This window comes from Lactiplantibacillus paraplantarum (assembly GCF_003641145.1).
Taxonomy (GTDB): Bacteria; Bacillota; Bacilli; order Lactobacillales; family Lactobacillaceae; genus Lactiplantibacillus; species Lactiplantibacillus paraplantarum.
The window spans coordinates 1,440,581-1,555,923 of the sequence record NZ_CP032744.1; the positions used below are offsets into that span (position 1 = coordinate 1,440,581).

Consider the following 115,343-nt stretch of genomic DNA (forward strand, 5'->3'; position numbering starts at 1 on the left):
CCTCAGCGCAAATTAATTTGTGCTAAAGCGACTTTTTTAGTTTGTAGCACCTAGTATTGGATTGCCGTGTTAGGTTAGCCGACATGTTTGTATTAGGCAGATGAGCGCCGTGAATAGATTTTAGCTCTGAAACTTTAAGATGTTTAATTCGTATTTGGGGGTGATTGCTTTGATAGGTAACCGTTCAAAAAAACGCACTTTACTATCTGTCACGCAGTCAACTTGCTATACTGAATCAAAAATGAGGTGAGTGCAATGCGCGTCTTTACTTGGATCGTGCGAGCAATTGCAGGTACTGCCGTTTTGATGTGTGTCATTATGATTGGCTTGGCGCCCCAAACGGTCGTGACACATTTTAATCATGCGGGCTTGGCTGATTCGTTTGGTAGTGGCTGGTGGTTAGTGATGTTACCATTATTAGTTGTGGTCATGGGTGAAGTCATTATTAAACTGGCACGGCAAAAACGACGCAAATTAGGACTTTTGCAACTACCAACACTGACGGTCTTTGAAGGCCAATGTTTAGGTGTCATGGTGAGTTTTAGCGTCCTATTGTGGCTATTAATGCAGTCAGAAGTCCAAGGTCGTTTAGTTAGTGGGATGGTTGGCTGATGGTTATTAGAGTGATAAATCGTCATTACTACAGTATACGAATTCGCTTGAAGTTAATTTCAAGCGAATTCTTTTGACTGCTATTTTTTCAATACTTGCCCCGTGACGTGTTTGTAGGCTGTTGGCGGCCGGATCATTAGCTACCTGAACTGATTTTACAATTGATCGCTAGTTGTCAATCATCATAAAATATGGCACGTAATGTTATGATGATGACGTGATAAATCATTAAGCTGTTGCAACTTTCTATGTAAACTATTGGTATTGATAAAACATAGGAGGTCATTGAGATGGCAGTTATTTTAATTACGGGTGCAAGCAGCGGGATTGGGTTTCAGACGGCGAAGGACTTGGCTCAGCAAGATCATATTGTTTATGGTGCTGCACGCCGACTAGATAAACTTGAAGCGTTGGTACCATACGGCGTCAAACCATTGTCACTAGATATTACCAGTGAAGATTCAATTAGTCAGGCCGTAGCAACCTTAATTGCCAATGAAGGTCGCATTGATATTTTGATCAACAATGCGGGTTATGGTTCATACGGTGCCGTGGAGGATGTTTCAATTGATGAAGCCAAGCAACAATTTGAGGTTAATTTATTTGGGATGGCGCGGCTAACACAATTAGTTTTACCATACATGCGTGCGCAACATCATGGGCGCATTATCAATACGTCGTCGATGGGCGGTCGGCTGGTGAGTTACATGGGCGCATGGTATCATGCTACTAAGTATGCGGTCGAAGCGTTTAGTGATGCATTACGAATGGAAACGAAGGATTTTGGTATCAAGGTTGCAATCATCGAACCTGGTGGGATTAAAACCAACTGGGGATTTATTGCTGCAGACCATCTAGAAGACTCAGCACGTCATAGTGCGTATCAAACACAGGCGACAAAAGCTGCCACTGGTATGCGCCAGCAATATTCGTCGCGAATGATGTCTGATCCTAAGATTATCGCTAAAGCAATCTCTAAGGCGGTCAATCAGCGGCGACCACGGGCACGTTATCTTATCGGTTTTGGTGCAAAACCGCTAGTACTTGCCAAGCTGATTTTACCGACACGCGTTTTTGATTTTATCATGATGCATGTCAGTTAGTGGGAGTGATTAGTGTGAAAATTATGGTTTCTGAACAGTTTCAACGTTTTATGAAAAGTCTTGATGTTGATTTAAACAGCCTGCTTGAAGCTGCCGGCGTTAATAAGGTCGTTTGGCAAGAACAATTGACACTTTCTGATGTCGAGTATTGGCAATTAATGAACGAGTTTGATAATCAACTAACGGATGAAATGATTCTTGGCCTAGGCAATATTACTAATATTAATACGTTTATGCCGTCCTTTTTCGCGGCATTAGCTGCTAAGAATGGTGAACAAGCGATTGAACGCATGGCGACCTATAAATCATTGATAGGTCCGGTTCATTTGAAAATAGTCACTAAGTCAGATGTTGTTAATATCCATATTGTGGGAAATAGTCTTGGCATCGAATTGCCGCGCTTCACGGTTATGACGGAACAATTGTTGTTAATCAGTTTATTACGGGTGGGCACGGGAAAACCAATTAAACCGACTGCGATTGGTAGCAAATATCAATACGGCGCTCAGATTGATGACGTGATCGGCACTCGGTCCCAACGACTGACCGATAATTGTGTTCAGTTTCAAGTCGCGGATTTACAGCGGGCGTTTATCTCGGCTAATAATTCAATGTGGACATTTTTACAACCGGGACTAGATCAACAGAAGCTGGTCATTGAACGCGACCAATCATTGCTTGGAACTGTCCAAGCGCTACTGTTGAAGAAAATCCCTAGTGGCTCCTTTTCAATTGATGAGGTGGCAGCAAGTTTGAATCTCAGTAAACGAACGCTACAACGAAATCTTGGGGCTTTAGGAACAACCTTTAATGACGAGGTCCAAATTGCTCGCCAGACTTTGGTGGTGCCATTGATGAAAGATCAAGCGCTTAGTCTGATTGAAATCAGTTATTTATTAGGGTATGCAGATCCAGAATCATTCTCACGGGCTTTCAAAAAATGGTTCCAGCAAAGTCCATCTATTTATCGGCAACAATTGTCGGGAAGGCTCAAAAACTAACTGGTGGTGCCACCTAGATTGAAAATTAACGGGGATTAAAGCAGATGTACGCGATGAACTTAGGCTGAGAAGCGATTTGAAAATCAATCGGTAAAAAACAATTGTGTTTAAGAATGCATGTTCTTAGGCACAATTGTTTTTTTGCATACTTCAAGTTTGTGCCAAGCGGGAATTAATGTATTTATCATTGCCAACTGAAATCAGAAATAGGAAAAAACTTGATTATAAACTTTATAGTCAAATCGCTAACCTGCGCGGGTTCGTCAGCGGATTACGGCTCCCAAAAATGACCAACAAGAAATTATTCGCAAAAAAATAAAGGTGGGATAAGGCTTATTTTATCGGGATTTAAGAGGTTGAAAAAGTGACATACTATGAATTAATCTACTGAAATCAATTGACAAGGATTGGCCAGACGATTAACTTAATGCCATTCCCAAACGCCGTGAAAGGAGCGACTAATTATGAGCGTGTTAGAAGCAAGTGAAATTATGCAATTAATTCCCAACCGGTACCCAATCTTATTCATGGACCGGGTGGACGAACTAAATCCGGGTGAGTCAATCGTGGTGACGAAAAATGTCACCATCAACGAGTCATTTTTCCAAGGACACTTTCCCGGTAACCCGGTTATGCCGGGCGTATTGATTATTGAAGCTTTGGCGCAGGCCGCGTCGATTCTGATTTTGAAATCTGAAAAGTTTGCTGGTAAGACGGCTTATCTTGGTGCTATCAAAGATGCTAAGTTCCGTAAGATTGTCCGTCCCGGAGATGTCTTAAAGTTGCATGTCCAGATGGTCAAGCAACGGTCGAATATGGGAACGGTCAGTTGTCAAGCAATGGTCAATGACAAGGCCGCCTGCACAACTGATTTAACTTTTATCGTTGGTGCAACGGATTCAAAATAGAAAGGTGGTAATGGCAATTCGGCAATTGTCGTTTGGGAAGATTTTTTAAATATTGCCGATTGTAACTAACCATGACAACTAATTTTTCGATTTTAGCGAGTGCCAAAGCACTTCCTACCACTCAAGTCATGAATCAAGAACTCACGCAATTGATGCCGACTTCTGACAATTGGATCAAACAGCGGACGGGCATCCGTTCTCGCCACATCGCGACTACTGAAACCACTACTAGTTTGGCCGTTTCAGTGGCTCAACAGCTGTTACACCAAAGTCAGTTGGCGGCCACGGCGATTGACTTGATTATCGTAGCGACCATGTCACCGGATTATTTGACGCCGGCGACGGCTCCCCAAGTGCAAGCAGCGATTGGGGCTGAACAAGCGATTGCTTTTGATATCAATGTCGCCTGCGCGGGCTTTGTATATGGGATGCAGTTGGTTCACCAATACTTACAACCAGGCCAGACTGCTCTGTTAATCGGTAGTGAAACGTTAAGTCGGTTGGTGGATTGGCATGACCGCAGTACTGCTGTTCTATTTGGGGATGGCGCGGGTGGCATGTTGATCAGCGCTAACCCATCCCTGATGACTGGGCGCTGGCTTGGGAGTCATTATGCGACGTTTGGTACGGATGGACACTACTTGACAGCGGGACAGCAACCCCGGGTAAATCCATGGTCAGTAGCTACTGATGAGGCGGATGACAACCGTTGGGCCTTTCAAATGAACGGTCGGCGGGTTTACGATTTTGCCACCAAGCAAGTCCCACGTTCGATTGAGCAGGCGTTAATGCAAGCGGATCTCAAATCGAGTGATATTAAGGCATTTGTGCTTCATCAGGCCAATGCGCGGATTGTTGCTAGCGTCGGTCAAAAATTAAATTTGACCTCAGCACAATTGCCCCTGAACATTGCCCAATACGGTAATACCGCAGCGGCCAGTGAACCGATTCTGTTTGCTGAGATGGTTGCCCAACAGCAAGTTCAGCGTGGCGACAAACTTGTCTTTACCGGTTTTGGCGGCGGATTATCCGTCGGTAGTGCTGTAATTGAGTATTAATTGATAACTGAAATTAAGCATTTAAGATTAATCTAAAAATTCTGGAGGAATGAACAATGACTAAAACTGAAATTTTTGACCAAATTAAAAAAATGATCGTGGAACAACTAGATGTGGATGCTGACAAGATTACGATGACGACGAACTTTACCGAGGATCTTGCGCTTGATAGTCTGGATGTTTTTGAAGTGATCGATAAGATCGAAGACGAGTATGATATCGAAATCGAAACGGATGACGCCTTAGCCACGGTTGGTGATTTAGTTAATTATGTGGCGGCTCATCAAGAAGCTAGCGAGGATTAAGTCATGAAAACGGCAATCTTATTCAGTGGTCAAGGACAACAGTTTGCCGATATGGGGACCGATCTTTATCAAACGTTACCAGCGTATCAAGCGACGATCGACGAAGCTAATCAAATATTGGACTGGGATCTGCGGGTAACGGCCGATTGGCTTGATGATGCTGAACGAATGCCAGTTGCCATTACAGCGATGAATATGGGACTGTATCGTGCATTAACAGCACTAACTGATAATTGTCCGACTGTTTTAGCCGGTTTAAGTCTTGGGGAGTATGCGGCGTTAATGGCGGCTGGCGTTCTACCATTCACGGATGGCTTGAAGCTAGTGGCTGATCGGGCGCGGTATATGCAACGAGCAGGACTACAGCATCCCGGAAAGATGGTGGCGGCGCTCAAAGTGACGCCGGCACTGGTTGCAGCTGCTTGTCAAAGTGCGCAAGCAGTGGGGATGGCGTATCCAGCTAATTACAATTTGGCTGATCAGATTGTTATTGGTGGCGATGCAGCTGGTATTCAAGCAGTGACGGCCTATTTAAAAGCGCAGGGCGTTAAACGCGTCGTGCCGTTAGACGTGGCGGTGGCATCACACACACCATTGATGGCGGCAGCCAGCGAAGCGCTAGCTCAGCGTTTACGCTTTATCAACGTCGCAGCCCCTCAGATTCCGGTCATCAGTAATACAACCGTCGCGCCTTTTAGTCGGGCAACCGTCAAGGAGACGTTAGTAAAACAGTTAGTATCGCCGACGCACTTTGCGGCTTGCTTACAACGAATTGCGACGTATGAAGTCGATGAGATTATTCAAGTTGGCCCGGGACATAATTTGGCGACCTTTGCCAAACAAACCTTGCCTGGGGTGCGGGTTTGGTCCATTGAAGACGTGACGGATTGGCAGACCTATTGTCAGGATACGAAGGAGGTACGTGAACGTGGATGAAGTGATTTTAGTTACCGGAGCTGCCAAAGGTATCGGTTTAGCAACGGTTAAACGGCTATCCAGTCAAGGTGCCCGTGTTATTTTAAATGTTCATCATGAAATTGAAGCAACGGATTGGCAAGCATTGACAGCTGAATATCCACGGTTGACGCAATTAGTTGGTGATGTCAGTGATGATCAATCAGCGGCCAATTTAATTGATACCGTAATGACAAATTTTGGCCGTTTAGATGGGCTCGTGAATAATGCTGGTGTGACCCATGATCAGTTGTTAACGCGATTACACGCGGAAGATTTCATGAGTGTGATTCAAACAAATCTATTAGGCACATTCAATATGACCAAATACGCCTTAAAGGTCATGCAGCGACAACGGCAAGGCGCTATCGTTAACGTTGCGAGTGTGGTTGGGCTACATGGCAATGTTGGCCAGGCGAACTATGCGGCTAGTAAGGCTGGTATTATCGGATTAACCAAAACGACGGCAAAGGAAGCGGCTCGGCGGCAAGTGCGCTGTAATGCAGTGGCTCCAGGAATGATTACGACGGCAATGACCGCCCAATTGAATGACCGTGTCACGGCGGCCGCTTTAAGTGATATTCCACTCAAACGCTTTGGGACGCCCGACGAAATTGCTCAAGCAATTGATTTCTTGTTGCACCAGCCGTACTTAACGGGACAAGTACTAACAGTCGATGGTGGTATGACGATATAGATATGGGAGGTTATCCAATGACAGAACGAGTAGTTGTGACTGGAATGGGCGCGGTAACGCCCCTCGGTAATAGTGTTGATGAATTTTTAACCGGGTTATTCGCGGGGCAAGTTGGGATTAAACCCATTACGAAGTTTGACGCGACGCCCACGGGGATTACAGTTGCCGGTGAGGTTAAGGACTTTCGGCCAGAAGAACGAATTGAAAAGAAATTAGCGAAACGTTTAGATTTATTTTCTGTTTACGGCCTATACAGTGCGAGTGAAGCCATGGCGCAAGCCGGACTGAATGAAGCCAATGTTGACCCCGAACGGCTAGGCGTTATTTATGGCTCGGGTATCGGCGGGTTAACAACAATTGAAGCCCAAGTGATCAAGATGCACGACAAGAGCCCCAAACGGGTTTCACCGTTGTTCGTGCCCAATTCAATTATTAATATGGTCGTTGGCAATATTGCGATGCAGTTTAACGCGCAAAATACCAGCCAAGCGATTGTGACTGCGTGTGCGTCAGCAACGAATGCCATCGGTGATGCGTTCGAATATTTGCGTCAGGGGAAAGCAGATGTCGTGATTACGGGTGGCTCGGAAGCTTCGGTCAACGAAATTGGTATTGCAGGGTTTGCATCCCTGACGGCGTTGTCCAAAGCAACCGATCCAGCGTTGGCATCGTTACCTTTCGATCGCCAGCGCAATGGGTTTGTGATGGGTGAAGGGGGTGCGACGTTAGTCTTAGAAACGTTGGCCCATGCCCAAGCTCGGGGTGCTAAGATCCTTGGTGAAGTTGTCGGTTACGGGACAACTAGTGATGCTTATCATATGACAGCCCCCCGACCAGATGGTGCTGGTGCCAAACGTGCCATGAAACAAGCAGTCGCGGAAGCGGGTATCCAACCAGGAGATGTCGATTACATCAATGCTCACGGAACGGCTACCCATGCGAATGATAGTGCTGAAGCCCAAGCGATTGAAGCGTTATTTGGTCAAAATGTCGCGGTCAGCAGTACTAAGGGCATGACAGGTCACTTATTAGGCGCTGCGGGTGCGATTGAAGCCGTTGCAACAATCGGTGCGCTGCAGACGGGCCAGTTACCTGCCAATATTGGTTGTACGGATCAAGATCCGGAGTGCCCAGTCAATTTAGTAACACCTGCGACGCAACACCAAGCCCCAACTTATGCACTGAGCAATTCGTTTGGTTTTGGGGGCCATAATGCGGTGGTCGCTTTTAAGAAGTGGGTGAACGCATGAGTATGACGGATACAGAAGCGATGACTACCCTAATCAAGCAGTTTAATCAATCCAGTGCCCAAGTGATGGACATCAAGACGACCACGTTTGAGTTGCATTTGAATAAACAAGCTGAAACGGTCCAAACGACGTCAACGCAACCACACCAAACAGTGGTCAATACCCCAGTGTCAGCGCCCACACCAACGAGTGAAACGGCGGCCCAAGCGGGAGGGACAACGGTTACAGCACCCTTAGTTGGGGTCGCCTACTTAGCGGCTGATCCGCAACAAGCACCGTTTGTTCAAGTCGGTGATCACGTTAAAGCTGGGGAGACTTTGTGCGTGATTGAAGCGATGAAAATGATTAACGAGGTTCCCAGTCCTGTTAGTGGGACGGTCAAGGAAGTACTAATTAAGAATGCAACTATGGTTGAATTTGATGAACCATTGTTTGCCATTGAGGAGACGACCGCTTAATGGAAGTAATGGATTTAATTCCCCAACGTTTTCCGTTGCAATTATTAGACCGTATCATGACGGTTCAACCAGGTGTTAGTGCGACAGCAGAAAAATTGGTAACCATTAATGAATGGTTTTTTCAGAGCCCAACACTGACCGGCCGGACTATGATCCGACCAGCATTATTAGAAATTTTGGCACAAACGGGAGTCGTGGCTCTATTATCGATGCCAGAACATCACGGTAATAACGTCTTTTTTGGTGGGATTCGACAAGCTGATTTTAAGGCGGATGTTCGGCCCGGCGACCGGCTAGAAGCAATGGTGACGTTAACTAAGTTGCGCCGGCAAATTGGAACGGGTCATGGGGTGATTACCTGTGCCGGTCACGAGGTCGTTAGTGCTGATTTAACTTTTGTAATCCAAGCCTAAAGGAGGTATGGCGATTGTTTAAAAAAGTCTTAGTGGCGAACCGTGGTGAAATTGCGGTCCAAATTATTCGTGCCCTGCATGAGATGGGTATTAAAGCGGTCGCTGTTTATTCGGTGGCTGATCAAGAGAGTTTATTTGTCCATTTGGCTGATGAAGCAGTTTGTATTGGGGCGGGTCCCGTCAACCAGTCATATTTGAATATGCAAGCAATTATTAGTGCTGCTAATTTGACCGGCTGCCAAGCGATTCATCCAGGCTACGGCTTTTTATCTGAAAATGCTGAATTCGCCCAAATGTGTGCGGATTGCCAGTTAACGTTTATTGGCCCACACCCTGAGGTGATTGATCAAATGGGTGATAAGGAAAATGCTCGCCAGACCATGCAACAATTAGGGGTACCAGTGATTCCTGGGAGTCCATCGGTGCTTAAGGATGTTGATGCGGCCCTGCAAGCTGCTCATGATTTGGGTTACCCGGTCATGATTAAAGCCGCTGCTGGCGGTGGTGGCAAGGGAATTCGCGCGGTTAACAATGATCAAGATTTAGCTAAGGCGTTCCGGACAGCTCAGCAGGAAGCACAAGCTTCATACGATGATCACCGATTGTACTTAGAAAAAATCATTGCCCCGGCGAAACACATTGAAGTACAGGTCTTAGCCGATCAACAAGGGCACGTGATTTATTTGCCAGAACGTGATTGTTCGTTACAACGGAATCACCAAAAAGTATTAGAGGAAAGTCCGTGCGCGGCCATTACAACCACTGAGCGGACCAAGTTGGGACGATTAGTGGCTAATGCAACCAAAAAGTTGGGCTATACAAATACGGGGACTTATGAGTTTTTAATGGATCAAGAGCATCAATTTTATTTTCTAGAAATGAATACACGGTTACAAGTTGAGCATACGGTTACTGAAATGGTAACGGGAATTGAATTGATCAAAGCACAAGTAAGGATTGCGGCCGGAATGCCATTAACCATCACCCAGGCAGACGTGCACATTCATGGTGTTGCGATGGAGTGTCGCCTGAATGCGGAGGATCCCTACCACGAGTTTCGACCCCAGCCGGGTAAAATTACCCAGTTGATTTATCCAATGGGGACGCTCGGTGTTCGAATTGATGCTGGAGTAGTCACTGGTAGTGTGATTGCGCCGTTCTACGACTCGATGATTGCTAAGATGATTGTTCATGGCACCGACCGGGAGACGGTGATTCGCAAGATGCACCGTTGTCTACTGGAACTGACGATTGAGGGGGTTCAAACAAATCAAACCTTCTTAGCAGGATTAGTAGCAGATACAACTGTTCGTCGGGGCACGTATACCACGGCCTATATCGAACAAGACTTTTTGAAAGGGTGGTTAAGTGATGCCCAAGCGCAAGTTTCAAGCGCCCACTGAACGGCAGTTAGCTGTTCGCCGGGACTACATTCCGGACGCGCTATTGACGCGATGTCCAGTTTGCCATGAAGATTGTTATACCCAAGATCTTGGTGAGTTCAAGGTATGTCCCCATTGTGATTATGGCTTTCGGTTACCTGCCTGGCAACGAGTTCAACAATTGACGTCACACTTTGAAGAGCGGGATGCTGATCTGAGTGCGCCCATCAGCTTTGATGACCCGGCATACTTGGAAAAGTTGCAACGTGCCAAGTCGGCCACCCACCTGAACGAAAGTGTCCTAACTGGAATTGGAAGATTAGGCGTGCATCGGTTTGGTTTAGGTGTGATGGATACAAACTTTATGATGGGGAGCCTAGGTTCGGCGACGGGGGAAAAAATCACCCGGTTATTTGATGATTGTACGGCCCAACAATTACCAGTCATTATGGTTACAGCCTCGGGTGGTGCGCGGATGCAAGAAGGATCATTAGCATTGATGCAGATGGCTAAAGTGTCAACGGCAGTTGCTAATCATCGTGAAGCTGGATTATTGTATGTTACAATATTAACTGATCCAACGACGGGTGGGGTCACCGCTAGTTTTGCCATGCAAGGTGACATTATGCTAAGTGAACCGCGTGCTTTAATTGGGTTTGCGGGTCGGCGAGTGATCGAACAAACCATTCAGCAGACACCACCAGCCGATTTTCAACGCGCGGAGAGGTTGTTAGCCAATGGTTGGTTGGATCAAATCGTGCCTCGACCGGCTTTACGAAAAACAATACAACGATTATTAACAATCACCCAGGGAGGTCATCAGAATGTCTAAAACAACGGCCTATGAACAAGTTCAGGCGGCGCGTGCCGCTAATAAGATTAGCATTCAAATGCTGATTGATGGCTTGACGGAAGACTTCTTTGACTGCCACGGTGACCGTCAACGGGCTGATGATCCAGCTGTGATCGCAGGTTTAGCAACGATTGCCGACCGACCCGTAACCATTATTGGCATTCAGAAGGGGCAAACTTTAGCTGAAAATCAAGCCCGGCACTTTGGCTGTGCGACGCCTAGCGGTTATCGGAAGGCGCTACGATTGATGCAGCAAGCAGAACAATTACGGCAGCCCGTTGTGACCTTAATTAACACTCCGGGTGCTTATCCGGGGGTTGATGCGGAATATCAAGGGCAAGGTCGAGCGATTGCTGACTGCTTATTAGCGGGATTGCAGTTAAAAGTACCATTTTTGAGTTTGATTGTTGGCGAAGGTGGTAGTGGTGGTGCGCTGGCCCTAGCGTGTGGCGATCAGGTTTGGATGCTAGCAAATAGCACTTATTCAGTGCTGTCGCCCGAAGGCTATGCCACAATTTTATGGAAGCAATCCCAACGTGCGGCTGAGGCTGCGGAAAAAATGCGCTTAACGCCCACAGAACTATTGGCGGACGGCGTTATTGATCGGATTATTCCAGAAGTGGCAACTGCAGCTGATTGTCAGCCACTCAAAGCAGCCATTGACGAAGCTTTAACGGCTTTAACAGCCAAGCCGGTGACGGAACTAGTGGCGCAACGCCAAGCCCGTTATCGACAATTTTAAACAAGTGAGGAATGATAAGTATGGACGGAATTTTAGCGGGTAAGACCATTGTTGTTATGGGAGTTGCCAATCAACGGAGTATTGCGTGGGGGTGTACCGAGGCACTAATGGCACAAGGGGCCCAAGTCATCTTGACTTACCAAAATGACCGTTTGAAACAAAGTTTGCAACGATTTGTGGCGCCGACTGTACCGTTGATTGCCTGTGATGTTGCCGATGATGACAACGTTGACCGGGCGTTTGCAAGTATCAAGCAGCAGTATGGTGCTATCGATGGCATTATTCATGCGATCGCCTATGCGGACAAAGCAACGTTAGAAGGCGAATTTGTGAATACAACGAAGGCCGGGTATGATCTGGCGCAAAATATTAGCGCGTATTCATTGATTGCGGTTGCTCGAGCAGCTCGACCAATGCTCAAATCCGGAGCGAGTCTAGTGACGTTAACGTATTTTGGGTCAGAACGCGCCGTGCCAAATTATAATATGATGGGTGTTGCTAAGGCAGCCCTAGAGGCGAATGTTCGTTACTTGGCCCGTGACCTTGGTCCACAACAAGTTCGAGTAAATGCGATTTCAGCCGGAGCGGTTAAAACGTTGGCAGTTACGGGAATTCATGAGCATCAGCAATTATTAAAACTATCTCGTAGTATGACTGTCGATGGTGAACCGGTAAAAACGCGTGAAATTGGCAACGTGGCCGCCTTTTTATTAAGTGATTTGTCGACTGGGATGACTGGTGATGTGGTATACGTGGATAAAGGGGTTCACTTAAGTTAATGTCAATTAGGCAAGTTACTTTCAATTGGCAGTGGTTAGAATTACCGACCGATGTTACCAGAACAGCGCGTCGGGAAGCGCAGCGCACTGTGAGCCGACAATTGATTCAACAATTATTACCGGTGCCATTGGCTTATCACCGACTGGGACAGCCGTATTTTCCGAGTCAGCCCCAATTAGGCGTCAGTGTTAGTCATACGTACCAGTTAGTGATGGTAGCATTGGGCCCAGGACCACTGGGAATTGATGTTGAACAGGTGCGCCCACATGATTTAGATGCCATTCGACGGGCCTTTACGCCCGCAGAATGGCATCTTTTACAAACCTTATCGGCGCAAGAACGACAGCGGCTGGGGTGGCAACTTTGGACGGCTAAAGAAGCTGTGTTAAAGCTAGTGGGCTGTGGTTTGACCCATGCACCACGTCAAGTTGAAGTACTCGATTTAAAGCATGGACGCGTGCGCTATCAATCTCAGTCATATCAGTTGACGCCCTTGGCATTGCCTGCGACATACGTGGGCTTTTTGGCACAACATGTTTAAATAGGCCTAGTCAAGGATAGCAAGTATCGATATCCTTGACTAGGCCTATTATTGTGATGTTTGGTTAATCTTGGTAATATATTATTGAAATAATGTTGCATGATAGTCAAATATAATCGGTGAAGCAATTACATTTTGACTATCATGAAATTTACTTGATTGAAGGTAGCTTAACATGCAAATTCGCCGTTATCAGGCACATGATTTAAACGAGGTTCTTGCCTTGTTTCAACAAACTGTTAGACAGGTAAATATCCGAGACTATTCGACGGCGCAGATTAAGGCTTGGCTGGGCACTGATTCCGTTACTATTCATCAGCATTGGCAACAACGATTATTGACAACAACGACGATGGTTATATTGGATGGACAGAAGTTAATTGCTTTTGGTAATATCCTAGCTACGGGATACTTAGATTGTCTTTATGTCCATACGGAATATCAGCGTCAAGGTCTGGCTAAGTGGTTGGTGACGACATTAGAAGCATCAGTATCAGTTACCCAATATACGGTTGCGGCTTCAATTACGGCCGTACCATTTTTTGTTGCTCAAGGGTATCATATCATTCGTCGTCAAGAAGTTGTTCGTGCCGACCAAGTATTAACGAACTTTTTCATGATCAAAACTAGTTGTGAGTAGCCAACAAGAAGTTGTAACCAAGCTGTAGACATTATTAGCTGATCTGTGTCAGTCAAATCAGATCTGCTAATAATGTCGGAACGTGACTGCACAGGTTTGAGCCGGCACCCATATCTCGAATGCTGGCCTTCCAGTCGGATAGTCTTCGTATGGCAGACATGGATGTACGCAACTATTAGTGGACTAGGTACCGTTTCTCATGAACAGCAGTTTTTTAAATTAACTGTCAGACTGATTATAATTGCGATAACTCAGCTAGTTTTGGGAATCGAACTAAGTGTACAATATTGCCGACGAACAGGATTCATCTAATTAGTGCGTTTTAATCAAATTCATGTCAATAAATATATGCATAATACAAAACCAGTCTAAAAATAATAAGGATGATGAGGTGTACCCATGGAACCCATTCAAATTTCACAGACTTTATCAATTAGCAATCACCGTGTGTTTTCCGCGGATCTGAATGAGCATGATACAGTTTTCGGCGGCAAAATCCTGGCGACCATTGATGATAATTCATCAATTGCGGCATCGCGAGTAGCGCGGATTGAGACGGTGACCGTATCAATTGATCAAGTCAATTTTTTGTTGCCATTCCGGTTACAGGACTCAATGTGCGCGGAATCTTACGTTTCGGGCGTCGGTCATCGGTCAATCGAGGTGTTTACTAAAATTATTGGCGAACATTTGAAGACGGGGGAACGTTTTTTGGGCTTAACTTGTTTTTCAACGTTCGTGGTAACGGATCGCAATATTGAATTACCAGCGCTAGTGGCCGATAAGCCAGAATATGCATTTGTTGCACATGGTTATCAGGAACGCCAGGTGACTCGGCTGACTAAGCTAAAACGCCAACAAGATTTCAATGCGCACATTAGCGTTGATTTGCCTTGGTGAATGGATTTTGGTTGACAATGTTGGTAAGCCTTGTTAAATTATAACTATCAAATATAGGAGGGGTGTTTTATGTCGGTCATTCGTTAGGGCGTTGTTGAACGAAAAAAGTGGGTCAGACCCGCTTGGTTTCGTGTACCCTAATGTGACGAATGACCACGGCATGTGAACACGCCGCACGGTTTTTGCGCACAGTGGGATAAACTGGGCGCATTTTTTATTCGCAGAGCATCAGGGTGAGTCACTTTGCGAAAGGATTATAAAATTGACAATTAATTTAACTAAATATGGATTGACGACCGCAGTTGAAACAACCAGTCTTAAAGAAGACGGACAAATGCTCGGTCGCGTTATTAGCCAACACCGTGATTTATACCAAGTCATCACGGCCACTGGCGAACGGCAAGCTCGGGTTACCGGAAAACTAGCCCATGCCGCAACAAGTCCAACGGCGTTTCCGGCTGTTGGTGATTGGGTTCAGGTGTGTCCAACTGCTGATGATCAGGCTCAGATTGAAGCTATCCGACCACGTCAAAGTGTCTTGGCACGGGGAGCAGTGAATCAGCATGATGGTCAAATCATTGCGACTAATATCAACACGATTTTTATTTGTATGTCACTGAATGCGGACTTTAATGTGCGACGCGTAGAGCGTTATCTGACGATTGCGTGGGATAGCGGTGCGTTACCGGTGATCATCTTAACAAAGGCAGATGTCTGTACGGATTTAGCGGCTAAGTTACGGGCCGTGGCGGACGTGAGTGTTGGCGTGTCAACGATAACGTGTTCAGCCGAGACGGGCCAAGGATTGGATGACTTGCAACCATACCTAACGACTGGTCAAACGGTGGCCTTTGTAGGCTCTTCGGGGGTTGGTAAGTCGACTTTAATTAACCGGTTACTCGGACAAGATGTCTTGACGACGAAAACGATTCGTGAAGATGATGATAAAGGACGGCACACAACGACGAGTCGGCAATTGATACCTCTACCTACAGGCGCCTGTGTGATTGATACGCCGGGAATGCGTGAACTGCAAATCTTTGTGGGCGATTTAGATCAAACTTTTGCGGAAATTGCAACGTTATCAGCGCAGTGTAAGTTTAATGATTGTACCCATACCAGTGAACCTGGGTGTGCCGTACGAGCAGCCGTTGAAGCTGGCACGGTGACGGTAGAACGGTTACAGAGTTATCAAAAATTACAACGCGAGATGAGTTATCAGGGGCTTAATTCACGCCAGTTAGAACAGGCAAAAATTCAGCGGATGTTTGGCGGCAAACAGGCAATGAAACGTGTCAAGCAGCGCTATCATCGCGACTAACCTGACTAGTAGAAATATAAAATAGTGTGAATTGAATGATAGGAGCGTGCGCCAAAAGGTGGTCTGTAGTAAGCCACCTTTTGGCGCACGCTTCGACAATATTGGCAGAAAAATTGTGTTCGGTTTCTTGAGAAGAAGTCTTTTCTTAAGCGACTGAACACTTTTATTTTTGTCCCCAATCTCTATTCAGGTTGTACTTTCATTGTGGCGTAATGTGAACTTGGTGACCTGTTGAGCGAGATAAGCGGGCGTTTCGACCATGCCATTTTGCTGCCAATGGACGAGTATGTTGACGACGGCGCCCGAAAAATAGGCAGTGTAGTACGGTTGGCGGAGCGCGGCATTGCTCGAACCGATAATGCGATCCTGCTTGATGAGCAACGCGAAGACGGCTTCAAAGCTTTGAATGAAAATCTGGCTTTTTCCGTTTTTGATCAATAATTGATTAGTCGCTGCCATTTGCTGCATGAGGGTGAAATATTGAGTCATCAATACCTGCAGTTTAACCTTCGATTGTCGTGGTAATTGGCGCAAATATTGGAGGATGGCTTGCTTTTGGTACGCTAAAATAATTTGATCAAAGCTCGTAAAATTGCGATAAAAATAAGTACGAGAAACTTGCGCATGCTGACAGAGTTCCGTAATTGAAATGCGACTTAGCGGTTTTTGTAACATGAGCTGTAGTAAGGCTTCATAGACTGCAGCTAAGTTCTGGCGTTTTCGTATTTGTGGGTTCATCGGTAACAACATCTCCATTTTTGTAACGTAAGTATTTATTAATTTCCATTTTACCAGATATACTGCCATTAACTTAACGGGAGGCGGTTATTTTGAAAAAATCGATGAAAGTAATTGCGATGATGATGATTGGGATTTTTCTGTGTATGCTTGATACGACGGTCATGAATATTGCATTGCCAGCAATTCAAACGGGGTTGAACACTGATTTGGCGCACCTGTCGTGGGCATTAAATATTTATACTGTTCTGTTTGCTAGTTTGGCGATTCCACTAGGTCGTTTGGCAGATGTCTGGGGCCGTGGGCGAATGTACTTAATTGGATTAGGGTTATTCGGTATTGGCTCACTAACCTCTGGATTGAGTCTCAGTGTGGGGTTACTGATTATTGGACGGGCCATTCAAAGTATTGGTGCAGCCATCGTTTTTCCGGCTAGTATGACGATTGGCATTCAGAGTGTCACACTTAACAAGCGGACTAGTGTGATTGCAGGGCTGGGCGTGATGCAGGGATTAGCGGCAGCGTTAGGACCAACCATTGGTGGTGCAGTCACTCAGTTTTGGGGGTGGCGGGGCATTTTTCTGATCAACGTGCCATTAGTTGTGATTGCGTTTAGTGGCTGCTTGGTATGGTTATCGTGGCGTCATCCCAGTCATGGCCAAGCGAAACTAGATCTTGGTGGGAGTGCCTTAATCATGACGACCTTATTAGCATTGACCTTGGTACTAGTTAAGGGAAATGATTGGGGATGGACGAGTCGACTGATTATTGGCCTGGGTGTCATTAGTGTGCTGGCACTGTTTGCTTTTATCTGGACGGAAGCCCACGTGGCAGCACCCATGGTTCCATTAGCGCTATTTAAAGACCGGCAGTTTAACGGTGCAGCGTTAGCGACCGTGTTATCAGGGGTCTTTATGGTGGCATTGTTAGTCTTAATGCCGAGCTTCTTCACGAAAGTTCAAGGTAAGCCGGAACTGCTGGCTGCGATTATGATTACGCCAGCATCAATGATGATTTTTATCTTTTCACCAATCAGTGGGTTTTTATTAGCGAAACTTGGTGCGCGGCGCGTAATTTTCAGTGGTAGTCTGGCAATGGTTGCGGGCTATGGTGTGCTTAGTATGATGAATACAAGTCAGTACTGGCAATTTGCATTGGCGGCGTTGTTAATTGGCGCAGGCTACGGCACGATTATCGGACCAATTACGGTGTTAGCGGCTGGTGATTTTACCGGTGAGCTATTGACAGCGTCGCAAAGCGTGATTGGTGTTTTCCGCCAAATTGGGACATCGTTAGCCGTTGCCATCTTCGTGTCAGCTTTGGCGGTGAATTTGACAACTGCTAAGTCACGAGTCAAGTCGTATGCGGCGGTGTCTGTTGCTCAGTTATCGATTTCTAACCAGGCCAAACGCGATACACTGCAAGTAGTTGATCACCAATTGGCGGCCGAGCAAACGGCCCAAGTGGTACATGATCCAATCACAGCGACAAAGACCCGCCGATTGGTTGCAGATCAATATGTTCAGGTGTTAAAAGCACGGTCACTGCAAGCTGCCCCAGTTCGTGTTAAGGCTCAAGTTCATCAGCAGGTAGCGCGGCAAGTTCGAAGTCAGGTCAGGGTAACTAACCAGCGAATTAGAACTGCTGCGACGGCCATCAAGGCTAAAACCAAGATTGAGCTAACAGCCGCTTTTATGCGGCCATATCAAGTCGCCTGGCCATTTACGCTATTGCTGGTAATGACGACTTGGTGCTTTGCCGGTCGTACGCGAAAAAGTGAAAAAGTTTAAGTCACAGTTAGTTAGCTGAGGTGCCATCATAAGATAGCTTGTTGGCTAGATAAGAATAACGGAAGTGATTGTTAATTGTCTATCAGGAGGATGGTTGCTGAAGGACTAGTTTTAATAGCGTGTTCGGCGCTTATGCTATAATTAGGTCCAAAAGGGGGTAGTCATGATGAAAGAAAAACAAGTGTTTCATATTAATGGCTATATTGGGCTAGTGCTCGCGATTGTGTTCGTATTGGTCGGTGGCTGGTTAGTTTGGGTCGGTGCGACGGGCGACCACTTTGCTAGTATTTTTTTAGGGGCGTTACTAATTATTATTGCGGCGTTTGGCGCTAGTTCTTTAACAATCGTTGGACCTAATGAAGCCCGGGTGCTGACATTTTTTGGTAAGTATATCGGGACAATTCGGGATTCGGGGCTGTTTATGACCGTTCCGTTGACCAGTAAGTTTTCAATTTCGTTGCGGGTTCGCAACTTTAACAGTGCCATCTTAAAAGTTAATGACCTCCGAGGAAATCCAGTGGAAATTGCGGCCGTTATCGTGTTCAAAGTTGTTGATACTAGTATGGCGCTCTTTGCGGTAGATGATTATGAACAATTTGTTGAAATTCAAAGTGAATCGGCAGTACGGCATGTCGCATCAGAGTATCCCTATGACACGTTTGATGACGATAAAAAGATTACGCTACGGAGCAATCCAACCGAAGTTTCTGACCGATTAATGGAGGAACTTCAGGAACGGCTGAATGTCGCGGGAGTTGAAATCGTGGAAACACGCTTAACGCACCTTGCTTACGCGACTGAAATTGCCAGCGCCATGTTGCAACGACAACAATCTTCAGCAATTTTGTCCGCCCGCAAAGTCATCGTGGAAGGTGCCGTTTCAATTACAGAAGATACGATTGCCCGTTTGGAAAAAGATACAGGGATGCAATTGTCGGATGATAAGAAGCTGCAATTGATCAATAATATGATGGTTACCATTATTTCGGAGCGGGGTACGCAGCCCATTGTGAATACTTCGGAAGTTAAGTAGGAATATTGTTATAACACTATCTATAGGATGATAAAAGGCTCTCAAGAATGAGAGCCTTTTATTGTGCTGTGAAGCGCGAACAATCGATAGTTCTAATTGATATCCTAGCTACCGAAAATCTTAAAGAGGGCGGAACAGGCAACGTTTCGACAATATTGACATAAAAATTGTGCTCAGTTTTGCCCAGACTTTTTATGCTCTTTCAATAGTCAACTAGTTGATTAGCACAAGTCTAGTTGCTAATGTCACTCATGTAGATTAAGCCATACCAACATCGTGTAAGCATGAAGGCTGTTAATTTTGAAATCACTTTGTTTTGTTCAACAGAAAAATGGTATCAAAAGACATTATATTGCCTTAAAAATGATATTCGCAGGCAGTCTTTAGTGATGTAATTTTTTATATAATAGATAAGAAATGATGATGGCAATAATAACCACAGCAACTATGTCAACAGTCCAATCAACTGCAGATAGGCTTTGAAAGTAGTCGAACAAATTTTTATTAAACATGATTTTTTCCTTAATATGTTAGCGAGAAGTCGATATAACCTTTCCAACTGTAATTTTAGATTATTGTATAATAAATCACATTGTTTCTTAATGGCCGATTTAATCTTGAAATTAATTTAGTTGCCCGTTTAGATATGCTTTGCTAATGACAATGATTAATCCGATTATGATTAATAATAAACTAACATAATTGAGCGGACGACTTCTACTTTGATAATGGGTAAACCAGCCATATTTGACACGTGTATTAGCAACATTGATGATGATACCGATACCAGCGATAATACTGCCAATTACTATAATAAGATCCATCTGTGTTACCTCCGTTTAATTAAGTCGGTTAGCTCAAAGCTGTTAAGGTAAATGGCCTGGGGTGATTGAGCTAGGATGGGTTCATTAGAATATACTCGGAAGTTGTCATTTAAAGAAAAATGAATAGCATATTCTAAATTTATACAATATATTAAGATGGCAAATGTTGTCAATATAGATGCAATCCACATTTTATGATGTAAACATGAATTGTGATACATGATAATTATAAGTGATGAGAAATAAACACACTTGCTGATACGACTACTAAAACAACTTATTAAATGAACCATCAATCAGGAATTCACTGGAGGGCATTAGCAGGAATGTCTGAAGCTATTGGTAAAGATACAAAGAGTCTTTGATGACGAGTAGTGAAATAATTTATTGATGGGAAAATGACTTAAGCGTTATTCAATGCTAAGCCGTGATTGGCATACTTGAATTGAACTGATCTCTGTGCATCTTTGTGGCAAGTATTTTGGAGTGGCGTTATAGTGAAAATTGGGGAGGGGATCTTATGTTAAGCACCAAAAAAAATCGTATCTTACGGTACTTATTCGTTATAGTTGGTATGATGATTGCATTTTTAGGTTGTAGTGTGGTTCAAGCTTCAGCCCATGGATTTGTGACTAACCCAGGTGGACGAGCTTATCTGGGGAGTACTTGGTATCCGGGTGGACCGTTGAATACCAATATTGGATCGGTTATGTATGAACCCCAAAGTATTGAGGCACCTAAAAATACATTCATTGATGGTAAAATTGCCAGTGCCGGTATTGCTAATTTCGCTCAATTGGATGAGCAAAATGCAAATCGCTGGTATAAAACACCAGTAAGGGCAGGTAAGCTTAGTGTGACTTGGCAATTGACAGCTCGCCATAAAACCAGCACGTGGGATTACTATCTGACAAAGCCTGGCTGGAATCCGAACGCACCGCTCAAGTTTAGCGATTTCAAGAAGATTGCTAGCTATAATGATAATGGCGCTATGCCTAATGAATTTGTGACTCATCAGGTGAATATCCCAGCAGATGAAAAGGGTTACCAAATACTATTAAGTGTTTGGAACATAGCGGATACTGGTAATGCCTTTTATCAAGTTTCAGATCTTAATGTCCAATAATAGTCAGTGCGGGTTTAATTTATCTTTAATATAATATGCGTTTGACCAATAAAAATTATGAAACAGTCTTGCTGGTTGTAGTTGGCCAGTAAGACTGTTTCGTCAGTTTAGGTTGAAGATGCATACATAAGTCAGCCGCTTTGACAATCAATGGACGCGACAGCTACGTTAACATCGTTGAGTAGATTGGATTGTTAATGAAGTTATAATCTCTCTAGAATACAGGTCGATAGAATGATGTTGACAATTGACTGATTATTATCATGATTTCAGTTAATAACTAAGCGAGTGACGGGAATCGAACTCGCGACTACAGCTTGGAAGGCTGTTGTTTTACCACTAAACTACACTCGCATGAATTGAGCTCTCGGCTTGTGCGGGTTGCATCTTTGAACTGATATGACAGCAGTAACGGCGCACGTTACTAAGAGTAATGTTTTGCTATAAAAGAACTATATTCTTAATTATATCGCAAGTAGTTGATAACCGTAAAATAAAAAGCAGTATGCATTATTCAACAGTTTTCAATTAATTATTCACTGTCCAATAGCTAATCTATGCTAGTTAGTTAGAAGAATAATTATCGACATATTGGTATCGTGAGTAGTTGTGATGACCATTAAATAAAATTAATTGTCACCATTAATATGTATATTTATGGATTTGTCATTCAAGACGCGGTATATTAACCATGTTAATTACTAATTCTTGGGGGTGGACAATAATGAGTAAGGTTTATACGGATGTATTCAACATCAAGCATACGGATTGTACCGTGGTGGATACGATCAATGATTTTAGTCGAGTCTTTATTATTCAAGATAAATATGGGTCGCGGTTTACTTGTCTCAAAGATGATGCCCGCCCGGCTAAAAAGGGTAGTGGTCACTGGACGAGTGCCAGCCCGGAAGATGCACCGCAGGATTACGCTGTGCCTTATCGGTCAAGAAAACGGCAACGTAGAACATTATAGACTTTGTTGGGTCACCATGTTTTAAGCATCGTCGTTGTAATGCAAGTGTTATCCTGTAAAAGATACGGTCAAACCGTGTTAAGCTTTCAATAACATCAAATAACAGCCCCCGCAGTTATGATTTAACTGCGGGGGCTGTTATTTGACTAGTTCTAGTTCAATAGTGCGACGCCTAATGTCAAGTAAGTTGCAAAGCAAATCCAGACCATGTAAGGAACCATCAAAATTGCAGCTAGTCGGCTGCTACGATAGAACTGTAAAATACAAAGTAGGACAACTAAATCCAGAATAAGGATAATGACTAGCCCCCACCAATATGCGGATTGACTGAAGAAGATGATACTCCAGATAAAGTTTAACAACAATTGAATCCCAAACAACGCGGTATTCATAATACGGTCACGTCGGTTGATTGTCTGTTGGTAAACTAAGTAGCCGGCAATTGCGATGAGAGCATATAAGATGGGCCAAACGATGCCAAATAGGCCGTCTGGTGGCGAAAGCACTGGTAGGCTAAGCCCATTATAAATTGCCTTAATATCACCGGCTAACCAGGCTGATAAACTGCCGATGGCTTCAACCACGACAATAAAAATGAGCAGATGAAGCCAGTTGAATTTAGGACGTTCTTTGATCATCTGTTTCCCTCCAGTCTAATGATTCGCTAATCAGTATCGTCTGGTGTATTAATTACCGCCACGTTGACTTCTGCTTTTTGCACCACGTACGCAGTGGTTGAGCCAAGCAAAATTCGAGAAACCGCATTAGTACCAGATTTACCCATGACAATTAAATCAATAGCATATTTTTTGGGGAGATCTGTGGCAATACTTGCTTTGGGCGAGCTATTAACTTGGATCGGGAGAGCTTCTACTTGCGCATCGGTGGCTAGTTGTTGACCACGATCTAAAATATCCTGACTATTATCTTTCGCGACCTTTAATAGATTGGTATATAATGTGCCCCCATAAGCTGCTGGACTATACGCATTTAATCGTGTGATGTCAATGACATTAACCAGAAATAATTTTGATTTGAACGTCTGCGCCAGTTTGACTGCGTGCTTTAGGGCCATATAGGAATTATCAGAACCGTCAAGTGGAACTAAAATATTTTGATACATCATCAGGACCTCCTAGTTGAAATTATTTATTATGATAATGATAACATTTGATTAATTTTAACGTCTATTAATATGATTAAGGATTCAGTTATAAAAGACGCAACATTCATTGACCGCGGTAGTCAACAAATGTTGCGTCTAATTAAATTACTGCCAACGATTTGGTCGTGATGGTAATACCATCAAAATAAAGAACCAGATCGTCCCAATGAGTGGGACTAAGTCAATCAGAATCCACCATGCAGTGTGATCACTGTCATGTAATCGGCGGAATTTCAGTGAGAGTGTTCCTAACCAAACAATTAACGCAATCAGTTTACTCATTGTGTTAACACTTAGATCACTCCAATTATAGATATCTTCAATGGGATGTCCCATAATCATCTGAATAATTGCAATGAGCAACCCACCAAGGATATAGTTGATGATAACGGGCCACCAGTACTCGGAGCGTGTTGCCGTGCCAGAAAAGTTTAAAAGATTGTCCCAAAATTTGCGATAAGCGTTTGCCATCGTAATCCCCCCAATGAAGTGTGATATGTGAGTTACTATTAACTATGAGCTAATGGTGTTAATAAATAACTACATCTAACTATAACTATAAAATTAATTTTGTGCAATTAAATTACTGATTGTTTGTGCTAGAAATGACTAATGATTACGATGCCGCTGGTACAATCAATTCAAAACGATCGGCTAGATAGCTTAGTTCAATTGGGAGTTTGACCGCTGGATCGCCATCAATCCGAGTTGTGACGGCCTGACTGGTTGCGCTAGTAATGCGGGCACTGGTTGCCGTTAGTTGCGTAATCGCTTTGGAATGCTGCAAGTTACCCGTTAGTGCGAACCAAATATATGGAATGATTTGTCGCCACCCAATGTTATTAAGTAGACTGATGTGCATTTTACCAGGAGCGGATGCGCTATAGACGTGCCCGCCGACTGACTTGGTTGTAGTAATTAAGCAGAACCATGTTTTTAGCGTGTGGCTTGGTTCATGTTTGAATTGATAGCGAATCGGAAGTGACTTATTGTGACCGATATGGCGAATAGCTCGGTAAACGTAGCTTAGCTTTCCAAATCGTTGCTTCTCTGATTGGCGAACTTCATTAGAAATATCAGCCAAATTACCGAATGTCAGTGAACTGACGACTGCCCGCCGTTGATTACAAACGAGCATTCCAACCGACTGAGTTGCAGGCTGGGTACAAATTAGCTCAATTGCTGCTTCTGGGTCAGTTGGTAACTGGTAACGGGTGGCAAAATTATTCACTGTTCCCATAGGAATAATCCCGATGCGAATGTGTGCCTCGGCCTGGATCAAGGCAGTCATGGCAACATTTAATGTACCATCCCCGCCAATAATAATTAGTGCCGCTAGTTGAGGCAGGGTTTGTTTAATTAAGGCAATTGCGCGCGGAATCCCTGGTGTGGTAAGTAATTGCGTTTGAATGCCATGTTTCAATAACGCTTGTGCGGTTTGATGAGCGACGGTCGCTGCTTGGCCACTACCAGCTTGACCATTATAAAAAATACCGTAAGTTGTTGTCATGACGAACACCTCTGAAAGATATAGTTAAGTTTATTTATGATCTGACGATTAAGTCTTTAATGGTTCAAGTATAGCGTGAACGCTGGGTTACCCGGAAACGATATGCATACTTCAGCGTGCTGTCAGGTGGAATGAGCGTTTTGATTGCCCATCATAAAAATTATAGTTATGATAATTTTAATTACAATAATGCTGGCAATCGGGAGTGGTCACAATGGGATGGATCGGCGCTACTATACTTGGATTAACCGTGGGGATTGCTGCAAATGCAGTGGGATCACATGGCCAACGGCAAACAATAATTAATTTAATCATAGGCCCATTGGGTGCGCTTGGTGGTCAGCTGGGATTTGGTTTTGCTGGACCAGCGATTGCTGGGATGACGCTATTGCCTGTAGTTAGTGGGGCGATTATTCTGATTGTGATTGGTACGCTTGTCTTTCAGACACTTCAACCACAGTAATTGTGATTGTTTATGAAAATAGGGAGGTGCCCAAAATGGCTAAAATTAAACGACAGACCCCTGGTTTTTGGGGTAAATTATCATTATTGATTGCGATTGGACAATTAGGCTTGACTATTTATCGTGAAGTTCGCCAGTTCAAAGAACGCCGTTAGGATAAAGGGGATGATGACATGCATTGGTTATGGGTAATAATTGTAGGCTCCGCAGTTGGCGCGTTTGCGGGGGCGATTATGAGCCCTGGTCAATCACGTGGATGGCTTGGGCATATTATTGCCGGGGTGATTGGGGCTCTGCTTGGCGAAGTGCTGATTGGACCAATTGGCCCCGAATTAGCAGGGATGACCGTAATGCCAGCCGCAATTGGGGCCATTGCTGTCACCTTAATCATGATGCTGTTGATCCAGTGGTCACGGGTCAGATAACCACTACCCTACAAATGCCTAGAGAATCATTAGTATCCATAGACGGCTTCGAGATGTGAGTAATATCGGAGCCGTCTTTTAGTTAGCAACCACGATTAGTCCATTCATCGTACACAAAATGGGTGGTAGTTTTGAACTACCACCCGTTTTCGCCGTGCCCACGACAAGTTTTAATCGTCTGATTGCTTCTTCAATTTATCCTTAGCTTCATCAACGACGCCCTTAACGGTTTCTTCAGCGTCAGCTAATTTGTCCTTAGCTTTACCCATTAAGGATTGGGTCTTGCCTTCTGCTTCACGTGCACGATCCCCGGTTACTTTGCCTTCAACTTCTTTGGCCTTACCGCTCAATTGATCTTTTTTGCTATCGAATTTCTTGTTAACATCACTCATAAAAAGCGCCTCCTAATATAAGAATTACCCTTAGTTTGCTATAAGTGATGTTAAAACGCAATCAATATGCATGAGCCTCACAGCCATTCCGTCAAAAACGCAATCAGAAGGGCTGCAAAGTTAAGTAACCAGACTTGTTGGCGTTGTGACAGGTTGATCTCGGGGTGATGAGTTAAAGTAATTGCGTTAATGAGTACTAGCAGAATAATCAATGAACTGAGTATATAATTTGTATTGATCAGCATATAGCTGTTAATAATACCAGCCCAATGAGTTAAGGCTAGAATTAAATTAAAGAAGCAACCAATTAAGATACTATTGCGTAAGCTTTTTAGTGCGAACATCGTGGCGAGTCTCCTTACTAACAATGGTAATCATTGTTAGTAAGAAAAATACAGCAGTGGATAGTAAAAAACGTAGCGCAAGTTTTATTCGGACAGTGACAAAACTAATGTCCGTAATTATTGTTGTCGGTAGTGCGGTAAAAAAGCCCACCAACGTCGACGCTAAATCGAAGTTGGTGGGCTTTAAAAGTCAGACATTAATGTTAACAGCAGCTTAACTGTCTTGAGCAAGTTAGTCAAAGATTCAGCAAATTAGTCGCTGGTTTAAAAATTAAAGATTCAAATCAGTATCATAGTTTAAAGGTGACATATCGGTACTTTTAGTAATCAGATCGGCTGCCAAGGCTTGCATCGCGGCTAACGCTCGTTCTGCAGCTTCCTGATTAGCGGTCGTTAAGGCTGTCGCTAATTCGTCGCCATGCAATTGGCTAACTTGCCGGTCAGTAGTTATGATATGGTGGCCAAGTTGAATCGCCAGTTCCTTTTGTACGGTTTGCAGGTCACCATGTAATTCGTGATAGTGGGCATCTACCAAGATACCAACGTGTTTGAAAATCCAGTATGCCGAGGTGGCATCATACTTTTCAGTTGCCACCTGATACGCTGCGGGCGTGGTCGTCGCACCTGCATAGAACGGGACGTAAACACTTTCAGCGGTGACCCCCATCGCCAACCAGTGAATACCGCTCAGGGTGACTGGTACTTCAGGTCGTAATTGTAAGACGTGTGATTCTTGTGTCTTAGCAAGACTAATCGGGCGGTACTGGTGTTTTTCAGCCACGGATCCTTGACCTACGGGGTCGAACGGGGTCCCCTGATAATGAGAAGCCAAATAACCTTGAATTTGATCAATATGGATCAGTCCATCGGCGCGTTGAATGAACGGTAAATTAAACGACTCAGGCGTTTGTGGCACGCTCGGTGTGAAGCATTTTTGACCATACCAGACACGCGGTGTGTTGTAATAACGATCGGCAAGGTCGGCCGTGCCAAACACTTCACGGAAATTTAACCCGTTATCCATGGAGGCGAGCTGATTGTCTAAAACAAAGTTACGAATATTTTGTGCGTAGAGATAATTATCGTGATCGCTAAAATCAATTTCTTGAATGGCAAGTTGATTGGCAACGACCGCATAAGCGTCATCTGGAATTCGTTGTGCGACCCAATAGTGACCAGCACCCGTCTCCATGTACCAGACTTCGTTAACGTCGCTAAAGAGAATGCCGTTCGTTTCATACGTGCCGTGTTCTTCAATAATATGTCCGAGGCGTTCAACACCTTCACGGGCGGACTGAATATATGGTAAGGTGACCGTCACCATGGCCTCTTCACCAATCCCGGTGCTGACATAGGGGTCGGCGGCCAATACTCGTGTGTTGCAATAAGCACTTTCAGTTGCACTCATAGCAACGCCGTATTCGTTGATCCCGTCCTCCTCAAATAGGCCGTATTGATCTGTCCATTCAGGGGTGGCCGTGTATTTCGCTCGGATTTTCGGTAACGTCATCGTAAAAGGATGGTCTTGATCTTGAGATTTGAATACCTGTGGTTCCTCAAATTCATGATGCGCGTGGATGACCATTTTTTTCGCCCAAGCGGCGCGTGAATCCTCATTACGGCCAATCATGGTCGAACCATCCGCACTAGCATTTTTACCCACTAAGATACTGGTACAAGCGGAATAAGGGTTAAATTGATGGGACAACATATGGAACCTTCTTTCTCCACTTCACTGGAAATTAATCGCAACAAAGTAGCATAAGCATTTTTATTAAATTAATTTTAGCATGTTTATTGATAAATGGGGCTTTTAAGTTCTTTGGGTCGGATTGGCTTTAATGCAAGTGTTTAAGTCATGCATCGCTGTTTGCAATCGTTATCGAGGATTAATTTGGCGACATCCCGGCTTGCAAAACGCGAAAGATTAAAGTAAGATTAAAACATTCGAAAATAGAGTCTCAAGATAGGAGCGTGGCCCCATGCCAATCGTACACATTGATCTAATTGCTGGTCGTTCACAAGAACAACTTAAAAATTTAGTTAAGGACGTGACCGCTGCAGTTAGCAAGAATACCGGTGCACCAGCAGAACACATTCATGTGATTTTAAGTGAGATGCAAAAAAATCGCTACAGTGTTGGTGGTGTTTTAAAGAGCGACGAGGAAGCAGAATAGGTTTTTCATTGCCGGACCGGTCAAATGACGTGGCCGGCTTTTTTTAAAGTCTGGTAGAAGGTAGGTTAAATTGTGAACGAACAAATTAAGACGGATGCTTTAAATGCAGCGCACCATTTAATGGTGGGTGGCGTTGATACATTAGCACTTGCAGAGGCTTATCAGACGCCGTTATATGTTTATGATACTGGCGCGATTCGTGCTGAAATTGCGGCGTTCAAGCAAGTGTTTGAAACGAACCACGTGGACTACCAAATTAGCTATGCTAGCAAGGCGTTTGCAACCGTAGCTATGTATCAGTTGATTGCCCAAGAGCATATTCATTGTGATGTGGTTTCCGGTGGTGAATTATATACGGCCCAACAGGCAGATTTTCCGATGGCTAACGTTTCGTTCCATGGTAATAATAAGTCATTGGCAGAATTAACAATGGCATTAGATGCCGGTGTTGGCAACATGGTTGTTGATAATTTCGATGAGTTGCAACAATTGATTGCGCTAACTAATCAGCGTCAGCAACTAACGACCATCATGTTGCGGATTGCACCGGGCATTTCAGCACACACACACGACTACATCTCAACGGGTCAAGAAGATTCCAAGTTTGGCTTTGATTTGAATAGTGGTCAGGCAGATACGGCCGTTAAACAAGCGCAAGCCGCGCCGTTTTTGAACTTAGTTGGGATCCATTGTCATATCGGGTCACAAATTTTTGAATTGAACGGCTTTGAGATGATTGTCGATAAACTCGTCGGGGTGTTTGCACGTTGGCAACGAGAACTTGATTTTTATCCGCAAATCATGAACGTTGGTGGTGGGTTTGGGGTGAAGTATACGGCAGAAGATCATCCGTTGCAGCCAACGGATTTTGTGGATGCCATTGTCAAGGAGACGATTGCTCAGACCAAGGCGCATCACGTGCCAATGCTAGAAATTTGGATTGAACCGGGGCGGTCATTGGTTGCCGCGGCTGGGCTGACACTATACACGATTGGTGACGCTAAGGAAATTCCTGGTATTCGGAAGTACTTAGCAGTTGATGGTGGTATGGGTGATAATATCCGACCAGCATTATATCAGGCCAAGTATGAAGCAGTCCTAGCTAAAGATCCAACATTACCAGCTGAACAGGTGGCATCAATTGCTGGTAAGTACTGTGAATCTGGTGATATGTTGATTTGGAATCAACAGTTGCCGGCAACAAAATCTGGTGATGTGTTGGCCGTTCTTGATACTGGCGCGTATGGCTACGCGATGGCTAGTAATTATAATCGTAATCCCAGACCGGCCGTCGTCTTTTGCGAACAAGGGCACAGTCAGCTGGTTGTCCAACGCGAAAGCTACGCTGATTTAACGCGACTAGATTTACCATTATCAGTGCCAGAAGAAACCAAATAAAATTGTGATGATGAGGTGGCATTTCAAGATTGATAGTCTTGAAATGCCATTTTGCGTCTCTGTAAAATAAAAGCCTCTTTTTATACGTTGCAAACTATTCGGCATGCGAGGTAACTGTGGGCAAGGTTACATGTTAAAATGGGTCATGCTAGGTGATGAGCCGGGAAATATTGTTAGCAACGGGGCTTACTTAATCTTCGTCACCCGCTTGCGACAGTGTATGTCACATGGTTAGTAATATTTAATTGGGCTTACGGCACGTTTAACAATGATGGTAGGTAATGTCGAACTTATTGTCAGCATAAATGGTAGATGTTCCAATCGGGCCTAATTTTTAGTTAAATCTGGCTGCTTTACTTGCGTTAACCGTGAAGTTTGTTAAAATTTGATAGTTAAAGTGTTCGACGGTGACGATGGTCAAAAAGATTTCAGTAGCAAGTTAATACTTTAAATAACCGGTGGGGGAGTTGTTAAAATGTTCAAAAAATGGCTAACTTGGCCAGTGTTTTATGAACTGACAGAAATTTATACGGCGCCACTCAACATTATGTGGTTTGTTCTAGGAAGTGCGATTGCGCAGTATCACTTAGGTACGGTGAACTGGCTCAATGTCGCGCTTTGTTTAGTCAGTGTGTTTATTTTTGACTTGGCCGTAAACGTTTCCGATAATTATTATGATTATCGGCATGCGCGTGATCGTGAAGGTTATGCGCAAAAGACTAATCCAATCGGACGATTAAAGCTGCCCGTTGCGGGTGTCGGGCGGTTAGCGTTAAGTTTATACTTAATTTCATTGATTCCTGGTATTTGGTTGGTTTTGCGAACTGGATGGTTAGTGTTGGTGTTAGGACTGGTTGGCTATACGATCGGTATTTTTTATACCGCGGGGCCTCACCCAATCAACGCGACACCACTATGTGAGACGGTCGTGGCGCTAGCCATTGCTTTTCTAATTGAATTAACTTGTGTGGTTGTATCAACGTATGGTCAACAGCCGTTGACTTGGTCGATAGTCGGGACAACGTTCTTGCTGTGCCTACCGTTGACGCTGATCTTTTTTTGCTTGCAGTTGGCTAATAATACGGCTGACCGTGATGAGGATATTTTAAACCATCGTTACACCTTAGCTTATTATCTTGGTAAACGTGGTTCGGTGCGCCTGATTCAAGCTTTTTTGGTTATTGGTGGCGTTTGGCCATTAGTGAACGTCTTGCTTGGATTAGCACCAGTAGTGACGATTTGGGTCGTCTTGTTGCTCCCAATTATGTGGCAAGGTATGCGACCATTTTTTGCCGTTCAAGATAAGCAAAAGACGTTTATTACGACGGTTAAGAGTGCTTCGCTATTCTTCATTTTATATCCAGTTCTATTCGTTTTGGGAACGTGGTTGTAACGAATTGGTAAAGCTGACTAAATTTTTGACGCTTATCATGGTTATTTTTATGAAAGTGGATTATATTATTACCAGTTTATAAAATAGGGGTAAGCAGGATGGAAGCAGAACAGCGACAGCAGCGGCGTATCGCATTTTATCACTTGATTATCACGTTATTGACGCTCTGGTCGGCAGTCAATGTGGTCTTATTATCATTTCATATTGGCGATTGGCACGTTGAGACGCGTATCAGTAACGGTTTATTAGTTGTATTTGCCGTTGACTATTTTGTACGATTAGGTCGTTCACGTGATCGCAAGACTTTTTTAATTCATTCAGCATTTGACTTAATGGGTATTATTCCCATGCACCCAGTATTTGCGTTGTTCCGACTAGGACGGTTAGCGCGAATGGTGCAGTACCATCATTTGTTTTGGAAATTGGGGTTAGATGGTAAGTGGTCCCATGATTTTCACCGCTTTATTTACAGTACGGGCTTTATTTACCTATTTTCAATCAGTATTGCGATTATTGTTTTAAGTGCCTTACTCTTTTCTGTTTTCGAGCATCAGAGTTTATCAGATTCCTTATGGTGGGCCATTACAACGGCGACGACCGTCGGATATGGCGATGATACTCCGCATACGGCGGTTGGAAAGGTGATTGCCGTTGGGCTGATGTTCGGTGGAATCGGCTTTATTGGTTTATTAACAAGTACGATCACTGACTTCTTCACTAATCAGGCTAGTCCCAACATGCCAGCTGAAGCGTCCCATGACGAAGACGAGTTACGACAATTGTTAGTCAAAATTGACACTTTGACGACCAAGGTCGACCATTTACAAAATCAGGTTAAACGGTTAGAAAAATCAGGTTATCGAAAAAAACATTGAAGATTTGGGTCGTTGTGTTGCCATTTATGGTGCCGCAACGGCCCGTTTTGCTGTGCTATAATAACGTTAATAAATTCGAAACGGCGGTGGTTGAGATGGGACAAGCAGTAACCTGGTGGGTGTGGTTACCGGCACCGGTTGTGACTCGTCAATCAACATTCAAAATTCATGCCGGCGATTTGCAACTTCATCCTGTACCGTTGCAAGCAGCTCAGTGGTATCGATTTGATCGGTCGCGACCAGGACGTGTGTGCGCCATGCCGATACCATCAGACCAGCATGCGGCTTTTATTTACTTAGCAGCCCAAGCAATTGGTAATGGACAAGTTGGCGTATTACCAGCACCCGAACGGCCAATAATGACGCGGGCAACGATGATTTCTTTTACCCGGTAAAGGAATTTTGTGAATGAACCCTTAAGCTTGGTCCGGTGAGGTAAACTCACTATATTAAAGTTATCAGATCGTTGTGGTCAAATTAATGGGGTGGGAGGTGACGTCGTGATGAAAACACGGTACCAGTTATTATTCAGTGGTTATGGTGGATTTGGAAAGGCAAGGTGGTATCTGTTGATGATGGTCATCACTAGTTTGAGCGGATGGTTGGCTGGCCAGCAGCTAGCACTTGACTACGATATCCGGCCACCATGGTTGGTCAGAACGTGAACTCAACCAAGCAAGTGCCCAGTTGTTGTTGGCGACGACCATTGTTGGCATAATTTGTTGGGGACTAGCGCGGTATTTGAAGTCACGGGCCTAAAGTGGATTAAAGCGTAACGATTGTCACCTGATTCCTGAATTGGAATGAGGACAGTCGTTTTTTGTGTGTCCTGATTGTCAGTCAATAAGTGCGGCGTTAATTAATCTTTCTCTTATTAATTAAAAATATAATTGGCTTAAAAAGTGCAGATTAGCGGGATAAAGTGGGTATTGTTAACTTTTTAATCTGAAAAATAGGCTTGCATATAAATTAAAATATGATTAAAATTAATTTTATTAAATTAATGGAGGCCTGTGAATGATTAGTCATAACCATCGTTTAGATCAACAACTCATTGAACGTGAAGATCATTATTTAGCGACTGCTGCACGAATTAATTACTATGATTTAGTTATCGACCACGCCCACGGGGCACTGCTCACCGATGTCGATGGTAACCAGTATATTGATTTGTTGGCTAGTGCTTCAGCCATTAACGTGGGGCATACCCATCCGCGGGTTGTTCATGCGATTCAGGATCAGGCTACCAAATTGATCCATTATACGCCGGCTTACTTCCATCACCAGCCAGAGCAACAATTGGCCGAACGATTGGCAAAGTCAGCGCCCGGCACAGACAACGAAGTAATTTTTGGCAATTCTGGTTCGGATGCCAATGACGCGATTATCAAATTTGCGCGAGCCTATACTAATCGCCAATACATAGTGGCTTATACGGATGCTTATCACGGCTCAACGTATGGTTCAATGTCGTTATCAGGTGTGAGCTTAAACATGGTACGCAAGATGGGACCGTTGCTACCTGGCGTGGTACACGTGCCATATCCGGATTGTTACCGGACGTTACCTCATGAGACGGAACATCAATTAGCACAACGCTATTTTGAAGCGTTCAAGGCACCATTTGAATCCTACTTGCCGGCTGAAGAAACAGCATGTGTCATTATTGAACCGATTCAAGGTGATGGTGGAATTCGTAAGGCCCCGGCTGAATATGTCCAACTAGTCTACGATTTTTGTCAACAACATGGTATTTTATTCGCGGTCGATGAAGTCAATCAAGGCATGGGCCGGACCGGTAAATTGTGGAGTATTCAAAATTTTCCGGGTATTCGACCAGACTTGATGTCAGTCGGCAAGTCGCTTGCTTCCGGACTGCCACTTAGTGCGGTGATTGGCCGCCGTGACGTGATGGAAAGTTTAGGGGCCCCGGCGCATGTCTTCACTACGGCCGCCAATCCGATCTGCTGTGCGGCAGCCTTAGCGACGCTAGACGGTCTTAGCCGATGAGCAGTTAGTCACACGTTCGGCCAATTATGGGCGCTATGCGCAAGAGCAGTTTTTACAGCTTCAGCACCGCCATCCTAAAATTGGCCAGGTGCGGATGTACGGACTAAACGGCGGGATCGAATTAGTGACGGATCCGCAGACCAAACAACCAGATCCTGAGTTTGCAAGTGATGTCATCTACGCAGCTTTTGAACGCGGTGTCGTGATGATAACGCTTAAAGGAAATATTTTACGGTTTCAACCACCACTAGTGATTACGAAAACGCAGTTAGACACCGCGTTAACGGTGTTAGATGAGGCACTGACTGCCGCAGAACAGGGGCTAGTTAAACGGCCGCAAGGTAAGATCGGCTGGTAAAACGAGGAGGATTTTGATGCAACGGTTATTAAAACGATTAACTTTAAAAGAAGATCCGAGTATTTATGAAGACAAGGATTCACACTTAGCCCGGGTATTAACGGTCAAGGACTTTTTAGCCTTAGGTGTGGGGACGATTGTTTCAACGTCAATTTTTACATTGCCGGGAGTGGTAGCGGCGAACCATGCTGGCCCTGCGGTGGTCTTTTCGTTCATCGTGGCGGCGATCGTTGCCGGGTTAGTTGCGTTTGCGTACGCTGAAATGGCGGCCGCAATGCCGTTTGCTGGTTCGGCTTATTCGTGGATCAACGTCATGTTCGGTGAGTTTTTTGGTTGGATTGCCGGGTGGGCACTACTTGCAGAGTATTTCATTGCGCTAGCGTTCGTTGGCTCCGGATTATCTGCTAATTTACGTGGACTGCTATCACCATTGGGACTGACGCTTCCTAAGGCTTTATCAAATACGTTTGGGACCAACGGTGGTGTGGTCGACTTGATTGCCGTACTCGTAATTGCCCTAGTTTCGTTGCTGCTTTCACGAGGAATCAGTAAGGCTTCGCGGGTCGAAAACATTTTGGTTGTACTTAAAGTGTTAGCGGTACTGACATTTATCGTGGTTGGCGCAACGGCGATTCACTTACAAAATTACGTGCCATTTATTCCGAAGTACCATCTGAATGCGGATGGGAGTGCTTTTGGGGGCTGGCAAGGAATTTATGCCGGGGTGTCAATGATTTTCTTAGCCTATATTGGCTTTGATTCGATTGCGGCGAACTCCGCAGAAGCTAAGAATCCTGGTAAAACGATGCCACGAGGAATTTTGGGCTCATTAGTGATTGCGGTGATCCTCTTTGTGGCTGTCGCCCTTGTCTTAGTTGGGATGTTTAAATATTCAGCATATGCGAATAACGCCGAACCAGTCGGCTGGGCCTTGCGACAAGCTGGACATCCGATTGTTGCCAGTGTTATTCAAGCGATTGCCGTACTGGGGATGTTCACTGCCCTGATTGGTATGACGTTAGCGGGTTCACGGTTAATTTACTCCTTTGGGCGTGATGGCATGCTGCCGAAGTGGCTTGGTAAGTTGCATCATAATCAGCCGAATAATGCCTTACTCGTATTGACGATCGTCGCGATTATCATTGGTGCTTTCTGTCCGTTTGCCTTCCTAGCACAACTGATCTCAGCCGGAACGTTGATTGCTTTCATGTTTGTCTCGTTGGGCATTTACGCTTTGCGGCGTCGAGAAGGTGTGGACATCGCAGTACCAGCTTTTAAAATGCCATTTTATCCAGTTTTGCCAGCTATCGCTTTTCTCGGTGCTTTGTTCGTTTTCATGGGGTTGGATATTCAAGCTAAATTATATGCAGGAGTGTGGTTCCTGGTTGGTTTAGTCATCTACTTTAGTTATGGCATGCGCCATTCGTATTTAGCTGAAAAACGACAATCAGATACGGCCACTAACTTACAATCACCGTCTAAGACGGTTAATTCGGCCACTGAAGAACGTGACTGATTACAAGGATACAATCATCAAAATAAAGTAATCAGCTTAACACAATATTGCTAAGTCTAAATAAATCGGCACTTCCAGATGTAAGCTTGTTCTGGAGGTGCCGATTTTTATTGTTAATCAATATGATTAGCCACTAATTAAAAATGCGGGGTTAACTACGTATTATAGAGTAGTCGATAGCAGTACTTGCGGTCTGATGAATTAATGGCCCAACTAAAGGCCCAACTGACGTGTCTCAAATGATTGCTGGCGATAATGTTCTTTATTCCGCAATGTTAAAATAATCGTTCAGGTATCGGGCCACCCCATTTTGATCGTTATCATAAGCAGTTATATCATCGGCCGTGGCTTTGATTTTATCAGTACCATTAGTCATCGCTACGCCCAACCCCGCGTATGCCAACATTTCGAGGTCGTTATGTTCGTCACCAAAGGCAATCACATTACGGCGCGGAATTTGAAAATGATGTGCTAAGTAGGCGACGCCCTTAGCTTTGTGGACCCCTTTGGAGGTGATTTCTAAAATCGCGTTCGGGCCGCCCCAAACACCAACGTCGACTTGGTCACCAAAGCGTTCAGTGATCCAGTCAATGATGGCTGCCCGTCGATCGAGTTGCACTAACAAGACTAAGGAATTCGGGTTACGGGTCAACGTGTTCGGCGTCAAGCGGGGACTATCAGCAATTTCTGGGAAAAACTTACCCGCAATCAAGTCTTGACCGGCCGTCATCGTGCTTGTTTTATTTTCGGCAATGATCTCGTTGATGCCCAACTGTTCACGATATTTAACGAGTGCTAAGACGATGGCCTTGTTAATGGTGAATTGGTATTCGGAGGACCACGTTTGGTGTGGCAGGTGTCCTAATGAGCCATTAAAGTTGATCATCGGGCTCTTAAGATGCAGCTGATCGTAAATCGCCTGTGAACCCTGATATGAGCGTCCGGTAATAATACTGACAATGTGACCCGCTGCTTGTAATCGTTGCATCGTTTGGATCGTCGCTGAATTGAGTTGGGATTCAGCATTCAAAGTGGTTCCATCTAAGTCTAACGCAATTAGTTTTCTTTCCATATTCAACAAACATCTCCCATATTTCTGGCAGTTAATCAGTTAAATTTAGCATAAATCCTGCCTAATTGCGAATCTTTGCTACCTTACAGTCGGGCCGAAATGTGGTAATCTAATTGAGGATGCTTTTTAATTGAGGAGGAAATTTGGGTGCAATTACCAGCAGAATTTATTCAAAAATATCAACGACTACTAGGCGATCAAGCGCCCGCTTTTTTAGCAGCGTTCGATGGGCCAGTTGAAAAGGGCTTTCGGGTTAATCCGAACAAGACTGTGACGGCCACGATGCGCGCCAAGATGGCAGCACCCGTTCCGTATAGTCCGATTGGCTATTATGGCAAGGTGAACGGCAATGCGCTTGAGCACTTAGCTGGTGCCGTCTACAGTCAAGAACCAAGTGCCATGACCGTTGGCGAGTTTGCAAAACCAGAACCTGGTGAACGGGTATTAGACCTATGTGCGGCACCGGGTGGTAAAACGACACATCTGTTAAGCTATCTGCATCAGACCGGTCTACTCGTGACTAATGAGATCAATCGGCAACGAGTGACGGCCCTTGGTGATAATGTGGAACGCTATGGCGCCCGCAATACCGTTATTACCAACGAAACGCCCGCGGCACTGGCTAAAGAATTACCCGGATTTTTTGACCGGATTTTAGTCGATGCGCCGTGTTCGGGTGAAGGTATGTTTCGCAAGGATCATGACGCAGTTCAGTATTGGACGCCCGACTACCCAGCGGCGTGTGCTGAACGCCAACGGCAGATTTTGACGGAAGCGGTCAAGATGTTGCGTCCGGGCGGGCATCTGATCTATTCGACCTGTACTTTTGCGCCGGAAGAAGACGAACAAATGATGGCGTGGTTACTAACAACCTATCCCGAGTTTGAGTTGGAACCACTGGCAAAGACGGCTGGAATGGTTGACGCGAAGCCGGAGTGGGCAGATGGCAATCTTGAGTTGGCTAAGGCAGCCCGGTTATTTCCACACTTGATGCGTGGTGAGGGCCATTTTATTGCCAAATTGGTCTATCATGGTACAACGGAAGTTAAGGATAAAAAGATGGTCCGAGAAGAGTTAAGCGCCACGCAACGGCAATTATGGACGGACTTTTTACAAAAACAAGCAACGACTAGTTTGCCAGCGCTCGTATTGCAGGCGCATGGTGATCAGTTATATGGGGTACCAGCCATGATGCCGGTGACACGGAAGCTTAAGATTTTCCGTCCGGGCATTTTATTAGGAACTTTTAAAAAGAAACGGTTTGAACCGAGCTATGCGTTAGCCTTAGCGAGTGATGATTTGCTGTTACCTAAAGTTGAAATAACGCGTGAACAGTGGGCGTTATATGTTCATGGTGAGACGTTTGAGCTGGCAAGTGCGCCTGTAGCTGGCTTTCACGTTTTAACTTGTGAGGGACTACCAGTTGGTTTTGGAAAGGTTGTCGCTAAGACGGTCAAAAATTTCTTTCCTAAGGGATTGCGATTCTTGGCAACTCCAGAAAATACGATGCTATAAATACGACGTTGTATCAGGTAATGACTAAATGGCTAACAAGCGGGCGGTTGCGCCAAATCTAATCAGTTGAAGAGCAACAGTCGTCGTAACAAGATCGATCCATGATAAAATAGTGGCACGATGAGTCCCTGATGGTAACGAATTGACTCAATCAATTGTGATATTGGAGGAAGATTATGTATTGCCCAAATTGTGGGAAGAAGAATGATATCGACGCGTTATTTTGTGAAAACTGTGGGGCCCGGTTAATCATACCAACGAGTTCAGCGCAACCAGCATCGGCATCAGCCGTAAGTACGGCTGCGCGTTCGACGTCGTCTGCGGCCGATTTCCAAGCACCAGCTGCGAGTGAAGCGACTGCGGCTGAACCCACCACGCGCTCAGCACAACACGCCCGTCAAAATGACCAACCAAGCTCACAATCAAAGACGCCTTGGCTGATTTTGATTGTGATATTGGTCGTGATACTCGGCGGGGGCTACTATTGGTTAGGGCACCAACGTCAAAGTAATTCGATAACGACGACGGCCGAGTCCTCGTCTAGTGCTGCCGTTTCGACAAAAACCGAATCGTCATCATCGTCCAAAGCGTCTGCAAGCACAACCACTCAGCCGGCACTGTGGTCGGCAACCAAGTCGAGTGAGTTAGCCTCATTTATGTCGTCATGGCAGGATACGATGAATCAATCTTACGAGGGCACTTATGATGGTCAGTCGGTAACCGTGGGTACGTTGAGTTTGCCTGCGGACATTAAGCACAACCAGTATCAAGATAAAATCACGGTTAATGGTGATAAGGTCAAACTCAAGTGGACGGCGTCTGCCGATACGGCTGCGAAGTATCAAGTTGTGGCTGCTGCGACTGATCTCAATGCGTCCAGTGGTGTGATTACGTACTTGTACGTTTTCCATAATGGTTCACCAGACGTTCTTGTTTCGCAAGACGGTGCGGATACGACTACGTTTAACTTTACTAGTTCACAAAATACAGATCTGCAAGATGGATTCGCAAAGATTGCAAATGCGGATTAATAAATAATTTAAGCGTTTAAATCGCGTGTTTTTGCCATGTTGGCACGAACAGGCGATTTTTTTGTCGGCCAGGTCAATGCTCATCATGAGGCAAGCTAGGGTTTTTAGCAATCTGATGGCATGAATAATTGCTATTAACCGATGTAAATTGATAATCTCACTGGTGATTTTATTGAAAACACAGCCATTATTTTCAAAAATGAGTTGTTATTTGGAATTATGGCTACTGTGCAACACATTGCAATATAATGATTTTTTTGTGAATTATTTGTGAACTTTTAACGATTTGGTGTATGGTGCTAAACGACTTCATGCCTTTATATCAGTGGATTTTAAACAATGGGTACCTCTGATAAATGATTAAAACGCTATCATGCAACTTTACGCAACCGCTTGCATTATTTTGGAAGCGGTTTTACAATTTAACTTGTACTTAAGCAATCGACATTATTTTTGGGAGGCTTTATTGTGAAAGAAACATCTAAAACAACGGCCGGGTTACCGAAACTGTCATCCAATAAGATTTGGATGATGAGTCTAGGCTTCCTTGGTGTTCAAATGGCATTTACACTTCAGAGCTCACAGATGAGCCGGATCTTTCAAACCTTAGGCGCGGATCCGAATAACCTCGGCTGGTTCTTCATCTTGCCACCACTCGCGGGATTGATCGTGCAACCAATCATTGGGAGTTTATCCGACCGTACGTGGGCCCCACGCTTAGGTGGGCGGCGGTTACCTTACCTAATCTTGGGGACCGTGGTTGCAGCGATTGTCATGTTGTTGTTACCCAACTCTGGTTCGCTCGGATTTGGTTACGCTTCCATGGCGGCCTTGGTTTTTGGTGCGATTACGGTGGCATTTCTCGATTTGTCATCCAACGTCGCAATGCAACCATTTAAGATGATGGTCGGGGATATGGTCAACGATGACCAAAAGAGTTATGCCTATGGGATTCAAAGCTTCTTGTTGAATACCGGTGCCGTCATTGCAGCGATTTTCCCATTCCTGTTGACCTTGTTCGGAGTCGCCAATACGGCTAGTAAAGGGGTTATTCCCAATTCAGTGATTTGGTCATTTTATATTGGAGCAGCAATCTTAGTCGTTTCAACAATTATCACGATTGCCCGGGTGCGGGAATATGATCCGGTCACTTACGCGCAGTATCACGGTATTGATGAAAGCGCTAATAAATCTGGTGGTAACTGGTTGGCACTCTTGAAGAAAGCCCCAAAAGTCTTCTGGTTAGTAGCCTTAGTTCAATTCTTCTGCTGGATGGCGTTCCAATACTTATGGACATATTCAACCGGTGCGATGGCCGCCAACGTTTGGCACACCACTAATGCCAGTTCTGCTGGCTACCAAGCCGCTGGTAACTGGTACGGGATCTTATCTGCTGTTCAGTCCGTTGCCGCGGTTGTTTGGTCATATGTTTTAGCCAAGGTTCCGAATAATCGGCATAAACTTGGTTATGCTTTGAGTTTATTACTTGGTGCAATTGGCTTCTTCTCAATTTTCTTCATTCACAGTCAATCGGCATTGGTCGTCTCATTCATTCTGGTTGGGATGGCCTGGGCCGCAATGAATACGTATCCATTGACGATGGTAACCAACGCCTTATCTGGCGAACACATGGGGACTTACTTGGGTCTCTTTAACGGCTCGATCTGCTTACCACAAATTGTTGCGTCCTTATTGAGCTTTGCATTATACCCACTATTTGGCAACTCACAAGCTAACATGTTCATCTTTGCCGGAATCGTTCTTGCAATTGGTGCGGGTGCAGTTAGTTTAATCAAAGAAACATACAAAAACTAGGAGGAATTAACTTATGAAACGAATTTTTGATGTTAATCCATGGCATGTTGTGACCACAGATTTCAAACCAGAAAACAAACGGCTGCAAGAATCAATGACGAGTCTAGGAAATGGTTACATGGGCATGCGCGGCTTTTTTGAAGAAGATTATACTGGCGATACGCTTCCCGGTATTTATCTTGGCGGGGTCTGGTATCCAGACAAGACCCGGGTCGGTTGGTGGAAGAATGGCTATCCAGAATACTTTGGTAAGGTCATCAATGCTGTCAACTTCATCAAGATCAATTTCAAACTCAATGGCACTAAGATTGACTTGGCGACTGCTGACTTCAGCGATTTTAAACTTGATTTGGATATGCAACACGGGACTTTGACGCGTTCATTTGTTGTTGATCAAGATGGTCAACGTGTTCGAGTGACCTTTGAGCGTTTCTTGAGTGTCGCGCAAAAGGAACTTTCAGTTCAGAAGGTGACGTTTGAAAACTTAAGTGACCAAGCAGTTGAATTAAAAGTTGCCTCCGCACTGGATGCTGACGTTAAGAACGAAGATGCGAACTACGATGAACATTTCTGGAACGTTCACGAAGTCACCGATGATCGGTTAATTGCTCAGACGGTACCAAATGATTTTGGAACCCCACAGTTTACCTCTGGGATGCAAGTGAGTTATGTGACGAATTTAACCCATAAAGCGGCCGAAGTGACTGATACAGCCACGGTTGATCGCTACTTCGGTACGTTAGAAGCTGGGGCCAGCGTTAGTTTTGAAAAGCGGGTCGTCGTGGTTACGTCGCGGGATTATCCGACTGATGATGCTATCATGACTGCGCTCCAACGCTTGACAGATACGGTCAGTGCCCAATCCTTCGATGATTTATTGTCAGCCCATGAAGCCGGCTGGGCCGATCGGTGGCAACAATCAGATATTCAAATTGAAGGCGATACCGAGGCCCAACAAGGCATGCGTTTCAATTTATTTGAACTCTTTAGCACTTACTACGGCGATGATCCGCGGTTGAATATTGGGCCAAAGGGCTTTACTGGTGAAAAGTATGGTGGTGCGACTTATTGGGATACGGAAGCATTTGCCGTTCCAGTTTACCTGGGGATTACCAAACCAGAAGTTACTCGTAACTTATTGATGTATCGTTACAAACAGTTGGATGGTGCCTATCATAACGCTCGTCAACAGGGGCTTGATGGGGCATTGTTCCCAATGGTGACTTTTAACGGGATTGAATGCCACAATGAATGGGAAATCACCTTTGAGGAAATTCATCGTAACGGTGACATTGCTTTCGCTATTTATAACTACACGCGTTATACCGGTGATACATCATACGTTTTACATGAAGGCAGTAAAGTGTTGACGGAGATTGCTCGTTTCTGGGCAGACCGGGTGCACTTCAGCAAACGCAATCAGCAGTATATGATTCATGGGGTCACTGGTCCAGATGAATATGAAAACAACGTTGATAATAACTTTAATACCAATTATTTGGCGCAATGGACGTTGAAGTACACGCTTGAAATTTTAGATCAGGTCAGTGCTGACCAAGCAGCGGCCTTAAACGTGACTGCTGAAGAACGTGGCCACTGGCAAGATATCGTTGATCGGATGTATTTACCATATGACAAGGATCTGGATATCTTTGTTCAACATGATGGTTATCTGGATAAGGACTTAGCGCCCGTTTCCGCAATTCCAGCTGACCAATTACCAATCAATCAGCATTGGTCATGGGATCACATCTTACGGTCACCTTACATTAAGCAGGGTGATGTGTTACAAGTGATGTATGACTTTATTGATGATTTTTCTAAGGATCAGTTAAAACATAACTTTGATTTTTACGAACCAATGACGGTTCATGAATCTAGCTTGTCACCAGCCATTCATGCGGTGCTAGCGGCTGATTTACATTATGAAGACAAGGCCGTGGCTTTCTATAACCGGACGGCTCGGTTGGATCTTGACAATTACAACAATGATACGGTTGATGGGTTGCATATTACATCAATGACCGGTGGTTGGATCGCGATGGTTCAAGGCTTTGCCGGTATGCGGGTTCATGATGGACAACTGAGTTACCGGCCGTTCTTACCAAAACAATGGACGAAGTACTCATTCCGACAAGTCTTCCGCGATCGGATTATTGAAGTGACGGTGGATCATAACGGGACGACTTTGAAACTGATTGCTGGAAATCCGATTGATGTTCAAGTGGACGGTACCACACAAACATTAACAAAAGACTAAACTAGTTTGTACCGGTTGAAGGGAATGAGGCGTACGATTTCTGCAGTACCATTTGGAGTGTACCAAGACGAACCAGTCTTGTTATACACGATTGAAAATAGTCATCATAGTAAATTGAAAGTATTGAGTTATGCGGCAACTTGGTATGACTTTGAAGTTCAAGTCAATCAGCGTCCCCAGTCGTTAGTGTATCATTTTGACAACTTAGCAGCTTATATCAATACACCTTATCAAGTCGGTAAAACGGTGGGGCGAGTTGCTGGACGCATTGGTGGAGCGACGTTTACTTTAAACGGACAAGCTTATCATTTAAAAGCAAATAACGGGCATCAACTGCTACATGGTGGTGATCATGGCTTACAAACGCATAATTTCAAGGGTTGTTTTGATCCCCATGGTGACACCGTCACGTTGACGACAACACTATTAAGCGCTGACGATGGATTTCCGGGCGACTTGACGGTAACTGTAAGCTATACGTTAACAGCCGACGATGAGGTTCAAATCAGCTATCACGGGGTGACCACTGTTGATACGTTATTCAATTCGACCTGTCACGTTTACTTTAATCTTGATGGTCAGGCCGCACTGATCAACCCACAGCAATTACGCATCAACTCGACCAAGCTGGTTCATACGGACCACGAGAAGGTCCCCACGGGCGTCTTCTACGTCCCGACACCAGCTTATGATTTTCGCAATCAGCCAGTGCTTCAAACGCAGCTCGACCGGTTGCTTCAAGCGACAGGCAAGACTGAATACGATGATTGTTATGTGCTTGACCACCAGGACGAACCAGCCGGTGTGTTGGCCACGGACCACGGCCAGTTACTCATTAATACGGATCGTAATGGCTTGGTTGTCTTTACGGCTAATCCTGACCGGACACAGTCGGATCACTTAGGTGACTATCACGCACTTGCCGTGGAATTGCAAACGTTGCCGGATGCGATTAATCATCACGGTTTTGGGGATACTATTCTGCACGCTGGTAGACCGCAGACGTATGTGAATCGTTATCGGTACGTGGCGAAGTAATGATTGATAGAAAATTGTGCTCAGACGTTTGACTGTTTGGTGGTATATTTGTTTTGACAACCATCATAACATCTGTCAAGCAGTACCAGATTTCGTGAGACAACCAACTTTTTATTGATCTAGTAAGTTAACAATTGATAATTGTCTATAACAAAAACACGGTATCACAGTCACGGAATTCAATTCCATGACTTGTGATACCGTGTTTAATATTAATCTCTAATGGACTGTTTGTAATTAACAAGTTCTGGTGATAACAAGATTTTTTCTTGAATACGCTGATCCTTAAACTGGTCCATACTCGTTACCCCGATTAAGGCGAATAAACGTTTCAATTGTGATTGCCAAGCAGTTAGCATCGCGATCACTTCGTCGTCCGTATGATGAAGCAGGGCGTGAAGCACAGTGCCGGCCATGCCGACCGCGTCAGCACCGAGCATTAAAGCTTTTAAGACATCTAGAGGCTGCCGCACACCACCGGCAGCTAAAATCGTAAGATCATCTGGATGGTGTTGGACACTCAACAAGGATTCAACGGTCGTGAGACCAAAATCATGTAGGTAGGCCATGTCACGATCAGCCCGCCGGCGGTTCTCAATATCAACAAAGTTAGTGCCACCATGGCCACCTAAATCTAGATAACGCACACCTGCCTGATAGAGTTGGTGCATAGTTGGACGCGAGATACCAAAACCAACTTCCTTAACAATCACTGGTACCGATAAACTTTGAATTAATTGATGAATATTAGCCAACCAATGGAAGTCACGGTCACCTTCAGGCATGACGATTTCTTGAACGACATTAAGATGCACTTCTATCGCATCGGCTTTGAGCATTGTAATCGCCGTTTGAGCGGCGGTTAGTGGGTGACCAGCTCCGAGGTTGCCAAAGATCAGGCCACTTGGATTGTTGGCACGCATTGTCGCAAAGCTCGGTGCGACTTGTGGGTCTTTTATCGCGACGCTCTGAGACCCAGTCGCAATCGGTAAGCCACAGGCGGCGGCAATTCGGCCTAAGCGGGCATTCAATTCGCCTGTGCGCCTTGAACCCCCAGTCATCGCTTCGATGTAGAGGGGACTGTTCCAGTGCCACTGACCGACTGTGGTGGCTAAATTAACATCCGCAACGGCCGTTTCTGGCAATGCGTCGTGACGAATCCGGACTTGATCAAAAGCATTAGCTTGTTCACCATGAAAATATTTTTCCGCTAACGAAACATGTTCATCTTTACGATGGGATTGTTGACTTTGTGGCACGGTGCCACCTCCAATTAATTTAGAATCTGAAAACGAGTCCGGCAGGGGTGCCAGGCTCGTTAATAACTAGCTTAAGAATTTGGTGAAAGGCTGTCCTGAACCGTATGAACATTTAAGTTAAGTTGTTCGATACCATCGTGAGCCCACGCAGCTAATAGTGGCTGCGGGTCGATTGCTTGATTAATTAAGACGATACCACAATCACCACCGCCAGCACCAGAAGTTTTTGCCGCTGCACCAGCAGTTTCAGCGAGTTGAATCATTTTCTGTAGTAAGGGGGTTTCAATCGTAACGTGACTAAAGCGACCTAAATTTTGCAGCAGCTGGCGGTTAGTTCGCAACTCAGTTTGAATGGCGCTTAGGTCACCGCGATGGAAACCAGTAATCATACGCTTGAGACAAGCCTTACTAGCCTGTAGAAAGGTCTGATATTCACCCCGTTGCTTGGCCTTAACCAAGGCGACTTTATCGACCAAGTGCGACGTGGAGGCTGGCGATCCAGTCCAACCAATCATTAATCGTAGTGCAGTGGGTGGGGTCAATAACTCAATTTTTAAATCTGGCCAAGTCATCGTCAATAATTCAGTCAGAGTCGATTGGGCCTGCTGCTGATGAAGCCACTGACGGTCGAATGAATGATAAGCGATCCAACCACCATACACGCTAGCTGCGATGTCTCCGAGCGACCCATTACCTTGAACGGATAGGTGCGCGATAGCTGCTAACTTGAAGAGTTTACTCTTGTCCATGGGTAAGTGATAAAACTGACATAATGCTTTAACGGTCGCTACGGTCACAGCTGCTGAGGAGCCCAGACCATATTTTTTACCATCTGCACTATCGAGTTCACTATTGATACCTAGATGATACACACCCAGTTCACGACCTAACTCGTGCGCATAGCTTTCCGTGAGGCTAATGGCCGCTAAAATATAATGGAAAGGGTTATCACGATTATCGAAGACCATTGTGTCCCCTTGACGCCGCCAGACGATTGAGTTTTCTTGATATTGCTCAGAAACGATACTCCCAATCGTTTCGCTAGGTGAAATCGTTGCCGTCACAAATTGATCGAGTGCAACGATAATTGCTGGATAACCACTTTCCACTACGGCATATTCACCGGCAATGTAGAGTTTTCCAGGGGCTTTCACCGTTATCATGCCATCATGTCCTTTCATGACCATTACTGATCATTATAAATTAAACTGAACTATTTTTCCGTAATCGTGATGCCTGGCCCAGGTTTAGCAACAATTAATTGATCAGCGTCAAAATGCTGTTGTAACCTGGTCATAATCACGTTAGTATCCTGACCCGCACAAATGATTTTAACGTTCGGGCCAGCGTCCAAAGTATAATAACAGTTTATCCCGTGTGAACGCAAGTCGCTAACTGCCTGAATGGCCGTCAACGTATCCGCGGTGAAGTAATTAAAGGCGGGGTCAGCGCTTAAATTAAGCGCGTGCATCCGCATGGCATTTGTTTCGGCAATCTGGCCAACGGCGGTGAGGTCGCGGGCAATAATCGCCTGGCGCATCCGTTTTAAGTCGGTCTCAGCAGTTGTGACCCAGGCTGGGTAGTAAGGCGACGTGGCAACGACTCTGGCCATTCCATCAGTTGAGCTGATTGGTTTTTGTGTGGCTTTTAAGACTACCGCAATCATTTGAATGTCCCAATTTACGGGATCCTGTAAGACTTCGGCGTACGAACTCTGGTCATCGTGACCAGCATGCCATTCAACAAAGCCACCGAAAATTGAGCGGGTTGCTGAACCGGACCCCCGGCGTGCTAAACGTGACAAACCAGCTGCATCTAGGCGTAAGCCAGCAGCGCGGCTAGCAGCTCCCGCTAAGGCAGCAAATCCGGAGGCCGAAGATGCCAAACCGGCCGAAGTGGGGACATGATTTTCAGTTTGAACCGTCGCAAAGGTAGCTTGGCCGCTGCGGTGACGGACAAGGTCAAGAAATCGGCTAATACGTGCTGCTTTGGCTGCTGGTAATAATTGATGATTAAAGTAAACTTGATCAGCACTGAGATGGGCATCAAAGGTCACACTAGTTTGAGTGTAAAAGTGATCAAGTGTTAGTGAGATACTGCCGTTTTGCGGTATCATCAGAGCCGCATCCTTTTTACCCCAGTATTTAACTAGTGCGATGTTAGTGTGCGCCTTTGCCGTAACGGTTTTCGCCATGTTTTTTCCTCCAAAGTTAAAATTAGTCATCATTTAATAGTGGTTCGACCCAAGTTGCAGTTGCACCAGCCGCGGCTAACTTTTGTGATAATTGGTTAGCGATACTGGCTTCTGGGGCAAGTGCAATTAGACAGCCACCTTGACCACTGCCGGTTAATTTGGCTGCGAGGGCACCGTTTTGGCGCGCTACTGCTAGTAATTGCTCAAGGGCCGGGTGACTGACCCCCATGGACCGCAGATCATCTTGGGCACCATTCAGAGCTGTTGCTAAGGTCCCCATATCACCATCTTCAAGGGCCGTGCGCGTCTGACGGGTCAAGCGGCCCAAGTCATCGATCCGAGCTTGAATCGTAGCCCCTTCAACCATCAGCAAGTTGCGAACGGTGGCGACTGCAATTTTAGTTTGGCTTTTAATACCGGTATCCGCAATCACCAAATAACCAGCTAGTTTGACGGGAATTGGAAAGTTTTCGCGTCCCTTAACAAACCAAACCGGGCTTTTGGCACTAGCGGTGGCGACATCTAAGCCACTGGGCTGGCCATGGGTGTAGCTTTCAGCGACATTAGCCGTGGCTAATAATTCCTGATGTGAGAGTGGTCGCTCAAAGAAATCATAAAAAGCGCGAGTCACGGCGACGGCTGCTGCCGCTGAAGAGCCCATTCCCCGTTCGGAAGGGATGTCGCTTGTGATATGAATATCGAATCCTTGTTCTGGCGCATCAAAGCGGGCTAAAAGTGTTTTGATGAGGGTTTGGATGCCCCCTAAGTTAGCAGACATCATTTTAAAATCACCATTGAAGTAACGACTCTTAACAGTTTGGGTCTCATCACGGCGGTGAATGATGGCTTGCATCTGAATGGTCGAAATTGGCAGTGCAATGGCAGGTTGTCCATAGACGACACCATGCTCGCCAATTAAAATAATTTTGGCATGACTAGTACCGGTAGCTAGATCTTTCAATCGTGTCGCTGCCTTTCTGTAAGTAGATTAATAATAGCTTCATAATACCTTATTAGCGTTTTTTTTGCTACGTCAACCCCGCTAAAGCATGCGAATTTAGCAGAAACATAAGTTAAACTGGTTTGGAAAGTAACAATTTAATTAGATTGAGCTGATTGGCGTGAAGGTGGTGCTGATATACTGGTAATAAGTAGGTGGTGTCTTAAATTCAATGTGATAAAATTAGGAAATGATTAGAAGTAGGGCGGTCAGTAATGAAAAAAGAAGAAATTGACATAATTATGACCGGTTACGTGATACCACAGGCAGTTATTAACGAAGGTTAGTGTTGTTGTCGTTTATGCCAGTACTGATGATTCATGACCATGCAAAGTTAACCGTGTTACGTCAAGTCTCTCCCCTGAAAATTTTCATGAACTTTATCGGTGCCCGTCAGATACTGATTTTGACCAACTTGAGCATGACTCGTCGATCGACATCAGCTTGACAGATTTAGCCTGAGAGTTGGTCAAGCTGAGTTCGATTGGCTGAATATGCTATAATTTATAATGATCAATGTGACGTGCAAGTTACAATTAGCGCGAAGGATAGTTGAACGGGGCTAAGTCGTTAAACGTGACGGTCAAAAGTGATTTACAGATGGTGACGTCAATGCGAGTTGAACCAATTAACGGTCGGATAGTTTATGATCGTTAAGAACTTGCAAACTGGCCATTTTAGCCCGGCTAGTTCAACAATAATTTAGCACCACTTAGCGATGCACATCACGTCGTATGCCATAAAGATTGGTTGGTTGAGCTGGCTACATGCATAATGGCGTTACTAATTAGCCAGCTTAATGAACATCTTTACAATCCATAATTTTGGGGAAATGACCATGAAACCAAACACAACCTACGCGGTAGTTGATATTGAAACGACCGGAACTAGTGTGAAAGACGGCGACCGGATTATTCAAATCGGTTGTGCGTTTGTTAAGAATAATAAAATCATTAATACTTTTGCGACGGACGTTAATCCGTTAACGACGGTGCCAGCTGTTATTGAGAATTTAACGGGTATCAGTAACGCCCGGGTACGCAAAGCACCACCGTTCGATGATTTAGCGGGAACGGTCTACAGTTTGCTACAAGGAACGGTATTTGTGGCGCACAATGTGAATTTTGATTTACCATTCATCAATTCAGAATTGCAACGGGTCGGCTATCCAGAATTGCCGATTCAAGCCGTTGATACGGTGTCACTAAGCCAGATCCTATTACCGACGGCGCCAAGTTTTCGCTTACGTGACTTGAGCCAATTGCTCGCAATCGATCATCATCATCCGCACTCGGCTGATAGTGATGCAATTGCGACGGCCCATCTATTTATCACGTTACAACAACGCCTCGCGCACTTGCCGTTAATTACGTTGCAGCAAATGGTGCAGTTAGCACCAGAGTTACCCCGTGAAACGGCGGAGCTTTTTGCATACGCTTTTCAGCAGGGCAAGCAGCATCCGCAACAGTTGCCAGCTGACTTAGTAATCAAAAATGGGCTCGCTTTACGCAAGCAGCGGTTGCCACAACAAGCTGCAGGTCGTAAAGCCGCGCGCTACCCGCTGACGAAAGCTCAAAAGCAGCATGTCTTTGGTGACCGCTTGACTTATCGACCACAGCAGGCGCGGATGATGAATCAGATTTATCGGCACTACTCGAAGCAGTCTGCAGAGCAAGCGCCGTTGTTGATCGAAGCGCCAACTGGAACGGGCAAAACACTTGGGTATTTGCTGCCGCTTGCTTACTTGGCACAGGAAGATGGTCAGCAGGTAGTCGTTAGCACGGCGACGACGGTCTTACAAACGCAATTACGTCATCAGGGCGTTGCGTTACTGAATCAGTTGTTGCCTAATCCAGTCACGGCAGTGGTTATTAAGGGTAATCAGCATTACGTTGATTTAAACCGGTTTGCCCGTGGCTTGGCATTGCATGAACATTCCAAGCAGACGCAATTATTAAAGCTGCGGGTGTTGGTCTGGCTGACAATGACGACGACCGGTGATTTGGATGAATTGCACTTGAGTACTTATCAAGCACCGTACTTTAGCGAAATCGCGCATCACGGGGTAGCCTCGCTGAAGGCTGATGATCCCTTCTTTAAGGAAGATTTTTTACGCTTTCGAGATCAGCTGACGGCCCAAGCAACGTTTATTATTACGAATCATGCCTATTTAATGCGCCATGTTGCCCAACTGGGGAGCCGCCAAGAGCGGCCGTTGTTGGTGCTTGATGAGGCCCAACACTTAGCAGATGGCGTCGTTCGTGATTCACGGCAGATATTCGACTTTAACGGGTACATGGCGACCTGTCATAGCTTAATTAGTCGAATTGACACCGCCCATAGTTTGAATTTACGGGCGTTATTTGCGGAACAACCGCAGGCCGATTATCGGCTAAAATTACTAGATAATTCACTTAATGATACTGATCTACATCTGCAACAATTGCAGGCAGCATTAGCACGGACATTTGTCCCAGCACAAAAGGGCGCTAATCAGCCTGCTGAACTGGGAATCACAACCGATCAGCTCACGGACTTCTTTGCGGCCCATAATCCGTTGATCAAGCAATTACAAACGGCGATTGAGAACTGTTTCTTACAATTTCAACAGTTGAATGAACAATATCAGCACGATCAATCGCAAGTCTTGCCAAGTGAGCAGCATGTTTTAGATGATTTTGATAATCGTCTTCAGCATTTACGTCAAGGGTATGAGTTGTTGCAGACATGGTTAGTACCGGCCTCACGGGAACAACGAGTTTTTTGGGTTAGTCTTAATCAGTGGCACGATCGCGGTAGCCTGACGTTAGCTGGTAGTTTGATCGACACGCAGGGCTACTTCAAGACGCAACTATATCCTTACTTTACTGCACCGTTATTAACTGGAGCCACGTTGTTCGCTACCGGTAAATCACAATACGTTTATTCTCAGCTGGATATTGATCAGGAAACGGCCAAGCATCATCGATTATCAACGCCGTTTGATTTAGAACATCAGGCACGACTATTTATCGCAACGGATGCTACTGCTACGGAACAGCCCAGTGGTAAACAACGCGTCGCTTATTTGACGCGGGCCATTCACGATGTTGTGATGGCGGCCCCCAAGCAGACGTTGGTGCTGTTTAATTCGCTGAACATGATTGAGGCGGTTTTTTACAGTTTGCATCAAACGAATCTGCCCAGTGACCGTGAAATCCTGGCCCAAGGGGTTAATGGTAGTCGTGAAAAGCTATTACGACGGTTCATGCAAGGTGACAATGCAATCTTGCTAGGAGCTGGTAGTTTCTGGGAAGGTATTGACTTGCCACAAGAACAATTGGAATTGTTAATTGTCACGCAACTACCGTTTGAATCACCTGATCAAACGACAACCAAGGCACGTTATCAGCAATTACGGCAAGCACAATTAAATCCGTTTTACAATGAAGCGTTGCCCAAAGCGGCATTGAAGTTACGCCAAGGAATCGGTCGTTTGATTCGAACTGATGAAGACCGGGGGGCAGCAGTAATCCTTGATGATCGCTTGATCACGAAACGATATGGACAAACGATTATGAAGGCATTACCGAAAACTTTGCCACCCACGACGGGATCATTAGCGATGATTACGCAAGAACTTCAAAGTTTTTTCAAAACTAAGTAAGAAACCATTCCGCAATCAGTTAAATTTGCTATAATTAATTTATCTGTTTTTGAAAGGAAGAGCATATGCGAGTTCAACGTAGAAGACGCCCTGAGCGACTCATTATGATTGTTCTAATTGTCATCTTAGCAATTATTGTGGCTGTTTATGGCACGTTATGGGCCGCACAACGGCCAATGCACCAAGCCCAGAAAACGGCGTATAGTCTAGCGGTCAGTAAGGGTAAGCTAAAGACCACGACGGCATTTTCACAGTATAATGGTACTAGTAGTTATTACGTTGTCACGGGAACGTCGAGTAAGAGCGTTCCGGTATACGCGTTAATTAACACAAACAAGCATCATAAAACGACCATCGTCAAGCAGTCGGCTGGAATTTCACGTACGAAGGCTTTGAAGAAGGTCTGGTCCAAACGTAATCCTAGCAAGGTCATCAAGGCAACCCTTGGTGAGTATGATGGCACGGTGGTTTGGGAAATTACGTACTTAAATCAGAAAAAGAATTTATGTTATGAAATTTTGCAGTATTCTAATGGGAATCAGTTGAAATCAATTATTAACATTTAATGGTTAAAGGAGTGCGGATGTACATGGAATTATCGCGTAAAGTAATGCAGATTCAACCATCAGCGACACTGAAAATCAGTGCAACGGCCAAGCAGATGATGGCTGATGGAATTGACGTTATCAATCTCGGAATTGGTGAACCAGACTACCAGACACCGGATAATATAAAGCAGGCGGCGATTGAAAGTATTCAAAATGGTCAAGCGAGCTTTTATACGCCGGCAACCGGATTGCCAGCTTTGAAGCAGGCCATTAGTCAACGCATTGAAGCTGATCATCACTATCATTTTGATCCTAATCAAATTGTGGTAACGGATGGCGCTAAAATGGCGTTATTTACATTATTCCAAGTTGTTCTAAATCCGGAAGATGAAGTGTTATTGCCAGTTCCATACTGGGTCAGCTATTCGGAGCAAGTTAAATTAGCTGGTGGTACGCCAGTTGAAGTGGGCACTGACGAACAGTTGCGGTTCACTACTGCTGATTTGGAAGCTAGTCGGACGCCTAAGACTAAGGCCTTAGTCTTAAACTCACCACAAAATCCCTCCGGCCTTGTGTTCAGTCGGGCTGAGTTAACAGCGATTGTTAACTGGGCCGTTGAACACGATATTTTAGTGGTTGCGGATGAGATTTATGAAAAATTATTATATAACGGCAATCAATTTACATCCGTGTTAGAATTAGATGATGCTAATATGGATCACGTTGTTTTGATCAACGGGGTCTCCAAAGCGTACTCAATGACTGGTTGGCGGATTGGTTATGCCGCCGGGCCACAAGCGATTATGGCTAAGATGGGGGTCGTGTTAGGTCATGCTGCAAGTAATCCAGCCGCGGTATCACAGTACGCAGCAATCGAAGCCTTTAGTGGCGACCAATCATCGGTAGAAAAGATGCGCCAGGGTTTTGAAGCGCGGTTAAATGAACTGTATCCATTAATTGAACGTTTGCCTGGTTTTAAGATGCCGGCTGGCAAACCCGCGGGGGCTTTTTACCTGTTCCCAGATATTACGGAAGCACTGCGATTAACGGGATATGCTGATGCGCCGGCCTTTGTGACGGCGGTGTTATTAGAAGCACACGTTGGCTTAGTGCCTGGTGAAGCATTTGGTTTGCCAGGGTGCGTACGGTTAAGCTACGCCACTGATATCGATTCCTTGCGTGAGGCGCATCGACGGTTACAAAAATTTATGACAGAAAAAATTGCTGAACAAGCAAAGTAATTGGAGGATGTAAGTAAATGGTGCAACAGATCAACATTATCGATGCTAAGGACCATGTCGACGAAAAAGTTAAGATTGGGGTTTGGCTCACTAATAAACGCTCAAGTGGTAAGATTGCCTTCCTACAATTACGTGATGGTTCTGCCTTTTTCCAAGGGGTGGTCGTTAAGAGCCAAGTTAGCGAAGCGGTTTTTGAACTCGCTAAGGAAGTTAAGCAAGAAGCCAGCATGTGGATTACGGGTGTGATTCACGAAGACAGTCGCTCAAAGTTCGGTTATGAGATCGAAGTTGAGGACATCGCGGTTGTTGGTGAAAGTGAAGAATATCCAATCACGCCTAAAGAACACGGGGTGGACTTCTTACTAGATCACCGTCATCTATGGTTACGTTCTAAGCGGCCATGGGCAATTATGAATATTCGTAACGAAGTCATTCGCGCGACGTATGAATTTTTCAACCAAGAAGGGTTTATTAAGATGGACTCACCAATTTTGACTGGGAGTGCACCTGAAGGGACAACTGAATTGTTCCATACTGAATATTTTGATCGGGATGCCTACTTATCACAGAGTGGTCAGTTATACGCCGAAGCCGGAGCTTTGGCCTACGGAAAGGTCTTTACTTTTGGCCCAACGTTCCGGGCTGAAAAGTCCAAGACTCGGCGGCATTTAATTGAATTCTGGATGATTGAACCAGAAATGGCCTTCATGCATCAAGAACAAAGTTTGGAAGTTCAAGAACGTTATATTGCCTTTCTTGTTCAAGGTGTGATTGATCATTGTCAATACGCACTCGACATTTTAGGTCGTGATGTTGAAACGTTGAAGAAGTACACCAAGTTACCTTACCCCCGGATCAGTTACGATGAAGCCATTGAATTGTTGAAAGAAAATGACTTTGACGTGGATTGGGGTGTTGATTTTGGGTCACCCGAAGAAACTTTCTTGGCTGATCACTTCGATCAACCCGTCTTCGTTTTGAACTACCCGAAAGCCATCAAACCATTTTATATGAAGCCGCATCCAACCCGTGATGACGTGGTGATTTGTGCGGACTTATTAGCCCCAGAAGGCTATGGTGAGATTATTGGTGGGTCAGAACGGGCCACTGATTACAATTACTTGCTTGATCAGATCAAGCAGGCTGGTTTAAATCCGGACGACTATGCCTGGTACTTAGACTTACGTAAGTATGGTAGTGTTCCCCATGCTGGTTTTGGTCTGGGACTCGAACGCTTCTTGACTTGGATTACGGCCGAAGATCATGTGCGGGAGACGATTCCGTTCCCACGGTTATTGAACCGGATTTACCCGTAAACTTTAATCGAATGTTAGTTTTATTAAGAGCGTGGGACCTAGTCTCACGCTCTTAATAGTGAAAGGATGATAACGAGATGGAGTCCTTAGCTGCCGCGTTAGTGAATGATGGTCAAACGACCATTGCGAACGCATTATTGACCCACTATCGCGAAATTGGGGTCACGAACGATGAGTTATTAGTTTATTTGCAGTTTAAACGGTTAATTGATCAAGGCAACCAGTTTCCAGATGCCGCGGTAATTGCCAAGAGTTTAGGTGAATCGACGAACACGGTTTTTCAGCGCTTGCATGAAATGTTGGCCAAAAAATTGTTGACGATTGAATCGATTACGGCCGATGACCAAAAGATTCATGACCGTTATAATTTTGACGGCCTGTATGATAAGTTAGCAGTTGCGCTCAAAAAGCAGCCGGCTACTGATCAAGCAGCCTCACAAGCGACAACTGAAAATAGTCGGCAAAAAGTTTTTCGAGCGATTCAAACAGAATTTGGCCGCGATTTGTCACCGATTGAGATGGAAAGTATTAGCAAGTGGTTCGACGAAGACCATTATGAACCGGAAGTTATCGAATTGGCATTGCGGGAAGCAGTATTGCGACAAGTCTATAACTTGACGTATATGGACCGAATTCTGTTGAATTGGCAGAAACGTAACTTAAAAACGGCCGCCCAAGTAGAAGCAGAGCGCCAACGTAGCATCGAGCAACGTTTAAATTCGGCACCCCAACCACAACGCCAGACGGGTGAAAATGCCGGTCCGAAGATTCCGTTATTCAAATTAGGTGAAGACCAGTCTTAAACATTGTGCTGAAAAGCTTGTCGGGGGAAAATGATCTTAAATAAAGTGGTGGCGATTGCCTATGTGAGGCGTGGTTACCACTTTTTTGTGGGATGGGTTAGTCGTTGTTTCATATCAATGGTGTTTGTTCACGTCATCGGCACAGCACGTTGAGGTTGACAGGACCAACAAAATTTGCATGTTCTGGTAAACTGGTAGGGCACATCATCAGACCGAAATCAGTGGACATCGCTTTAAATTAGAGAATGGTTATAATTAAATGTTGACTTCTCATTAAAACAGCGTAATACTGTAAACAGCCAAGTAAATATATTAATAAATACGTCTAAGATGAGTAGCCGTTGTTGGAATGCCACAGAGAACTGCCGGTTGGTGCGAGGTAGCCATTGCGCAACGTTGAAGATGGTCTTATAATGCAAGTTTCAACACTGAGCTGATGGGGTTAAGTGTTGACGGTTACGCCCGTTATGCGGTTAGAGTCTCGCCAAGAAATTCAAGGCGGTACTTGAAGTGCGGTGGCCTGTGAAGGTCATTCGAAGTAAGGTGGTAACACGGAAAACGTCCATTCGTCCTTAATCTGATAATCAGATTAGAGACGGTGGGCGTTTTTTAATGGGAGGAAGCAGACTATGACAGAGGCAGTCATTGATTTAAAAGACATTGCGGTGACGTTTGACGACGGGCACCAAGTCGTTCACGCGGTTCAAGATGTCAATTTACAGATCGAGACGGGTGATATTTATGGCATTATTGGTTATTCTGGTGCCGGTAAGAGTACTTTGGTGCGGGTGATCAATTTATTGCAGCCACCGACGACAGGCCAGGTAGTCGTCAACAATCAAGCTTTACAAACGCTATCGCCAGCTGCATTACGTCAAGCCCGGAAACACGTTGGGATGATTTTTCAACACTTCAATTTGATGCAATCACGGACAGTGCTGGGCAACGTTATTTACCCATTACTGGGTCAAAAAATTAGTAAACAGGACCGACGCGCCAAAGCATTGCGGCTACTGAAGCTAGTTGGGTTAACGGACTATGCGCAGACCTACCCAGATAAATTATCTGGTGGGCAGAAACAACGGGTGGCAATCGCACGGGCACTGGTCACCGACCCGCAAATCTTGATTTCTGATGAAGCAACTAGTGCCCTTGATCCAAAGACTACGGCGGCAATTCTTGAGTTGTTACAACGAGTTAATCGCGAGCTGGGGATTACCATTGTCCTCATTACGCATGAAATGCAGGTTATCAAGAGTATTTGCCACCATGTCGCTGTTATGGCCGATGGGCGGATTATTGAGCGGGGCCCCGTTGCAGCCGTCTTTACGGCCCCAAAAGCACCTCTGACCGTTGATTTTGTGGAAACGTCTACCAATGTTCGGGCCGCCATTCAGCGAATCACTAAAACGATTAAATTGAATGAATTGGCAGCGGACCAAGAACTGATTGCGTTCAAGTTCGTTGGTCAATCGACGAAGCAGGGAATTGTCTCACAGTTATCGCAGACGCTGGGGGTCGATGTTAACATTTTGTTTGCCAATATCGACCAGATCGATGGTCAAAACGTTGGTGACATGATCGCGGTTATTACGGGCGATTTGACGGCCTTCAATGCGGCGGTCACTAACATGTCCGCTCAAGGGGTACACACGCGCATTATCAATGAAGAAGTTGTGAAGGGAATGGTGGACTAATGACAACATTAATTCCGAATGTCTTGCAAATGAAAGCGGAATTTATTCAAGCGACATTGGAGACGCTCTATATGACCGCAGTCTCCGCACTGGTCGCAGGCATATTAGGATTAGGCCTAGGAGTGTTATTAGTCGTGACGCAACCCCACGGTATTTTAGCCGATGGTCCCTCATATCAAGTGTTAGATAAGTTAACGAATTTACTCCGATCGGTGCCATTTATTATTCTGTTGGCCGTAATTTCGCCGTTGACCAGCTATTTAGTCGGAACAACGGTGGGAACTACGGCATCGTTAGTACCACTAGTTTTTGGTATTTTCCCTTTTTATGCCCGGCAAGTTCAAAATGCGTTACTCGATGTTGACCAAGGAATTGTCGAAGCCGCGCAGTCGATGGGATCTAGTCCCGTTGCGATTATCTTTCGCGTTTATTTGAAAGAAGGTTTGCCTGATTTGATACGGGTTTCGATCGTGACAGTTATTAGCCTAATTGGATTGACGACGATGGCCGGGGCGATTGGTGCGGGCGGCCTAGGCGATATTGCAATTAGTATTGGTTATGCCCGGTTTGAAAATGACGTAACGTTCGTTGCTATGATCATTATTTTAGTCTTGGTATTCGCTGTTCAGCTATTTGGTGACTGGCTCGTCAAGCGTGTCTCGCACCATTAAAAAAGGGAGGAATAAGCCGATGAAACGATTAGCATGGTGGTTGATTGGTATTGCTGCAATTGTTGGTATTTGTGTGGGACTGCATGAAATAACGAGCTATTCGGCCCATGCACAACAGAGTGCCACGATTACGGTCGGATCAATGGGGTCGGACTATGAAGTCTGGCAGCACATTGCTAAAAGCCAAGATGCCAAAAAGATGGGCTTAACGATTAAGGTTAAACAAATCACGGATGGTGTTCAGCTGAACAAGGCCACGGCGGACGGTAACGTTGATGTGAATGCCTTTCAGTCCTGGTCATATTACCAAACGTATAATCAGCAGAATCCCAAAGCCAAGTTGGCGGCGTTAGGAACGACTTATTTGGAACCAATGGGAATCTACTCCAAAAAGTATCAAAGCATTGATGAAATTCCCGACGGTGCTACGATTGCAATTGCTGACAATCCCTCCCAAGCTTCGCGAGGCTTGTTACTGCTTCAAAAAGCGGGCTTAATCAAACTGGCGGCTAATTTTGGTGTCTTAGGTTCAGTGAAGGATATTACAAGCAATCCCCGTCATCTGAAATTCAAACAGATCGATGATACTACTGGTCCCCGGATCATTAAAAGTGTCGATGCGGTTTTGATCTCGAATACGGTTGCTTTGGAAGGACATTTACACGTTTTACGGGATTCAATTTTTCACGAGCGTCTGAATAAGAGTACCAAGGATAATGTCAATATCTTAGCGACGGCTGCTAAGAACGAGCATCGTGCTAGCTATCTTAAATTAGTTAAACTTTACCATCGGGCTGATATTCAAAAGTATATCAAGCAAAAATACTACGGTACTAAGATTAACGTTAATAAACCGCTATCTTATTTTGACAATTAATAAGCATATTGGGTGCTGAATGATTATAGATAAGTTATGATTATGATAATAAATATTGTAACTCATTAAACTTATCAGGAGGTCTCAACCATGTATAAACGAATCCTAGTCCCATTAGATGGTTCCGATAATGCTTATTATGCACTTGAACACGCGATTGCCTTAGCTAAGGTTTTTGACTCCCAGTTATTTTTATTGAATGTCATCGATGTTAATCGATTTGGCGTCTACAGTCCGGATGTTTTTACGAGTGCGGCGCCAGATATGATGAGTTTTGATCAAGCCCAGAGTAAGAAATTACTGGAGCGGGCCCAGGATCAAGTTGCGGCCCACCAGTTGCACGCCGAAACGATTCGGCAAACTGGGGTGCCCAAAGTGACAATTGCGGTCGATGTTCCTAAGGCTCAAAATATTGATTTGATCGTGATTGGTCGCTCAGGGACTAATGCGATTTCTCGCTTATTCTTAGGTTCAACGACTGCGTATGTCGTTCGTAATACGGAGGCGAATGTCACCGTGGTTAATATGCCAAATGACGAAGCTGAAGAGGTTGAACAAACCGGTGATGTTTCGGCCGATGATTCTAAATAACTTGTAAGTGATGATTAAAGCTGGTCACACGACGTCAACATTGACGCTCGTGCGACCAGCTTTTTTAGTAGGGGCCAGGCGATGACGAAAAAAATCGTCTTGCGGTACTCACAGTTACCGGTTTAAGTGCCAACTGATGCCGTTTGGGCGCTAGTTTGGCTGGTGTACTGGCTTGGCAGCTGATTGCAGGTGATTAACGCCAATCAGCCCGATGAAAGTAAATGCTACCGTCACTACTGCTAGGGCCATACCGGCAGCCGCTTCTCCCTGTTCGAACGATTGATAGATAAATGTTGAGACAGTCGTCATACCGGCAGGCAGTAACAATAGCGCAGCGACTAGTTCGCGACTTGCCGCAATGAAAGCCATCACAAAACTGTTGAGTAGTGCGGGCCATAGAATCGGAAGTGCAATTTTTAGGATGATGCGGCCGAAACTAGGTTCGAAGATCCGCGCGCTGGCCAGCAATTTCGAATCAAAGGCCTTGAGAGCGGTCGTCAAGTATTGCACCGTTGTTGGTAGAAATAAGGTGACATCCGCGATCAGGAGGATGGCTAGGGTGCCGTATAATTTAGTGAACGCCAGCACCTGTGAAAAGAGCATCATTAAGCTCAATGCTAAGACGACGTTTGGAATTGCGAGTGGCAATGCGCCTAAGGTATGACACAACTGTCGCAGCCACTTGGGAAAACGCTTTGTTAAACTCCCAACACTTAAGAATAAGCCGACGATCACATTGAGACTGCTAATCAGTAATGCCAATCCCACGGTCGTAACAATGGCCTGCCAGGCAGGACTATCAAAGCGTAAGAGGTCTATATAGTGTGCAAGTGTCAAATTGGACGGGCTCCAACCAAGACTGCGCTGTTTGAGCAGTGACTGCAAGACAATTGCACTGTATGGTAGCACAATGGCAATACTGATGATGATTGTAACGAAAGTGCCTGCTAATGTCGTTACGCCAAGCTGCCGATATTGCAATGCTGATCGTTGTCCGGGGAACTTAACAGCCGGCCGGCGTAGCAACCATTGCTGGGTACCCCAGGCCATCAGGGCAATTGTCAGCAGCAGGGTGCCGGTGAGCACGCCATTTTGGAAATCTAAGGGCCACTGGCTGAGGTCCTTTTGAATCGTAGTCGTCAGAACTTCGAAGTGAATGCTCCGACCAAAGGTGGCTGGTGTTCCAAATTCAGCCAAGGTTTTGGTAAAGACTAAAATCCATACAGCTAAGTATGGGACTAACATGATTGGTAATGTGATTCGCACTAGTCGTTGCCAAGTGTTGACCCCGTGAACTTCGGCCGCTTGAAGCCAGCGCTGGTTGAACTGCATGAGGGCTGCGCGTAAGCCTAAGTATGCCACGGGATACAAGTGCAGACTCATGATAACGACCATCCCAAATGGCGAAAATAACCACTGAAATTGGTGGTGCCAACTCGGATTGAGCTGGGCCAGTAATCCGTGCGGTTGGAAAAAATATAACCAGCCCATCGCGTTAATATATGGTGGTGTCATGAATGGCACTAACAAGAGCCAATGCAGCCAGGAGAGCTTTGTTAAACGGGTGTGCGTCATGATCCATGCCAAAGGGGTGGCCAGCAGGGTCGTCCCGACGACCGTGCCCCCACTGAGGAACAGACTGTGTTGAATGCTCACACGGTTGGTTGGCTGCGTCAGTTGTGCCCATAGCTGGCTTGGTGATTGACCGACTAGGGTTTGACCAATCAGGGCGACTAAGGGGCCGATAATCAGAGTTGCCAACAAGCAACTGATGATGATTGATAAGGACAAGCGGACTTGACGATTACTCATCGGCTAAAAACCTGATTGAATGCGACAACGTTTTTGGTCAGGGCAGCGTTGGCTTTATCCCAATTGACGGTGTAGGCTTTGATGGCTTTGCCATTGCGTGGATCGGTCAAGTTGACAGTGGTACCTGGAATTAAGTTACCTTTTTGAATTTGTCTTTGAACTTTAGCTGATAGGAGGTAGTCCACAAATTGTTTGGCAGCGGCTTGGTGGCGACTAGTTTTTAAAATCATTGCTGGTCGTGGGTTGACTAAAGTCCCGCTCTTGGGATAGACGAAACCGATCTTTTCGCCTTTCTTAATCGCTGTTAGACTCATGTAATCAACCCCACCAAAGACGGCAACTTTTTGGCCAGTGATGACGGCATCGAGAGCTTCTTTATTAGCACCCCCGATATCGGCGCCGTTTTCTTGAAGGGCTTTGAGTAGCTTAGTTCCAGACTTCATTTGATAGGCATTGATGAAGTCCAGACTAGAACCAGATGTTTGGGGGTCTGGAATAGTCACTTGATTGTGATAGGGGTTCGTCGTCAAGTCAGGCCAATCTGTCGGGGCGGTCTTGATCTGTTGGGTGTTGTACGTAATCCCGACTGCAGAAGCACTATAATTGAATAGTTGGTGGTTATTATCTTTGAATTTGGAGTTCAACCGCTTGGCATGGCTGGCTTGATAAGTTAGTAGCTGACCTTTTTTTTGCAAATCAGCACCGGCGGCCATCGAGGCTAAAATCAGCACGTCAGCTTGTGGATTTGCCTGTTCAGCTTTGACTTTACTCAAAATTTTGCCGGTGGTACCGTCAAAACTTTTAACTTTGATTCCGGTTTGGGTTTCAAACCCTTTGATGATTTGGTCAGACAGTGGTTTGGGGCCAGCTGCATAAACGGTCAAAACTTGTTGGTTAGTTTTTTGAGCGTTCGCTGTCAAAGCTTTTTCTTTGGATGCATTTGCATAAAGTGTGGTACCGAGTGCCAGTATTCCTAGGGTAGATAACGTGATAATAGCCATTTTAGACATTTAGATCGACTCCTAATAGGTTAAAATTTGGTGGGGATTAATTGATAGTGTTATCGGTGCGGGCGAATAAGGTAGCTCAGTTTTAACATGCCAGTCGTAATTGTTGACTTGAACGCAAGTATCAAAGTGATCACCCATAAAAGTTGAGCTACGGACGATACCTTGGTAAGTCGGTCGTGTGATATTAGGCCGACTCACCACAACATGTTCTGGTCGAATGGCCTGGTGCGCGTCAATCTGGTTGAGGGTACCCATAAAGCTGGCCGCGAATTGGGACTGAGGCTGCTGATAAAGCTGTGCTGCTGTTCCAGCTTGCACCAATTGGCCTGCTCGGAGTAATACAATATGGTCGGCCATACGCAGAGCTTCTTGTCGATCATGAGTGACGAAAATTGCGGTTAGCTGGTGGTCGTGAATCAACGTTCGGATTTCCAATTGAAGTCGGGTACGTAATTCGGGGTCCAGGGCACTCAAGGCTTCGTCAAATAAGACTAAATCCGGTTGGGTTGCAATGGCCCGTGCAAGGGCGACGCGTTGCTGCTGTCCACCCGAAAGCTCATGCGGATAGCGTTGACGGTAATCGATTAGGCTTACTTGTTCAAGCGCCCAGTTGACTTGTGCGACCAATTCGGGTTTGGTCAGGTGTTTTTCTAAAGCAAAAGCGATGTTTTCTTGAGCTGTCATGTGAGGCCATAGGGCAAAATCTTGAAAAACCATGGCCAGATGGCGCTGAGCTGGTGGTTGGTTGAAATGGGTAGCGGCGTCAAAAATCGGCTGATCATCAAATGAGATTTGACCACTGTCAGGTGTCGTTAGACCAGCAATCATGTTTAGCAGTGTTGATTTGCCGGAGCCAGACGGACCAATCAAAGCCGTGATTTGCTGGTCAGGAATTGTTAGATTGAGTTGATTGATCACCGGATGTTGATAACTTTTAGATAATTCATGTAACTTAATGGCAACCACAATAAGCAGCTCCTTTGTCTTCATTAATTAGTTCAGTTTATTAAGTTACTTTGTATTGTAGTGGTAAATCAGCTTGGTAACGTTGATTTTGAGTTTAGTTTATGTAAATTTTGCGTGTTAATTTAGTAAAGCGGTACACAAAAAAGAGATCACTGAAAGTTATCCAGTGATCTCTTTAATATTCAATATTCAATTATTGTTCTTCAGTGTTATTATTCGTATCAGCGGTCGGTGTTTCCGATGAAGCGGCCTCGGAACTTGCCTCAGAACTCGAACTAACTTCGGAGCTACTACTACTTTCGGCACTAGACTCAGAAGATGAGCTTTCTTCGCTACTTGAGGAGGAAGCGGCTTCCGAACTACTACTGCTACTTTCAGAACTGCTACTACTTGCTTCGGCACTAGTGCTAGAACTACGAGTGGTAGTTGAACTTGAACTAGCTGAGCTCGATGTTCCTGATGAGGCCTCACTACTGGAGAAGAGGTGACCGACAACGTAAAGCTCTTCGATACCATTCTTTTTCGTTGTACCGACGGAACTTGGTTTGGTCCAATCGGAATTTGGTGAGTACTGTTGCAGGTAATTCATCATTGCTCGGTAAATTTGTTGTGAAATTTTCTCGTTGGAGGTATCTAGGTAACCACCAGCTTCGGTGGACTTATCATAACCAGTCCAAACGGCGACCGAATAGTTCTTCGTGTAACCGGCCATCCATGAATCAACGACGGCATCGGATGGTACTTTGTTTTTATACTGAGAAGCATAGTTGTCAGTACCAGTCTTACCAGCTTGATAAACACCACTGATTTTAGCAGTTGTTGCCGTCCCAGTAGCGCTGTTGATAACACCTTTGAGCATATCAGTAATCATGTACGCCGTCGATTTCTTCATAGCCCGCTTACCGGTACTGGTATATGAAGTTGTAACACCTTCCGCAGTAGTAACTTTGCGGATATAGTACGGTTTGTGATAAACACCACCGTCGGCAAAGGCTGCATAGGCGCCGGCTACTTGTAAGGTAGAAACACCAGCACCGATCCCGTTAGCATAGTTCACGGTTTTGAGGTTCATTCCCAGGCCATTGGCAAAGGTTTTGGCACGGCTTTTACCAACAGTTTGTAAGGCGCGAATTGCAGGAATATTTCTGGATTGAACCAGTGCTTCACGCATGGTCATATTGCCCAAGTAGTTATTGTCAAAGTCATGTACGGAAATATTAGTCCCGGGATACTTGTACTTCGTATCGGACAATGATTTGTAAGTTGGCCAATTTAAATATTCAATGGCCGGCCCATAATCGAGAATCGGTTTCATCGTTGATGCGTTTGAACGTGATGTCCAGACAGCTCGGTTGGTCCCGTACGTGACATTACCGATCTTACGACCACCAATCATGGCTGAAACCTTGCCAGTGTAAGAATCAACCACCGACACCCCTAATTGGAAAGTCTGTTTCCCATTATTAGGATAGTTGACATATTGAGATGTGTTGGCAATGTCATAAAGCCGTTTCTGAGCGTCCATGTCAATGTTCGTATAAACTTTCTCGCCATCGGTTAATTTATAACCCTTTTTGAGAAGGTCTTGACGGACTTCGTTCAGGTAAGCATCCAAGATTTTATTCGTCTTTTCATGCTTCGTCAGACTTGCGCGTCCCGAACTAGTTAAGCCCGTCTTGACACTGACTTTTTCAGCGGCAGTTTCTTGACTCTTGGTGATGACTTTGTTATCGTACATCGCTTCCAGGACAAGATTACGGCGGCTAGTTGCGTATGATGGGTAAGTCGTTGGGTCGTAATAGGTTGGTGATTGCGGCATTCCTGCGAGCAATGCGAGTTGACTAAGACTGAGATCTTTTAACGACTTACCGTAGTAGTACTTAGCGGCAGTCCCCATACCATAAATCCCGTTACCCATATAGACCTTATTAATGTAAAATTCCAGAATTTGGGATTTGCTGTAGTGCTTTTCAAGATTAAGCGCTAGCCAGGCTTCCTGTGCTTTAACTTTTAAGTTTCGATCCGAAGTGCTTGTGGAGAAGACAGCGAGTTTAACAAGTTGCATTGTCAAGGTACTCCCACCTTGCATTCCGAGTGAACTACCTTTTAAGTTACCAACAGCAGCCCCTAGAATCCGGTAATAATCGACCCCCTTATGTTTGTAGAAGCGGCGGTCTTCGATTGAGACGACCGCATTTTTTAAAGCGGTCGGGATATTGTTAGACTTAACATACTCCCGATTGTTAGACCCTAAAGTGGTCAAGTAATCGTCATTCTTGTCGTAAATCTTAACGGCGCTAGTATCAACAAGATTACTCTGTTTAATCGTCGGTGCCGTCTGGGCATAGTAGAAGAAAAGTCCTAAGCCGGCTAGTACCCCGATGACAAACAGCGCAGCTAAAGATAAAATAATCCGCCGGAACCAGTGTTTCTTCGGTGGTTTAGGCTGACTTTTTTTACGAGCAACCCGTGAATTCTGTTCATTGTTACCTGCCATGATGTTCTCCTTTAATGAATTGATGAGATCTCATCAATAATATGATCAATTGCATCCAAGTAGGGAATGCGTGGATTGATTTGATAATGTAGCTCCACAGCTAAGTGTTCAATATCCGTCAGTGGAATTGATTTGCGGCCACCATCTCCTTGGTGGTCCCAATAAGTAAATAAGTCGCTAGCTGTCAACATAAATAGGCGCCCCAGAGTCGCAAACCGAATAATGACAAAACAAATTCCACTTTGAGCTAAGCATTGGCGCATATGCTTGATTTGGTGCTCATGAAAGTTCTTAAGTGGAAAGGCCGTTTTGTTCTTGGTCTCCTTGGCCTCAAAATCCAAATACTTGCCGCGATAAACACCGTTATAATCAGTAGTAGAAGCTTGTTTGAAATAAGCTTCACGAATTACAGCGGCGCTTCGTTTGGGATAATCGACCTTAACGATCTGAATGGGCGTTGGCTTTTTATGAATAACTGCGATATCATTTTCAAGATAATAGGCGTTACTATCATTGATTTCTTGTTCCAAGCTCATCCCACGATCGCCAAAATTGACATTGGCAAATTTGGAAGCTTTCGATTTAGTTGGGCCGGGTTGGCGATAAACTTGACCGTTTGGATAGCGAATCGTCACATTAATCAACCTCCTAATAATGTTACATTTTACCATTAACTAATGGGGAATGTGAAATATCTGTGAGTTTTTAACTGTTTTAGACCGATTTAGTGATAGAAAGGAGACTTTTTTATGAGTCGGTTGTGGCTTAGTGGCTACCGGAGTTATGAGTTGAACGTCTTTGGTGATCAAGATGATAAACTAAAAGTTATTAAATTTGCGTTAACTAATTACTTGACGACCCAGATTGAAGATGGCATGGACTGGCTAATCACGGGTGGTCAGCTAGGAATCGAACAATGGGCCGCTGAAGTGGGGTTGGTCCTTAAAAAAACGTATCCTGAATTGAAGGTGGCAATTATGCTACCATACGGTGAATTTGGTGGGCGTTGGAACGAAAATAATCAAGCTAAGTTGCAGACTCTATTAGCCCAGGTCGACTTTCACGCCCCCGTTAGTAAGCAGCCGTATGAAAATCCGCAACAATTAAAAAATTATCAAGAATTCATGGTAACGCATACGGATGCGGCGACCTTAGTGTATGATCCAGATAACCCTGGAAAACCAACATATGACTACGATTTGATTAAGAATTTTAGTGACACTCATCCGTACCCGTTAACCTTGATCGACTTCGATTGGTTACAGGAAAGTGCTAATGAATATGCAGAAAAACAGAATAATGGTTTTAATTTTGAATAAAGTCTGCTACAATGTTTTAAGTAATGCGGATGCCGAATGGGTATCGCGCGAATAACAATGAGGTGTTTTTAAATATGGCTAAACGTAATTTTACTCCCAAAGACATCCTTCAAAAAGAGTTTAAGCCAAAGATGCGGGGTTATGATCCTGCCGACGTGGATGGCTTTTTAGATAATGTCATTAAGGACTATGAGTCATTTACTAAAGATAACCAACAACTTTCAGATGAAAACGAACGGTTGCGGGCCAAGGTTGACGAGCTTACTAAGCAAGTTGCTGTCGGCGCCACCAGTCCATCTTCACAACCGACTAGTACGGTGACGAATATGGATATTCTGAAACGTTTGTCTAACTTGGAACGCCATGTTTTTGGTGCCCAATTAGATAATAATCAAAATGAATCACACCGTCTATAATTGTGATTCGATGTAAATTCTGGGTAATCGCGGTCGGCTGATGTCGGCTGAGGAAGGTCCATGCTCGCACAAGCTGCGATGCTTGTAGTGTTCGTGCTCGGTGAAAAAATAAGCCGGGGTACCGATTTATCGGTAACGGCGGGAAAAACGGCTAAGGTTTCGGCTATGCCCGAGTATCCCTGAAAAGTGCCACAGTGACGATACTCAACTGGAAACGGTTGAGTTGGAACGCGGTAAACCCCACGAGCGGGCAACCCAAACTACGGTAGGGGCGCTTCACATAAGGAATTGAACTAAATGTGGGGGGAGATTAGTAATCTCGAGATAGATGATTACCGCCTAGTTAACAGACCCTGTACTTTGACTAGGTACAAAACATGGCCTACAGGAATTTACATTTAGACAGGAGACTGGGACAAAAGTTCGCTTTTGTTCCAGTTTTTTTATTCGATCAGTTAGCAAACTAGCAACTTATGCTAAACTAGGTGAGGAAGCCAGTTTAGTGGGAAATAACTTAATCAACAAGAGATGTCTGAATAACAGACATCGCAGGAGGAAACTATGCAAGAATTTAGACTAATTGCCACCGCCGCTAGTGGGATTGAAGCGTTAGTGGGCCGCGAGTTACGAGATTTGGGTTACCAAGTCCAAACCGAAAATGGCCGAGTACGCTTTAACGGAACGATCAAAGACATTTTGCGGACCAACTTATGGTTACGGACAGCTGACCGTATCAAGATCATTGTCGGTGAATTTAACGCTTATACGTTCGATGAACTGTTTGAAAAGACTTTGGCTTTACCATGGGACCAGTTATTGCCGATGGATGCCGAATTTCCAGTGGAAGGTAAGTCACGCAATTCTAAGCTCCACAGTGTCCCAGACGTTCAATCAATCGTAAAAAAGGCGATTGTGAACCAGTTAGCAGACACGTACCATCGTAACGGGCATTTGCCAGAAACGGGTGCGCTATTCCCGTTAGAAGTGGCAATCAACAAGGATCACGTCTTGTTAACGTTAGACACGACTGGCTCAAGCTTGTTCAAGCGAGGTTATCGGGTCGAAAAAGGAGGCGCACCGTTAAAAGAGAATATGGCCGCAGCCTTAGTCATGCTAGCTAAGTGGTATCCAGATAACCCATTTGTTGATCCCGTGTGTGGTTCAGGGACCATTCCAATCGAAGCGGCATTATTGGCACGTAACATTGCGCCCGGTTTCAACCGCGCGTTTGCGTGTGAAAAATGGGACTGGGTGCCCGCTGGACTTAGCCAGCAGCTTCGGGACGAAGCGGATAGTTTAGCCGATTACGATACTGAACTAGATATTAGCGGGTATGATATTGACGGCAAGATGATCGATATTGCTAAGTTGAATGCACGTGAGGCGGGGCTGCTTCACGATATCAACTTTAAGCAATTGGCCGTTAAGGACTTTACAACTGATAAGATCAACGGGGTCCTAGTCGCTAACCCGCCATATGGGGAACGGTTAAGCGACCGGGATAGTGTTCGGATTCTCTACCGGCAGATGGGCCAGGTCTATAGTAAGTTGCCGAGTTGGAGTAAGTATATCCTAACGAGCGATTTAGAGTTTGAAGACTTTTACGGGCAAAAAGCCACGAAACGGCGTAAACTCTATAACGGCGCCTTACGGACGGACTATTTCCAATACTGGGGTAAGCGAATTCGGCCAGCCCGGACGGAATAAATAAGTCACGCTCGTTGTCATAATTCATTTTGAACATAATGATAGCTAAATCTGATTAGAACGGTATATCATACTCATTCAGCTAGTGTGGGTCTGAATAAATGATTATGGAGTGGAAAAATAAAAGATTAGCAACTACTGGCGGGGTGGTTATTAGCATTCACTTCATTAGGATTTTTTATGACAATGATGGATTCAATGATTGTGACAACGGCATCAACAGCCATCAAAGCTAGTGACCATCCAGCGTGTATTTGATGATAGTTGATACTCAATATGGGACACTTAAAAGTGGGTATTTAATCGGATTTGTCGATTAAATACCCATTTTTAAGCTGATAACGATGACAAGTTAGGCAGTTGATTGTGATTATCAGATTAAACGACTAATTTAGATAATAATCAAAAAAATTAGCAATTTTATTCATCAATGGCACCTTAACTAAGTGTGTGGCCCGATAACCTGTGATAAAGGCCACTTGTTCAGCGTAAGATGCCGTATGAACACGATCAAAGAAATCACGCGCTTGTGTGTAGGGAATCCGTTCGTCCTCAGTGCCGTGCCAAAATAAGATGGGACGATGGTCGATTGTTTCTGGTTGCATATTGAGATCATAGTGGTCCAGCCAACTGGTCAGTAGAGCTAAGTCATCTGGAATGTACAGATGGTGAGCAGTCGCATGCTGGCGAACTAACTGGGCATATGCGTTAAGATTAGGTGTTCCCATGATAATCGTGGCGGCTTTGATTTCGGGATGGTGCGTCAATAAAGCACTCGTTGTCATACCGCCCATCGAGTAGCCACCAACACCAATCTGCTGATTTAAGATTAGCCCTTTTTGTTGATAGTGGTCGATAATTGCATCGAATTCCGCCAGGTTTCCTTGGATACTATTCCAAAAAGTAAAGGAGGGAATCTGACTGACGGTCTGATGACGTTCTCCATGATTAATAGCATCGGGAAGTGCGACGCGCAAATTTTTGCGGGCCAGTTTGCGAGCTTGGGTCAAGACGAGTTCTTTGTTGGATTGCCAACCGTGATAAAAGACAACTAGCGGCAAGGGTTGACTTGAATGCTTAGCAGCTGTAACTTCCAATATAGGGATATCTTGGAGATATTGTTTAGTAACATTGATCATGATTTTAGACTCACTTTATTAATATTTTCATCAAATTAACTGTGACAGAAGTCGTTGCTGAATACAACTAATAGATCTGGAAACTTAATTTTAAACTATGATTAAGATGATAATATCGCAAAGTGAGGGCGATGCTAGACGACTTCTGAATGCTATCTGGTCCATGCTAATAATAATTAGTATAGTATGAAAATAGTGTCAATAACTGGGAAGGCGAACAAATGACGGAAATTAATCTGGAATTAACACAGGCGCGGCAATTAAAAATTCAGCAATATTTTAAGATGTGGGTGACGCGCAACTTTGAAGCACTACCGATGATTTTTGCGGTCGATTGTTATTACCAAGAATGCTATGGACCAGCATATTTGTCATTAGCAGAAATTCAGGCTTGGATCGAACACCAATTAACTATTCAGCGGGTCACAACGTGGTCGATTCAGCGGTTGTGGTCAGCGACTGATAAGATGATTTTTGTTCAGTGGACTTTTACGGCAGTTACGGAGCAAGTAACCCAATTTGATGGTCTGTCGGCAGTTCATTTCAACTCTGCAGGATATATTGATGATTTACGGGAGTATCAAACGACAACCAAGCATCATTATCCCTACCATGAACTTAATGATTAAAATGCGGTCTGAACGGTGGCCAACAATACTTGGCGAATTGAAATTGAAGTGTGGCGGCAATAAAGTTAATGGGCTACTTAATCGGGTTAAAAACGATCAAGTGGCTTTTTTTAGTAGTGGCTAATTATCTGAATTAAGCGAAAAATTGATGGTGAGTATTCAAAAAGTTAAAGATTGATGATAAAATTAATTTCAAATAAAAATTGGAGATGGTCAAATGTTAAAACCGGCTCCATTGCATCAAGGAGATCATGTCGCCGTGGTCAGTCTTTCAAGTGGCACTCTCGGCGAAGCTGCGCGGCGACATCAGTTGAACCAAGGTTTAAAGCGGCTGCAACAACTGGGACTTGTCCCAGTAATGATGCCCAATACGTTAAAAGGCCGGGCTGTCTTAAAACAACACCCAGAACTGCGAGCTGCTGATTTAAAGCAGGCTTTTTTAGACCCTAACATTCGTGGGATCATTGCAGCAATCGGTGGAGATGATACTTACCGGACGTTACCATTTTTGATGAGCGATCTCGAATTTAAGACGGCCGTTCGTCAATCGCCGAAGCTTTTTACGGGTTTTTCGGACACGACAGTTAACCATTTGATGTTTTATCAGCTTGGCTTACAAACTTTTTATGGTCCCAATTTTTTAAGTGATCTAGCTGAACTGGGACCGACGATGTTGCCGTATACTGCTGATACTTGGCAACGCTACTTTGAAGTTTCCCAACAGATGGTTATCAATAGTAGTCCTGTGTGGTATGACGAACGCACAGATTTCAGTGAGGCAGCCTTAGAGACCTCACGGGTGCGTCACGTTGAAGCCTACCATTACGAAGTGCTACGTGGTCACGGTGTGGTACAAGGACAGTTGCTAGGCGGTTGTTTGGATAGTTTCTATGATCTGTTGACTACGACTCGTTATCCCGATGAACAACAAGTTGCCGCGCAGTTTAATTTGATACCACGAGCAACTGCTTGGCGGGGGAAAATCTTGTTCATTGAAACTAGCGATGAACAACCTCGGCCTGATTTATTTAGGCGCATGCTCCAGCGAATCCGTCAAGCCAAGATCTTGACTAACGTTGTCGCTGTCATTGTTGGCAAGCCACAGAATGAACATTATTATCAGGAGTATCGAAACATCCTGATTGATGAGACAACCGACTTGAATTTACCAATTCTCTACAATGTTAATTTTGGTCACGCTTTTCCTCGAACAGCACTACCATATGGCGCCCAAGCGGCTGTTGATTTTGATCAGGCGACTTTGAAGGTTTTAGAACCGTGGTTTAATACCCATTGATCAGCCATCGACCATTGGGCACGTTCTTTGAAAGGAGTGGTAATATGAAATTGCAAATTAGACGCTTTCAAGTGACAGATGCACCGGCCGCTGCTGCCATGATTGCTCACACTTTATTGACCAGTAATCGAGCAGACTATTCTGAAGAATACTTGTATCAGTTAATAAATCAGTTGACACCGACTTGGTTATGCCAAAAAGCGGCAATGACGCATTTTTATGTCGGCTATTGTCAACATCAGTTAGTCGCAACGGGGGCGATTGGTTCATATTGGGGACGCCCCGGTGAATACAGTCTATTCACGATTTTTGTTGATCCGGGAATTCAGGGAATGGGTGGCGGTCGGCAGATCATCCAGACGCTTGAACAGGACCCCTATTTCGGGCGAGCACACCGTGTTGAAATTCCAGCGTCCGTGACTGCCCGTAAATTTTACCAGCATTTCGGGTATCAGCTTAAGCCTGGAGAAACGTATCCGGATGATGAAGGACTTTATCGTTTAGAAAAGTTTCCGCATGAATCGTTAGGTTAGTAAATCGCACTTTCCAGTGTTAGTTTATAATGTAAACAAATCGTAAAACGACTGCAATCAGTTTGAAAACTTATCTGCACATTTTATCGGTAGGATAAGATGTGCAGTAAACGTACATATCAAACTAATGATGGGAAGGCGAATGATTTGGTCATACGAGCAAAGTGGCGACTAATGTTGTTACTATTAGGTTGTTTTTTAGGTGGTGTCGGGGTCGTTCAGGCGCACGCGGCGGTGCCGGATATCTCAGAGTGGCAGGGTCAGTTAACGAGTACTGAGGTTCAAAGTCTGAAGAGCCAAGCGGATTTTGTGATTAACCGGGTGCAGTATGGGAGTAGTTATGAGGATTTGTATCACACCTCTAATGAGAGTCTCTATGTGAAATATGGTGTGCCGTTCGGGTCCTACGACTATGCGACCTTTACGAGTACCGCGACTGCCAAAGCCGAGGCAGATAAGTTCTATCAACGTGCAAATAAGAATACTAAATTCTACGTTCTAGATTTTGAAACGACTTCCATGGGGAGTACGGCAGCTAACGCGGCGGTCAAGGCTTGGTATACCGAAATGCGGTCGTTAACGAGCAAGAAGTTGATCTTTTATTCGTACCAGTCATTTGCAACCACATACGCCAACACGGCGCGGCAAAGTTTTGATGCCCAGTGGATCGCAAACTATTCTTCTAAACCAACGGTATCATTTTCACTGTGGCAATATTCGAGCAGCTATTATTTATCGTCACTAGGTCAATATGTTGATAACAGTTTGTATGATAGTGCTTCCGTGACGACATACCACCCGTTAAGCTGGTGGACTTCCGGGACTTCGGCATCATCGGCCACTAGTTCCACTAGTACGACGTATGCTTACAGTAGTTATACGAAGGGACAACATGTGTACCTCAATAATGGGGCGTCGAGCTATTATGACGGCACGAAAGTTCCCAGTAGCGCTAAGAAAAAATACTACAAGGTTACAGCGACCAAGTCAGTCACTAAGAGTCGTTCCAAACAGCTGGTTTACTTAAGTGGTCTAAATAAATGGGTCTTATCACAGGACGTCACCGGCTATTGGGTCGGCCAACATGGATTATATCAACTTCGTGAAAAGAGCACTTTATTCAAAGATGTTAATTTGACAACCTCAACGGGTAAAACCTTGAAAAAGGGTGGCATCTACAGCGGTAAATTGGTTAAAAGTGGGAATTTCTATCGAATTAAGGTGAGTGGTGGTTATATCACGGCGAAGGTCTCCAAATCTGATCATTGGTACTATGAATCCGTACCTGCCAGTGGCTGGATCAAGACGAAGGTTGGACTCTATACGTACAAATCTTCTAATTTTGTGAAGTCTAATCGACATGCGTACCACGCTGCCGGCAATCGTATTAAAGTAACGAAGGTTTACTCCCGGTCAGGTGGTTCACGTTATTATTTGACGAATAAAGGAAATTACGTTTCAGCCAACCGCTCAAACGTTGTTACCCAATAACGCAACTGGGGTGTTCAAAACTGAATTGAGTGACCGTTAGATCCTAAAACGACTTTCAGCAGGCTATTAGCTGAAAGTCGTTTTTTAGATTAAATGTTAATTAAGATTAAAAAGTGCTACACTAATTCTAATCTTAATTTAATGAGGCGAAAGTAATGAAAATTGGTTATTTTTCAGCATCAACGCCAATTACAGCGTTGTCACCAAAACGTTATGCCCGGGCACGCCAGTTTTTGGCGACTCAAGGCGTCGTGCTAGTTGCTGGTAACTTGACTGGTCAGCGGGATAGTTACCGCGCTGGTTCTATCAAAAAACGAGCGGCTGAAATTAACGCGTTAATTCATGATGATTCACTGGATGTCTTGATGGCAACGATTGGTGGTACAAATGCGAACTCGGTATTAACGTTGTTAGATTACGACTATCTCAATCAGCATCCCAAAACGATCGTCGGCTATTCGGATGCCACGGCCGTTTTATTGGCGGTCCAGACGCACGCGCCTAATTGTCGTTTGATCTACGGACCAGCGCTGGTCGCCTCATTAGGTGCGTTTGAGCAAGACATTGTTATGGCTACCTGGCAAAACTTTCTTGCAGTCTATCAGGCAGCGCCCGGGCAGACTGTGACGGAACAGGCACCGGCGCAGTGGACAGATGAAGCGGTCAATTGGGAAACGTTTGATCATCCGAAGCGAATGTATACGAATGCCTGGCATTACACGGCGGCACCTGTTCTGACTGGCCGTCTAATTGGCGGTAACTTAAATACGATGTACGGTTTTTTTAATTCCACCTATTTCCCAGTATTAACTGGTAACGAGCTCTTGTTTATTGAAGATGCGGAGAAAAACGCAGCAACGTTGGAAAAGAATTTTGCGATGTTGGCATTAGCTGGTGTTTTTGATCAGGTCAGTGGCATTATCTTGGGCAAGCACGCCCTGTACGATGATAAAGGTAGTGGGCGTTTACCGATCGATATCTTACAAGAGGTACTGGGTGAACGCCAAGTGCTGCCGATTATTTACGACTACGATAGTTGCCATACCGTCCCGATGATCAGTACGCCGTTGGGGGCGGATGTCCGGATTGATGCGCAGGCTCAAACGGTGACGTTTAGTCATTTTTAAACTAATAATTGTTATAAATTAGTCCAACAACTGCGAACCACAACAGGTAGTCAGCGGGGTTGTAGTTGATGTTGTCAGGCTATTGGTGAGCATCAAAACATAATGAGTTGGGAGTAAGTTTATTCAGTCGGTGATTGGTCAAACTCGAGGTCCAAGAAAAAACGTTTTTGAAGCTTAGTCGCGGTGTAACCAATTTGCTGATAAAATTGGTGGGCGCCTTGACGTTCGATACCAGAATTTAATCGAATACCAGCGACGTGATAAAGCCGTGCTTGTTGTGCCAATGCGGTCATCAAGGCTCGACCAACGCCTCGATGTTGTACAGTAGTGCTAACGGCGAGTGCCAGTATATTGAATAGCGCTGGACCATAGGTTTCTAAATAAACTTCAGCGTGGACATAGCCGAGAACTTGTCGATCATCGGTGCTGGTCGCTGCCAGCAAGATATGCCGCTCTGGTTGTGCCAGCAAGCGAGCTAAGTTTTGAGTCGTACTTATTAAGGGATAGTCATAGTTTAGTTGGTCAGCGTTTAATTTCTGAATCGTAGGGGCATCAGTAATTTGAACCGCTCGAATCATAAATGAAACCTTCTTTCGTGAAAATCCTTCTCATTGTAAACTTATTTTATTTAGAATGATAGTATCGAATCGCTTAGCAAAACTGCCATACTAACAGTAGCAGCAAAAGAATATTTGCTTTTTGTATAATGATAAATATATAATAAAATGATTAGATTATCAAAAGGAGTGTGACGATGATGCATAAATATGGGGTCCAAGTGGGAATCTACACGCAGTATTTTTTTAAAGTGATTCGCGATACTCCGGGGGTGTTAATTTACACGATCTGCTTACCACTCGTGTTTTTAGTGCTGAATGTCAGCAGTGCTCTTTTTAGACCTTTATCACTGACAGTCTATGTTAATCAAGTTATGCCTTATATTGGTTGGATGATTTTCTCCAATTGTCTGATGACTGCCGGTACTGTGGCGACTCTTCGTGAACAAGGGTACCTTAAACAATATCGAACCTTGGTCGTGAGCCCTGCAGTCTTTATTGTTAGCCAAGCTTTGGTTAACTTGGGCATAATCATAATGACTTTGCTCTTAGTGGCAGTGCTGAGCAGTGTAACTTTCAAGTTAGCGTTTTTCCCCTTGCTTGGTCGCTTGTGGTTAACTTTATTGCTCGTGTATCTGCCGGTCACTTGTTATAGTTTACCCTTAATTGCCTTAGCACTCCGACGCAAGACAGTCGATACAGTCATGAACGCGTTGTCACTGATCGTGATTCTGGGAACTTTCATGGTGAGCAATCTGCTGGCAGTGCCTGCCAGCAACCTATTGCTTAACCTGATTAGCCCGATTTATCTAGTCAACAACGTTTTTGCGATGATCAGTGTTGCTCCCGTTAGCCACTTTATCATGACTTATCTATTAAGTCTGGTCGTGCTAGTGGCCATTGGATTATTCAGCTATCGCCATTTAAAGATTTTACCAACGGAGGGGTTATAATGATGCGTGTGGCGCACTTAACATACCAATTTTCAAAAACAGGTAGCCCATTCTTCAAGGATGTGAGCTTTCAATTGAAAAGTCCGGGAGTCAACTTTTTAATCGGTCAAAATGGCGCTGGTAAAACGACCTTAGCTGATATTATCACTGGGCTACGGCCTGCGAAAGGTGTGTTAGATCTTCCTAAAGCGGCTATCTATTTGAATCAACAATTACCACTATTGTCGTCAATTCGTGTGCGGGACGTTGCCCAACTGGTTTTGGGCATCGAGCACGGACGACTACGATTGACAACTGAACAGCTCCAACAACTTATTGATACCCAAGCTTATCAATTCTTGGCGCCACTGTGGGATCAACATTATGGTCAGCTTTCTGGCGGTCAACGTAAATTAGTCCAGTTATTACTGTTCTTACAAGTTGAGCGCGAATTGATTGTTTTGGATGAACCAACAGCAGCGGTTGATCGGGAAAACGTGCAATTGTTGTTTCAGGTCATGCAGGCCCATCCTGAGCGGACCTACTTGCTGATTACCCATGATGTTCGCGACCTGCATGCTTTTACAGATTACCAAGTGTTGTGGCTCAATAATCGGCAGGTGACGACACTGTCCAAGCAAGCGTTTGAAACGGCTGGGGAGCAAGCTGAATTTGTTGCGCTTTTTAAAACGCAATGAGGTTGAAGTATAATTATTGTTATAGCCTGATGGGCGCTGCGTACGTCGCAGCTGATTACGCTTAGCAGTGACGTACGCAAATCATTCGTAAAATTGTGATTAAAAATGGCACTCAGATTTAATTCTGAGTGCCATTTTACGCGTTATAATCGTGTACTAGCCGAAGTAATAAATATAACCAATAATCAATGCCCAGATAACGATCCATAAAATACTAAATGATAACTTGAAGTAATACAAATGGAAACGGAATCGACGAAAACGGTCACTCCCGGCCAGCTTGAAGGTTACGGTTTTGCTATCCAATAATTGCAAATAATCGTAGAATCGGGGGAGCCAAACGCCGCCAGCCGTCAAAACAATCAGCAGCCCAATGATGGCGAACGCCGCAGCCGGATAAACGATACTAGTATCGACTGTAAAGGCGGGCGCAATAATATTGGCATATAACAACCATAAGGCATATAACCCAAGGGCGTAACCAATAACGCGAACAACGTTAACGATAATCAGCCGCGCTTTTAAGTCTGGTTGTTGTTGCACAAGTGCTCGATTGGCATGATAATGCTGAGTACCAAACCGGCCACTGATCGGAATCAAGTATCGGTTTTGATGTAAGTATGGCAATTGTGCTAACAGCGTGATCAATGCCACAACTGGTACGGCGATTGCCGCCACCATCAACAAGTACTCAATGGTGACCATGGGAACGGTACTGACCCGGTAAGCCCAACTGATCCAGCCAATTAGGATGAAGCTATCTAAAGCCAAGACCAACCAGATTTGAAACCGGCGGTAACGTTCAAACGTTGCGGTATCGGCTAATTGCCAGCGGTGTTCTTGATGCGAATGACCGATCAAATAATCATAACTTTGCGTCGGCCACACTAAGGCAGGAATCATTAACAAGATGATGCCAATGACCATTAAGACGATACTTGTCACAACGCTACGAATTGGAAAAATCAATAGCGTCAATTTCGTACTGACCAAGTAGCAACTTACTAACACACTAAGAACACCAAGCCACCAGCAAGCCGCCACTCCATAATATAACCACTTTAATCGTGGCGCCTGGTTGGTCACGGATTGTCGCACTTGATGTTGCAATTGGTACTGTGCGCGCGGCGACAAGGGTTTATCTGGCTGAATGACCGGATGTTGCAAGTTGCGGTATCCTAACCAAATCATGAGCCCTAACAATAAAACTAAAAGAATCCAAACAATAACTAACATGGCAAAAGTCCTTTAAAACAATATAGTCGTGCGTATTAATAAGTGTAAAACGAAAATGTGGTCAAAGTGTGACGATTATTTAAATCTTGAAATTTTTTTAATTGTCAGTTGATTTAACCAAGCTGTCTATGATCAACAACTGATGATCAATTTGGGGGTAAACTAGGCAGGACTGATCGTTAAAATAGGTCAAATTGCGGATGTTTTGGAAAGCCGTTTGCGGACTAATGAATTATCATTTAGCTCGACAGAAAGGCTTGTAAGTTGGTGCCCAATGCACACATTAGGCTAATTAACTTTTTTGTGCTGGTTATCAATTGGTACTAACTGTGATTTACGAGATGATAGGGGGCCATACCATGAGTCAATTAATGACAAAGCTCGGTCAAGTGGATTATCAGTACCGACCAGCGGCACCACAACAGCCGACGTTACTCTGGTTACCAGCATTTGGGTGGGATGCAACTGATTATAATTTCAAGCATTTAATGGCACAACTGCCAAGTCAAGTAGGGCTGTTGGCCATTGACACGATTGGGGTGGGACGCAGTATTCATAATCAGATGGTTCGCACTACCTCTAATATTTTAGCCAATCTTGAGGACGTAGTTCACCATGAACACGTGACAAAGTTATTGCTGATTGGTCATAGTTTGGGTGCCAGTTACGCGTTTTTATACGCCCAACAGCATTTGGACAGTGTGTGCGGCTTAGTATTGATTGAGCCGCCCGATATTGCAATGGCGTCGCAACTCCTCGCGAGCGTTCGACCGTTTATTGAAAACTACCCAAAATTAGCCCAACAACGACAAAAACTGACGCTTCATCAAGTTCTGGCAACGGTCAATCCTTTGAATTCAATGGCAGAACGTGAAAAAAATGCCCGTATCGATTTAGCTGCTTACGCGAACCCGAGTATTTTAACCGAGGCGCAGTGGTTACCGCAATTGGTAAGCGAGCTTGAAGTTGCTGAAAATCAGGTCATGGCGATACCAATCCGAGTTTTAGTCACTGACAAACGCTTTACGGCGTATCAGCAATCATCGTGGTCTCAACTTGGGCAACTCGTTCATGCGCCGGGGCAACATTATTTACACTGGACGAATGAAGATTTTGTCCGGCAACAACTATTAAGCACTTTAGCTTGGTACTGAATTAGCCCAATCGTGGTTTACTAACAATTGAATCTGTCGATTGGCATCTCCAAAACTTGCGGTTGCCCCATCTAGCGACCGACGCACTTGAATCTAACGGAATCATCTGCCCGCAATAAATCTGAGTATGCTAAAATGAAAGCAGATTGGTTGTGGAGGCGTTGGAAAATGCAAAAACAAGTAACGATTATTGGTAGTGGGATTGTTGGGGCCGTCACGGCGTATTATTTAAGTCAAGACCCTGACTTGAACGTCACGATTTATGATGAAGGTATTGGTCAAGCGACTAAGAATTCAGCGGGGATTATTTCACCCTGGTTATCCAAACGTCGTAATCAGCGTTGGTATCAGCTCGCTAAGGCCGGGGCTGCTTTGTATCCGGAAATTGTTGCGGACACGCAAATGGGCTATTCTGTTTATCAACAAGCAGGAACGATTGTGACCCGTGCCGATCCAGATGAGCAGCAGGCGCTATACGATTTAGCTCTAAAGCGCCGGCAAGCGGCCCCCCAGATGGGAACGATTGAGAAATTAACTGCTGAAGAAGTCCAAGAACGGATTCCACTGCTAACGGCGCCCCAACCCGGTGTGTTTGTGAGTGGTGGTGCGCGGGTCGATGGCGATAAGTTTGCACATAATTTACTGAAATACGCTGAAAAGCGGAACCTGGTCCGTCATAAAGGTAAGGTTCGTTTAGGTGACCAGGGCCAACTATTGACGGTTAATGGTCAGCAAAGCTATGACACGTTGATTTTAGCAGTCGGGGCGTGGCTGAAGCCGCTATTGTTGCCGATGAAAATCGTTGCTGATGTTCGGCCACAAAAAGGGCAGCTGATTGAAATGCAGCTGCCTGAGACCTGGGCTGACGATGTGCCAGTGCTCATGCCTGAAGGTGAACGAGACTTTATTCCCTTTACGCGCAGCAAATTGGTCGTTGGGGCGACGCACGAAAATGATCAGGGCTATGATTTGCAGGTTTCAAGTCTGGTTGAAGATGATCTCTTTGCTAGCGGGCTCAAGCTTGATGCCAACCTGACTAAGGATCAAATTACGCAGGTAAAAGTGGGTACGCGTGCCTACACGCGTGATTTTGCGCCATTTTTCGGTCCCATTCCGGATAACCCACATATTTTGGTAGCTAGCGGGTTAGGTTCATCTGGGTTAACAACAGGACCCATGATTGGTAAGTTGTTAGCCGATTATGTTCAAACTGGTGCCCATGACTGGGACCAGTATCAACGACCAATTGAAACTTATTTGGCCCCGGCTGATTAGTCGCTAAGATGTAAGCCTTGTTGTGCTAATTGATGCGCGCCATGATTATCACTTTCGGCAATCCACTGGGTGATTACTAATTGACACTGATCTTGTAAGTGCAGTAAGGTCGCTAGTTCAACGCTGAAGGTTTTACTGTAACCCTTGGCGACACTTTCGGCGACAATCTGACTGTCAGTATAGAAGAAGACACTGACTTGGGGACCATAAGAATCTAATAAAGTTTTAAAGCCAGCAATCGCGGCTAGAAATTCTGCGGTATGATTATCACTGTCTGGCAAGACCTGTTTGAACTGGTGTTGTTGGCCCTGATCAATAATTAAGATTCCCGCGGCACTACGCTGATTATCGGGTGTGGTCGCGGCATCTGTATATAATTGCATTAAGCTCACTCCAATGTGAAAGGAATTTTGTACTGTGAATAACGATAAGCATACCTTTAAATATCAACCAATGCTAGCGTCAAGTGTGATTGTGTGGTCATGGACTGCATTAGTGTTAATGGCCGGCATTATCATCTGGTTAGAAATCTTGAAGTTTAAATGGTGGTTACTCGTCATTGTGGCCCTCTTTGTGGCTTTAGTTGCGGTTCAGATCAGTCTGCGACGGGTCACGATTAATCACAACCTGATTATTTTTAGTACGGTCTTGAACCATTCTTGGCTCGTCATTCCGCGTGATCAGCTCGAACTAATCATGCCAACGCGAGGTGGGCTGAAGGTCCAAATCGATGGCAACCAGTATCGGTTTTTAATGTTGAAAAAAGCGCGTAATCAGCTGATTGAACTCGCAACCAGCCGATAAATACGAACAAAACCGTTAAAACGTATAAATAAAGTTCATACTTTTGAATAACTTGTTATAATGAGTGTAAGCAAAAAGAACAGAGGGGCGGAGAATTGATGAAAGATATTGAAATTGCACAACAAGTGACACCAGAACCAATTACCACAATTGCGGCTAAGGCTGGTTTGTCAGTTGATCAGATTGACCAGTATGGCAGTACCAAAGCTAAGCTCAAGTTGCCATTACCGGTCAAAGAAACGAAACGCAAGCTCATTTTAGTCACGTCGATTAACCCAACGCCTGCTGGTGAAGGTAAGTCGACTGTGACCATTGGATTGGGTGATGCATTAACTAAGATTGGCAAGTCAACGATGATTGCTTTGCGAGAACCCTCATTAGGACCAGTTATGGGGATGAAGGGGGGGGCCACTGGCGGTGGTTACTCACAAGTCATTCCAATGGAAGATATCAACTTACACTTTACCGGCGATATGCACGCGCTGACAGCTGCTAATAACACCTTAGCTGCTTTAATTGACAATCATATTCAACAAGGTAATCAGTTAGGTATTGACCAGCGTCGGATTCAATGGAAACGGGCGTTGGATATTAACGACCGGGCTTTGCGGCATACCGTGATCGGCCTTGGCGGAGCAACGTCGGGCGTGCCCCGTGAAGATGGCTTCGATATTACCGTAGCAAGTGAATTGATGGCTATTCTTTGTCTTTCTGAGAATATTGCTGACTTGAAGCAGCGTGTCAACCGGATCGTGATTGGCTACACCCATGATCGTCAGCCGGTGACAGTCGCTGACCTAAAAGTCGGTGGCGCGATTACGCTACTCTTAAAGGACGCGTTACGACCAAACTTGGTTCAAACGCTGGCTCATACCCCTGCGCTCGTCCACGGTGGTCCATTCGCCAACATTGCACATGGCTGTAATAGTGTGTTAGCGACGCAAGCTGGGCTGAATCTCGCCGACTACACGGTTACAGAAGCGGGCTTCGGTGCTGATTTAGGCGGTCAAAAGTTCATGGACATCAACGTACCAGCCGTTGGTCAAGCTCCGAATGCTGTAGTAATTGTAGCGACGATTCGGGCCTTGAAGTTGCACGGTGGTGTGGCGTTGAAAGACTTAGCGACAGAAGATGTAGCGGCCTTAAAAGCTGGTGCAGCTAATCTAGGGCACCATATCCATGCGATGCAACGTTATGGGGTGCCAGTCGTGGTGGCCATCAATGAGTTTACGGCCGATACCGATGCTGAGATTCAAGCGGTCAAGGATTATTGTGCGGATCTTGGTGTCGACGCAGTCTTAGCCGATGTCTGGGGTCGCGGTGGTGATGGTGCGACTGACTTAGCAGCTGCAGTAGTTGATTTATGTGATCAACCCAGTCAGTTTCAACCATTGTCACCGGCGGATGCTGATTTAAAGACGAAAATCAGCGACATTGTTACTAAGACTTATGGTGGTGCGGCCGTTGAATACTCGGCAAAAGCCCAACGCCAATTAAGAACCTTTGCTAAGCAGGGTTGGGACCACTTACCAGTCTGCATGGCTAAGACACAGTATTCATTGAGTGACGATCCGAAAAAATTAGGAGCGCCAACGGATTTCACAATCAACGTTCGTGAGTTTGTTCCTAAGCTAGGTGCCGGCTTCATTGTGGCCTTGACTGGAAATGTGCTTACCATGCCAGGATTGCCAAAACATCCAGCCGCATTAGATATGGATATTAGTGATGACGGTAAAATTTCAGGGTTATTTTAATTAATCTATCAGTCGATGCCAGGTAGGGTCGACTTTTTGTTTGTTTTCAACCTCGTGTGTGCTTGATGGCAGTCAACAATTGTCAAGGACAAAAAAGCTAGTTAGTGACCATGATGCTTCAAAGACCAAGAAGCTGGTCACTAGTCATCAGCTTTGGCAGAATCATATGTAGCTGGGAATGTTATTTTTAAGCAGCACCAAATAGTTACTTAGTTATTAAGTCGGTAATAAAAACCGGGTATTTCCTGCCAGAGTTTCGTACAAGTGGGATGTCTTTTGGTATAATTAAACACAGCTTAGCGAAATGTGAGGGCAGAATATGTGGATCTATTTAATTTTAATGATAGCTTTGGTAGCAATTGATCAAGTTATTAAGGCAGCCATCGTTAGTCATATTGCGTTGGGAGCCAGTACTAGTGTTGTTACTGGGTTATTATCACTTACGAACTTACATAACAACGGGGCTGCTTGGAGTATTCTAGAAGGTAAAATGTGGTTCTTTTACTTGATCTCAGTTGTGGCTTTAATCGTAATGGGGTATTTGCTTTGGCGGTTACGAGGTAAGTGGCTATATGAAATCGGCATCTCACTGATGATTGCTGGGACGTTGGGTAACTTTATTGATCGGGTGCGTATTGGGTACGTTGTTGACATGTTCCAACTTGATTTTATTAATTTCCCAATCTTTAACTTTGCCGATTCATGTCTGACTGTTGGCGTCATTTTTATTTTAATTGGCGTACTACGGGATGATAGTTTTGAAAAATAAGTAATAGGGAGCTGATAACGTGGCAGGAGCGACCACGGAACAACATTTTACGATTGCAGATCAGACCGGCCGATTAGATAAGGTGTTAGCCACTTTACAATCAGTTTGGACAAGGTCGCAGGTCGACAAATTGATTAAGACGAACCAAGTGACGGTGAATGGTCAGGTTCAAGCTAGTAAGTATCATGTTAAGTTTGGCGACGAAATTATTGTGGCCGCCCAGACGGTCCAACAAACAACGATCGAACCGGAAAACATCCCGCTGGACATTGTTTATGAAGATGATGATGTCCTCGTGGTTAATAAGCCCCAAGGCATGGTCGTCCATCCAGCTCCGGGGCATCCGGATCATACGTTGGTAAATGCGCTACTGTATCATAGTCCACTATCAACGATTAATGGTGAGTTTCGACCAGGAATTGTTCATCGGATCGATAAAGATACGTCCGGTTTGTTGATGGTTGCTAAAAACGACCGGGCTCATCAATCGTTAGCAGCACAACTCAAGGCTAAGACTAACCTTCGTGAATACGTTGCCCTTGTACACGGGGTCATCAAAGAAGAAACGGGGACCATCAATGCACCGTTAGGCCGATCCCCTAAAGATCGTAAAAAACAAGCCATTGTTAAGACCGGCCGACCAGCAGTGACTCATTTCAAAGTATTGAAACGCTATCAGCATTATACGCTGATTAGTTGTCGGCTTGAGACCGGACGGACGCATCAGATCCGGGTTCATTTGCAGTCAATTGGCCATCCGCTCGTGGGTGACCCACTATACGGCCCTAAAAAGACGATCAAAGGTCATGGCCAATTCTTACACGCCAAGTTACTAGGGTTCAAGCATCCGGTGACGGGGGAACTATTGACTTTTGAAGCACCATTACCACCAATATTTACGACAACCTTGGCGAAGCTTGACAAAACCGATGGGAATCATTAGTCTAACAGTAATGAACGTCCTTTAATCCGGCCCTGCGAGACTGAAAGGTAAACTGTTAACAATAACTTTTCGTCGACGGCCGTGACCTTTTGTCCGGCCGTCTTTCTTTGTCACATGGGTGGTTCAAAATAGCGATAATCACAAATTGGGAGGCAATTATGCAAAAAGAAGTTGTTGATTCAATGGCGATGAAACGGGCACTGACCCGGATCACGTACGAAATTATCGAACAAAATAAGGGAATTAAAAATGTCGTGTTGGTGGGCATCAAGACCCGTGGCGTCTATATTGCACAACGAATTGCGGCCCAATTGCAGCAACTGGAAGGAACGGCAATTTCGGTAGGTGAATTGGATATAACGGCTTTTCGTGACGATCAGCCGCTTGATCGACCACGGGTATCGACTGGCTATCAGCTAGCATTTTCGGTAGCCGATAAACGAGTGATTTTAGTGGATGATGTCCTCTTCACCGGTCGGACTATCCGAGCAGCATTAGACGCGTTAATGGGAGGCGGGCGGCCACAAAGTATTGCACTAGCTGTGCTCGTCGATCGTGGTCATCGAGAATTGCCGATTCGAGCCGATTTTATTGGTCGCAACATTCCCACTGCTCGTCAGGAACGAATTCGAGTGGCAGTCAGTGAAATAGACGGCCACGATGGCATTGAAATTATTAACTAATCAGACTAAGTCAAACAGATGAGAAGGGATCGCAATGGCAGACCGCTATTTGATTCTTGAAGATGGCAGCGCCTATTTAGGTGAAGGCTTTGGCTCGCCAGCGGTTTCAACCGGAGAAATCGTCGTCAACACGAGTATGACGGGCTATCAAGAAATTATTACTAATCAAATTTATCATAACCAAATCGTTGCTTTTACGCAGCCAACCATTGGTAGCTATGGGATTAACCATGATAGCTACGAATCGATTTTGCCAACTGTCAAAGGGGTGGTTGTTCGGGATGTCGCTAGTATTTCAACTAATCGGCAACGACGCTGGTCACTTGATCAATACTTAAAACAACAAAACATTCCGGGAATTAGCCATATCGATACGCGCCACTTAGCTAAACAATTGCGGGCGAGCGGTCCGATGAAAGCTAGTATCGTTGACGTGGCGGACGCCCATGCGTTTGACCAATTAGGGGCTACGGTGCTCACGAATCAACAAGTAGCTGCAGTAGCGACGCCCAAACCATTTCCTAATCCCGGAACCGGCTTAAATGTCGTGGTGATCGATTTTGGACTCAAACACGGTATTTTACGGGAACTCAGTAAGCGTGCTTGCAACGTAACCGTCTTACCTTACACGGCGACAACGGAAGAAATCTTGAATTTGGACCCGGATGGCGTGGTTTTATCGACTGGTCCTGGCAAACCCCAAGATTTACCAGCCAGTGTGACTGAGATGATCAAGAATATTCAAAACCGAGTGCCTTTGTTTGCAATTGGACTTGGACACGAACTGTTTGCGATGGCCAATGGTGCCCAAATTATGAAATTGTCACCAGAACACCACGGGGCCAATCATCCAATTCGGGAAGTGATTACGAACCAAATTATTTATGCTTCGCAGGGGCAAGGCTTCGCAGTGGATGCGGATACCGTTGACCGGAACAAGTTGATTACAACGTTTGTTGATTTGATCGATGGGACGATTCAGGGACTGCGTCTTCGAGATTTTCCAGCATTTTCGGTACAATTTTTTCCGGATGGTGCGCCAGGTCCCACTGAAACACGCGATATTTTCGATGAATTTGTTGAATCAATGCAGCAAGCAAGGGGGCCAATCTGGTGAATAATCAAACCTTACAAAAAGTACTGATTATTGGCGCTGGTCACAATGATATTGGTCGCGAAGGACAACATGATGCGGCGGTGACCCAAATTGGGGCGGCTATTCGTCGTCTGGGGATCGCCGTAGTTCTAGTCGACAACAATTCCTATTCGGTAGCAGCCGAAAATCGGTTTGCTGATAAGGTCTATTTAGAACCACTGACCGTGGCCGCACTGTCGAAAATTATTGAGACTGAGCAACCCGATGGCCTAATCCCATCACTTGGTGGGGTACAAACCGTGACGTTAATTCAAGGGTTGATTCGCAATAATGTGCTTAAAAATAATCATGTTAAATTATTACAATGGAATCAAGATGTTGTCGATTTAATTGTCAATCCAGCGCTAATGAGCAACCGGTTAAAGGATATGGGCGAACCGGTCATTGCGTCACAAGTTGTGGCCAGTACGACTGAAGCCATGGCGGTTGTGCGTCACGTTGGTTTTCCAGTGATCGTTAAATCAGTCGCACCGCGGATCGAAGCGAGTCGTCAATTATGTGAAGATGAAGATGAACTACAACGGGCGCTAGCAATGGGCTTCAAAGTCTCAGGAACTAAACAATGCATTGTTGAACAAAGTATCGTTGGCTATAAGGAACTTGAGTTCGTCGCCGTCCGTGATCAAAAGGACACGGCGCTACTAGTTAGTGGTATGGAAAATTTTGATCCGGTGGGGATTCATTCCGCAGATTCAATTGTCTTTGCGCCCACCCAAACGATTACGGATCAAGAGTACCAACAGTTTCGTTCGGCGACCTTAAAAATTATGCGGAAATTACATTTGAGTGGTTCGTGTCATGTTCAATTTGCACTTGACCCGACAACTCAAAGCTATTATGTCATTAAGGTGACACCGTACTTTGATCGTACGATGGCCTTAGCAGCCCGTGCAACGGAGTACCCGTTAGCTCAAGTCGTGGGTAATTTGATGGTTGGGATGAGTTTGGCAGAAGTCAAACTACCAGGAACTTATCGTAAGCAAACGGCACTGATCGAACCAGTCTTAGACCATATTGTTTGTCGGATTCCGGTCTGGCCGTTCAACGTGCTGAAGAAGGTCAGCCATCAATTAGACACGGTCACTGAGTCGACTGGGTCAGTGATTGGCGTTGGCCGTTCAACGGAAGAAGCCCTGCTGAAGGGATTACGGTCCACAGATGAATCGCGCTATCACGTGATTGCCAACCGTCCGCAGAACTATTCAGAAGGTGAATTGATCCAACGTTTGATTCATCCACAAGCCGGTCGGATGTTGATCTTACTAGAAGCGTTGAATCGTGGGTATCAAATCGATGAATTAGCGGAATTAACGAAGATTGATGCTTTTTATTTTTATAAATTAAGTCATATTTTAGAAATTGAACGGGCCTTGCGTGAACGGCCATTTGATGTGCACGCGCTTGGGCGGGCGAAGTATTTTGGTTTTACTGATGAGGATGCTGCCGCGGCATGGCAAACGGATGTGGCTAAAGTTCGCCAATTCGCACTTGAAAATGAGATTCAGCCGACTTTTAAGGAAGTTGAGCCAACCGCTGGCGAATTTACTGAGCAGACGAGCACTTATTACTCCACTTATGAGTTTGATAATGAAAGTCAGCCGTCAACTGGTCGTCGGGTGGTTGTAATTGGGACAGGTGCCAACCGAATTGGGACTAATCATGGGAATGATTACTTAGTCTCACAGCTTTTGTTCTATCTGAAGAAGGCCGATTATGAACCCGTTTTGATCAACGCAAATCCGAACAGTGTGGCGATGACACCCCGTTTGGCGAAGAAGCGCTATGTTGAACCTAAACAGTACTCAGATATTTTGAATGTGTTAGCCATTGAGAAACCACTAATTGTGTTCACCACTTACCACGATTATCGGTTGGGTCAAAAATTAGTTCAAGACGGTTATCAAGTAATTCAAATCAACAATAGTTTGCCGCGTGAGCAAATCAAAACGAATGATTCGCCAGCCGTCGAAGTTATTACGGATGGCACCGATGTGACGATTTTCGGTGTGAGTGAAATCATCGCTGGAAATAACTTGCGGGGCAATGTGCGCGGGGCGGTCGAAGTCTTCCCAATTCGTGATAAGGCGGAAAATCAAGCGATTACCGCCCTACACGCTGAAATCAAACAACGAGTTCTAGCGATGGGCGCGCCTGGACTTTACACGGTTCGGCTAGCAATTGCTGATACGAAATTGCAACTTGCCACGATTGAACCGATGAGCATTGCGACAATGGCACTGATTAGTAAAGCTAGTGGCTCCAGCGTGACACGACTATTGCTTCACGTTAAGTTGGGTGAGGCGCTGACTAAGGTCATGTATGATTATCCAGATGTTAACCGATTAAAACCAGTTTATGTTCAGGCGAATACGTTCCCATATAATCATTTACAAATTTATGATGATGTCGAAGCGACTGGCGAACCAGGGCACGCGACTGGGACGGTGATTGCACATGGTGATACATTGAAAGATGCGCTGATAGCGTTGAATCAGGGAAATGAGGATACGGACTTTTAGTTGTATTGTTATTATCAAACGCTACACTAATTGGTCATATAATCTTGAAGAGCAGATGGGTTTCTAGCCTTGACGCTCTTTTTTGTTGATAAGTCTGATAATCAATTCTTTATTTAATAGCTAAAATGGTTGGTTTAGTATTCAATACCAAAAACAGCGCTTTCATTTATGGTATGCTTATCTAAAGACTAATTAAGGTAGGTTATGCAAATTGACAAAGACATTGTATATGATGCGGCACGGTGAAACCCTGTTTAACCGGCTCAAAAAAATTCAAGGTTCGTGTGATTCACCATTGACGGCCAAGGGGATTGCGGATGCCCAACGCGTTGGCACGTATTTTCAGGAACATGCGATTACGTTTGATCATGCGTATAGCTCAACTCAGGAACGCGCAAGTGACACCTTGGAATTAGTCACTAAACAACCCTATGAGCGCTTAAAAGGTATTAAGGAATGGGGTTTTGGAGTTTTCGAGGGTGAAAGTGAAGTTTTGAATCCGCGACCCGATCCAATTCGTCGTAGCCACGGTGATTTTTTCTGTCAATACGGTGGTGAGAGCGATTTGCAAGTACAAGCGCGCGTGGTTAAGACATTAACTGCGGTGATGGCGCGGCCTGATCATCACCAAGTATTGGCTGTTAGTCACGGTGGGGCTAGTTTTATGTTTTTGCGCCGGTGGCTGTCAATGGACGAAATTGAGCGTCGTGGCATTGTATTGAGTAACTGTGCGGTTCTCAAGTATCAGTATGATAACGGCGCCTTCAAATTTGAGAAGATTATTAATTTGAGCAGTGCCGACGGAAATAATAACTAGTAAAAATTAAAGTTATGTAAACTAAATAGATCTAATCTGCCGGCTACTCGTACTTGTTAGATGCTCATCGACCATTTGGGCCTGGGCCTGGTTTTAGGACGCACACCAATTGTAGGACACTTCAATAGCAATTCGCTTCGCTAAGAAATTTACAATGGCTGGTTTTTAGCGCAGAAAAATAAGGCGACTAAGCCAGCTTTTACTTTTGAACCTACCAGTTATACCTTGAAAAGTTGCTTGAACGGTGGCTAAATCATTACTTAACACAATACAAAATAACGGCCGGTTTTAGGGCACATTAAAACCATGGTCCCTTCATCAGGTTTGGACTCGGGTATAATGAGGGGACCATGGTTTGCTGCTAAGACCGCCAGAACGTTGTTGTAGCCTGTTTTGTATCAATATTATACTGAATTGCGTCGGCGAGGAGCTGGTTGTTAAACGGAGTATCGAAACGGACCTGCCACAACATTTTGGTGGTCGTGTTGCCTGCCACGTTAATCGCTTCTCGAAATGTGTTTAATGTTGCTGCTTCGAGGGCGATATTCAGATGATTTTTGGCGGTGCTAAAGCCAACGATGAAGGTTCCGTGATCGGTAAACATGGGTTGATTCCAGGCTAAGCGCGGCTGTAGTTGTGGGAAGGTCGTGTGGACCCAGTTAAGGAGTGTCACCAGCTGCTCTCGGTGGGGTGTTGGGCTCATCTTTTCGAGATACGGTTCAAAAACAGTCAAATCAGCATCAAGTTGGTTGGCCATGAAAGTTTGCCTCCATTCAATCTTTTGACTTCAGTGTACTGGATACACTGAGCCACTGCAACTAAAAATAATCCCGTTCAATCAAGTGCCCACACGGCTGATTTGATTAAACGGGATTATTTTTTAGTTGCGTTATTGAGCCCACTACGATTCATAACGCGGTTGGTGGTTGTCATTAATTGGTGAGATTCCAGTGCCAGTATGGCTGGTAGTTAGCAATGTAGATTACAGTTGGATCGGCGCTTCGTGGCCGGAATTGACGGTTCGTAATCGTTAAGAGTTGTGAATGACGCATAGCAATCAGTTCCTTCCTTAATTGAATACCTTTAGTTTAGACGTTTAAGGGAGGATTAACTACTGAGTTTTGATAAGGCGCGCATAAGAATTTCTTAGAAAGATGTTAGCGTTACTGAAATTAGGCCGTCGCCATAGTACTAAGACGACAGTCACAAATCATTGTGACGTTGTTAGATCAACAACATTAATGCCGCTATCTTCAGGTGTTTCCAGCGCCCTAGGTTGTTTGCCAGCCAAAGTTAAACAGCGAGCAGCCTGGTTCAAGTTAAATTATTCAAGCTAAATATTGTGTGGGTTGATTCCAATATGCTTGGAGTTCATTGAAAAAGTTACTGAGGTGGTCACCGTCAATTGTCGCATGGTTGACAGTGATACTCAGTGGCATCAGCGTTTTATCATCGCTTGTTTGGAATTGACCAGCTTGATAAATCGGGAAAAAACTATCGAGTGGTTTAAAAGGCAGCGGTGTATAACTACTAAAATGAACGCCGGGAAGACTGCCGATGTTGACTAAATTAGGGGACTGAGGTGCTTTGGGCATTGGTCCCGGGATAGTGCCAAATTCAGTCTGGTCAGCTAAATAGTGGTGATAAAAGGTCTGGAAATCAGCGTCATAAGTGGTCCACAGATTGGCCATGGTGTGATCGGCATGTAGAATCGTGTAGGACGGATGTAGGACATCGAAGGTCACCAATTGGTCATTCAAATAACCAATGCGCATCTCTGGATGAGTGGTCAACAAACGACTGACTAAGTACAGATAAGCCGCGTTGAACTTAACGTGGTGGGCTTTAGTCCAAGCTAGCGTTGCAGTGATGTCCATATTGACAGTGAGACTAAACCCACTTGGCGCCATTTTTGTGAAGTAGTAGAAGTAAGTCTGTCGTGGCCAAGTTGCTTGATCAATGGGGGTAGCATGCATGTTCGGTTTTTCAGTTGTCATATTAGTTGTCCTGCCAATCTTTAGGGCGTTGATTGTAACCGCGTTCGTCAAACGGTTGTAAATCGTGCAGCCATTTAGTTTTGAGTGTCTTAAGTGTTGCTCGCATATTGGTCACATCAGTCGTTTCTTTTTTCCAAAGGACCTGGTAAGAAAAATCAGTTGGCACTTGTTGGTTCCAGTCGGTCTGCAATTGATTCGCACGATAGAAGTTTTTGTTGAGATTTAGTTGGTAAAAAGCCCAGCGGTTGTGCAAGTTAGGTACCGTGTCAATCCAGATCTTGTGATTACGTTCGTTGGTAATCTGGATGACACCATAATAAGTCGGGGCGAGTTTATACGCTTGTTGTAGGGCGCGTTTTTCGGTTGGTTGCATATCGTTAGTCCTCTCTAGTAGCTGTTCGCCAGTATTGCCGACCATCGACCGTTCGCTTTAAAAAGCCATAGTCGATCAGATAGCGGCGAAGTGTGGTGTAATCAAAATAAATTGGTCGTAAATAATTGTTAAGTTCAGTTTCATTGAATGGCTGGTCGGCCGGAATTTCGTCAATGACGCGTGTTAAGATCGTGACAATCGTCTTTTGCTTTTTAGGCCATCGTTTCAATTGTAGTGGCTCATGAGTGAAGTCGAAATACTGCTTAAGTGTTTGGGTGACTTCATCTTCAGTAATTGCAAACCGATCATCGACAATTCCAGGCTGTTCAGGTAATGCAATCAGATCATCGGCTGTCTGACCAGTTTCAAAGACCAATTGATAAATCGCGAGATATAGTTTCGCCTGTTTAGCTTTCTCACGAAACGTGAATTTTTGATGTCGAATCGTTGCGGCAGCTAATTGAAACTCTTTGGCCAGGTCGGCATCCTTGATTCCGGTCGCAAAGGCTGTCAGTAAGTCTTGCTGCTTAGTCGTGAGCGTATTATAGCGACTGTCTAAATGAATGAGCTGAGAGCGATTGCCGCCATGAGCAATCGTCAAGTGCTGCTCGACTGTTGTGACTGGCGTCGTTATTGCCCAGTTAGCATCACAATAATTACAGTTCAAAGTTGTTGTGGTTTGATGCCAGCCGCGCATTAAATCATTAACAGTTAAGTTAGTTAGGTCCATGGGGCCACCTCCAATATGACTGATTATAAAGCTGTTTATTGAATATGTAAACAGTGACATTAATATTTAGTTTACGACATTTGTAAACATAATTCAAGCAGCTGCGTTTATTAATATAATAAACACAATGCTGAATATCTTGATGTTCACGTCGATAGCGCTTACAATAATGACTGTTGTTTAGATATGAAAGGATGCGGGACAATGACCAGTTATCATCGGGCATTTGGGGTTTATGGTATTATTGGCGATCAACATGCTCTTGTGGTTACCAAAAAATTTGGTGGTCCTTATACCAATCGCTATGATTTGCCGGGGGGAAGCTTAGAAGATGGTGAGGCGTTAATTGATGCGATCCGCCGAGAGGTTCAGGAAGAAACTGGCTTAGTTCCAATTGAATTGACGCAATTAGGAGTCACGAGTTTCCGATATCCCTGGCAATTCGAGCAATGGCGCATGAATCAACATATTGCTGTCTTTTACCGGATCACGCAGACGAAGGGACGAGTGGCGAAACAAGTTGCTAACTTTGAGGGGCAAGATTCACACGGTGCGTCGCGAGTACCTTTGAGTGCGTTAACGTTAACTAACGCGTCACCACTAGTGCTGAAGGCTAAGTCGGTGTTGCTGTCTGGACAGTTTGATCCGACCGATCAGACTTATAATGACTGGATCGTTTTAGACCGGGCCGTTTATTGACTAACACTGACGGTGATTAGTCAATAAACGATTTTAAACGAAATTGAGACAAGCGCCGTTTAGGTTGTTCCAATTTCGATATTATTGTCATGGAGGACGAGGCGAATAAATTACTCAAAGTAACCTGAGTAATTTATCCGCTTTTTATTTTTGCCCCCCGGTTCTGCTGTCATAGCCTTGCAACAGCATGTCGTAAAATAAACTTTGGATAGCAATCACGGATGAAGCCGGTATCCTAGGTGATTGGTTAGTTAATCATCACTTGATGCGGTTGGTTTTAAAAGTATCAAAATATTGGCCGTCGCGTTAAAAATATAACATTTGGCATTTTAGCAGCATATAATTCAGGATGCCTAGCGATCATGTCCAAAATGATAGCAGACAGTCGGCTTTTAGCGGACATGGACGAGGCCAATAGTTTCGGAGAATGTTTACTTTTAAAAAAGAGGAGGAATTCACATGGCCGATGCAATTTTAACAGTCAATCATCTGAACAAGAGTTACCGCCACCAACCGGTTTTACGTGACGTTAGTTTTGAATGCGCACAGGGCCACATCGTTGGTCTAGTGGGGGCCAATGGCGCTGGTAAAACAACGATCATGAAAGCGGTTTTGGGATTGATCAAGGCTGACGGTGATATTCGGATTACGGGTACAACGATGCAATTTGATCATCATCCGATTTTGACGGTGGTTGGAGCGTTGATCGAATATCCTAGTAGTTATCCGTACATGAGTGGTTGGGACAATCTACGTTTGTTTGCGGATGGTTTAGATGCTCAAGCACGGATAAGTACCGTGGTGTCCGCACTTAATATGTCTTCATACATCCATCAAAAAGCGCGTCACTATTCACTGGGGATGAAACAAAAGCTCGGCGTTGCCCTGGCCTTTTTGAATAAGCCACAATTGGTGATTTTGGATGAACCAATGAATGGCTTGGACCCACAAGGTACTAAAGAACTACGCGATTTTATTCTGAAGGAAAAGCAAGCGGGCGTAACATTTTTGATTTCAAGCCATATTCTTAGTGAATTACAGAAATTAGCTGATGATTTAGTGGTTATTGATCATGGCCGCATTATTAAGAAAACGACGATGACGGCATTATTGGCTACCACTGATCATTTTCTCGTTATCACGACTGATCATGATGGTCAGGCTAAAACGATCTTAACCACTGCCGGATACCAAGTAGTTGCCGGGCCAATCGTTAAGGTTCATTTAGCACCTGCTGATCAAGTTGCAGATGTGCTGAGCGTATTGACCAGTCACGGTATTGCGGTCACGGATGTGCAACATGCAGACGCCGATTTGGAAAGTACGATTTTAAAACTGCTGGCAGTGACTAGTGCTTAGGGGGGGTTACTAATGACAAGGTTATATCGGCAAGAACTCATTAAACTATTTAAGAAAAAGTCAACTTTATGGTGTGGACTGATTTTAATTGGAACGGCACTGATTTTTGCTAGTTTAACGCGGGTCAAAGCGACTATTTTTCCAGCTAAGGCGTTGTTTAGTGCTAATTTTGAGGCACAACAGTTCATCGTTTTCTTCATGGTCGCCGCCGCGGCCACGATGATGACGATGGAGTTTCAATTTGGCACAATCAAGCAAGTGTTAACGCAACGCTATTCGCGTCGTTTAGTATTAGTAAGCAAGTGGCTGGTACTGTTAACGTACAGTCTATTGTTATATGTAGGAAGTAGTCTATTAGCCATCTTACTTAAGGTTAGCTTGGTGAATGACAAGTTTACAATTTTTACCCATGCAAAGTTTTGGCACGGCTGGCTCGCGGGTGTTGGTGGTGACTTTCTTAATACTTGGTTACTGCTTAGTATCGTACTATTAGTCGCAACGTTGTTCAAAAGTTCTGGGGCAGCCGTGGCAGTCGGGATTGTCGGCTATTTTGCGCTGGCAATGGTTAATATCCCGATGGTGGCACTTATCCGCAAGTACGCTTGGCTCAAATGGAATCCGATTAATATGTTTAATTATTCGGCGCAATTAGGTCTACCAACGATTAGCAAAGTAACTAAGCTGTCCGATGTCCAGTTGTTTTGGGGTAATCTGGGCTACATTATTTTGTTTTTAGCAGTGGGACTAGTATTCTTTCAACGGCGAGAAGTTTAGGCTGTTATTATTTGAATAAGGATCGGTAGGTCAAAATTAAAGCGCGCGTGCCCAGAAAATTTCTGAGCACGCGCGCTTTAATAGTTTCGATTTATTTAATAATGTTATGCGTGTGGTGTTAGTTGTTCAACAAGGTCAGCATTCGGTGAAACGTATAGCGTTTTTTGCCCCTCATAGATTACAAAGCCGGGTTTGGCACCGTTGGGTTTCCGAATGCGCCGAACCTGAACGTAGTCGACTGGAACGGTGGCTGAAGCGCGTGCCTTGGAGAAATAGGCAGCTAGATTAGCCGCTTCCGTAAGAGTCTGCTCACTGGGATCATCAGAATGGACAATCACGTGTGATCCGGGGATCTTTTGCGTGTGTAGCCAGTAATCACTCTTACGAGCCGTTTTCAGGGTTAACTGATCATTTTGCCGATTATTTTTCCCAACTGAAATGGCGGTGCCATCACTAGCGATGAATTCCTGTGGTTGACTAGGTTTCCGGGAACTACGCTGCTTTTTCTTAGTTCGATGTTGTTTCAAATAGCCTTGTTGCGTCAATTCCTCGCGAATTTCAGCGATGTCGGCCGGACTGGCCAGTTCAATTTGTGTCTGGATATTGTCCAGGTAATCAATTTCAGTTTGTGTCAGTTTGATTTGTTCACCAACGAAACCGACCGCGTTTTTTTGCTTTTGGTAACGTGAAAAGTATTTCTGCGCGTTTCGGGAAGGCGAGAGCTGATTAGAGAGCTGGATTTTTAACGGTGTATTATCGTGATAGTAGTCCGGTAAGGTGATTTCAGTCATTCCGCGTTTGACTTCATGTAGATAGGTCGTTAAGATTTCACCCTTTAATCGAAGTTCATCAGCCTGTTTAGTGTTAGCCAAGGTTTGTTCCAATTTCTTTAGTTTGTTACGATTTTTCTTCAAGTTATTTTTAACAACTCGAATCAGATTGCCAGCTTGTTGTTGCACTCGTTCACGTTGTGCAGCATCGGCATAATAAAAATCGAGTAACTCGCTCAGCGACTCAAATTGGCGCGTTGGCTTACCGAAATGGCTAAACGGACCAGCAGCAAACATCGTCTTATGATTCGGTAACGTAATTAACGTCGCTTGTGGATGATCAAACTGAGCTAAAAAGTCTTGATAATGTTGATTGAGATCGCCAGGTTGATGCAAATCAGCAGCTAATTGTTGGGCACTATCACGGCCCAGACCTTGATAATGTTGTTGTAGCTGTTTTGCTAAGACGTCTTCATTTGGGTAGTCTTGCACTAATGTCTGATAATCAGTGTTCGGCGTAAATGGATCTTGTTTGTCTTGCTTGGGGGGCTCGATATAGGTCGCACCCGGTAGCAGGAGCCGATAGCGATTTTGATCAGCCCCGACATGTTTGATGGCGTCAATGATTTTGCTAGTTTGATTGTCAACTAAAATCACATTACTGTGACGCGCCATAATTTCAATAATCAGGGTGAGTGTTTCGGCATCACCAAGTTCGTTACGAGTCGTCACGGTGAGGTGAACGACCCGATCGTTAGCCATTTGGGTCACATCAGTAACAATGGCACCTTGTAAGTATTTACGCATCATCATCGCAAAGTTCGTCGGCACGGCCGGGTTAATAGTTGGAATCTGAGTCGTTTGAATACGTGGATACGTTGGGTCAGCAGATAACAGAACGGGTTGATTCTTCCGGTTGGCCCGGACAGTCAGAATCAATTCGCTTTGGTATGGCTGATTAATTTTGGAAATACGACCGCCAACAAGGGCTTGGCGTAATTCGGTGACCATGGCATGAGTAAATAGACCATCAAAGGACATGTGATCACTCGCTTTCTAAGATATTCGTTATCACTTGTGAAAACACAAGTTAACCGGGTACTAGTATACCGTCTTTAAGTTGTTAAACACAAGTTAACACCTCGGTTTTATAGATAAAGCTGGCGAATTGCTGACCAATACTAGTATACTAGTATACGAGTTAGCAGAAAATCGTTATTTTATAATAATGTTATATGCAAAAACTATTTTAACGGTATTCTAAGCAAAAAGTAGTCGTAATTGAACGGCTAATATTGTATAATACAAATGTGAATTATTGTTGAGAGGAATGAACTGTCATGAAATCAAGTTTAACTGCACTAGCGGAAACGGCTAAATTACAAACGGCCATTTTAAAACAAATTACGAAAGCGCAAGGAATCACCGTTGCGGAATGGCAATTGCTAATTCAATTGCAAGCGGGTGCCAATACGCAAGAAAAATTAGCGGCGGCGATGCAACTGGACACATCAACTTTAAGCCGACAACTTGCTAGTCTCGTCAAAAAAGAACGCTTAAGCAAGGAAGCCATTGGCCGTGACCGCCGACAATTGGTTTACACGATTACCCCGGCAGGGACGGACGCATTGACGATGATTAACACTAATTATCAACAGTTCGAAGCTGAGGTTTTTGATAAATGGCCACAAGATGAACAAAACTTGTTACGAATCTTGTTGAACCGGCTAAATAAGTCAGTTAGTCGAATTCTTGAATCATAATTTTCCGAACGGTCGAAGGTAGAGTCTGACTCGGTTTTATGCTATGATGTTTGTTATTATTTTAAATGAGAAGTAGGTGTAAGTCATGAAGATTGCTGTTGTTACTGACAGCACGAGCTATTTGACACCGCAAGAGGTTGCAGACAATGATATTCATGTCGTGCCAATTCCGGTTATTATAGATGGGAAAGTATATCAAGAAGGTGTCGACATTAAGACGGCCGACTTCTACGCAAATATGAAATCATTTAAGTCGTTTCCAAGTACGTCCCAACCACCCGTGGGGGAAATGGTGGCGTTTTATAATCGGTTGGGTGATCAAGGCTATGATGCGGTTGTTAGTATTCACCTTGCCAGCACGATTTCTGGTTTCTATAACAGTTTGATGAATATGCGCGCAATGGTCGACAATATTAAGCTCTACCCGTATGACTCTCAGATTACGGTTCGGTTGATGGGTTATTTAGCAATCGAAGCATCACGGATGGCTAAAGCAGGTCATAGTGTTGAAGAGATCCTCGCACGCCTCGATGATTTACGGGCGTCAATGGGCGAATACTTTATTGTGGATGATTTACAAAACCTCGTTCGTGGCGGTCGGTTATCAAATGCTTCCGCGTTTATTGGGAGTGTCTTACGCATCAAGCCCTTGCTGACTTTTGATGATCAGAGTCACGAAATTGTTGCGTTTGAAAAGGTTCGCTCGACCAAAAAGGCCTTAGCACGAGTCGAGCAATTATTTGCTCAAGCGCAAGCCAAAGTCGACTATCCACTACGGGCGATTATCGTTCAGGGAAATAACTTAGCAGCTGCCGAGGATTGGAAGCAGAAACTGCAACAAGTTTATCCAGACATGCCAATTGACATCACTTATTTTGGTCCGGTAATTGGGGCCCACTTGGGTGATAAATCGTTGGCCTTAGCTTGGTTGAAAGATATTGACAAGGCATACTAATATGATGCAGATTATCTTTTCAGCAACACCAGCCAACCGGGCAGCGGCCTACGCGTTGCGTCAAGCTGTGTTTGTCGAGGAACGTGGCATCGCTGCTGACGTTGAGTTTGACAGCAAGGATACGGATCAGCGGGACTATGCTGTTCTATACTTGCGGCCAGACTTACCGGTAGCCACATTGCGCTTGGAACCGCAAGTAGCGGCCGTCATGCGCTTTGGACGGGTCTGCACTCGACAAGCCTATCGTGGGCAGGGATGGGGGCAGCAATTATTAACAGCAGCGGAGCTTTGGGCTGCTCAGCATGGTTTTACTCAGGGTGAAATTCATGGTGAATTGACGGCGCAGACGTTTTATGAGCGCTGTGGCTACCATGTTACAGCTGGACCATATCATGAAGATGGTGCGCCGGTTGTCGTGATGCACAAGCAATTATAGTGTTTTAATAGTAGTGTCGGCGATTTGTCGGCACTTTTTTAGTGGGTAGCCGTTGACTAACGCGATAAAATCACGGAAAATAGACTTGATTATTCAAAGTAGTGGAAGGGTGGAGCAATGATTCAAAAAACAAGAGCAGAGCTAAAAACTGAGGTCAAGCAGCTATTCAAGGGACGCTGGAAAGATGCTATTTTGTTATGTATTATTATTAGTTTACTGACAATTTTTGGCGTGATGTCCGACTACTCTAGTCGAATGCGATCAGGAGACCCGTCGAGCAATGGTGAAACGTTCAAGCAGCTTGGGACATTTACTGGTGCGGATCTTTCGTTAATTTTAGCAGTCGTGGTGGGATTTCTTCTCGTGCAATTAGTCGTTGCACTAGTGATTCAGCTTTTTCGGATTGGGACGAGTTATGCCATGTTGGATTGGGTCCGGCAACCTGAACGAAAAATACATCCGGTCAGTGACTCGACGATTGGCTTCACGAAACGCTATGGCTGGGCACTAGTTGGTTTGATTATTTATAAAGCAATTCTAGTGTTCTTGTGGAGTTTACTATTGATTGTTCCTGGCATTATTAAGGCCTATGCTTACACACAGACATTTTATGTGTATAAGGATATGTTAGCGACTACCTCGGCAGGTCAGCCACGGCCACGTTATCGCGATGCTGTTACACGAAGTCGGCAGTTGATGAAGGGCCATAAGTGGCAACTGTTCGTATTACAATTAAGCTTTTTGGGCTGGGCGTTGCTCAGTGTTTTGACAGCTGGAATTGGTCAATTGTGGTTGACGCCATACACTTACGGTGTTTTTGCTAATTATTATGATAATTTACAAGCCATTAATTAATTATAAGCGCTGCTAAAATTAGTCCTAAGGCCCCGTTGTACTAGCTGTTCTTTAACATGATTCTTAATAGATCAACTAGCATGATGGGTGACCTAAGTAATATTATTTCTTTTATTAAAGCATTAAGACAAGTTCACCAAAATATGGTAAACTTGCGGAAGCAAGAAAGGAAGTGCGATAGTTAATGCCTGAACAAAAACAGACGCGCATGTCACGCTTAAAAGCGCGCGAGGCTACGGGGGGCAAGCGGGGACGTAAGGCGAGTTCACAAGGATCACACGCACCAAAACAACCGAACGATCCTAAGAAACCACAAGCACCTAAGTCACCGCAAAAAAAACATCACGTTTCGTTATGGCTATTGGCTTTAATCGTGATTGCGCTCGGTGGGACGGTCGTGTACTTTGTCAAAGCAGCCAGCAGTCAAGACTTAGTTGAAACAACCAGTTCTTCAAGTAGCAGTAAAGCGCGGAAAAAATCTTCTTCGAAGAAGGCGTCCAGCGCTTCGAAGAAAAAGAAGAAACATTCAAGCTCAAGTAGTGAAAGCACCAGTGAAACGACTGCTGAAAGTACGGATGCGAATACCAGTAATGCGGCTAATACGACGCCTACGGATAATGATAGTAGTTCAACTGCCACTAATACGACGACTGGCAATGCAACAACTAGTTCGCATAATAGTTCAACCACTAGTCACCAATCGTCGACTAGTAGCGCTACTAAGTCAAGTAGCACGACGGCATCTAGCAGCACCACATCCAAGAGTGATACGCAGTCAAGTAGTTCGGAAAAGAGTAGTTCAACTACTTCAGGAACGACTTACAGCACACTAAAAGAAGCCACTGATCATGGTGAAAATTCGATTAATGGTAACTATAAGGTCACGACGGATAGTGCTGGCTCGTACCATGTTTCAAAAGCTGATTAATTTTGATAGCAATCACGATGTTTGAACTAGGCTTTTGCGACCGTTTTCGGTATAATAGCCTTAAAATGATTGTAAGAATTGGGTGATGAAATTGAATCGCAATGTGGAAGTTAAATATCCAGCCATTTTTCGTGATGAAGGCACGTATTGGGATGTACGGTTTCCAGACGTTCCTGCTGCCCAAACCTTTGGGGCGAGTGTCCAAGTTGCTGCAGACAATGCGGCTAACGCGTTGGCAATTGCGCTTTTTGAACAATCACTACCGGCGGCATCAAATCCGCAATATTGGCGGTTAGCCTCAACGGAATTTGTTGTTTGGATTACGATGGCGGATGTCCAATTTGGACCAGATGCCGATACGCCGGAACCAATGAATTAAATATAACGACGAAAACGGGACCAACACAAGTGGGTCCCGTTTTCGTATCGCATGAAAGAAGTTGATGATCAATGCAAGCACATCCGTTAATTTTTGATACGGCAATTGCTAAGGATAAACCGGAGAATATTCGGCATCCGCATAATGCCTGCCCGTTTTGTGACCCCCAACAATTAACTGATATCTTAGCCCAAGATGCTGATCGGATCTGGCTAATGAACAAGTTTCCGACCTTACAAGCGACGTGGCAAACGATCATTATTGAATCGGCCGCACATGATGGCGATATTTCGCTTTATTCACCCGCGCAAAACCGGGCTGTTTTTGCGTTTGCACTGAAGCATTGGCAAGCGACGATGGCTAGTGATCGGTTTGAATCCGTTTTGCTGTACAAAAACTTTGGTCCCCATTCAGGTGGTAGTTTGCGCCATCCCCATATGCAGATTGTTGGCTTAACGGATATCGATGGTTATATTAACGTGCGCCCAGCTAACTTAACTGGGTATCCCGTAATAACGGATGGTCAGATTCAAATCACGGTTTCTGATCAGCCAATCATGGGATTTGTCGAGATCAACGTAACAGCACCGTTAACGGCAGTATCACAGCTGGCCGATGCTGTTCAACAAGTAGTTCAATATACATTGAACACTTACTTTCATGGTTGGTGTGACAGTTATAACTTGTTCTTCTATCCGCAGGGTTTACAAATCGTTGCTAAGGTGGTTCCACTGTTTAACGTTTCACCATATTATATCGGTTATCGCCTGTCACAAGCTGACACCCCTGAACGGATGCGGACGATTACGGGCGAAATCCGGCAACAATTCTTAGCGACCAGAGATTAGTTGGTATAGTCGGTTCTGAAAAAAAGTTGCACAAATACACCCCACGAGCGCCTAAATGGCTGTCGTGGGGTGTATTTGAGGTGGGCTAGAACGCCTTAGCCTGGTTAGAACCTAATTATCGTTAAAAGAGGGCTCTTAGATAATTAGTCGTCGGGGAACCAATAGCGTTGTCTGAATGCCACGTGTTAGTAATCGGGGCCGTGCTTGAAAGTTTACAGAAGTGCGCCCTAATTTACGGTATGAAACTCGTATCGGTAGATTCCCAGTAGTGTCATCAGTGTCAGTAACCCGCAACTGCCAAAAGTAACGGTAAAGCCCACCATCTGAATCAGCCAACCGATAAGTGGGAAACTGCCGACCATGGCCAAACTAAATGCCATACTCGCGACACTCAACAAGGTTGCACGCTGGCCGTTGGAAATCAGTTGATTATAGTAATTAGAAAATAACGGTTCAATCATTGCCATCAAACTGTTGATGACTAAATAAATGATGACCAGCAAACCAATGGCGTGGCCGAAAGTGCTGAGAAGCGCAATGACCAGCCCTAAACACAGCTTTACTAATAATTGTCGTTGGGTTTGGTGACGCTGTAACCAAGGTGTTATTTGAATGGCCAGAATATTGAGTATCATTCCTGAAATGAGGACGGTTGTGATTAACGCTCCACTAAAATGATGGGCCGTCATGACTGTTTGAAAATAGTAATAATAAGTTGTTCCCAATGCTGAAAATAAGGCGTCAAACACCATCAAGGTTCGCAACCGGGGTTGTGCAATTAAGAGATGTCCGGCCGCGATTAGAATTTGATGTAAAGTTGGTTGCTCAGCACTGCTAGTTGCTGAGGGGGTGTGCGAGACGTGTAACCAACTCGCTGTGACGATGGCAATGGCAGCAACGATTAAGTACAACCAGTACGTCGTGATCAAGTGATTCGGTAGGAACCAACCGGCTAGGACGACCCCAATCGTATCAGCGAGTTCGATCGTAGTGTTCAGAGTCGTCGTTACTCGGGGATAATGTTGAGTTGCCTGATCGGTTACTAAACTGTCATATTGGGCAGCGGCAATGGTGCCAGATTGAAGATTATACGCCCAGGCCTGTAAAATAAAGGCTACAATGAACCACGTCAGACTATGAGCTGTTAACATAATAATCGCATGACTAATGGCCATTAAGCGGCTTCCAACGAGGACACTACGGTACCCAAAACGGTCGGCTAGAATGCCAGATGGGACCTCTGAGAGAAAACTAGTGAGGTGAAACACGCTTTCACATAGGCCGATTTCAACTAGTGATAAGCCTTGCTGTTGTAAAAAAATAACCCATAGGGTGGTGATACCAAAAAAGGCGCAGGCGGCGTAACCATAACTGAGGCATAAGTTACGACGGGTAATTGGTGATAACATATTAAACTCCTTTGGCGGCCACGAGGGGACAAAAAAAGACGACGCATCGTCGTCAGAACTCGTGACATCGCGATGGCTAATGAGATACATTTAACTTGGAAAAAAGGGTAGACTGCCCCCCTTAGTATCACCGTAATTGCAAAAATCGTGCGTTTAAGGTTGATCCAAGCCAAATTTTTAGCCAACATGTTTTTCACCACTTTCTAATTTTCTCACTTATCTATTAGAATATTAACACAAGCGGGGCGTAACTGACAACTTAATGGGACAAGTTTAGTTGACTGATATTTATTCTGAGTGTGGTATGATATTAGTTAAATGAACAAGATGGAGGAATAATCATGCAAAATTTAATTCCAGGAGATATGTTGGAAGTTAATCAAAAACTTAAGTGGGAATTAGATGCGGGAATGACTGCGGATGAAAGTAGCGTGATTAATGAGGCCATTTTAGCGGGTACCCAGTATTTTGTTGATGAAGCCCTAGAAGGTAGTTACTGGACTGTTAAGTGGGCCACTGACGGTCAAACGATTGAGCTCTATGGAACAACGGGGACGGTTGTTGGCCGCATCAAGCCGCTGTCTGATCAGTTAGAAACTGATTTTCGACAAGATTCACAAGGCTTATTTATTCGTATTGAAAAAGAGGTCGCAGTGATTGTACGTGATAATTAGGTTGAATTGATTAATGAGGTGATGGACATGTTTGATCAAGATGAAGAACGGTTTGCAACGTTAGGTTTAGCTTCCAAACTACCAAGCGCGGTTATTGATGGCATTTGGGGAATTATTGATCAGAATTTAAAAGGAGTCGTCCGGTTACCACGAGTGCTTCAATTCGCACTCATTGCCCGTAATGGTCAGGTCACGGTTGCTTTTGATGCTCAGCACGATGCCATCATGGAATTTGACTTACCCACCAGTTATCAGCAAGAATTTCCGGAGACAGTCGCGGTACTGGATGACGGTCAGTATCAAACCATGATGTTGCTAGATGAATTGTCTGTTTAAGCGTTAAGCGATTGTTTAAGGGGCGAATGCGAAGGCGTTCGTGAAGTGGCCCGTTAAATAATCGCTTTTTGGTTGGTCGTCTTTGACTGGGCAGCGTCGCGCAAAATTTGTATAATTAAATGACAGGTGTTGAAGTCGTTACTATTTCGAAATGGCTTAACCCATTCGACGCAGTAATCGTTTAGACAAACGTTATAACGTCGATATTGTAGAAAGGTGTGGATTTCAATGGCGAAAACAGCAGTGTGCATTGTCGATCAGCAACGTTACCAAGTTGTGGACGGCATGCGATTAGAAGAATTGGAAACAAGCTTGCGGCAAATGATTATGAAGGACTTTCCGCAAGCTCATAACAGCAGTTTCATTTGTAGTGAGCATCTTGTCCATTACCGCTTGGCGAAAATGGATGCGATGATTGAAAACGATTATCATCAAAATGATAAGGTCAATGCACAGTTGTCCAAGATTCTAGCCAATAATACTTACCAGGTCGTTGATGTTAATAATGAACTTGAAAGTTCACTGACGTTTGGTCAGCGAGTTGCGGATGGGGTAGCACGTTTTGGTGGGAGTTGGGCGTTTATCATCTCGTTTGTCGTTGTGATGCTAGTATGGATGCTGTTGAACGTTTTGCCAATTTTTAGCCACCATTTTGATCCTTACCCCTTTATCCTATTAAACTTATTTCTGAGTATGGTCGCGGCTATTCAAGCGCCATTGATCATGATGAGTCAGAACCGGGCTGCAGAGTACGACCGGCTGCAAGCGGCTAATGATTTCAAAGTAAACTCAATGTCTGAGGAGGAAATTCGGGTTCTGCATTCGAAGGTCGACCATTTGATTCAACAAGATGAACCTAATATGCTTGAAATTCAAAAGATGCAGACACAAATGCTAGGTGAAATTCAGGCACAGGTCAATGAACTGCGCCGATTACAGCCTAAACGCCGGCGTAATCAGATTTAGACAGTAACTTGTTCGTAACAAAAAACTGAGTTTGAGAATAATAAAATTCTCAAACTCAGTTTTTTGGTTGGCTACCAGATAAGGTGCAACGGTTGATAGCCGGTTTATTTATATTTAGTTTCTAAGGCACTCATCCAGTAACCAAGCGCAATCCCAACTGCCAGTGCCAGTGCGCTTAGTAGATAAGTGCTGAGCGTGGCGTTGGCATATGAGATGCTTTCAGCAGCATATGGATTTGGAATCAGGATCAGCATGGTGCTAGCGAGGACGATGCCGAGGATGAAGTGGTAGACTCGTGAATGGAATTTCACTAATAGGTAGTCCATTAATTTAGAGAATAAGGCCATTGCAAGGGCACCACCGATGGCAATCGGTAAGTAGACGCCCATGATGTCTAATTTTTTAAAGCCGGTCAGCATGGGCGTAAAGAGGCCCAGAATGAGCAGTAAGTTAGAGGGGCTTAGCCCGGGGACTAGTACGCCCAAAGCAATCAAGGCGCCGGCAACGATGAAGCCACCAAAGTTGGCCGGCAAAGTCCCAAATAGCTCACTCATGAAATAGAGCAACCCGGCACTGATGATGAAAGTTCCGAAGAACCAGACCCCATCGAGCCAGTCACGGGGTGTTTGGCTGGCGGCAGTTTTCATCAGCGCTGGTAAGGTCCCAATAATTGCGCCAGCAAATCCCCAGAGCACAATAACCTGAGCATGGGCCAATAAGTATTCCAGTGGGGCGGATAAGAGGGCAATTCCGACGATTCCCCCTAATCCGACCGGAACAAAGTACCAGAAGTCGCGCTTGAAGTTACGGCGGAAGTGGGCCATGAAGCCCAGTAAGCGTTCGTAAATTCCAAGAATAGCGGCCAGAACCCCACCAGAGACGCCCGGCAAAATGAAACCGAGGGCAATGACGACGCCTTTAAAGAATCGTTTCCAGAAAGTATCAGTTGTTTTAGTTGGCATAAGTAAACTCCTTTAGCTCTAATGACTGGTATTCCAGTAATAATCAAAGTAATTAAAGATACCAGATATTATTATGAAAGGCAATTAAAATCCGTTTGACGTGGTACTTGTTAGGAGCAAGAGTTGCTAAGTAGATTATTTTATCATAAAATGAATGAACGTGAAAAATCTGTAATTTTATGAAAATTATTATTAAATTGGATTAAAGGAAAGTTGAGGTCGTATGGAAAATCAACAACTTGCCCGCAAGTTAAAACGGCGTCACGTCCAAATGATTGCGCTCGGTGGTGCCATTGGGACGGGACTGTTTTTAGGTTCAGGGTCGGCCATTAAGCAGGCTGGACCGTCGATCTTGTTAGCCTATGCCATTGGTGGTTTCTTCTGTTACTTGATGATGCGGGCACTTGGTGAACTATTGTTATCAGATACGCGCTTGCACTCATTTTTGGAGTTTATTAATCGTTATCTGGGCAAGCGCTTTGAGTTTGCCATTGGATGGACTTATTGGCTCTGCTGGATCAGTCTTGCGATGGCTGATTTAACCGCGAGCGGGATTTATATTCGTTACTGGTTCCCGTGGATTCCACAATGGGTGACACCGTTGATTATTATTTTGGTTTTATTAATATTCAATATGTTGTCTGTCAGTGCGTTTGGCGAGCTAGAATACTGGTTTTCAATGATCAAAGTCGTCGCGATTATCGCACTGATCGTGACCGGTGCGATTTTAATTGGCTCATCGGCACACGTTGGGGGTCAAACCGTTTCGGTGACTAATTTAGTTAGTCATGGTGGTTTTTTTCCTAAAGGTATCCATGGGTTTCTGATGTCATTTTCATTAGTTATTTTTGCGTTTACGGGCATTGAAATGGTCGGTATCACGGCAGGTGAAGCCGAAAACCCGGAAACGGAATTACCACGAGCTATCAATAGCTTGCCCATTCGAATTTCGTTCTTCTACGTTGGGGCCCTATTTGTGATTATGGCTATTTATCCTTGGAATCAGATTACAACGAGTCAGTCACCCTTTGTACAAGTCTTCAGTGACATTGGAATCAAGGCCGCTGCTAGTATTATTAACTTTGTGGTCTTGACGGCGGCATTGTCGGCTTGCAACAGTGCGATCTTCAGTACGAGTCGGACATTATTTACATTAGCACATGGCGATAATGCCCCTAAATGGATGGGAAAAGTTAATCGATATAACGTCCCGGCACGGTCACTATTATTTTCATCATTAATTTTATTAGTAATCGTGGCCTTGAATTATGTCATTCCTAGCACGGTCTTTACGCTGATTTCAAATGTTGCCACGACTAATTTTATTATTGTCTGGTGCGCATTACTAGTCTGTCATTACGTCTATAAGCGGACGGCAGCTAGTGCGCAGAATCCATTTAAATTACCATTATTTCCAATTTCTAATATTATGACATTAGTGTTTTTTATCGCAGTTACGGTCGTCTTATGTTTTGACCAAGTTAATCGCTGGGCCGTCATTGGTTCAGTCGTATGGTTCGTGATGTTATTAGTGATTGAGCGAGGCATGCATCGTGTGAAGTAGTCATCTTTAATTATTATCGCCACCCATTAATTAGTAAACTAAGTTTGCCAATTAATGGGTGGCGGTTTTCTTGTGAAATGCAATAATCACCCGTGATGCCGATTTCTATTCTATAATTGAATAAAGCTTGTCATCGTGAATCTGATGGTAGGAAAATTATGGCTGCTAGATTTTCGTGATTAATGGGGAGGGTGTCAGTATGAATTATCGAAAATTAATCGTGCTACCACTGGCGGTATTATTAGTTGGTTGCGCGCCACAAACGCAAAGTAGTCAGTCAGCTGCTAGTCAAAGTACGACGATTACTAGTAAGGCTAGTGACAACAGTTCGAAACAGTCAAAATCTAAGACTGCTAATCAGTCTGATAGTAGTACTAAGGCCCAGTCCAGTCGTTCAACAACAGCAGGACAGTCGAAGGCGGCCGGTACTTCTAGTAGCACCTCAGCATCGAATTCGACCGCTGCCACGCGGTTAACGATGCTTAATCAGCAATTAACCAAAGCATTGGGATCTCAGATATTGGTCCCCAAAAAGGATGGCTTAGCCAGTGGGAGTGCCAAGTTAAACATGCGTTACCAAGGCGACAACCAGAACTACACGGTTAAATATAGTGTTGGTCAACAAGCCAAGCCATTTAATGATACGGCAGTAGCGGATGAAACGGCTTATGCAACCGTCACTAAAACGACCTATCCATCAGCAAACACCGCGGCTAAACAGGTTGGTTACCGTGATAATAAGTCAGCAGCCGGTCTACCAACAGTGGCTTTGGGCCACCAGATTACGGCACACATTGATTCGGGTGCTGGTCAGCGATATATTATTTGGAACGAGGGGCGATGGTCGTTAACCGTGCACACGAATATGATGCACAATGACGCCGGTATCGCTTTAGCCAAGCAGACCGTTAACACCTTTGAGACTGTCTACTTGCCGGCCCCACAGTCAGTCGGTGCTATTACTTTTGAAGCTATTTCGTCAGGTGGATTGGATCAAGTTATTCAGTGGCAAAGTGGTAAGGTCGTTTATAAAGTCAGTGCTCGTGATACGACAACGGCCATCAAGATGGCAGCAAGTATGCAGTAACAGGCGTACCAAGGTCAAAATCGTCCCAGCCTAATCAGGTTGACTTAGTGAAGTAAAGCTAAGTCAAAAAGACTAAATAGCAGTGTAATTGCCCTTAACGGCTAACCACACTGCTGTTTAGTCTTTTTTTGATCAATAACCGGTTTAAGAGATGGTGGTACACAGTCAATAAATAATAGCCGTCATCAATTAATGGGTCAGCGGGGGCTGGCGTAATTGCTGTTCAATTGACTGGGTCGTTTTTAAGATGAGTGCTTGATCACTCAATGGCATGATACGATGGTGAGTGAGTACCGCTGAATCAGTTAATGCTTGGTAAACTTCGGTGGCAACGACCCAACACGTATTGGTATCGTAATCGTGGGCGTGGAGTAAATCATAGCCATCACTTGTGTCTAAATAGACTTGAAAGCCAATTCCTAGTCGTGCTTGTAACCGTTTCGCATAGCGTTGATAAAGCGCACGGTTAGCCACCGGATCCCTAGTTGGGCCAATAATCCGATCACCTAGTTGTAAGTTAGGCACTAAGCGCACTTGCATGGTCAGCGCCTCCTTTGCGTTGAAAATCATAATCTTATTTTAGCTTAATCACTTGACAAAATAAAGGAACTCAACAACTAAAGTCTAATTGATGAGTTCCTTTATTGTAATGATTTAGGCGAGCAGATGAAGGAGTCCCCAGCCAGCAATTCCAATTAGCAAGGCATAGCCAAGTCCAGGTAACAATGTTTTTCGTAAGATAGCACCTTCCTGCCCGCTCAGGCCAACTACCGAGCTGACAGCAACAATGTTGTGCACACATACCATGTTACCAGCCGCGGCGCCAACGAGTTGAGCAGCAAGAATCACCGTTGTGCTGAGACTAGCATTGGTTGCAATGTCAGCCTGAATCTGGGCAAAGGTCAGGGTCGAAACCGTCGTACTACCAGTTACAAAGGCACCTAGTTGTCCGAGAAACGGTGCCATGATTACCCAAACATCGGCCAGATATTTAGCGATAAACTTGGCGATGTACATCGGCATACTTGGCAGATTAGCTTGGTTCAAGCCAGAGTTGGTGAAGACTTGAACCATGATTAAGGTTACACCCAGCGCGATAGCAGTGTTTCCCATCGAACGGATGACTGAGCCTGCGGTGGGGAGCAAAGGCTTTAATGAGCGGGCCTGGACCAGTAGACCAATAATGGCCGCGATTGCTAGAATCGTCCCTGGCGAGTAGAGTAGCTCCCAGTCGGAGTTGATCTGGCTGTAGCCCAAGATATTCGTCCAGGACAGATTCGCATAGCGGATCAATACTTGTTTTAGCGGTGCAATGACTCGACTAGCGAGTAATAAGATGACGACTAGTAAGTAAGGAAACCAGGCGACAATTAAGCTCATCTGACTGGGCGCTGGTGTCTTTGCCGCCACAGCGGTTGTTCGCCAAGGGTGGGTTTTAAGCTGATTTGGTAATAACCAATGTAGGCGAATCGTAATGATGGCAACAATTAGTGTGCCCAGCGGGGCAATGATTGAAACAAATTCATAGCCAATGAACAACGCACTTAATAATGCGAGCCCACTATAGACAAAACCTATCAGTAAGGCCCATGGCAAAAGGGTTAGCCAACTTTTTAGTCGATTATCTTTAGGACCAAACCACATAATGAGAATTAAAATCAGGACAGCGGGCATTAACGCCCCCACAAAGAGATCGAGTTGGGTGATTCGTAAGCCAATCAAGTTCAAAACATGTGTTTTTTCAGTAACGTTGCTTAATCCGACAGTTAGCGGTGTGCCGACCGCACCAAACGCGGCGGGGGTTGAGTCAGCTACAAGGGCCAAGATAACAGCAGCCATTGGCGAAAAGCCTAGTGCGATTAACAACGGTGCGGTAACCATGGCGGGGGTGCCAAAGCCGGAAACACCTTCAATTAGGCCACCGAACAAGAACGCTACCAGAACTGTTTGTAATCGCATGTCAGCAGATAAGCTTTGAAAGCCTTGATTGATACGATCAATGGCTCCCGTTGCTCGTAAGCAGTTCAACATAAGGAGTGCTCCAAATAAGATCCATAAAATTGGCAGCGCTTTGTGAAGCGCTTGTAGAATCGAAGCAGTCAGTACGGATGGACTGAGGTGCCAGAAAAAATAACCGGTTATGATGACGACAAGGGCACTAAGCCCCATGCCGCGGGTTGCTGACAGATTCAGTCCTCCCAATAGAATTAAGGGCAGGATGATCGCGGCGCTAGCAATAAATATCATGGTCGTGAAAGCCTCCTTTGGCGATGATCAAGATTGCGGATGCGCCTTAGTAAAATAGCGCTGCCCGTAGAGTGTGATTAATGAAATAATGAGTGAAATGGCTGTTAATGGCCATACCATACCCATTAGGTAGGTCGTTTTCAAAGCGGCTGAAGTCGGGGCAAAAAAGTTCAATAAAGCTAGTTGTTTAAAGCGGCTAATGATAACTAGTAACCCGAAGAAGCATAGCTGACAAAGTAGGCCACCATACGTTGAAAATCGGTATTTATGGATGATAGCCAGATCCGGATCATCAATTTCAGTCGCATAGACACTAGTATTGATGGCTGGATTTTCAAAGCCAACGTATAGTGAGATCAATAGTAACCCAATAACGTAAAGACTTGGCTGAGCGGTTACGACTAGGAGGTGTCCTAAGATCAGACCACCGCGTGCCATAATTGTTGCTCGCTGTGAATCATGCTGTCCTAGCAATTGATATAACGGGCGGCCTGTTTCAAAACCGAGTAGGTAAATGGCGAAGACAAGGTACATGCCCATTTTGCCAAAGATAAAGACGCCGAAGAAGCTATTAAAAAGTAAGACAAAGCTGAGTAGAAAACCGCGATTGACGATGCGTAACTTATTGGCCGGCATTGCTTGCCAATCCGCGGCTAACTCAAGATTCAGTAAGACAATGGCAACAACAATAATGCCCAGTACTGCTGGTAATGCAATTTGCAACGTGGCCTTTCGTAAGAGAGTCAGTAAGCCGATTGCTGCAAAAAACACGATGAATACTATGACACGCCATGGCTTGATTGGCCGTACTTGAGCAATGTTGTGGTCAGTATAAAATGCCAGTGAGAACTGACTAAGCAAGTGCCCAGCAGGTAGCGCAATAACGAATAATAACGCCAATAGAACAAAGGCAAGTCGATAACCCCAATTTAAAGCAAAATCCAAGCCAAACAAAATGCCAAGTGCTAAAAAGATTAACCAATAGAACTT

General features: G+C 44.7%; 114 protein-coding genes, 1 tRNA gene, 1 other RNA gene and 1 pseudogene (1 of these 117 cut by a window edge). 83 read left to right on the forward strand and 34 right to left on the reverse strand.

Going from position 1 to position 115,343, the window contains the following annotated elements:
• Positions 1–255 precede the first annotated feature (255 nt).
• The 19 genes from LP667_RS06925 (at position 256) to rsgA (ending at position 15,918) form a co-directional block, all read left to right on the forward strand.
• Positions 256–612: a DUF1648 domain-containing protein gene (locus tag LP667_RS06925; RefSeq protein ID WP_056988299.1), complete on the forward strand. Its 357-nt coding sequence runs from the start codon at positions 256–258 to the stop codon at positions 610–612.
• Between the two features lie 290 nt (positions 613–902).
• Positions 903–1,715, forward strand: coding sequence for an oxidoreductase (locus tag LP667_RS06930; protein WP_021731418.1), 813 nt, complete (start codon positions 903–905; stop codon positions 1,713–1,715).
• Between the two features lie 23 nt (positions 1,716–1,738).
• Positions 1,739–2,716: a helix-turn-helix domain-containing protein gene (locus LP667_RS06935; RefSeq protein WP_225366458.1), complete on the forward strand. Its 978-nt coding sequence runs from the start codon at positions 1,739–1,741 to the stop codon at positions 2,714–2,716.
• Between the two features lie 464 nt (positions 2,717–3,180).
• The gene (gene fabZ / locus LP667_RS06940; RefSeq protein WP_021731420.1) at positions 3,181–3,624 is read left to right on the forward strand and encodes a 3-hydroxyacyl-ACP dehydratase FabZ; all 444 of its coding nucleotides are present in this window, start codon (positions 3,181–3,183) and stop codon (positions 3,622–3,624) included.
• Positions 3,625–3,695: 71 nt separating this feature from the next.
• Positions 3,696–4,682, forward strand: a complete 987-nt coding sequence (locus LP667_RS06945) for a beta-ketoacyl-ACP synthase III (RefSeq protein WP_021731421.1) — start codon at positions 3,696–3,698, stop codon at positions 4,680–4,682.
• A gap of 56 nt (positions 4,683–4,738) precedes the next feature.
• Positions 4,739–4,987, forward strand: coding sequence for an acyl carrier protein (gene acpP, locus LP667_RS06950; RefSeq protein ID WP_021731422.1), 249 nt, complete (start codon positions 4,739–4,741; stop codon positions 4,985–4,987).
• Between the two features lie 3 nt (positions 4,988–4,990).
• Positions 4,991–5,923 (forward strand): ACP S-malonyltransferase, encoded by a 933-nt coding sequence (locus LP667_RS06955; protein ID WP_021731423.1) that lies wholly within the window; start codon positions 4,991–4,993, stop codon positions 5,921–5,923.
• A complete protein-coding gene (gene fabG, locus LP667_RS06960) occupies positions 5,910–6,638 on the forward strand; it encodes a 3-oxoacyl-ACP reductase FabG (RefSeq protein ID WP_033609445.1) in 729 nt (242 codons plus the stop codon). The genes LP667_RS06955 and fabG overlap by 14 nt, the downstream gene beginning before the upstream one ends.
• Before the next feature lie 17 nt (positions 6,639–6,655).
• Complete coding sequence (gene fabF, locus LP667_RS06965; protein WP_021731425.1) at positions 6,656–7,888, forward strand: beta-ketoacyl-ACP synthase II; 1,233 nt, start codon at positions 6,656–6,658, stop codon at positions 7,886–7,888.
• A complete protein-coding gene (locus LP667_RS06970; RefSeq protein ID WP_021731426.1) occupies positions 7,885–8,346 on the forward strand; it encodes an acetyl-CoA carboxylase biotin carboxyl carrier protein in 462 nt (153 codons plus the stop codon). Before fabF ends, LP667_RS06970 begins: the two co-directional genes overlap by 4 nt.
• Positions 8,346–8,759, forward strand: coding sequence for a 3-hydroxyacyl-ACP dehydratase FabZ family protein (locus LP667_RS06975; RefSeq protein ID WP_021731427.1), 414 nt, complete (start codon positions 8,346–8,348; stop codon positions 8,757–8,759). The genes LP667_RS06970 and LP667_RS06975 overlap by 1 nt, the downstream gene beginning before the upstream one ends.
• 14 nt (positions 8,760–8,773) lie before the next feature.
• On the forward strand, positions 8,774–10,162 hold the full coding sequence (gene accC, locus LP667_RS06980; RefSeq protein WP_021731428.1) for an acetyl-CoA carboxylase biotin carboxylase subunit: 1,389 nt from the start codon (positions 8,774–8,776) through the stop codon (positions 10,160–10,162).
• Positions 10,131–10,973 (forward strand): acetyl-CoA carboxylase carboxyltransferase subunit beta, encoded by an 843-nt coding sequence (locus tag LP667_RS06985; RefSeq protein WP_021731429.1) that lies wholly within the window; start codon positions 10,131–10,133, stop codon positions 10,971–10,973. Before accC ends, LP667_RS06985 begins: the two co-directional genes overlap by 32 nt.
• Positions 10,966–11,736: an acetyl-CoA carboxylase carboxyltransferase subunit alpha gene (gene accA, locus LP667_RS06990; protein WP_021731430.1), complete on the forward strand. Its 771-nt coding sequence runs from the start codon at positions 10,966–10,968 to the stop codon at positions 11,734–11,736. The genes LP667_RS06985 and accA overlap by 8 nt, the downstream gene beginning before the upstream one ends.
• Positions 11,737–11,756: 20 nt before the next feature.
• On the forward strand, positions 11,757–12,515 hold the full coding sequence (gene fabI, locus LP667_RS06995) for an enoyl-ACP reductase FabI (RefSeq protein WP_021731431.1): 759 nt from the start codon (positions 11,757–11,759) through the stop codon (positions 12,513–12,515).
• The gene (locus LP667_RS07000; protein ID WP_021731432.1) at positions 12,515–13,057 is read left to right on the forward strand and encodes a 4'-phosphopantetheinyl transferase family protein; all 543 of its coding nucleotides are present in this window, start codon (positions 12,515–12,517) and stop codon (positions 13,055–13,057) included. Before fabI ends, LP667_RS07000 begins: the two co-directional genes overlap by 1 nt.
• A 175-nt stretch (positions 13,058–13,232) precedes the next feature.
• Positions 13,233–13,697, forward strand: coding sequence for a GNAT family N-acetyltransferase (locus tag LP667_RS07005; RefSeq protein ID WP_021731433.1), 465 nt, complete (start codon positions 13,233–13,235; stop codon positions 13,695–13,697).
• Positions 13,698–14,096: 399 nt separating this feature from the next.
• Entirely contained in the window at positions 14,097–14,597 is a 501-nt protein-coding gene (locus tag LP667_RS07010; RefSeq protein WP_021731434.1) for an acyl-CoA thioesterase, read from the forward strand.
• A 262-nt stretch (positions 14,598–14,859) separates the two neighbouring features.
• Positions 14,860–15,918, forward strand: a complete 1,059-nt coding sequence (gene rsgA, locus LP667_RS07015) for a ribosome small subunit-dependent GTPase A (RefSeq protein ID WP_021731435.1) — start codon at positions 14,860–14,862, stop codon at positions 15,916–15,918.
• Between the two features lie 186 nt (positions 15,919–16,104).
• On the opposite strand, the gene LP667_RS07020 is transcribed toward rsgA, so the two are convergent.
• Entirely contained in the window at positions 16,105–16,656 is a 552-nt protein-coding gene (locus LP667_RS07020; protein WP_056988298.1) for a TetR/AcrR family transcriptional regulator, read from the reverse strand.
• A gap of 89 nt (positions 16,657–16,745) precedes the next feature.
• On the opposite strand from LP667_RS07020, the gene LP667_RS07025 reads away from it, so the two are divergent.
• Both LP667_RS07025 and LP667_RS07030 read left to right on the forward strand, forming a co-directional pair.
• Complete coding sequence (locus LP667_RS07025) at positions 16,746–18,446, forward strand: MFS transporter (protein ID WP_033609446.1); 1,701 nt, start codon at positions 16,746–16,748, stop codon at positions 18,444–18,446.
• Between the two features lie 166 nt (positions 18,447–18,612).
• The gene (locus tag LP667_RS07030) at positions 18,613–19,479 is read left to right on the forward strand and encodes an SPFH domain-containing protein (protein WP_056988297.1); all 867 of its coding nucleotides are present in this window, start codon (positions 18,613–18,615) and stop codon (positions 19,477–19,479) included.
• Positions 19,480–20,102: 623 nt separating this feature from the next.
• Here the strand turns inward: LP667_RS07030 and LP667_RS07035 are convergent.
• On the reverse strand, positions 20,103–20,303 hold the full coding sequence (locus tag LP667_RS07035) for a hypothetical protein (RefSeq protein WP_021731440.1): 201 nt from the start codon (positions 20,301–20,303) through the stop codon (positions 20,103–20,105).
• A 520-nt stretch (positions 20,304–20,823) separates the two neighbouring features.
• Between LP667_RS07035 and LP667_RS07040 the strand changes: the two genes are divergently transcribed.
• Entirely contained in the window at positions 20,824–21,429 is a 606-nt protein-coding gene (locus LP667_RS07040) for a lytic polysaccharide monooxygenase auxiliary activity family 9 protein (protein WP_021731441.1), read from the forward strand.
• 283 nt (positions 21,430–21,712) lie between these two features.
• Here the strand turns inward: LP667_RS07040 and LP667_RS07045 are convergent.
• A tRNA-Gly gene (locus LP667_RS07045) sits at positions 21,713–21,783 on the reverse strand.
• Between the two features lie 370 nt (positions 21,784–22,153).
• Between LP667_RS07045 and LP667_RS07050 the strand changes: the two genes are divergently transcribed.
• Entirely contained in the window at positions 22,154–22,402 is a 249-nt protein-coding gene (locus LP667_RS07050) for a hypothetical protein (RefSeq protein WP_021731442.1), read from the forward strand.
• A gap of 152 nt (positions 22,403–22,554) precedes the next feature.
• Here LP667_RS07050 and LP667_RS07055 read toward each other — a convergent pair whose 3' ends face one another.
• The 4 genes from LP667_RS07055 to LP667_RS07070 all read right to left on the reverse strand — a co-directional run bounded on the left by LP667_RS07055 (position 22,555) and on the right by LP667_RS07070 (position 25,077).
• Positions 22,555–23,040, reverse strand: coding sequence for a TspO/MBR family protein (locus tag LP667_RS07055; RefSeq protein ID WP_021731443.1), 486 nt, complete (start codon positions 23,038–23,040; stop codon positions 22,555–22,557).
• Between the two features lie 26 nt (positions 23,041–23,066).
• Positions 23,067–23,525 (reverse strand): universal stress protein, encoded by a 459-nt coding sequence (locus LP667_RS07060; protein WP_021731444.1) that lies wholly within the window; start codon positions 23,523–23,525, stop codon positions 23,067–23,069.
• 147 nt (positions 23,526–23,672) lie between these two features.
• Positions 23,673–24,038, reverse strand: a complete 366-nt coding sequence (locus LP667_RS07065; RefSeq protein ID WP_021731445.1) for a DUF805 domain-containing protein — start codon at positions 24,036–24,038, stop codon at positions 23,673–23,675.
• A 145-nt stretch (positions 24,039–24,183) separates the two neighbouring features.
• The gene (locus LP667_RS07070; RefSeq protein ID WP_021731446.1) at positions 24,184–25,077 is read right to left on the reverse strand and encodes a diacylglycerol/lipid kinase family protein; all 894 of its coding nucleotides are present in this window, start codon (positions 25,075–25,077) and stop codon (positions 24,184–24,186) included.
• 214 nt (positions 25,078–25,291) lie between these two features.
• Between LP667_RS07070 and LP667_RS07075 the strand changes: the two genes are divergently transcribed.
• Positions 25,292–25,540 carry an integral membrane protein gene (locus LP667_RS07075; protein WP_021731448.1) on the forward strand — a complete coding sequence of 83 codons (249 nt, stop codon included), beginning with the start codon at positions 25,292–25,294 and terminating at the stop codon, positions 25,538–25,540.
• 173 nt (positions 25,541–25,713) lie between these two features.
• A complete protein-coding gene (locus tag LP667_RS07085; RefSeq protein ID WP_021731450.1) occupies positions 25,714–25,965 on the forward strand; it encodes a GlsB/YeaQ/YmgE family stress response membrane protein in 252 nt (83 codons plus the stop codon).
• Positions 25,966–26,135: 170 nt separating this feature from the next.
• Here LP667_RS07085 and LP667_RS07090 read toward each other — a convergent pair whose 3' ends face one another.
• From LP667_RS07090 to LP667_RS07105, 3 genes are all read right to left on the reverse strand, one after another.
• Positions 26,136–26,357 carry a CsbD family protein gene (locus LP667_RS07090; protein ID WP_021731451.1) on the reverse strand — a complete coding sequence of 74 codons (222 nt, stop codon included), beginning with the start codon at positions 26,355–26,357 and terminating at the stop codon, positions 26,136–26,138.
• Positions 26,358–26,434: 77 nt separating this feature from the next.
• Entirely contained in the window at positions 26,435–26,701 is a 267-nt protein-coding gene (locus LP667_RS07095; protein WP_021731452.1) for a hypothetical protein, read from the reverse strand.
• 271 nt (positions 26,702–26,972) lie between these two features.
• Positions 26,973–28,412 (reverse strand): C69 family dipeptidase, encoded by a 1,440-nt coding sequence (locus LP667_RS07105; protein ID WP_021731454.1) that lies wholly within the window; start codon positions 28,410–28,412, stop codon positions 26,973–26,975.
• 271 nt (positions 28,413–28,683) lie between these two features.
• Here LP667_RS07105 and LP667_RS07110 point away from each other — a divergent pair, with 271 nt between their 5' ends.
• From LP667_RS07110 to LP667_RS07140, 8 genes and pseudogenes are all read left to right on the forward strand, one after another.
• Entirely contained in the window at positions 28,684–28,878 is a 195-nt protein-coding gene (locus LP667_RS07110) for a 2-hydroxymuconate tautomerase (RefSeq protein WP_021731455.1), read from the forward strand.
• Positions 28,879–28,950: 72 nt separating this feature from the next.
• Complete coding sequence (gene lysA / locus LP667_RS07115; protein WP_021731456.1) at positions 28,951–30,276, forward strand: diaminopimelate decarboxylase; 1,326 nt, start codon at positions 28,951–28,953, stop codon at positions 30,274–30,276.
• 475 nt (positions 30,277–30,751) lie between these two features.
• Entirely contained in the window at positions 30,752–31,669 is a 918-nt protein-coding gene (locus LP667_RS07120; protein WP_021731458.1) for a prenyltransferase, read from the forward strand.
• A 98-nt stretch (positions 31,670–31,767) separates the two neighbouring features.
• The gene (locus LP667_RS07125) at positions 31,768–32,544 is read left to right on the forward strand and encodes a potassium channel family protein (protein ID WP_021731459.1); all 777 of its coding nucleotides are present in this window, start codon (positions 31,768–31,770) and stop codon (positions 32,542–32,544) included.
• Entirely contained in the window at positions 32,541–32,939 is a 399-nt protein-coding gene (locus LP667_RS07130; protein WP_244282807.1) for a hypothetical protein, read from the forward strand. Before LP667_RS07125 ends, LP667_RS07130 begins: the two co-directional genes overlap by 4 nt.
• 105 nt (positions 32,940–33,044) lie before the next feature.
• On the forward strand, positions 33,045–33,209 hold the full coding sequence (locus tag LP667_RS16720; protein ID WP_156648175.1) for a hypothetical protein: 165 nt from the start codon (positions 33,045–33,047) through the stop codon (positions 33,207–33,209).
• Positions 33,210–33,561: 352 nt separating this feature from the next.
• A pseudogene (locus tag LP667_RS07135) lies at positions 33,562–34,912 on the forward strand (aspartate aminotransferase family protein).
• A 16-nt stretch (positions 34,913–34,928) separates the two neighbouring features.
• Positions 34,929–36,428 carry an APC family permease gene (locus LP667_RS07140; protein WP_021731464.1) on the forward strand — a complete coding sequence of 500 codons (1,500 nt, stop codon included), beginning with the start codon at positions 34,929–34,931 and terminating at the stop codon, positions 36,426–36,428.
• 262 nt (positions 36,429–36,690) lie between these two features.
• On the opposite strand, the gene LP667_RS07145 is transcribed toward LP667_RS07140, so the two are convergent.
• Positions 36,691–37,500: a Cof-type HAD-IIB family hydrolase gene (locus LP667_RS07145; RefSeq protein WP_056988296.1), complete on the reverse strand. Its 810-nt coding sequence runs from the start codon at positions 37,498–37,500 to the stop codon at positions 36,691–36,693.
• Between the two features lie 147 nt (positions 37,501–37,647).
• Between LP667_RS07145 and LP667_RS07150 the strand changes: the two genes are divergently transcribed.
• The 5 genes from LP667_RS07150 (at position 37,648) to LP667_RS07170 (ending at position 45,159) form a co-directional block, all read left to right on the forward strand.
• Positions 37,648–39,015, forward strand: a complete 1,368-nt coding sequence (locus LP667_RS07150) for an RsmB/NOP family class I SAM-dependent RNA methyltransferase (RefSeq protein ID WP_021731466.1) — start codon at positions 37,648–37,650, stop codon at positions 39,013–39,015.
• A 176-nt stretch (positions 39,016–39,191) separates the two neighbouring features.
• Positions 39,192–40,046, forward strand: a complete 855-nt coding sequence (locus LP667_RS07155) for a zinc ribbon domain-containing protein (protein WP_056988295.1) — start codon at positions 39,192–39,194, stop codon at positions 40,044–40,046.
• 468 nt (positions 40,047–40,514) lie between these two features.
• On the forward strand, positions 40,515–41,861 hold the full coding sequence (locus LP667_RS07160) for an SLC45 family MFS transporter (RefSeq protein ID WP_021731468.1): 1,347 nt from the start codon (positions 40,515–40,517) through the stop codon (positions 41,859–41,861).
• Positions 41,862–41,874: 13 nt separating this feature from the next.
• Positions 41,875–44,121, forward strand: a complete 2,247-nt coding sequence (locus LP667_RS07165; RefSeq protein ID WP_021731469.1) for a glycoside hydrolase family 65 protein — start codon at positions 41,875–41,877, stop codon at positions 44,119–44,121.
• A gap of 24 nt (positions 44,122–44,145) precedes the next feature.
• Positions 44,146–45,159 (forward strand): aldose epimerase family protein, encoded by a 1,014-nt coding sequence (locus tag LP667_RS07170; protein ID WP_056988294.1) that lies wholly within the window; start codon positions 44,146–44,148, stop codon positions 45,157–45,159.
• A 212-nt stretch (positions 45,160–45,371) separates the two neighbouring features.
• Here the strand turns inward: LP667_RS07170 and fni are convergent, their stop codons facing one another.
• The 4 genes from fni to mvk form a co-directional block, all read right to left on the reverse strand.
• Positions 45,372–46,418, reverse strand: coding sequence for a type 2 isopentenyl-diphosphate Delta-isomerase (fni, locus tag LP667_RS07175; RefSeq protein ID WP_021731471.1), 1,047 nt, complete (start codon positions 46,416–46,418; stop codon positions 45,372–45,374).
• A 71-nt stretch (positions 46,419–46,489) separates the two neighbouring features.
• Positions 46,490–47,581, reverse strand: a complete 1,092-nt coding sequence (locus LP667_RS07180) for a phosphomevalonate kinase (RefSeq protein ID WP_033609460.1) — start codon at positions 47,579–47,581, stop codon at positions 46,490–46,492.
• A 50-nt stretch (positions 47,582–47,631) separates the two neighbouring features.
• Positions 47,632–48,612, reverse strand: a complete 981-nt coding sequence (gene mvaD / locus LP667_RS07185) for a diphosphomevalonate decarboxylase (RefSeq protein WP_021731473.1) — start codon at positions 48,610–48,612, stop codon at positions 47,632–47,634.
• Between the two features lie 22 nt (positions 48,613–48,634).
• On the reverse strand, positions 48,635–49,573 hold the full coding sequence (gene mvk, locus LP667_RS07190) for a mevalonate kinase (protein WP_021731474.1): 939 nt from the start codon (positions 49,571–49,573) through the stop codon (positions 48,635–48,637).
• 877 nt (positions 49,574–50,450) lie between these two features.
• On the opposite strand from mvk, the gene LP667_RS07195 reads away from it, so the two are divergent.
• From LP667_RS07195 to LP667_RS07240, 9 genes are all read left to right on the forward strand, one after another.
• Positions 50,451–53,258 (forward strand): helicase C-terminal domain-containing protein, encoded by a 2,808-nt coding sequence (locus tag LP667_RS07195; protein ID WP_033609449.1) that lies wholly within the window; start codon positions 50,451–50,453, stop codon positions 53,256–53,258.
• Positions 53,259–53,323: 65 nt separating this feature from the next.
• Positions 53,324–53,824, forward strand: coding sequence for a cell wall elongation regulator TseB-like domain-containing protein (locus tag LP667_RS07200; RefSeq protein WP_021731476.1), 501 nt, complete (start codon positions 53,324–53,326; stop codon positions 53,822–53,824).
• 23 nt (positions 53,825–53,847) lie between these two features.
• Entirely contained in the window at positions 53,848–55,047 is a 1,200-nt protein-coding gene (locus tag LP667_RS07205; protein WP_033609451.1) for a pyridoxal phosphate-dependent aminotransferase, read from the forward strand.
• Between the two features lie 20 nt (positions 55,048–55,067).
• Entirely contained in the window at positions 55,068–56,363 is a 1,296-nt protein-coding gene (gene asnS, locus LP667_RS07210; RefSeq protein WP_033609461.1) for an asparagine--tRNA ligase, read from the forward strand.
• A gap of 77 nt (positions 56,364–56,440) precedes the next feature.
• Positions 56,441–57,166 (forward strand): DnaD domain-containing protein, encoded by a 726-nt coding sequence (locus LP667_RS07215; RefSeq protein ID WP_056988293.1) that lies wholly within the window; start codon positions 56,441–56,443, stop codon positions 57,164–57,166.
• Positions 57,167–57,795: 629 nt separating this feature from the next.
• The gene (locus LP667_RS07225) at positions 57,796–58,863 is read left to right on the forward strand and encodes a methionine ABC transporter ATP-binding protein (protein ID WP_021731480.1); all 1,068 of its coding nucleotides are present in this window, start codon (positions 57,796–57,798) and stop codon (positions 58,861–58,863) included.
• A complete protein-coding gene (locus tag LP667_RS07230; protein WP_021731481.1) occupies positions 58,863–59,534 on the forward strand; it encodes a methionine ABC transporter permease in 672 nt (223 codons plus the stop codon). The genes LP667_RS07225 and LP667_RS07230 overlap by 1 nt, the downstream gene beginning before the upstream one ends.
• Before the next feature lie 19 nt (positions 59,535–59,553).
• Positions 59,554–60,411, forward strand: a complete 858-nt coding sequence (locus tag LP667_RS07235) for a MetQ/NlpA family ABC transporter substrate-binding protein (RefSeq protein ID WP_021731482.1) — start codon at positions 59,554–59,556, stop codon at positions 60,409–60,411.
• A gap of 90 nt (positions 60,412–60,501) precedes the next feature.
• Positions 60,502–61,002, forward strand: coding sequence for a universal stress protein (locus LP667_RS07240; RefSeq protein ID WP_003645081.1), 501 nt, complete (start codon positions 60,502–60,504; stop codon positions 61,000–61,002).
• A gap of 150 nt (positions 61,003–61,152) precedes the next feature.
• Here the strand turns inward: LP667_RS07240 and LP667_RS07245 are convergent, their stop codons facing one another.
• The 5 genes from LP667_RS07245 to recU form a co-directional block, all read right to left on the reverse strand.
• A complete protein-coding gene (locus tag LP667_RS07245) occupies positions 61,153–62,814 on the reverse strand; it encodes an ABC transporter permease (RefSeq protein ID WP_021731483.1) in 1,662 nt (553 codons plus the stop codon).
• Positions 62,811–63,824, reverse strand: coding sequence for an extracellular solute-binding protein (locus LP667_RS07250; RefSeq protein ID WP_021731484.1), 1,014 nt, complete (start codon positions 63,822–63,824; stop codon positions 62,811–62,813). The genes LP667_RS07245 and LP667_RS07250 overlap by 4 nt, the downstream gene beginning before the upstream one ends.
• 12 nt (positions 63,825–63,836) lie before the next feature.
• Positions 63,837–64,790, reverse strand: coding sequence for an ABC transporter ATP-binding protein (locus LP667_RS07255; RefSeq protein WP_021731485.1), 954 nt, complete (start codon positions 64,788–64,790; stop codon positions 63,837–63,839).
• A gap of 193 nt (positions 64,791–64,983) precedes the next feature.
• A complete protein-coding gene (locus LP667_RS07260; protein ID WP_021731486.1) occupies positions 64,984–67,287 on the reverse strand; it encodes a transglycosylase domain-containing protein in 2,304 nt (767 codons plus the stop codon).
• Between the two features lie 11 nt (positions 67,288–67,298).
• Positions 67,299–67,922 (reverse strand): Holliday junction resolvase RecU, encoded by a 624-nt coding sequence (recU, locus tag LP667_RS07265; protein ID WP_021731487.1) that lies wholly within the window; start codon positions 67,920–67,922, stop codon positions 67,299–67,301.
• 114 nt (positions 67,923–68,036) lie between these two features.
• Here recU and LP667_RS07270 point away from each other — a divergent pair, with 114 nt between their 5' ends.
• The 4 genes from LP667_RS07270 (at position 68,037) to LP667_RS07285 (ending at position 70,729) form a co-directional block, all read left to right on the forward strand.
• Entirely contained in the window at positions 68,037–68,606 is a 570-nt protein-coding gene (locus LP667_RS07270; protein ID WP_021731488.1) for an SLOG family protein, read from the forward strand.
• Positions 68,607–68,680: 74 nt separating this feature from the next.
• Positions 68,681–69,022 carry a cell division regulator GpsB gene (gpsB, locus tag LP667_RS07275; RefSeq protein WP_003638751.1) on the forward strand — a complete coding sequence of 114 codons (342 nt, stop codon included), beginning with the start codon at positions 68,681–68,683 and terminating at the stop codon, positions 69,020–69,022.
• A gap of 15 nt (positions 69,023–69,037) precedes the next feature.
• Positions 69,038–69,412: RNase P RNA component class B (gene rnpB / locus LP667_RS07280), an RNA gene on the forward strand.
• Positions 69,413–69,583: 171 nt separating this feature from the next.
• Positions 69,584–70,729, forward strand: coding sequence for a THUMP domain-containing class I SAM-dependent RNA methyltransferase (locus tag LP667_RS07285; RefSeq protein WP_021731490.1), 1,146 nt, complete (start codon positions 69,584–69,586; stop codon positions 70,727–70,729).
• A gap of 386 nt (positions 70,730–71,115) precedes the next feature.
• Here the strand turns inward: LP667_RS07285 and LP667_RS07290 are convergent, their stop codons facing one another.
• Positions 71,116–71,868, reverse strand: coding sequence for an alpha/beta fold hydrolase (locus LP667_RS07290; protein WP_021731492.1), 753 nt, complete (start codon positions 71,866–71,868; stop codon positions 71,116–71,118).
• A gap of 221 nt (positions 71,869–72,089) precedes the next feature.
• Between LP667_RS07290 and LP667_RS07295 the strand changes: the two genes are divergently transcribed.
• From LP667_RS07295 to LP667_RS07315, 5 genes are all read left to right on the forward strand, one after another.
• A complete protein-coding gene (locus LP667_RS07295; RefSeq protein WP_021731493.1) occupies positions 72,090–72,497 on the forward strand; it encodes a nuclear transport factor 2 family protein in 408 nt (135 codons plus the stop codon).
• Positions 72,498–72,714: 217 nt separating this feature from the next.
• Complete coding sequence (locus tag LP667_RS07300) at positions 72,715–73,794, forward strand: S66 family peptidase (protein ID WP_021731495.1); 1,080 nt, start codon at positions 72,715–72,717, stop codon at positions 73,792–73,794.
• 44 nt (positions 73,795–73,838) lie between these two features.
• The gene (locus LP667_RS07305) at positions 73,839–74,327 is read left to right on the forward strand and encodes a GNAT family N-acetyltransferase (RefSeq protein ID WP_021731496.1); all 489 of its coding nucleotides are present in this window, start codon (positions 73,839–73,841) and stop codon (positions 74,325–74,327) included.
• A 147-nt stretch (positions 74,328–74,474) separates the two neighbouring features.
• Positions 74,475–75,818: a GH25 family lysozyme gene (locus LP667_RS07310; RefSeq protein WP_033609462.1), complete on the forward strand. Its 1,344-nt coding sequence runs from the start codon at positions 74,475–74,477 to the stop codon at positions 75,816–75,818.
• A gap of 155 nt (positions 75,819–75,973) precedes the next feature.
• Entirely contained in the window at positions 75,974–76,945 is a 972-nt protein-coding gene (locus LP667_RS07315; RefSeq protein WP_021731498.1) for a S66 family peptidase, read from the forward strand.
• 119 nt (positions 76,946–77,064) lie between these two features.
• Here LP667_RS07315 and LP667_RS07320 read toward each other — a convergent pair whose 3' ends face one another.
• Positions 77,065–77,523 (reverse strand): GNAT family N-acetyltransferase, encoded by a 459-nt coding sequence (locus tag LP667_RS07320; RefSeq protein WP_021731499.1) that lies wholly within the window; start codon positions 77,521–77,523, stop codon positions 77,065–77,067.
• Positions 77,524–77,699: 176 nt separating this feature from the next.
• Between LP667_RS07320 and LP667_RS07325 the strand changes: the two genes are divergently transcribed.
• Together LP667_RS07325 and LP667_RS07330 are read left to right on the forward strand one after the other, a co-directional pair.
• A complete protein-coding gene (locus LP667_RS07325) occupies positions 77,700–78,455 on the forward strand; it encodes a hypothetical protein (RefSeq protein ID WP_021731500.1) in 756 nt (251 codons plus the stop codon).
• Positions 78,455–79,132 carry an ATP-binding cassette domain-containing protein gene (locus tag LP667_RS07330; RefSeq protein WP_021731501.1) on the forward strand — a complete coding sequence of 226 codons (678 nt, stop codon included), beginning with the start codon at positions 78,455–78,457 and terminating at the stop codon, positions 79,130–79,132. Before LP667_RS07325 ends, LP667_RS07330 begins: the two co-directional genes overlap by 1 nt.
• Positions 79,133–79,288: 156 nt before the next feature.
• Here the strand turns inward: LP667_RS07330 and LP667_RS07335 are convergent, their stop codons facing one another.
• Positions 79,289–80,368 (reverse strand): hypothetical protein, encoded by a 1,080-nt coding sequence (locus LP667_RS07335; protein ID WP_056988292.1) that lies wholly within the window; start codon positions 80,366–80,368, stop codon positions 79,289–79,291.
• Positions 80,369–80,727: 359 nt separating this feature from the next.
• Here LP667_RS07335 and LP667_RS07340 point away from each other — a divergent pair, with 359 nt between their 5' ends.
• Together LP667_RS07340 and LP667_RS07345 are read left to right on the forward strand one after the other, a co-directional pair.
• Entirely contained in the window at positions 80,728–81,522 is a 795-nt protein-coding gene (locus LP667_RS07340) for an alpha/beta hydrolase (RefSeq protein ID WP_021731503.1), read from the forward strand.
• A gap of 168 nt (positions 81,523–81,690) precedes the next feature.
• Complete coding sequence (locus LP667_RS07345; protein ID WP_021731504.1) at positions 81,691–82,797, forward strand: NAD(P)/FAD-dependent oxidoreductase; 1,107 nt, start codon at positions 81,691–81,693, stop codon at positions 82,795–82,797.
• Here LP667_RS07345 and LP667_RS07350 read toward each other — a convergent pair.
• A complete protein-coding gene (locus tag LP667_RS07350) occupies positions 82,794–83,180 on the reverse strand; it encodes a ribonuclease HI family protein (RefSeq protein ID WP_003640505.1) in 387 nt (128 codons plus the stop codon). The two genes, LP667_RS07345 and LP667_RS07350, sit on opposite strands and share 4 nt — an antisense overlap.
• A gap of 34 nt (positions 83,181–83,214) precedes the next feature.
• Here LP667_RS07350 and LP667_RS07355 point away from each other — a divergent pair, with 34 nt between their 5' ends.
• The 8 genes from LP667_RS07355 (at position 83,215) to LP667_RS07390 (ending at position 92,242) form a co-directional block, all read left to right on the forward strand.
• Complete coding sequence (locus LP667_RS07355) at positions 83,215–83,601, forward strand: EbsA family protein (RefSeq protein WP_021731505.1); 387 nt, start codon at positions 83,215–83,217, stop codon at positions 83,599–83,601.
• A 98-nt stretch (positions 83,602–83,699) separates the two neighbouring features.
• Positions 83,700–85,355, forward strand: a complete 1,656-nt coding sequence (locus tag LP667_RS07360) for a formate--tetrahydrofolate ligase (protein ID WP_021731506.1) — start codon at positions 83,700–83,702, stop codon at positions 85,353–85,355.
• Between the two features lie 319 nt (positions 85,356–85,674).
• Positions 85,675–86,124: a signal peptidase II gene (gene lspA, locus LP667_RS07365; RefSeq protein WP_021731508.1), complete on the forward strand. Its 450-nt coding sequence runs from the start codon at positions 85,675–85,677 to the stop codon at positions 86,122–86,124.
• Positions 86,125–86,143: 19 nt separating this feature from the next.
• A complete protein-coding gene (locus LP667_RS07370; protein ID WP_021731509.1) occupies positions 86,144–87,067 on the forward strand; it encodes an RluA family pseudouridine synthase in 924 nt (307 codons plus the stop codon).
• Positions 87,068–87,225: 158 nt separating this feature from the next.
• Complete coding sequence (gene pyrR, locus LP667_RS07375; protein ID WP_021731510.1) at positions 87,226–87,750, forward strand: bifunctional pyr operon transcriptional regulator/uracil phosphoribosyltransferase PyrR; 525 nt, start codon at positions 87,226–87,228, stop codon at positions 87,748–87,750.
• Positions 87,751–87,784: 34 nt separating this feature from the next.
• Positions 87,785–88,867 (forward strand): carbamoyl phosphate synthase small subunit, encoded by a 1,083-nt coding sequence (locus LP667_RS07380; RefSeq protein ID WP_021731511.1) that lies wholly within the window; start codon positions 87,785–87,787, stop codon positions 88,865–88,867.
• A complete protein-coding gene (locus LP667_RS07385) occupies positions 88,864–91,425 on the forward strand; it encodes an ATP-binding protein (RefSeq protein ID WP_021731512.1) in 2,562 nt (853 codons plus the stop codon). Before LP667_RS07380 ends, LP667_RS07385 begins: the two co-directional genes overlap by 4 nt.
• 211 nt (positions 91,426–91,636) lie before the next feature.
• A complete protein-coding gene (locus tag LP667_RS07390; RefSeq protein ID WP_033609453.1) occupies positions 91,637–92,242 on the forward strand; it encodes a histidine phosphatase family protein in 606 nt (201 codons plus the stop codon).
• A 361-nt stretch (positions 92,243–92,603) separates the two neighbouring features.
• On the opposite strand, the gene LP667_RS07395 is transcribed toward LP667_RS07390, so the two are convergent.
• The 4 genes from LP667_RS07395 to LP667_RS07410 all read right to left on the reverse strand — a co-directional run bounded on the left by LP667_RS07395 (position 92,604) and on the right by LP667_RS07410 (position 95,342).
• A complete protein-coding gene (locus LP667_RS07395) occupies positions 92,604–92,999 on the reverse strand; it encodes an iron chaperone (RefSeq protein ID WP_056988291.1) in 396 nt (131 codons plus the stop codon).
• Positions 93,000–93,570: 571 nt separating this feature from the next.
• Positions 93,571–94,239, reverse strand: coding sequence for a chloramphenicol acetyltransferase (locus LP667_RS07400; protein ID WP_021731516.1), 669 nt, complete (start codon positions 94,237–94,239; stop codon positions 93,571–93,573).
• A gap of 1 nt (position 94,240) precedes the next feature.
• Positions 94,241–94,612, reverse strand: coding sequence for a GIY-YIG nuclease family protein (locus tag LP667_RS07405; RefSeq protein ID WP_021731517.1), 372 nt, complete (start codon positions 94,610–94,612; stop codon positions 94,241–94,243).
• 4 nt (positions 94,613–94,616) lie between these two features.
• On the reverse strand, positions 94,617–95,342 hold the full coding sequence (locus tag LP667_RS07410) for a DUF2087 domain-containing protein (RefSeq protein ID WP_021731518.1): 726 nt from the start codon (positions 95,340–95,342) through the stop codon (positions 94,617–94,619).
• Positions 95,343–95,546: 204 nt separating this feature from the next.
• On the opposite strand from LP667_RS07410, the gene LP667_RS07415 reads away from it, so the two are divergent.
• The 3 genes from LP667_RS07415 (at position 95,547) to LP667_RS07425 (ending at position 98,174) form a co-directional block, all read left to right on the forward strand.
• Positions 95,547–96,041 (forward strand): NUDIX hydrolase, encoded by a 495-nt coding sequence (locus LP667_RS07415; protein ID WP_021731519.1) that lies wholly within the window; start codon positions 95,547–95,549, stop codon positions 96,039–96,041.
• A 459-nt stretch (positions 96,042–96,500) separates the two neighbouring features.
• Positions 96,501–97,400, forward strand: a complete 900-nt coding sequence (locus LP667_RS07420; protein ID WP_021731520.1) for an ATP-binding cassette domain-containing protein — start codon at positions 96,501–96,503, stop codon at positions 97,398–97,400.
• Between the two features lie 12 nt (positions 97,401–97,412).
• Positions 97,413–98,174 carry an ABC transporter permease gene (locus LP667_RS07425; RefSeq protein ID WP_021731521.1) on the forward strand — a complete coding sequence of 254 codons (762 nt, stop codon included), beginning with the start codon at positions 97,413–97,415 and terminating at the stop codon, positions 98,172–98,174.
• A gap of 104 nt (positions 98,175–98,278) precedes the next feature.
• Here the strand turns inward: LP667_RS07425 and LP667_RS07430 are convergent, their stop codons facing one another.
• On the reverse strand, positions 98,279–99,985 hold the full coding sequence (locus LP667_RS07430; RefSeq protein WP_021731522.1) for an NFACT RNA binding domain-containing protein: 1,707 nt from the start codon (positions 99,983–99,985) through the stop codon (positions 98,279–98,281).
• 299 nt (positions 99,986–100,284) lie between these two features.
• On the opposite strand from LP667_RS07430, the gene LP667_RS07435 reads away from it, so the two are divergent.
• The 7 genes from LP667_RS07435 to LP667_RS07465 all read left to right on the forward strand — a co-directional run bounded on the left by LP667_RS07435 (position 100,285) and on the right by LP667_RS07465 (position 105,108).
• Positions 100,285–100,707, forward strand: coding sequence for a MarR family winged helix-turn-helix transcriptional regulator (locus LP667_RS07435; protein WP_021731523.1), 423 nt, complete (start codon positions 100,285–100,287; stop codon positions 100,705–100,707).
• 85 nt (positions 100,708–100,792) lie between these two features.
• Positions 100,793–101,662 (forward strand): DegV family protein, encoded by an 870-nt coding sequence (locus LP667_RS07440; RefSeq protein WP_021731524.1) that lies wholly within the window; start codon positions 100,793–100,795, stop codon positions 101,660–101,662.
• Between the two features lie 4 nt (positions 101,663–101,666).
• Positions 101,667–102,098, forward strand: coding sequence for a GNAT family N-acetyltransferase (locus LP667_RS07445; protein WP_033609463.1), 432 nt, complete (start codon positions 101,667–101,669; stop codon positions 102,096–102,098).
• Between the two features lie 117 nt (positions 102,099–102,215).
• Positions 102,216–102,953 (forward strand): DUF975 family protein, encoded by a 738-nt coding sequence (locus LP667_RS07450; RefSeq protein ID WP_021731526.1) that lies wholly within the window; start codon positions 102,216–102,218, stop codon positions 102,951–102,953.
• Positions 102,954–103,137: 184 nt separating this feature from the next.
• On the forward strand, positions 103,138–103,881 hold the full coding sequence (locus LP667_RS07455; protein ID WP_021731527.1) for a hypothetical protein: 744 nt from the start codon (positions 103,138–103,140) through the stop codon (positions 103,879–103,881).
• A 91-nt stretch (positions 103,882–103,972) separates the two neighbouring features.
• On the forward strand, positions 103,973–104,260 hold the full coding sequence (locus LP667_RS07460) for an RNA-binding protein (protein ID WP_033609464.1): 288 nt from the start codon (positions 103,973–103,975) through the stop codon (positions 104,258–104,260).
• Positions 104,261–104,331: 71 nt separating this feature from the next.
• On the forward strand, positions 104,332–105,108 hold the full coding sequence (locus LP667_RS07465; protein WP_021731529.1) for a DUF4931 domain-containing protein: 777 nt from the start codon (positions 104,332–104,334) through the stop codon (positions 105,106–105,108).
• A gap of 227 nt (positions 105,109–105,335) precedes the next feature.
• On the opposite strand, the gene LP667_RS07470 is transcribed toward LP667_RS07465, so the two are convergent.
• Positions 105,336–106,517: an MFS transporter gene (locus tag LP667_RS07470; protein WP_021731530.1), complete on the reverse strand. Its 1,182-nt coding sequence runs from the start codon at positions 106,515–106,517 to the stop codon at positions 105,336–105,338.
• Between the two features lie 341 nt (positions 106,518–106,858).
• Here LP667_RS07470 and LP667_RS07475 point away from each other — a divergent pair, with 341 nt between their 5' ends.
• The 3 genes from LP667_RS07475 (at position 106,859) to LP667_RS07485 (ending at position 108,493) form a co-directional block, all read left to right on the forward strand.
• Positions 106,859–107,191 (forward strand): hypothetical protein, encoded by a 333-nt coding sequence (locus tag LP667_RS07475; RefSeq protein ID WP_021731531.1) that lies wholly within the window; start codon positions 106,859–106,861, stop codon positions 107,189–107,191.
• Positions 107,192–107,218: 27 nt separating this feature from the next.
• Positions 107,219–107,527: a DUF960 domain-containing protein gene (locus tag LP667_RS07480; protein WP_021731532.1), complete on the forward strand. Its 309-nt coding sequence runs from the start codon at positions 107,219–107,221 to the stop codon at positions 107,525–107,527.
• A 228-nt stretch (positions 107,528–107,755) separates the two neighbouring features.
• Complete coding sequence (locus tag LP667_RS07485; RefSeq protein WP_021731533.1) at positions 107,756–108,493, forward strand: DUF1003 domain-containing protein; 738 nt, start codon at positions 107,756–107,758, stop codon at positions 108,491–108,493.
• A gap of 104 nt (positions 108,494–108,597) precedes the next feature.
• Here the strand turns inward: LP667_RS07485 and LP667_RS07490 are convergent, their stop codons facing one another.
• The gene (locus LP667_RS07490; RefSeq protein WP_021731534.1) at positions 108,598–109,455 is read right to left on the reverse strand and encodes a DUF368 domain-containing protein; all 858 of its coding nucleotides are present in this window, start codon (positions 109,453–109,455) and stop codon (positions 108,598–108,600) included.
• Positions 109,456–109,678: 223 nt separating this feature from the next.
• On the opposite strand from LP667_RS07490, the gene LP667_RS07500 reads away from it, so the two are divergent.
• Complete coding sequence (locus LP667_RS07500) at positions 109,679–111,019, forward strand: amino acid permease (protein WP_021731535.1); 1,341 nt, start codon at positions 109,679–109,681, stop codon at positions 111,017–111,019.
• Positions 111,020–111,218: 199 nt separating this feature from the next.
• Entirely contained in the window at positions 111,219–112,106 is an 888-nt protein-coding gene (locus tag LP667_RS07505) for a hypothetical protein (RefSeq protein ID WP_021731536.1), read from the forward strand.
• Between the two features lie 189 nt (positions 112,107–112,295).
• Here the strand turns inward: LP667_RS07505 and LP667_RS07510 are convergent, their stop codons facing one another.
• The 3 genes from LP667_RS07510 to LP667_RS07520 form a co-directional block, all read right to left on the reverse strand.
• A complete protein-coding gene (locus tag LP667_RS07510; RefSeq protein ID WP_021731537.1) occupies positions 112,296–112,646 on the reverse strand; it encodes a hypothetical protein in 351 nt (116 codons plus the stop codon).
• 114 nt (positions 112,647–112,760) lie between these two features.
• Complete coding sequence (locus tag LP667_RS07515; RefSeq protein WP_021731538.1) at positions 112,761–114,353, reverse strand: L-lactate permease; 1,593 nt, start codon at positions 114,351–114,353, stop codon at positions 112,761–112,763.
• A gap of 27 nt (positions 114,354–114,380) precedes the next feature.
• Positions 114,381–115,343: the 3' portion of a hypothetical protein gene (locus LP667_RS07520; protein WP_033609454.1), read on the reverse strand. The gene runs 387 nt beyond the window's last position; the window shows 963 of its 1,350 coding nt (coding positions 388–1,350); its start codon lies off the right edge, out of view; the stop codon is at positions 114,381–114,383.

Excerpts from the sequence above, each read along its gene's own strand:
- LP667_RS06925 (WP_056988299.1), top strand. The coding sequence starts at position 256 with ATGCGCGTCTTTACTTGGATCGTGCGAGCAATTGCAGGTACTGCCGTT.
- LP667_RS06930 (WP_021731418.1), top strand. The coding sequence starts at position 903 with ATGGCAGTTATTTTAATTACGGGTGCAAGCAGCGGGATTGGGTTTCAG.
- LP667_RS06935 (WP_225366458.1), top strand. The coding sequence starts at position 1,739 with ATGGTTTCTGAACAGTTTCAACGTTTTATGAAAAGTCTTGATGTTGAT.
- fabZ (WP_021731420.1), top strand. The coding sequence starts at position 3,181 with ATGAGCGTGTTAGAAGCAAGTGAAATTATGCAATTAATTCCCAACCGG.
- LP667_RS06945 (WP_021731421.1), top strand. The coding sequence starts at position 3,696 with ATGACAACTAATTTTTCGATTTTAGCGAGTGCCAAAGCACTTCCTACC.
- acpP (WP_021731422.1), top strand. The coding sequence starts at position 4,739 with ATGACTAAAACTGAAATTTTTGACCAAATTAAAAAAATGATCGTGGAA.
- LP667_RS06955 (WP_021731423.1), top strand. The coding sequence starts at position 4,991 with ATGAAAACGGCAATCTTATTCAGTGGTCAAGGACAACAGTTTGCCGAT.
- fabF (WP_021731425.1), top strand. The coding sequence starts at position 6,656 with ATGACAGAACGAGTAGTTGTGACTGGAATGGGCGCGGTAACGCCCCTC.
- LP667_RS06970 (WP_021731426.1), top strand. The coding sequence starts at position 7,885 with ATGAGTATGACGGATACAGAAGCGATGACTACCCTAATCAAGCAGTTT.
- LP667_RS06975 (WP_021731427.1), top strand. The coding sequence starts at position 8,346 with ATGGAAGTAATGGATTTAATTCCCCAACGTTTTCCGTTGCAATTATTA.
- LP667_RS06985 (WP_021731429.1), top strand. The coding sequence starts at position 10,131 with ATGCCCAAGCGCAAGTTTCAAGCGCCCACTGAACGGCAGTTAGCTGTT.
- accA (WP_021731430.1), top strand. The coding sequence starts at position 10,966 with ATGTCTAAAACAACGGCCTATGAACAAGTTCAGGCGGCGCGTGCCGCT.
- fabI (WP_021731431.1), top strand. The coding sequence starts at position 11,757 with ATGGACGGAATTTTAGCGGGTAAGACCATTGTTGTTATGGGAGTTGCC.
- LP667_RS07000 (WP_021731432.1), top strand. The coding sequence starts at position 12,515 with ATGTCAATTAGGCAAGTTACTTTCAATTGGCAGTGGTTAGAATTACCG.
- LP667_RS07005 (WP_021731433.1), top strand. The coding sequence starts at position 13,233 with ATGCAAATTCGCCGTTATCAGGCACATGATTTAAACGAGGTTCTTGCC.
- LP667_RS07010 (WP_021731434.1), top strand. The coding sequence starts at position 14,097 with ATGGAACCCATTCAAATTTCACAGACTTTATCAATTAGCAATCACCGT.
- LP667_RS07020 (WP_056988298.1), bottom strand. The coding sequence starts at position 16,656 with ATGAACCCACAAATACGAAAACGCCAGAACTTAGCTGCAGTCTATGAA.
- LP667_RS07030 (WP_056988297.1), top strand. The coding sequence starts at position 18,613 with ATGAAAGAAAAACAAGTGTTTCATATTAATGGCTATATTGGGCTAGTG.
- LP667_RS07035 (WP_021731440.1), bottom strand. The coding sequence starts at position 20,303 with ATGGATCTTATTATAGTAATTGGCAGTATTATCGCTGGTATCGGTATC.
- LP667_RS07040 (WP_021731441.1), top strand. The coding sequence starts at position 20,824 with ATGTTAAGCACCAAAAAAAATCGTATCTTACGGTACTTATTCGTTATA.
- LP667_RS07050 (WP_021731442.1), top strand. The coding sequence starts at position 22,154 with ATGAGTAAGGTTTATACGGATGTATTCAACATCAAGCATACGGATTGT.
- LP667_RS07055 (WP_021731443.1), bottom strand. The coding sequence starts at position 23,040 with ATGATCAAAGAACGTCCTAAATTCAACTGGCTTCATCTGCTCATTTTT.
- LP667_RS07060 (WP_021731444.1), bottom strand. The coding sequence starts at position 23,525 with ATGTATCAAAATATTTTAGTTCCACTTGACGGTTCTGATAATTCCTAT.
- LP667_RS07065 (WP_021731445.1), bottom strand. The coding sequence starts at position 24,038 with ATGGCAAACGCTTATCGCAAATTTTGGGACAATCTTTTAAACTTTTCT.
- LP667_RS07070 (WP_021731446.1), bottom strand. The coding sequence starts at position 25,077 with ATGACAACAACTTACGGTATTTTTTATAATGGTCAAGCTGGTAGTGGC.
- LP667_RS07075 (WP_021731448.1), top strand. The coding sequence starts at position 25,292 with ATGGGATGGATCGGCGCTACTATACTTGGATTAACCGTGGGGATTGCT.
- LP667_RS07085 (WP_021731450.1), top strand. The coding sequence starts at position 25,714 with ATGCATTGGTTATGGGTAATAATTGTAGGCTCCGCAGTTGGCGCGTTT.
- LP667_RS07090 (WP_021731451.1), bottom strand. The coding sequence starts at position 26,357 with ATGAGTGATGTTAACAAGAAATTCGATAGCAAAAAAGATCAATTGAGC.
- LP667_RS07095 (WP_021731452.1), bottom strand. The coding sequence starts at position 26,701 with ATGTTCGCACTAAAAAGCTTACGCAATAGTATCTTAATTGGTTGCTTC.
- LP667_RS07105 (WP_021731454.1), bottom strand. The coding sequence starts at position 28,412 with ATGTTGTCCCATCAATTTAACCCTTATTCCGCTTGTACCAGTATCTTA.
- LP667_RS07110 (WP_021731455.1), top strand. The coding sequence starts at position 28,684 with ATGCCAATCGTACACATTGATCTAATTGCTGGTCGTTCACAAGAACAA.
- LP667_RS07120 (WP_021731458.1), top strand. The coding sequence starts at position 30,752 with ATGTTCAAAAAATGGCTAACTTGGCCAGTGTTTTATGAACTGACAGAA.
- LP667_RS07125 (WP_021731459.1), top strand. The coding sequence starts at position 31,768 with ATGGAAGCAGAACAGCGACAGCAGCGGCGTATCGCATTTTATCACTTG.
- LP667_RS07140 (WP_021731464.1), top strand. The coding sequence starts at position 34,929 with ATGCAACGGTTATTAAAACGATTAACTTTAAAAGAAGATCCGAGTATT.
- LP667_RS07145 (WP_056988296.1), bottom strand. The coding sequence starts at position 37,500 with ATGGAAAGAAAACTAATTGCGTTAGACTTAGATGGAACCACTTTGAAT.
- LP667_RS07155 (WP_056988295.1), top strand. The coding sequence starts at position 39,192 with ATGTATTGCCCAAATTGTGGGAAGAAGAATGATATCGACGCGTTATTT.
- LP667_RS07165 (WP_021731469.1), top strand. The coding sequence starts at position 41,875 with ATGAAACGAATTTTTGATGTTAATCCATGGCATGTTGTGACCACAGAT.
- LP667_RS07170 (WP_056988294.1), top strand. The coding sequence starts at position 44,146 with ATGAGGCGTACGATTTCTGCAGTACCATTTGGAGTGTACCAAGACGAA.
- LP667_RS07180 (WP_033609460.1), bottom strand. The coding sequence starts at position 47,581 with ATGATAACGGTGAAAGCCCCTGGAAAACTCTACATTGCCGGTGAATAT.
- mvaD (WP_021731473.1), bottom strand. The coding sequence starts at position 48,612 with ATGGCGAAAACCGTTACGGCAAAGGCGCACACTAACATCGCACTAGTT.
- LP667_RS07195 (WP_033609449.1), top strand. The coding sequence starts at position 50,451 with ATGAAACCAAACACAACCTACGCGGTAGTTGATATTGAAACGACCGGA.
- LP667_RS07200 (WP_021731476.1), top strand. The coding sequence starts at position 53,324 with ATGCGAGTTCAACGTAGAAGACGCCCTGAGCGACTCATTATGATTGTT.
- LP667_RS07205 (WP_033609451.1), top strand. The coding sequence starts at position 53,848 with ATGGAATTATCGCGTAAAGTAATGCAGATTCAACCATCAGCGACACTG.
- LP667_RS07215 (WP_056988293.1), top strand. The coding sequence starts at position 56,441 with ATGGAGTCCTTAGCTGCCGCGTTAGTGAATGATGGTCAAACGACCATT.
- LP667_RS07225 (WP_021731480.1), top strand. The coding sequence starts at position 57,796 with ATGACAGAGGCAGTCATTGATTTAAAAGACATTGCGGTGACGTTTGAC.
- LP667_RS07230 (WP_021731481.1), top strand. The coding sequence starts at position 58,863 with ATGACAACATTAATTCCGAATGTCTTGCAAATGAAAGCGGAATTTATT.
- LP667_RS07235 (WP_021731482.1), top strand. The coding sequence starts at position 59,554 with ATGAAACGATTAGCATGGTGGTTGATTGGTATTGCTGCAATTGTTGGT.
- LP667_RS07240 (WP_003645081.1), top strand. The coding sequence starts at position 60,502 with ATGTATAAACGAATCCTAGTCCCATTAGATGGTTCCGATAATGCTTAT.
- LP667_RS07245 (WP_021731483.1), bottom strand. The coding sequence starts at position 62,814 with ATGAGTAATCGTCAAGTCCGCTTGTCCTTATCAATCATCATCAGTTGC.
- LP667_RS07250 (WP_021731484.1), bottom strand. The coding sequence starts at position 63,824 with ATGTCTAAAATGGCTATTATCACGTTATCTACCCTAGGAATACTGGCA.
- LP667_RS07260 (WP_021731486.1), bottom strand. The coding sequence starts at position 67,287 with ATGGCAGGTAACAATGAACAGAATTCACGGGTTGCTCGTAAAAAAAGT.
- LP667_RS07270 (WP_021731488.1), top strand. The coding sequence starts at position 68,037 with ATGAGTCGGTTGTGGCTTAGTGGCTACCGGAGTTATGAGTTGAACGTC.
- gpsB (WP_003638751.1), top strand. The coding sequence starts at position 68,681 with ATGGCTAAACGTAATTTTACTCCCAAAGACATCCTTCAAAAAGAGTTT.
- LP667_RS07285 (WP_021731490.1), top strand. The coding sequence starts at position 69,584 with ATGCAAGAATTTAGACTAATTGCCACCGCCGCTAGTGGGATTGAAGCG.
- LP667_RS07290 (WP_021731492.1), bottom strand. The coding sequence starts at position 71,868 with ATGATCAATGTTACTAAACAATATCTCCAAGATATCCCTATATTGGAA.
- LP667_RS07295 (WP_021731493.1), top strand. The coding sequence starts at position 72,090 with ATGACGGAAATTAATCTGGAATTAACACAGGCGCGGCAATTAAAAATT.
- LP667_RS07300 (WP_021731495.1), top strand. The coding sequence starts at position 72,715 with ATGTTAAAACCGGCTCCATTGCATCAAGGAGATCATGTCGCCGTGGTC.
- LP667_RS07305 (WP_021731496.1), top strand. The coding sequence starts at position 73,839 with ATGAAATTGCAAATTAGACGCTTTCAAGTGACAGATGCACCGGCCGCT.
- LP667_RS07315 (WP_021731498.1), top strand. The coding sequence starts at position 75,974 with ATGAAAATTGGTTATTTTTCAGCATCAACGCCAATTACAGCGTTGTCA.
- LP667_RS07320 (WP_021731499.1), bottom strand. The coding sequence starts at position 77,523 with ATGATTCGAGCGGTTCAAATTACTGATGCCCCTACGATTCAGAAATTA.
- LP667_RS07325 (WP_021731500.1), top strand. The coding sequence starts at position 77,700 with ATGATGCATAAATATGGGGTCCAAGTGGGAATCTACACGCAGTATTTT.
- LP667_RS07330 (WP_021731501.1), top strand. The coding sequence starts at position 78,455 with ATGATGCGTGTGGCGCACTTAACATACCAATTTTCAAAAACAGGTAGC.
- LP667_RS07335 (WP_056988292.1), bottom strand. The coding sequence starts at position 80,368 with ATGTTAGTTATTGTTTGGATTCTTTTAGTTTTATTGTTAGGGCTCATG.
- LP667_RS07340 (WP_021731503.1), top strand. The coding sequence starts at position 80,728 with ATGAGTCAATTAATGACAAAGCTCGGTCAAGTGGATTATCAGTACCGA.
- LP667_RS07345 (WP_021731504.1), top strand. The coding sequence starts at position 81,691 with ATGCAAAAACAAGTAACGATTATTGGTAGTGGGATTGTTGGGGCCGTC.
- LP667_RS07350 (WP_003640505.1), bottom strand. The coding sequence starts at position 83,180 with ATGCAATTATATACAGATGCCGCGACCACACCCGATAATCAGCGTAGT.
- LP667_RS07360 (WP_021731506.1), top strand. The coding sequence starts at position 83,700 with ATGAAAGATATTGAAATTGCACAACAAGTGACACCAGAACCAATTACC.
- lspA (WP_021731508.1), top strand. The coding sequence starts at position 85,675 with ATGTGGATCTATTTAATTTTAATGATAGCTTTGGTAGCAATTGATCAA.
- pyrR (WP_021731510.1), top strand. The coding sequence starts at position 87,226 with ATGCAAAAAGAAGTTGTTGATTCAATGGCGATGAAACGGGCACTGACC.
- LP667_RS07380 (WP_021731511.1), top strand. The coding sequence starts at position 87,785 with ATGGCAGACCGCTATTTGATTCTTGAAGATGGCAGCGCCTATTTAGGT.
- LP667_RS07395 (WP_056988291.1), bottom strand. The coding sequence starts at position 92,999 with ATGGCCAACCAACTTGATGCTGATTTGACTGTTTTTGAACCGTATCTC.
- LP667_RS07400 (WP_021731516.1), bottom strand. The coding sequence starts at position 94,239 with ATGACAACTGAAAAACCGAACATGCATGCTACCCCCATTGATCAAGCA.
- LP667_RS07405 (WP_021731517.1), bottom strand. The coding sequence starts at position 94,612 with ATGCAACCAACCGAAAAACGCGCCCTACAACAAGCGTATAAACTCGCC.
- LP667_RS07410 (WP_021731518.1), bottom strand. The coding sequence starts at position 95,342 with ATGGACCTAACTAACTTAACTGTTAATGATTTAATGCGCGGCTGGCAT.
- LP667_RS07415 (WP_021731519.1), top strand. The coding sequence starts at position 95,547 with ATGACCAGTTATCATCGGGCATTTGGGGTTTATGGTATTATTGGCGAT.
- LP667_RS07420 (WP_021731520.1), top strand. The coding sequence starts at position 96,501 with ATGGCCGATGCAATTTTAACAGTCAATCATCTGAACAAGAGTTACCGC.
- LP667_RS07425 (WP_021731521.1), top strand. The coding sequence starts at position 97,413 with ATGACAAGGTTATATCGGCAAGAACTCATTAAACTATTTAAGAAAAAG.
- LP667_RS07430 (WP_021731522.1), bottom strand. The coding sequence starts at position 99,985 with ATGTCCTTTGATGGTCTATTTACTCATGCCATGGTCACCGAATTACGC.
- LP667_RS07435 (WP_021731523.1), top strand. The coding sequence starts at position 100,285 with ATGAAATCAAGTTTAACTGCACTAGCGGAAACGGCTAAATTACAAACG.
- LP667_RS07440 (WP_021731524.1), top strand. The coding sequence starts at position 100,793 with ATGAAGATTGCTGTTGTTACTGACAGCACGAGCTATTTGACACCGCAA.
- LP667_RS07445 (WP_033609463.1), top strand. The coding sequence starts at position 101,667 with ATGCAGATTATCTTTTCAGCAACACCAGCCAACCGGGCAGCGGCCTAC.
- LP667_RS07450 (WP_021731526.1), top strand. The coding sequence starts at position 102,216 with ATGATTCAAAAAACAAGAGCAGAGCTAAAAACTGAGGTCAAGCAGCTA.
- LP667_RS07455 (WP_021731527.1), top strand. The coding sequence starts at position 103,138 with ATGCCTGAACAAAAACAGACGCGCATGTCACGCTTAAAAGCGCGCGAG.
- LP667_RS07465 (WP_021731529.1), top strand. The coding sequence starts at position 104,332 with ATGCAAGCACATCCGTTAATTTTTGATACGGCAATTGCTAAGGATAAA.
- LP667_RS07470 (WP_021731530.1), bottom strand. The coding sequence starts at position 106,517 with ATGTTATCACCAATTACCCGTCGTAACTTATGCCTCAGTTATGGTTAC.
- LP667_RS07475 (WP_021731531.1), top strand. The coding sequence starts at position 106,859 with ATGCAAAATTTAATTCCAGGAGATATGTTGGAAGTTAATCAAAAACTT.
- LP667_RS07480 (WP_021731532.1), top strand. The coding sequence starts at position 107,219 with ATGTTTGATCAAGATGAAGAACGGTTTGCAACGTTAGGTTTAGCTTCC.
- LP667_RS07485 (WP_021731533.1), top strand. The coding sequence starts at position 107,756 with ATGGCGAAAACAGCAGTGTGCATTGTCGATCAGCAACGTTACCAAGTT.
- LP667_RS07490 (WP_021731534.1), bottom strand. The coding sequence starts at position 109,455 with ATGCCAACTAAAACAACTGATACTTTCTGGAAACGATTCTTTAAAGGC.
- LP667_RS07500 (WP_021731535.1), top strand. The coding sequence starts at position 109,679 with ATGGAAAATCAACAACTTGCCCGCAAGTTAAAACGGCGTCACGTCCAA.
- LP667_RS07505 (WP_021731536.1), top strand. The coding sequence starts at position 111,219 with ATGAATTATCGAAAATTAATCGTGCTACCACTGGCGGTATTATTAGTT.
- LP667_RS07510 (WP_021731537.1), bottom strand. The coding sequence starts at position 112,646 with ATGCAAGTGCGCTTAGTGCCTAACTTACAACTAGGTGATCGGATTATT.
- LP667_RS07515 (WP_021731538.1), bottom strand. The coding sequence starts at position 114,353 with ATGATATTTATTGCTAGCGCCGCGATCATCCTGCCCTTAATTCTATTG.